This is a genomic window from Citrobacter sp. Cpo109 (assembly GCF_030332565.1).
Taxonomy (GTDB): domain Bacteria; phylum Pseudomonadota; class Gammaproteobacteria; order Enterobacterales; family Enterobacteriaceae; genus Citrobacter; species Citrobacter portucalensis.
The window spans coordinates 173014-287653 of sequence record NZ_JAOWHQ010000055.1; the positions used below are offsets into that span (position 1 = coordinate 173014).

109 protein-coding genes, 1 other RNA gene and 1 other annotated feature (1 of these 111 cut by a window edge) are annotated in these 114640 nt (G+C 52.8%); of the genes, 58 read left to right on the plus strand and 52 right to left on the minus strand.

Annotated elements, in window-relative coordinates; translation table 11 throughout:
- Together proY and malZ are read left to right on the plus strand one after the other, a co-directional pair.
- Positions 1 to 386, plus strand: the final stretch of a protein-coding gene (gene proY / locus OGY71_RS09015) for a proline-specific permease ProY (RefSeq protein ID WP_003021504.1). Its footprint begins 988 nt before the window's first position; only the last 386 of its 1374 coding nucleotides appear in the window; its start codon lies beyond the left edge, outside the window; it ends in the stop codon at positions 384 to 386.
- Positions 387 to 524: 138 nt separating this feature from the next.
- Positions 525 to 2342, plus strand: a complete 1818-nt coding sequence (gene malZ / locus OGY71_RS09020) for a maltodextrin glucosidase (RefSeq protein ID WP_286613148.1) — start codon at positions 525 to 527, stop codon at positions 2340 to 2342.
- Here malZ and OGY71_RS09025 read toward each other — a convergent pair.
- Complete coding sequence (locus tag OGY71_RS09025) at positions 2336 to 3238, minus strand: LysR family transcriptional regulator (RefSeq protein ID WP_003830973.1); 903 nt, start codon at positions 3236 to 3238, stop codon at positions 2336 to 2338. The two genes, malZ and OGY71_RS09025, sit on opposite strands and share 7 nt — an antisense overlap.
- A gap of 273 nt (positions 3239 to 3511) precedes the next feature.
- On the opposite strand from OGY71_RS09025, the gene OGY71_RS09030 reads away from it, so the two are divergent.
- The 3 genes from OGY71_RS09030 to OGY71_RS09040 all read left to right on the plus strand — a co-directional run bounded on the left by OGY71_RS09030 (position 3512) and on the right by OGY71_RS09040 (position 6762).
- Positions 3512 to 4153: a hydrolase gene (locus tag OGY71_RS09030; RefSeq protein WP_003830974.1), complete on the plus strand. Its 642-nt coding sequence runs from the start codon at positions 3512 to 3514 to the stop codon at positions 4151 to 4153.
- Between the two features lie 173 nt (positions 4154 to 4326).
- Positions 4327 to 4872: an antibiotic biosynthesis monooxygenase gene (locus OGY71_RS09035; protein ID WP_003830975.1), complete on the plus strand. Its 546-nt coding sequence runs from the start codon at positions 4327 to 4329 to the stop codon at positions 4870 to 4872.
- 21 nt (positions 4873 to 4893) lie between these two features.
- The gene (locus OGY71_RS09040) at positions 4894 to 6762 is read left to right on the plus strand and encodes an amidohydrolase (RefSeq protein ID WP_286613150.1); all 1869 of its coding nucleotides are present in this window, start codon (positions 4894 to 4896) and stop codon (positions 6760 to 6762) included.
- A 121-nt stretch (positions 6763 to 6883) separates the two neighbouring features.
- Here the strand turns inward: OGY71_RS09040 and OGY71_RS09045 are convergent, their stop codons facing one another.
- Both OGY71_RS09045 and acpH read right to left on the minus strand, forming a co-directional pair.
- Positions 6884 to 7486: a peroxiredoxin gene (locus OGY71_RS09045; RefSeq protein WP_003021524.1), complete on the minus strand. Its 603-nt coding sequence runs from the start codon at positions 7484 to 7486 to the stop codon at positions 6884 to 6886.
- Positions 7487 to 7654: 168 nt separating this feature from the next.
- A complete protein-coding gene (acpH, locus tag OGY71_RS09050; protein ID WP_003830978.1) occupies positions 7655 to 8236 on the minus strand; it encodes an ACP phosphodiesterase in 582 nt (193 codons plus the stop codon).
- Positions 8237 to 8326: 90 nt separating this feature from the next.
- On the opposite strand from acpH, the gene queA reads away from it, so the two are divergent.
- The 7 genes from queA to OGY71_RS09085 all read left to right on the plus strand — a co-directional run bounded on the left by queA (position 8327) and on the right by OGY71_RS09085 (position 15191).
- A complete protein-coding gene (gene queA, locus OGY71_RS09055; protein WP_032942525.1) occupies positions 8327 to 9391 on the plus strand; it encodes a tRNA preQ1(34) S-adenosylmethionine ribosyltransferase-isomerase QueA in 1065 nt (354 codons plus the stop codon).
- Between the two features lie 208 nt (positions 9392 to 9599).
- The gene (gene tgt / locus OGY71_RS09060; RefSeq protein WP_126955929.1) at positions 9600 to 10727 is read left to right on the plus strand and encodes a tRNA guanosine(34) transglycosylase Tgt; all 1128 of its coding nucleotides are present in this window, start codon (positions 9600 to 9602) and stop codon (positions 10725 to 10727) included.
- 22 nt (positions 10728 to 10749) lie between these two features.
- On the plus strand, positions 10750 to 11082 hold the full coding sequence (gene yajC, locus OGY71_RS09065; RefSeq protein WP_003021544.1) for a preprotein translocase subunit YajC: 333 nt from the start codon (positions 10750 to 10752) through the stop codon (positions 11080 to 11082).
- 27 nt (positions 11083 to 11109) lie between these two features.
- On the plus strand, positions 11110 to 12957 hold the full coding sequence (gene secD, locus OGY71_RS09070) for a protein translocase subunit SecD (protein ID WP_003021547.1): 1848 nt from the start codon (positions 11110 to 11112) through the stop codon (positions 12955 to 12957).
- Between the two features lie 10 nt (positions 12958 to 12967).
- Entirely contained in the window at positions 12968 to 13939 is a 972-nt protein-coding gene (gene secF, locus OGY71_RS09075) for a protein translocase subunit SecF (protein ID WP_003021550.1), read from the plus strand.
- A gap of 170 nt (positions 13940 to 14109) precedes the next feature.
- Entirely contained in the window at positions 14110 to 14475 is a 366-nt protein-coding gene (locus OGY71_RS09080) for a VOC family protein (RefSeq protein ID WP_003021554.1), read from the plus strand.
- 23 nt (positions 14476 to 14498) lie between these two features.
- Positions 14499 to 15191, plus strand: a complete 693-nt coding sequence (locus OGY71_RS09085; protein ID WP_126955927.1) for a helix-turn-helix transcriptional regulator — start codon at positions 14499 to 14501, stop codon at positions 15189 to 15191.
- 45 nt (positions 15192 to 15236) lie between these two features.
- Here the strand turns inward: OGY71_RS09085 and OGY71_RS09090 are convergent, their stop codons facing one another.
- Positions 15237 to 16100: a nucleoside-specific channel-forming protein Tsx gene (locus OGY71_RS09090; RefSeq protein WP_003021561.1), complete on the minus strand. Its 864-nt coding sequence runs from the start codon at positions 16098 to 16100 to the stop codon at positions 15237 to 15239.
- Positions 16101 to 16398: 298 nt separating this feature from the next.
- The gene (locus tag OGY71_RS09095) at positions 16399 to 16938 is read right to left on the minus strand and encodes a SadB/YajI family lipoprotein (RefSeq protein WP_003830983.1); all 540 of its coding nucleotides are present in this window, start codon (positions 16936 to 16938) and stop codon (positions 16399 to 16401) included.
- 153 nt (positions 16939 to 17091) lie between these two features.
- On the opposite strand from OGY71_RS09095, the gene nrdR reads away from it, so the two are divergent.
- The 6 genes from nrdR (at position 17092) to pgpA (ending at position 21199) form a co-directional block, all read left to right on the plus strand.
- Positions 17092 to 17541 (plus strand): transcriptional regulator NrdR, encoded by a 450-nt coding sequence (gene nrdR / locus OGY71_RS09100; protein ID WP_003021571.1) that lies wholly within the window; start codon positions 17092 to 17094, stop codon positions 17539 to 17541.
- A gap of 3 nt (positions 17542 to 17544) precedes the next feature.
- Positions 17545 to 18648: a bifunctional diaminohydroxyphosphoribosylaminopyrimidine deaminase/5-amino-6-(5-phosphoribosylamino)uracil reductase RibD gene (gene ribD, locus OGY71_RS09105; RefSeq protein WP_206159845.1), complete on the plus strand. Its 1104-nt coding sequence runs from the start codon at positions 17545 to 17547 to the stop codon at positions 18646 to 18648.
- A 90-nt stretch (positions 18649 to 18738) separates the two neighbouring features.
- Entirely contained in the window at positions 18739 to 19209 is a 471-nt protein-coding gene (gene ribH / locus OGY71_RS09110) for a 6,7-dimethyl-8-ribityllumazine synthase (protein WP_003021575.1), read from the plus strand.
- 19 nt (positions 19210 to 19228) lie between these two features.
- On the plus strand, positions 19229 to 19648 hold the full coding sequence (gene nusB, locus OGY71_RS09115; protein ID WP_000801129.1) for a transcription antitermination factor NusB: 420 nt from the start codon (positions 19229 to 19231) through the stop codon (positions 19646 to 19648).
- Positions 19649 to 19725: 77 nt separating this feature from the next.
- A complete protein-coding gene (gene thiL, locus OGY71_RS09120) occupies positions 19726 to 20703 on the plus strand; it encodes a thiamine-phosphate kinase (protein WP_286613153.1) in 978 nt (325 codons plus the stop codon).
- Positions 20681 to 21199 (plus strand): phosphatidylglycerophosphatase A, encoded by a 519-nt coding sequence (pgpA, locus tag OGY71_RS09125; protein WP_003021578.1) that lies wholly within the window; start codon positions 20681 to 20683, stop codon positions 21197 to 21199. Before thiL ends, pgpA begins: the two co-directional genes overlap by 23 nt.
- Positions 21200 to 21298: 99 nt before the next feature.
- On the opposite strand, the gene yajO is transcribed toward pgpA, so the two are convergent.
- Genes yajO through xseB form a run of 4 tightly spaced genes read right to left on the minus strand, consistent with a single transcriptional unit; the run spans position 21299 to position 25359 of the window.
- Positions 21299 to 22273: a 1-deoxyxylulose-5-phosphate synthase YajO gene (gene yajO, locus OGY71_RS09130; protein WP_008783931.1), complete on the minus strand. Its 975-nt coding sequence runs from the start codon at positions 22271 to 22273 to the stop codon at positions 21299 to 21301.
- Between the two features lie 56 nt (positions 22274 to 22329).
- Entirely contained in the window at positions 22330 to 24192 is a 1863-nt protein-coding gene (gene dxs, locus OGY71_RS09135) for a 1-deoxy-D-xylulose-5-phosphate synthase (protein ID WP_193135105.1), read from the minus strand.
- 24 nt (positions 24193 to 24216) lie between these two features.
- On the minus strand, positions 24217 to 25116 hold the full coding sequence (gene ispA, locus OGY71_RS09140) for a (2E,6E)-farnesyl diphosphate synthase (RefSeq protein WP_008783932.1): 900 nt from the start codon (positions 25114 to 25116) through the stop codon (positions 24217 to 24219).
- Complete coding sequence (gene xseB / locus OGY71_RS09145; RefSeq protein ID WP_003021586.1) at positions 25117 to 25359, minus strand: exodeoxyribonuclease VII small subunit; 243 nt, start codon at positions 25357 to 25359, stop codon at positions 25117 to 25119.
- A gap of 196 nt (positions 25360 to 25555) precedes the next feature.
- Here xseB and thiI point away from each other — a divergent pair, with 196 nt between their 5' ends.
- Positions 25556 to 27004: a tRNA uracil 4-sulfurtransferase ThiI gene (gene thiI / locus OGY71_RS09150; protein ID WP_267440544.1), complete on the plus strand. Its 1449-nt coding sequence runs from the start codon at positions 25556 to 25558 to the stop codon at positions 27002 to 27004.
- A 65-nt stretch (positions 27005 to 27069) separates the two neighbouring features.
- On the opposite strand, the gene OGY71_RS09155 is transcribed toward thiI, so the two are convergent.
- From OGY71_RS09155 to panE, 3 genes are read right to left on the minus strand one after another with little or no spacing between them, the layout of a single operon-like run.
- The gene (locus OGY71_RS09155) at positions 27070 to 28152 is read right to left on the minus strand and encodes a hypothetical protein (RefSeq protein WP_267440543.1); all 1083 of its coding nucleotides are present in this window, start codon (positions 28150 to 28152) and stop codon (positions 27070 to 27072) included.
- A 32-nt stretch (positions 28153 to 28184) separates the two neighbouring features.
- Entirely contained in the window at positions 28185 to 28775 is a 591-nt protein-coding gene (yajL, locus tag OGY71_RS09160; protein WP_003831000.1) for a protein deglycase YajL, read from the minus strand.
- The gene (panE, locus tag OGY71_RS09165) at positions 28738 to 29649 is read right to left on the minus strand and encodes a 2-dehydropantoate 2-reductase (protein ID WP_003831001.1); all 912 of its coding nucleotides are present in this window, start codon (positions 29647 to 29649) and stop codon (positions 28738 to 28740) included. Before panE ends, yajL begins: the two co-directional genes overlap by 38 nt.
- 174 nt (positions 29650 to 29823) lie before the next feature.
- Between panE and OGY71_RS09170 the strand changes: the two genes are divergently transcribed.
- The gene (locus OGY71_RS09170) at positions 29824 to 30315 is read left to right on the plus strand and encodes a YajQ family cyclic di-GMP-binding protein (protein ID WP_003831002.1); all 492 of its coding nucleotides are present in this window, start codon (positions 29824 to 29826) and stop codon (positions 30313 to 30315) included.
- Between the two features lie 94 nt (positions 30316 to 30409).
- On the opposite strand, the gene OGY71_RS09175 is transcribed toward OGY71_RS09170, so the two are convergent.
- From OGY71_RS09175 to OGY71_RS09210, 8 genes are all read right to left on the minus strand, one after another.
- The gene (locus tag OGY71_RS09175; protein ID WP_267440542.1) at positions 30410 to 31774 is read right to left on the minus strand and encodes an MFS transporter; all 1365 of its coding nucleotides are present in this window, start codon (positions 31772 to 31774) and stop codon (positions 30410 to 30412) included.
- A 221-nt stretch (positions 31775 to 31995) separates the two neighbouring features.
- Positions 31996 to 32886: a heme o synthase gene (cyoE, locus tag OGY71_RS09180; RefSeq protein WP_003831005.1), complete on the minus strand. Its 891-nt coding sequence runs from the start codon at positions 32884 to 32886 to the stop codon at positions 31996 to 31998.
- An 11-nt stretch (positions 32887 to 32897) separates the two neighbouring features.
- Positions 32898 to 33227, minus strand: a complete 330-nt coding sequence (locus tag OGY71_RS09185) for a cytochrome o ubiquinol oxidase subunit IV (protein ID WP_003831006.1) — start codon at positions 33225 to 33227, stop codon at positions 32898 to 32900.
- Positions 33227 to 33841, minus strand: a complete 615-nt coding sequence (locus OGY71_RS09190) for a cytochrome o ubiquinol oxidase subunit III (protein ID WP_003831007.1) — start codon at positions 33839 to 33841, stop codon at positions 33227 to 33229. Before OGY71_RS09190 ends, OGY71_RS09185 begins: the two co-directional genes overlap by 1 nt.
- Positions 33831 to 35822: a cytochrome o ubiquinol oxidase subunit I gene (gene cyoB, locus OGY71_RS09195; protein WP_003831008.1), complete on the minus strand. Its 1992-nt coding sequence runs from the start codon at positions 35820 to 35822 to the stop codon at positions 33831 to 33833. The genes OGY71_RS09190 and cyoB overlap by 11 nt, the downstream gene beginning before the upstream one ends.
- Before the next feature lie 19 nt (positions 35823 to 35841).
- On the minus strand, positions 35842 to 36789 hold the full coding sequence (gene cyoA / locus OGY71_RS09200) for a cytochrome o ubiquinol oxidase subunit II (RefSeq protein WP_032942534.1): 948 nt from the start codon (positions 36787 to 36789) through the stop codon (positions 35842 to 35844).
- Positions 36790 to 37249: 460 nt separating this feature from the next.
- Positions 37250 to 38725: a muropeptide MFS transporter AmpG gene (gene ampG, locus OGY71_RS09205; protein WP_048214791.1), complete on the minus strand. Its 1476-nt coding sequence runs from the start codon at positions 38723 to 38725 to the stop codon at positions 37250 to 37252.
- Positions 38726 to 38769: 44 nt separating this feature from the next.
- Positions 38770 to 39348, minus strand: a complete 579-nt coding sequence (locus OGY71_RS09210; protein ID WP_032941838.1) for a lipoprotein — start codon at positions 39346 to 39348, stop codon at positions 38770 to 38772.
- 306 nt (positions 39349 to 39654) lie between these two features.
- Between OGY71_RS09210 and bolA the strand changes: the two genes are divergently transcribed.
- From bolA to fadM, 9 genes are all read left to right on the plus strand, one after another.
- Entirely contained in the window at positions 39655 to 39972 is a 318-nt protein-coding gene (bolA, locus tag OGY71_RS09215; protein WP_003021619.1) for a transcriptional regulator BolA, read from the plus strand.
- Positions 39973 to 40316: 344 nt separating this feature from the next.
- Complete coding sequence (tig, locus tag OGY71_RS09220; protein ID WP_003021622.1) at positions 40317 to 41615, plus strand: trigger factor; 1299 nt, start codon at positions 40317 to 40319, stop codon at positions 41613 to 41615.
- Between the two features lie 247 nt (positions 41616 to 41862).
- Complete coding sequence (gene clpP, locus OGY71_RS09225) at positions 41863 to 42486, plus strand: ATP-dependent Clp endopeptidase proteolytic subunit ClpP (protein WP_003021624.1); 624 nt, start codon at positions 41863 to 41865, stop codon at positions 42484 to 42486.
- A gap of 126 nt (positions 42487 to 42612) precedes the next feature.
- Positions 42613 to 43887: an ATP-dependent protease ATP-binding subunit ClpX gene (clpX, locus tag OGY71_RS09230; protein ID WP_003831013.1), complete on the plus strand. Its 1275-nt coding sequence runs from the start codon at positions 42613 to 42615 to the stop codon at positions 43885 to 43887.
- A 184-nt stretch (positions 43888 to 44071) separates the two neighbouring features.
- Positions 44072 to 46426: an endopeptidase La gene (gene lon, locus OGY71_RS09235; protein WP_003831014.1), complete on the plus strand. Its 2355-nt coding sequence runs from the start codon at positions 44072 to 44074 to the stop codon at positions 46424 to 46426.
- 190 nt (positions 46427 to 46616) lie between these two features.
- A complete protein-coding gene (hupB, locus tag OGY71_RS09240) occupies positions 46617 to 46907 on the plus strand; it encodes a nucleoid-associated protein HU-beta (protein WP_219352570.1) in 291 nt (96 codons plus the stop codon).
- A gap of 268 nt (positions 46908 to 47175) precedes the next feature.
- Positions 47176 to 49050, plus strand: coding sequence for a peptidylprolyl isomerase (ppiD, locus tag OGY71_RS09245; RefSeq protein WP_200920723.1), 1875 nt, complete (start codon positions 47176 to 47178; stop codon positions 49048 to 49050).
- 146 nt (positions 49051 to 49196) lie between these two features.
- On the plus strand, positions 49197 to 49571 hold the full coding sequence (locus OGY71_RS09250; RefSeq protein ID WP_003831017.1) for a helix-hairpin-helix domain-containing protein: 375 nt from the start codon (positions 49197 to 49199) through the stop codon (positions 49569 to 49571).
- A 106-nt stretch (positions 49572 to 49677) separates the two neighbouring features.
- The gene (gene fadM, locus OGY71_RS09255) at positions 49678 to 50076 is read left to right on the plus strand and encodes a long-chain acyl-CoA thioesterase FadM (RefSeq protein WP_003021636.1); all 399 of its coding nucleotides are present in this window, start codon (positions 49678 to 49680) and stop codon (positions 50074 to 50076) included.
- 105 nt (positions 50077 to 50181) lie between these two features.
- Here fadM and queC read toward each other — a convergent pair whose 3' ends face one another.
- A complete protein-coding gene (gene queC / locus OGY71_RS09260; protein WP_126955920.1) occupies positions 50182 to 50877 on the minus strand; it encodes a 7-cyano-7-deazaguanine synthase QueC in 696 nt (231 codons plus the stop codon).
- A gap of 65 nt (positions 50878 to 50942) precedes the next feature.
- The gene (locus OGY71_RS09265) at positions 50943 to 52643 is read right to left on the minus strand and encodes an SgrR family transcriptional regulator (protein WP_286613159.1); all 1701 of its coding nucleotides are present in this window, start codon (positions 52641 to 52643) and stop codon (positions 50943 to 50945) included.
- 144 nt (positions 52644 to 52787) lie between these two features.
- Here OGY71_RS09265 and cof point away from each other — a divergent pair, with 144 nt between their 5' ends.
- A complete protein-coding gene (gene cof / locus OGY71_RS09270; protein WP_267452345.1) occupies positions 52788 to 53606 on the plus strand; it encodes an HMP-PP phosphatase in 819 nt (272 codons plus the stop codon).
- Positions 53607 to 53656: 50 nt separating this feature from the next.
- Here the strand turns inward: cof and OGY71_RS09275 are convergent, their stop codons facing one another.
- The gene (locus OGY71_RS09275) at positions 53657 to 54712 is read right to left on the minus strand and encodes a PLP-dependent cysteine synthase family protein (RefSeq protein ID WP_122984023.1); all 1056 of its coding nucleotides are present in this window, start codon (positions 54710 to 54712) and stop codon (positions 53657 to 53659) included.
- Positions 54713 to 54828: 116 nt separating this feature from the next.
- On the opposite strand from OGY71_RS09275, the gene decR reads away from it, so the two are divergent.
- The 5 genes from decR to amtB all read left to right on the plus strand — a co-directional run bounded on the left by decR (position 54829) and on the right by amtB (position 60780).
- On the plus strand, positions 54829 to 55287 hold the full coding sequence (gene decR, locus OGY71_RS09280; RefSeq protein WP_003831023.1) for a DNA-binding transcriptional regulator DecR: 459 nt from the start codon (positions 54829 to 54831) through the stop codon (positions 55285 to 55287).
- 44 nt (positions 55288 to 55331) lie between these two features.
- Positions 55332 to 57104 carry a SmdA family multidrug ABC transporter permease/ATP-binding protein gene (locus tag OGY71_RS09285; RefSeq protein WP_126319017.1) on the plus strand — a complete coding sequence of 591 codons (1773 nt, stop codon included), beginning with the start codon at positions 55332 to 55334 and terminating at the stop codon, positions 57102 to 57104.
- The gene (locus tag OGY71_RS09290; protein WP_286613162.1) at positions 57097 to 58875 is read left to right on the plus strand and encodes a SmdB family multidrug efflux ABC transporter permease/ATP-binding protein; all 1779 of its coding nucleotides are present in this window, start codon (positions 57097 to 57099) and stop codon (positions 58873 to 58875) included. The genes OGY71_RS09285 and OGY71_RS09290 overlap by 8 nt, the downstream gene beginning before the upstream one ends.
- Before the next feature lie 248 nt (positions 58876 to 59123).
- Positions 59124 to 59462 carry a P-II family nitrogen regulator gene (gene glnK / locus OGY71_RS09295; protein ID WP_003021657.1) on the plus strand — a complete coding sequence of 113 codons (339 nt, stop codon included), beginning with the start codon at positions 59124 to 59126 and terminating at the stop codon, positions 59460 to 59462.
- A gap of 31 nt (positions 59463 to 59493) precedes the next feature.
- Positions 59494 to 60780 (plus strand): ammonium transporter AmtB, encoded by a 1287-nt coding sequence (amtB, locus tag OGY71_RS09300; protein ID WP_126319016.1) that lies wholly within the window; start codon positions 59494 to 59496, stop codon positions 60778 to 60780.
- A gap of 50 nt (positions 60781 to 60830) precedes the next feature.
- Here amtB and tesB read toward each other — a convergent pair whose 3' ends face one another.
- A complete protein-coding gene (gene tesB, locus OGY71_RS09305) occupies positions 60831 to 61691 on the minus strand; it encodes an acyl-CoA thioesterase II (protein ID WP_003831027.1) in 861 nt (286 codons plus the stop codon).
- 212 nt (positions 61692 to 61903) lie between these two features.
- Here tesB and OGY71_RS09310 point away from each other — a divergent pair, with 212 nt between their 5' ends.
- On the plus strand, positions 61904 to 62473 hold the full coding sequence (locus OGY71_RS09310) for a YbaY family lipoprotein (RefSeq protein ID WP_003021666.1): 570 nt from the start codon (positions 61904 to 61906) through the stop codon (positions 62471 to 62473).
- 31 nt (positions 62474 to 62504) lie between these two features.
- Here the strand turns inward: OGY71_RS09310 and OGY71_RS09315 are convergent, their stop codons facing one another.
- Entirely contained in the window at positions 62505 to 62816 is a 312-nt protein-coding gene (locus tag OGY71_RS09315) for an MGMT family protein (protein WP_003831028.1), read from the minus strand.
- A 162-nt stretch (positions 62817 to 62978) separates the two neighbouring features.
- Here OGY71_RS09315 and ffs point away from each other — a divergent pair.
- The 3 genes from ffs to OGY71_RS09330 all read left to right on the plus strand — a co-directional run bounded on the left by ffs (position 62979) and on the right by OGY71_RS09330 (position 63740).
- Positions 62979 to 63075, plus strand: an RNA gene (gene ffs, locus OGY71_RS09320) — signal recognition particle sRNA small type.
- Positions 63076 to 63273: 198 nt separating this feature from the next.
- Positions 63274 to 63525: a hypothetical protein gene (locus OGY71_RS09325; RefSeq protein WP_003831029.1), complete on the plus strand. Its 252-nt coding sequence runs from the start codon at positions 63274 to 63276 to the stop codon at positions 63523 to 63525.
- A complete protein-coding gene (locus OGY71_RS09330; RefSeq protein ID WP_003831030.1) occupies positions 63522 to 63740 on the plus strand; it encodes a hypothetical protein in 219 nt (72 codons plus the stop codon). Before OGY71_RS09325 ends, OGY71_RS09330 begins: the two co-directional genes overlap by 4 nt.
- Before the next feature lie 59 nt (positions 63741 to 63799).
- Here OGY71_RS09330 and yczR read toward each other — a convergent pair whose 3' ends face one another.
- A complete protein-coding gene (yczR, locus tag OGY71_RS09335) occupies positions 63800 to 65227 on the minus strand; it encodes a MocR-like transcription factor YczR (RefSeq protein ID WP_240389166.1) in 1428 nt (475 codons plus the stop codon).
- Positions 65228 to 65314: 87 nt separating this feature from the next.
- Here yczR and yczE point away from each other — a divergent pair, with 87 nt between their 5' ends.
- Both yczE and OGY71_RS09345 read left to right on the plus strand, forming a co-directional pair.
- Positions 65315 to 65944 (plus strand): membrane protein YczE, encoded by a 630-nt coding sequence (gene yczE, locus OGY71_RS09340; RefSeq protein ID WP_003831032.1) that lies wholly within the window; start codon positions 65315 to 65317, stop codon positions 65942 to 65944.
- A 64-nt stretch (positions 65945 to 66008) separates the two neighbouring features.
- Positions 66009 to 66362: a DUF1428 domain-containing protein gene (locus OGY71_RS09345; RefSeq protein ID WP_003831033.1), complete on the plus strand. Its 354-nt coding sequence runs from the start codon at positions 66009 to 66011 to the stop codon at positions 66360 to 66362.
- 51 nt (positions 66363 to 66413) lie between these two features.
- Here OGY71_RS09345 and pdeB read toward each other — a convergent pair whose 3' ends face one another.
- A complete protein-coding gene (gene pdeB, locus OGY71_RS09350) occupies positions 66414 to 67967 on the minus strand; it encodes a cyclic di-3',5'-guanosine monophosphate phosphodiesterase PdeB (RefSeq protein ID WP_003831035.1) in 1554 nt (517 codons plus the stop codon).
- 188 nt (positions 67968 to 68155) lie between these two features.
- Here pdeB and OGY71_RS09355 point away from each other — a divergent pair, with 188 nt between their 5' ends.
- Both OGY71_RS09355 and ykgO read left to right on the plus strand, forming a co-directional pair.
- Complete coding sequence (locus OGY71_RS09355; RefSeq protein ID WP_003831037.1) at positions 68156 to 68416, plus strand: type B 50S ribosomal protein L31; 261 nt, start codon at positions 68156 to 68158, stop codon at positions 68414 to 68416.
- A 1-nt stretch (position 68417) separates the two neighbouring features.
- The gene (ykgO, locus tag OGY71_RS09360) at positions 68418 to 68558 is read left to right on the plus strand and encodes a type B 50S ribosomal protein L36 (RefSeq protein ID WP_005125190.1); all 141 of its coding nucleotides are present in this window, start codon (positions 68418 to 68420) and stop codon (positions 68556 to 68558) included.
- Between the two features lie 78 nt (positions 68559 to 68636).
- Here the strand turns inward: ykgO and OGY71_RS09365 are convergent, their stop codons facing one another.
- The 6 genes from OGY71_RS09365 to acrA form a co-directional block, all read right to left on the minus strand.
- Positions 68637 to 69107: a YlaC family protein gene (locus OGY71_RS09365; RefSeq protein ID WP_063941318.1), complete on the minus strand. Its 471-nt coding sequence runs from the start codon at positions 69105 to 69107 to the stop codon at positions 68637 to 68639.
- Between the two features lie 116 nt (positions 69108 to 69223).
- Complete coding sequence (gene maa, locus OGY71_RS09370; protein ID WP_003835924.1) at positions 69224 to 69775, minus strand: maltose O-acetyltransferase; 552 nt, start codon at positions 69773 to 69775, stop codon at positions 69224 to 69226.
- 181 nt (positions 69776 to 69956) lie between these two features.
- Positions 69957 to 70175 (minus strand): hemolysin expression-modulating protein Hha, encoded by a 219-nt coding sequence (hha, locus tag OGY71_RS09375; RefSeq protein WP_002892050.1) that lies wholly within the window; start codon positions 70173 to 70175, stop codon positions 69957 to 69959.
- Positions 70176 to 70202: 27 nt separating this feature from the next.
- Complete coding sequence (gene tomB, locus OGY71_RS09380) at positions 70203 to 70577, minus strand: Hha toxicity modulator TomB (protein WP_003021733.1); 375 nt, start codon at positions 70575 to 70577, stop codon at positions 70203 to 70205.
- A 488-nt stretch (positions 70578 to 71065) separates the two neighbouring features.
- Positions 71066 to 74215, minus strand: coding sequence for an efflux RND transporter permease AcrB (gene acrB / locus OGY71_RS09385; RefSeq protein WP_063941319.1), 3150 nt, complete (start codon positions 74213 to 74215; stop codon positions 71066 to 71068).
- Between the two features lie 22 nt (positions 74216 to 74237).
- Entirely contained in the window at positions 74238 to 75431 is a 1194-nt protein-coding gene (gene acrA, locus OGY71_RS09390; RefSeq protein WP_003831044.1) for a multidrug efflux RND transporter periplasmic adaptor subunit AcrA, read from the minus strand.
- 141 nt (positions 75432 to 75572) lie between these two features.
- On the opposite strand from acrA, the gene acrR reads away from it, so the two are divergent.
- Positions 75573 to 76223: a multidrug efflux transporter transcriptional repressor AcrR gene (gene acrR / locus OGY71_RS09395; protein WP_003831045.1), complete on the plus strand. Its 651-nt coding sequence runs from the start codon at positions 75573 to 75575 to the stop codon at positions 76221 to 76223.
- A 128-nt stretch (positions 76224 to 76351) separates the two neighbouring features.
- Positions 76352 to 79717, plus strand: a complete 3366-nt coding sequence (mscK, locus tag OGY71_RS09400) for a mechanosensitive channel MscK (protein WP_003831046.1) — start codon at positions 76352 to 76354, stop codon at positions 79715 to 79717.
- Between the two features lie 75 nt (positions 79718 to 79792).
- On the opposite strand, the gene rsmS is transcribed toward mscK, so the two are convergent.
- Both rsmS and priC read right to left on the minus strand, forming a co-directional pair.
- A complete protein-coding gene (gene rsmS, locus OGY71_RS09405; RefSeq protein ID WP_003021750.1) occupies positions 79793 to 79954 on the minus strand; it encodes a pleiotropic regulatory protein RsmS in 162 nt (53 codons plus the stop codon).
- A gap of 14 nt (positions 79955 to 79968) precedes the next feature.
- On the minus strand, positions 79969 to 80496 hold the full coding sequence (priC, locus tag OGY71_RS09410) for a primosomal replication protein N'' (protein ID WP_063941321.1): 528 nt from the start codon (positions 80494 to 80496) through the stop codon (positions 79969 to 79971).
- A 69-nt stretch (positions 80497 to 80565) separates the two neighbouring features.
- On the opposite strand from priC, the gene OGY71_RS09415 reads away from it, so the two are divergent.
- The 8 genes from OGY71_RS09415 (at position 80566) to hemH (ending at position 88806) form a co-directional block, all read left to right on the plus strand.
- Positions 80566 to 80943, plus strand: coding sequence for a DUF454 family protein (locus OGY71_RS09415; RefSeq protein WP_008783969.1), 378 nt, complete (start codon positions 80566 to 80568; stop codon positions 80941 to 80943).
- A 193-nt stretch (positions 80944 to 81136) separates the two neighbouring features.
- Positions 81137 to 81688 (plus strand): adenine phosphoribosyltransferase, encoded by a 552-nt coding sequence (gene apt, locus OGY71_RS09420; RefSeq protein ID WP_003021759.1) that lies wholly within the window; start codon positions 81137 to 81139, stop codon positions 81686 to 81688.
- 210 nt (positions 81689 to 81898) lie between these two features.
- Positions 81899 to 83827: a DNA polymerase III subunit gamma/tau gene (dnaX, locus tag OGY71_RS09425; RefSeq protein WP_003831049.1), complete on the plus strand. Its 1929-nt coding sequence runs from the start codon at positions 81899 to 81901 to the stop codon at positions 83825 to 83827.
- Positions 83160 to 83224, plus strand: a sequence feature (DnaX frameshifting element). It overlaps the preceding gene by 65 nt.
- A 57-nt stretch (positions 83828 to 83884) precedes the next feature.
- Positions 83885 to 84214 carry a YbaB/EbfC family nucleoid-associated protein gene (locus OGY71_RS09430; RefSeq protein WP_003021764.1) on the plus strand — a complete coding sequence of 110 codons (330 nt, stop codon included), beginning with the start codon at positions 83885 to 83887 and terminating at the stop codon, positions 84212 to 84214.
- Positions 84214 to 84819 (plus strand): recombination mediator RecR, encoded by a 606-nt coding sequence (gene recR, locus OGY71_RS09435; RefSeq protein ID WP_003831050.1) that lies wholly within the window; start codon positions 84214 to 84216, stop codon positions 84817 to 84819. Before OGY71_RS09430 ends, recR begins: the two co-directional genes overlap by 1 nt.
- A 110-nt stretch (positions 84820 to 84929) precedes the next feature.
- On the plus strand, positions 84930 to 86804 hold the full coding sequence (htpG, locus tag OGY71_RS09440; protein ID WP_032942554.1) for a molecular chaperone HtpG: 1875 nt from the start codon (positions 84930 to 84932) through the stop codon (positions 86802 to 86804).
- Positions 86805 to 87035: 231 nt separating this feature from the next.
- Complete coding sequence (adk, locus tag OGY71_RS09445; protein WP_003021773.1) at positions 87036 to 87680, plus strand: adenylate kinase; 645 nt, start codon at positions 87036 to 87038, stop codon at positions 87678 to 87680.
- A gap of 163 nt (positions 87681 to 87843) precedes the next feature.
- Positions 87844 to 88806 (plus strand): ferrochelatase, encoded by a 963-nt coding sequence (gene hemH, locus OGY71_RS09450; RefSeq protein ID WP_003831052.1) that lies wholly within the window; start codon positions 87844 to 87846, stop codon positions 88804 to 88806.
- Here hemH and aes read toward each other — a convergent pair.
- Entirely contained in the window at positions 88803 to 89762 is a 960-nt protein-coding gene (gene aes / locus OGY71_RS09455) for an acetyl esterase (protein WP_003831053.1), read from the minus strand. The genes hemH and aes overlap by 4 nt on opposite strands.
- A 152-nt stretch (positions 89763 to 89914) precedes the next feature.
- Between aes and gsk the strand changes: the two genes are divergently transcribed.
- Positions 89915 to 91219 (plus strand): inosine/guanosine kinase, encoded by a 1305-nt coding sequence (gene gsk, locus OGY71_RS09460; protein WP_003831054.1) that lies wholly within the window; start codon positions 89915 to 89917, stop codon positions 91217 to 91219.
- 45 nt (positions 91220 to 91264) lie between these two features.
- Here the strand turns inward: gsk and ybaL are convergent, their stop codons facing one another.
- Both ybaL and fsr read right to left on the minus strand, forming a co-directional pair.
- The gene (gene ybaL / locus OGY71_RS09465) at positions 91265 to 92944 is read right to left on the minus strand and encodes a YbaL family putative K(+) efflux transporter (RefSeq protein ID WP_003021783.1); all 1680 of its coding nucleotides are present in this window, start codon (positions 92942 to 92944) and stop codon (positions 91265 to 91267) included.
- 225 nt (positions 92945 to 93169) lie between these two features.
- Positions 93170 to 94390 (minus strand): fosmidomycin MFS transporter, encoded by a 1221-nt coding sequence (gene fsr, locus OGY71_RS09470; RefSeq protein ID WP_003021788.1) that lies wholly within the window; start codon positions 94388 to 94390, stop codon positions 93170 to 93172.
- 174 nt (positions 94391 to 94564) lie between these two features.
- On the opposite strand from fsr, the gene ushA reads away from it, so the two are divergent.
- A complete protein-coding gene (gene ushA / locus OGY71_RS09475; protein ID WP_003831055.1) occupies positions 94565 to 96217 on the plus strand; it encodes a bifunctional UDP-sugar hydrolase/5'-nucleotidase UshA in 1653 nt (550 codons plus the stop codon).
- A gap of 107 nt (positions 96218 to 96324) precedes the next feature.
- On the opposite strand, the gene ybaK is transcribed toward ushA, so the two are convergent.
- From ybaK to OGY71_RS09525, 10 genes are all read right to left on the minus strand, one after another.
- The gene (ybaK, locus tag OGY71_RS09480) at positions 96325 to 96804 is read right to left on the minus strand and encodes a Cys-tRNA(Pro)/Cys-tRNA(Cys) deacylase YbaK (protein WP_164563042.1); all 480 of its coding nucleotides are present in this window, start codon (positions 96802 to 96804) and stop codon (positions 96325 to 96327) included.
- A gap of 200 nt (positions 96805 to 97004) precedes the next feature.
- Positions 97005 to 97799, minus strand: a complete 795-nt coding sequence (locus OGY71_RS09485; RefSeq protein WP_063941325.1) for a TraB/GumN family protein — start codon at positions 97797 to 97799, stop codon at positions 97005 to 97007.
- A 153-nt stretch (positions 97800 to 97952) separates the two neighbouring features.
- Positions 97953 to 100454 (minus strand): copper-exporting P-type ATPase CopA, encoded by a 2502-nt coding sequence (gene copA, locus OGY71_RS09490; protein WP_032942557.1) that lies wholly within the window; start codon positions 100452 to 100454, stop codon positions 97953 to 97955.
- A gap of 147 nt (positions 100455 to 100601) precedes the next feature.
- Positions 100602 to 101372: a heme ABC transporter ATP-binding protein gene (locus OGY71_RS09495; protein ID WP_149334996.1), complete on the minus strand. Its 771-nt coding sequence runs from the start codon at positions 101370 to 101372 to the stop codon at positions 100602 to 100604.
- A complete protein-coding gene (locus OGY71_RS09500; protein WP_232079125.1) occupies positions 101369 to 102361 on the minus strand; it encodes a FecCD family ABC transporter permease in 993 nt (330 codons plus the stop codon). The genes OGY71_RS09495 and OGY71_RS09500 overlap by 4 nt, the downstream gene beginning before the upstream one ends.
- A gap of 51 nt (positions 102362 to 102412) precedes the next feature.
- The gene (gene chuY / locus OGY71_RS09505) at positions 102413 to 103036 is read right to left on the minus strand and encodes an anaerobilin reductase (protein ID WP_286613169.1); all 624 of its coding nucleotides are present in this window, start codon (positions 103034 to 103036) and stop codon (positions 102413 to 102415) included.
- Entirely contained in the window at positions 103036 to 103530 is a 495-nt protein-coding gene (hutX, locus tag OGY71_RS09510) for a heme utilization cystosolic carrier protein HutX (RefSeq protein ID WP_063941329.1), read from the minus strand. The genes chuY and hutX overlap by 1 nt, the downstream gene beginning before the upstream one ends.
- 12 nt (positions 103531 to 103542) lie before the next feature.
- The gene (gene hutW / locus OGY71_RS09515; protein WP_003831065.1) at positions 103543 to 104880 is read right to left on the minus strand and encodes a heme anaerobic degradation radical SAM methyltransferase ChuW/HutW; all 1338 of its coding nucleotides are present in this window, start codon (positions 104878 to 104880) and stop codon (positions 103543 to 103545) included.
- A gap of 18 nt (positions 104881 to 104898) precedes the next feature.
- Positions 104899 to 105723, minus strand: a complete 825-nt coding sequence (locus OGY71_RS09520; RefSeq protein ID WP_063941330.1) for a heme/hemin ABC transporter substrate-binding protein — start codon at positions 105721 to 105723, stop codon at positions 104899 to 104901.
- Positions 105724 to 105725: 2 nt separating this feature from the next.
- Complete coding sequence (locus OGY71_RS09525; protein WP_286613171.1) at positions 105726 to 107870, minus strand: TonB-dependent receptor plug domain-containing protein; 2145 nt, start codon at positions 107868 to 107870, stop codon at positions 105726 to 105728.
- A gap of 290 nt (positions 107871 to 108160) precedes the next feature.
- Between OGY71_RS09525 and cueR the strand changes: the two genes are divergently transcribed.
- Positions 108161 to 108571, plus strand: coding sequence for a Cu(I)-responsive transcriptional regulator (gene cueR / locus OGY71_RS09530; protein ID WP_286613173.1), 411 nt, complete (start codon positions 108161 to 108163; stop codon positions 108569 to 108571).
- On the opposite strand, the gene OGY71_RS09535 is transcribed toward cueR, so the two are convergent.
- The 4 genes from OGY71_RS09535 to OGY71_RS09550 are packed head-to-tail and all read right to left on the minus strand — an operon-like array spanning position 108568 to position 112790.
- A complete protein-coding gene (locus tag OGY71_RS09535) occupies positions 108568 to 109284 on the minus strand; it encodes a DUF3142 domain-containing protein (protein WP_286613175.1) in 717 nt (238 codons plus the stop codon). The genes cueR and OGY71_RS09535 overlap by 4 nt on opposite strands.
- A complete protein-coding gene (locus OGY71_RS09540; RefSeq protein ID WP_286613177.1) occupies positions 109254 to 111398 on the minus strand; it encodes a PA5441 family protein in 2145 nt (714 codons plus the stop codon). Before OGY71_RS09540 ends, OGY71_RS09535 begins: the two co-directional genes overlap by 31 nt.
- 19 nt (positions 111399 to 111417) lie before the next feature.
- Positions 111418 to 111876, minus strand: coding sequence for an NfeD family protein (locus OGY71_RS09545; protein WP_126955905.1), 459 nt, complete (start codon positions 111874 to 111876; stop codon positions 111418 to 111420).
- Positions 111873 to 112790, minus strand: a complete 918-nt coding sequence (locus OGY71_RS09550; protein ID WP_003831073.1) for an SPFH domain-containing protein — start codon at positions 112788 to 112790, stop codon at positions 111873 to 111875. Before OGY71_RS09550 ends, OGY71_RS09545 begins: the two co-directional genes overlap by 4 nt.
- 333 nt (positions 112791 to 113123) lie before the next feature.
- On the opposite strand from OGY71_RS09550, the gene fetA reads away from it, so the two are divergent.
- Both fetA and fetB read left to right on the plus strand, forming a co-directional pair.
- Complete coding sequence (gene fetA, locus OGY71_RS09555) at positions 113124 to 113801, plus strand: iron efflux ABC transporter ATP-binding subunit FetA (RefSeq protein WP_286613179.1); 678 nt, start codon at positions 113124 to 113126, stop codon at positions 113799 to 113801.
- Positions 113788 to 114567 carry an iron efflux ABC transporter permease subunit FetB gene (gene fetB / locus OGY71_RS09560; protein ID WP_191221750.1) on the plus strand — a complete coding sequence of 260 codons (780 nt, stop codon included), beginning with the start codon at positions 113788 to 113790 and terminating at the stop codon, positions 114565 to 114567. The genes fetA and fetB overlap by 14 nt, the downstream gene beginning before the upstream one ends.
- Positions 114568 to 114640: the final 73 nt, after the last annotated feature.

Sequence of the window (114640 nt, forward strand, 5' to 3'; positions counted from 1 at the left end):
TGCCGTGGGTGACGGTAATGGTGATGACTATCGCGCTGCTGTTTGCGGTGTATCTTAACTACATTATGCCGGAAAACGTCTTCCTGGTGATCGCCTCTTTGGCGACTTTCGCCACGGTATGGGTGTGGATTATGATCCTGTTGTCGCAGATTGCTTTCCGTCGTCGTCTGCCGCCGGAAGAGGTCAAAGCGCTGAAATTTAAAGTACCGGGTGGGGTAACGACGACTGTTGTTGGCCTAATTTTCCTGGTCTTTATCATCGCGCTCATCGGCTATCATCCGGATACCCGCATTTCGCTGTACGTCGGCTTTGCGTGGATTGTTCTGCTGCTGGTCGGCTGGGGATTCAAGCGCCGTCGCGAGCGCCAACTGGCTGAAGCACAGTAATATTTTTGCCGGGTAGCTTTGCGTTACCCGGCAATTTTCTCCTCCCCCGAACTCCTCCCCCAATAAACGTTAAGATGATGAGTGATCCTGCACTTCGCTATGGCAAGGTGACGTCATTATCATCAAAGGGGATACGTGATGTTGAACGCCTGGCACCTTCCGGTTGCCCCATTTGTTAAGCAAAACAAAGATCAACTGACGATTACATTATGGTTGGCGGGGGAAAATCCACCCCAGCGGGTGACGCTACGCGCAGAAAACGATAACGAAGAGATTTCGCTGGCTATGCACAAGCAGCGCAGCCAGCCGCAGCCGGGCGTGACCGCGTGGCGAGCGGCGATCGATCTCTCCAGCGGGCAACCTCGTCGACGCTATAGCTTTAAATTACTTTGGCCCGATCGTCAGCTGTGGTTCACCCCGCAGGGATTCGGCCGTTTTCCGCCTGCGCGTTTGGAGCAGTTTGCGGTTGATGTGCCGGATAACGGTCCGCAGTGGGTTGCCGATCAGATTTTCTATCAAATTTTCCCGGACCGTTTTGCCCGCAGCCAGTCGCGTGAAGCGGGCCAGGATAACGTCTATTACCACCACGCCGCCGGACACGACATCTTACGGCGCGAATGGGATGAACCGCTTACGGCTCAGGCCGGTGGCTCCACGTTCTATGGCGGTGATTTGGACGGCATCAGCGAAAAGCTACCGTACCTGAAAACGTTAGGGGTCACGGCGCTGTACCTGAATCCTGTATTTACCGCCCCGAGCGTGCATAAATACGATACCGAAGATTACCGTCATGTTGATCCGCAATTTGGCGGCGACAGGGCGCTACTGCGTCTGCGGCACAACACCCAACAGCAGGGCATGCGTCTGATTCTCGACGGCGTCTTTAACCATAGCGGCGATTCGCACGCCTGGTTTGACCGACATAATCGGGGGACGGACGGGGCGTGCCATAATCCAGAATCCCCCTGGCGCGACTGGTATCATTTCTCAGCCGACGGCGTTGCGCTCGACTGGCTGGGATATTCCAGCCTGCCCAAGCTGGACTTTTCTTCGGAAAGCCTGGTGAATGAAATTTATCGCGGTGAAGACAGTATCGTCCGCCACTGGCTGAAAGCGCCGTGGAGTATGGACGGCTGGCGTCTTGATGTGGTGCACATGCTGGGAGAGGCCGGAGGCGCACGTAACAACCTACAACATGTGGCCGGAATTACGCAGGCGGCAAAAGAAACCCAGCCAGAGGCGTATGTGGTGGGTGAGCATTTTGGCGATGCGCGCCAGTGGTTGCAGGCTGATGCAGAAGATGCCGCCATGAACTATCGCGGCTTTACTTTCCCCCTCTGGGGATTCCTCGCCAATACCGATATCTCATACGACCCGCAATCCATTGATGCCCAGATCTGTATGGCGTGGATGGATAACTACCGCGCGGGGTTGTCGCATCAGCAACAGCTGCGGATGTTTAATCAGCTCGACAGCCACGATACCGCCCGCTTTAAATCTCTGCTCGGTAAAGACGTCGCACGGTTACCGCTAGCGGTGGTATGGCTGTTTACCTGGCCTGGCGTGCCCTGTATTTACTACGGTGACGAAGTGGGGCTGGACGGGAACAACGATCCGTTTTGTCGCAAACCGTTCCCGTGGCAGCCTGAAAAACAGGACGCTACTCTGCTGGCGTTGTATCAGCGGCTGGCAAAATTACGCCACCAGAATCAGGCGCTTCGCCACGGTGGTTGCCAGGTGATTTACGCTGAGGATAACGTGGTGGTGTTTGTTCGCGTGCTAAACCGACAGCGCGTACTGGTGGCGATTAACCGTGGCCACGCTTGTGAAGTGGTCCTGCCAGCCTCGCCATTACTGAGCGTGAGTCAATGGCAGCACAAAGAGGGCAACGGTATGCTTACCGACGATATCCTGACGCTGCCGGCGATTTCCGCCTCGGTATGGATAGGTCATTGATATAAGCGCGCAATCTCCGGGCTTGCCAGCAGCGTTTCCCGCCACCAGCGCTGTGCCAGCCCATCGCGGTTATTGCGCCATGCCATATAAGCCACGTCTTTTTGGCGAAATGAGATAACCGTTTTTTCCACCAGCTCGCCCGTGGTAAGCCACGGGCTGGCAATATGGCGGGGGAGAAATCCGCAGCCCATACCGGCCCGCAGTAGCATCACCTTACTGTGGAAGTCATCGACGCGGATTTGCGCCTGTTCCTCCATCAGATTGGTTTGTAACGGATGGCAGAAGCGGGCGCTGTCGCTGATAACAATCGCGCGATGCAGGCATAACTGTTCGTTGGTCAGGCCGTCTGCTGCTGCGGCCAGCGGATGCTCAGGCGCAACGACAAACACATTGTCCAACGTGCCGAGCATTTTATAGGACCAGGCTGCAGACGTTGGCGGTTCATTGATTGCCCCCAGAATAATATCGGCTCCATTATGGGTCAGTTCCTCCCAGGAGCCCGCCAGCGTATGGTGGGTAAAACTGAGGCGAGTTTGCTTATTCAGCGCATGAAATTCATCGATAATGGGCAACAGCGCAGCGAAAGGGAAGGAGTCGTCCAGCGCAATTGCCAGCTCTTTTTCCCAGCCTGAACTCAGCTGTACCGCCTGTTTTTCGAGATCTTTTGCCGCATTCAGCAGCAAACGCCCTTTTTCCAGCATCATCTGTCCGGTATCGGTAAATTTTGCCCGGTGCCCGGAACGGTCAAGCAGCTCGATATTCAAATCGCTTTCCAGCTTCTGAATCATATAGCTGAGTGCGGCAGGGGTTTTAAACAGCGACTCGGCCGCTGCGGCAAATGAACCCTGTTTGTCGAGAGCGTCGAGAATAAGCAAAACATCCAGATTAATGCGCATAAGCAGAAAATATCCTGAAAATTAAACCCTTCTGTTGTACCGAATGAAGAAAAACAATGCCAGTGAATAAATTAGATGAGTCATGCGCATTTTTTTGATGTTGTTTAGGATATATCGCAACACAAAATTAATAGTTTCACAGGATGGTAAGTTTTCTTTAATAACTCGTTAGAAATTTCCCGCTATACTCAACAAGCTTTCTGATTCAGGATCCTGCTGCTGACGGCAGATACAGACCGTTGCCTTTTAACTTATTGATTAAGAAGGTGTGCTATGTCTATTCGGGAACTGATTGACCCTCAAAACTCTACGCTTATTTTTATTGATCATCAGCCGCAAATGTCATTCGGTGTGGCGAATATTGATCGCCAGACTTTAAAAAATAATACCGTGGCATTAGCGAAAACCGGGAAAATATTCAATGTTCCGGTGATTTATACTTCTGTAGAAACTAAAAGTTTTAGCGGATATATCTGGCCGGAATTGTTAGCGGTTCATCCTGATGTCAAACCCATTGAACGCACCTCAATGAACTCCTGGGAAGATACGGCGTTTGTGAAAGCGGTGGAAGCGACCGGGCGTAAAAAACTGATTATCTCCGCGCTGTGGACCGAAGTATGCCTGACTTTTCCAGCGCTGATGGCACTGGAGGCAGGCTATGAAGTTTATGTGGTAACGGATACCTCCGGCGGCACGTCCGTAGATGCTCATGAGCGTTCTATCGACCGCATGGTACAGGCTGGTGCCGTACCCGTAACCTGGCAACAGGTTCTTCTCGAGTACCAGCGCGACTGGTCCCGCAAAGAAACCTACGACGCCGTAATGGATCTGGTACGCGAGCACAGCGGTGCCTACGGTATGGGCGTGGATTATGCCTATACCATGGTGCATGGCGCGCCGGAACGTAAAGCTTAAATACACGTCATCCTTCATGTTGCATCTTTGTTGGCTTCGCTTGCGTCCCCCGGTCACTTACTTATGTAAGCTCCCGGGGATCCACAACCTTGCCGCCTCGATGCACCATGAATGATTTTGTGTATTACTTTCCAGGCCTAAGCGGCCTGTTTCCTGTCAACAAGGAACCCTTCATGGCGCAGAACAAACATGTGACGTTGGTAATTACTCACACTCTGCTACCTGAGCAGGCGCAGCGGTATGAGCAGTGGCTGGGGAAAATCATGCCTGTAGCGGCTGAATTTCCCGGTCATCTCGGGGCGAACGTGATTCGCCCGGCAGATGGCAACAACCTATGGAACATCATTATCCGCTTCGACACGCTTGAGCATCTGTATAGCTGGACCCAGTCCGATACGCGCCGCGTGTTGGTCGAAGAGATTGCTCCACTGCTGGCTGAAGGTGACAAAACCGAAATTCGCACCGAAGCAGCATTCTGGTTTACGCCACCCGCGCCCCATGTACGACAGCCCAAACGCTGGAAACAGTTTCTGATAACCCTGCTGGTGATATTTCCAAGCACCAATCTGGTGCCGTGGTTGACCGGCATTGTGCTGCCTGCAATGAAGGGCTCGTTACTCCTGCATCTCATCAATGATGCCTTTGTGGTTGCGCTGGTGGTCTGGTTCTGGATGCCCATCGTAACCCGTCTGTTTGCCGGATGGCTGAAAAAAGCCTGACCGGTATCTCAGGAGATTGTTATGTCTCAAACTGCCACACTGATTCTGACTCACGGAAAAATTCATACTCTCGACAGACAAAGTCCTCAGGTCGAGGCGGTGGCGATCGCCAACGGAAAGATTCTGGCGACCGGTAGCCACGAACGGGTAATGAGCTTTGCCGCTGAAGGGACGCAGGTTGTCGATCTGCAAGGGCATACGGTGATCCCTGGCCTGAACGATTCGCACCTGCACCTTATTCGTGGTGGACTGAATTACAACCTGGAATTGCGTTGGGAGGGCGTGCCGTCACTGGCGGACGCGCTACGCATGCTCAAAGACCAGGCTGACAGAACGCCGTCGCCACAATGGGTACGCGTGGTGGGCGGCTGGAGTGAATTCCAGTTTGCCGAACGTCGCATGCCAACCCTCGAAGAACTGAATGAAGCCGCTCCTGATACTCCGGTTTTTGTTCTGCATCTCTACGACCGGGCTTTGCTCAACCGCGCCGCGCTGAAAGCGGTTGGCTATACCAAAGCGACGCCGGAACCGGCGGGCGGTGAGATTGTGCGTGATAGCAACGGCAACCCGACCGGAATGCTGATCGCTAAACCGAACGCGATGATCCTTTACTCGACGCTGGCAAAGGGACCAAAACTGCCGCTGGAAATGCAGGTTAACTCGACCCGTCAGTTTATGCGCGAGCTGAACCGTCTGGGACTGACCAGCGCCATCGATGCGGGCGGCGGGTTCCAGAACTACCCGGAAGATTACGAGATCATTGAGCAGTTACACGCCAACAAACAGATGACGGTGCCTATTGCCTACAACCTGTTTACCCAGCGTCCGAAGCAGGAACTGGAAGACTTTGAACGCTGGACCGATATGCTCAAGCCAGGGCAGGGAACCGACTTCTATCGTGCCAATGGGGCAGGGGAAATGCTGGTTTTCTCGGCCGCGGATTTTGAAGACTTCCTCCAGCCACGCCCGGATCTGCCGGAAGGTATGGAAGATGAGCTGGAGCGCGTGGTGCGACACCTGGTTGAGCACCGCTGGCCGTTCCGCTTGCATGCTACCTACGATGAATCCATCAGCCGAATGCTGGACGTGTTTGAGAAGGTAAATCGTGATATCCCGTTCAATGGTCTGCACTGGTTCTTCGATCACGCCGAAACGATTACCGAACGGAATATCGAGCGTGTAAAAGCGCTGGGGGGCGGGATAGCGGTTCAGCACCGCATGGCGTTCCAGGGCGAATATTTTGTCGATCGCTACGGTAAAGATGCGGTCAAACATACACCGCCGGTGGCGAAAATGCTGGCGGCTGACGTTCCGGTCGGACTGGGGACTGACGCCACACGCGTGGCCAGCTACAACCCGTGGACCGCGCTCTACTGGCTGGTTTCGGGCCGTACCGTTGGTGGTATGGCGATGTACGATGATAACAATCGCCTGCCACGCGATGTGGCACTGGAACTGTGGACGGCCGGTAGCGCCTGGTTCTCCAGCGAACAGGGTAAGAAAGGGCGCATCGAGAAAGATCAACTGGCCGACCTGGTGGTGCTGTCCAAAGATTACTTCAGCGTGCCGGAAGAAGAGATTAAAGGTATTGAGTCGGTAATGACCATTGTTGATGGCAAAGTGGTTTACGCCGCCGGGCATTTCACCCCGCTGGCACCACCTGCTATTCCGGTTGTGCCGGACTGGTCGCCGGTAGTGAAGGTGCCGGGGCACTATCGCTCAGCGCCACCTGCTGCGGCGAAAATTGGCGCAATGGTGCAGATGCACCAGTGCTGCGGTAGCTGCGGTGTACACGGTCACCAGCATGATATTGCGCGGAAATCGGGGATTCCGGTGTCAGATGACCGGGCTTTCTGGGGCGCGCTTGGCTGCTCCTGCTTCGCGTTTTAATTGTGGTTTGGATAAGCGTATCGTCACTGGCGATACTAACGGAAAGTGACGCAATCGCTTATCTGATCTGCGAACAATAAAAAAGGCCCGCATTTGCGGGCCTTTCGTCGATTCATGCCAATTACAGGCTGGAAACGTTCTCGGTCAGGTATTTTGCCACGCCGTCCGGAGACGCGTTCATACCTTCTTTACCTTTTTCCCACTGTGCCGGGCAAACGTCGCCGTGCTCTTCGTGGAACTGCAGCGCGTCAACCATGCGCAGCATTTCGTCGATGTTACGACCCAGCGGCAGATCGTTAACCACCTGGTGGCGAACAACGCCGTTAGCGTCGATCAGGAAAGAACCGCGCAGCGCAACGCCCGCTTCCGGGTGCTCAATGCCGTAGGCTTTCTGGATTTCGCGTTTGATGTCAGCAACCATTGCGTATTTCACTGCACCGATGCCGCCTTTGTCGACAGGGGTGTTACGCCATGCGTTGTGGACAAATTCAGAGTCGAAGGAAACGCCAACAACTTCAACGCCGCGCTTCTGGAATTCTTCGTAACGTTTGTCGAATGCGATCAGTTCAGACGGGCAAACGAAGGTGAAGTCCATCGGCCAGAAGAACAGAACGGTGGTTTTACCGTTGGTATGCTGTTTGAAGTTGAAGTTTTCAACGATCTCACCGCTACCCAGTACCGCAGCTGCTGTGAAATCCGGAGCCTGACGAGTTACCAGTACCATATAATTCTCCTGCAAAGTTAAGGGGTTTTTGGAACGCAACGCGGGCCAGTATAGAGAGTGTTCGGGAATAAGACAAAGAGGCGCTGGCAATCAATGAGACAGGTTTTGTCTATCAATCTTTTGCCGGACGGTGGCTACTGCTTATCCGGCGGGGAATACGGGCTGCGATCAAAGGGTTTTGCACCGCGCCTGTTCCATCATTTGCGGATAAAACTGCCAGAATCGTTCTTCTAACGCATCGTAATGCGTATCGAGGTCATACCATGAGTCGCGTAGGGCATCGAGCCGTGGGCGGCGGCTGGCCATGCCGTTCAGGACGTTCTGGATAAAATCCATGTCCCGGTAGCGCTCAAGCCATTTCTCTGACCATATATAGTTGTTCAGATTGATAAAGCGCGGCGGCGATTCCGGCAAAATAGTGGTTACCTGGGTACGGGCATAGCGCACAAAGTCCGTCAGCGGGAAGTCAGGTGAGATTTCCGACCAATGGCGCGACAGAAAATGATCCCACATAACGTCCAGCGTAATCGGCGCGACGCGGCGCGTTTCGCTACGAAACCACTCTTTGGCTTCACGCACCTGCGGTAAGTTATCGGTCATCACATCGATACGACGATGCATAAAGATGCCTGCTACCACATCAGGCGAGTAGTGCGTTTCCGGATTACCCCGGACAAAATCGGCCAGCAGATTGCCGGAAAGCGAGCTATCGGCAAGGTGAGCGAGATGCAAATGTGCAAGAAAATTCATAGTTAAACGTTTATCCAGAGGGGTAAAGGTTGCAGGGAGAACGCCCCGGCACTAGACTACCCGCCTCTTATTTTAGTCTGAGTCAGTGTCATGCGCGTTACCGATTTCACCTTTGAATTACCCGAATCCCTGATTGCCCACTATCCGCAAGCTGAGCGCAGTAGCTGCCGCTTGCTGTCTTTGGACGGGCCGACGGGCGCGCTGACGCACGGTACTTTCACCGATTTGCTCGATAAGCTCAACCCTGGAGATTTGCTGGTCTTTAACAACACCCGCGTCATTCCTGCGCGTCTGTTTGGTCGTAAAGCCAGCGGCGGCAAGATTGAAGTGTTGGTCGAGCGTATGCTGGATGACAAACGTATTCTGGCGCATATTCGTGCCTCGAAAGCGCCGAAACCGGGTGCCGAGCTGCTGCTGGGCGACGACGAAAGTATTAAAGCGACAATGGTCGCCCGCCATGACGCGCTGTTTGAAGTTGAGTTTAACGACGAACGCAGCGTGCTGGATATCCTCAACGCCATCGGCCATATGCCGTTGCCGCCATATATCGACCGTCCGGATGAAGACGCCGACCGCGAGCTGTACCAGACCGTATACAGCGAAAAACCGGGTGCCGTCGCTGCACCGACCGCGGGTCTGCATTTTGACGATCCGCTGCTGGCTAAACTGCGCGATAAAGGCATTGAAATGGCGTTCGTCACCCTGCACGTTGGCGCGGGTACTTTCCAGCCGGTGCGCGTAGACACCATCGAAGACCACATTATGCATTCCGAATATGCGGAAGTGCCGCAGGATGTGGTGGACGCGGTGCTGGCGGCGAAAGCGCGCGGTAATCGCGTGATTGCGGTAGGTACCACCTCCGTGCGTTCGCTGGAAAGTGCGGCGCAGGCGGCCAAAAACGATCTCATCGAGCCGTTCTTCGGCGATACACAAATCTTTATTTATCCAGGCTATAAATATCAGGTGATTGATGCTCTGGTCACTAACTTCCACCTGCCGGAATCGACGCTGATTATGCTGGTTTCCGCATTTGCTGGTTATAAAAACACCATGCACGCCTATCATGAAGCGGTAAAAGCGGAATATCGCTTTTTTAGTTACGGGGATGCCATGTTTATCACGTACAATCCGCAGGCTATTTCTGAGCGACCGTGAGAAGGCTATCTCACTTGCCATTTTGATGTCGGGCAGTGCTCGCCATCCTCTCGTACTGCGTGTACGCTCCGGTGGCTGTGCGCTGGTCGCCCCCAAACTGGCTGCGCCGATTGCGCCTTCGCCAGTGGGTTAATATATTTTTACTCCGTGGAGTAATTCCGTGGGGAAAGTTTAATCATCAGACTGTCTCTCTGATGCAGGAGAAAAAATGAAATTTGAACTGGATACCACAGACGGTCGCGCTCGCCGCGGCCGCCTGGTTTTTGAACGTGGCGTAGTAGAAACGCCTGCTTTTATGCCGGTCGGTACTTACGGCACCGTGAAAGGCATGACGCCGGAAGAAGTTGAAGCAACCGGCGCACAGATCATCCTCGGCAACACCTTCCACCTGTGGCTGCGCCCGGGTCAGGAAATCATGAAACTGCACGGCGATCTGCACGATTTCATGCAGTGGAAAGGGCCGATCCTCACCGACTCCGGCGGCTTCCAGGTGTTCAGCCTGGGCGATATCCGTAAGATAACCGAGCAGGGCGTGCATTTCCGTAACCCGATCAACGGCGATCCGATTTTCCTCGATCCCGAGAAGTCGATGGAGATTCAATACGATCTCGGTTCCGATATCGTGATGATCTTCGACGAATGTACACCGTATCCGGCCGACTGGGACTATGCTAAACGCTCAATGGAGATGTCTTTGCGTTGGGCGAAGCGTAGCCGTGACCGTTTTGATAGTCTCGGCAACAAAAATGCGCTTTTTGGCATCATTCAGGGCAGTGTTTACGAAGATTTACGTGATATCTCCGTCAAAGGTCTGGTAGATATCGGCTTTGATGGCTACGCTGTCGGCGGTTTGGCTGTCGGTGAGCCGAAGGAAGATATGCACCGCATTCTGGAACATGTTTGCCCGCAGATTCCGGCAGATAAACCGCGTTACCTGATGGGCGTCGGCAAACCAGAAGATCTGGTTGAAGGCGTGCGTCGCGGTATCGATATGTTTGACTGCGTGATGCCAACGCGAAATGCCCGTAATGGTCATTTGTTTGTGACTGACGGCGTGGTAAAAATTCGTAACGCGAAACATAAAAGCGACACCAGTCCGCTCGATGCTGAGTGTGATTGTTACACCTGTCGCAATTATTCGCGCGCTTACTTGCATCATCTCGACCGTTGCAACGAAATATTGGGCGCGCGACTCAACACGATTCATAACCTTCGCTACTACCAGCGTTTGATGGCGGGTTTACGCAAGGCTATTGAAGAGGGTAAATTAGAGAGCTTCGTGACCGATTTTTACCAACGTCAGGGTAGACCAGTTCCACCTGTGAACGTTGATTAATTTTAATAATGAGGGAATTTGAATGAGCTTTTTTATTTCTGATGCGGTAGCGGCAACAGGTGCTCCGGCGCAGGGCAGCCCGATGTCTCTGATTCTGATGCTGGTGGTGTTTGGTCTGATTTTCTATTTTATGATCCTGCGCCCACAGCAAAAGCGTACCAAAGAACACAAGAACCTGATGAACTCCATTGCGAAAGGCGATGAAGTACTGACTAACGGTGGTCTGGTGGGGCGCGTGACTAAAGTAGCAGAATCTGGCTACATCGCTATCGCGCTGAACGACACCACTGAAGTGGTTATCAAACGTGATTTCGTAGCTGCCGTTCTGCCGAAAGGCACCATGAAGGCGCTGTAATTTATTGTTTTCCCAAAGGGAACTGCCGTGTTAAACCGTTATCCTTTGTGGAAGTATGTCATGCTGATCGTCGTTATTGTCGTCGGTCTGCTCTATGCGCTTCCCAACCTGTATGGTGAGGATCCGGCTGTTCAAATCACTGGCGTGCGCGGTGCCGCCGCCAGTGAGCAAACGCTGATCCAGGTCCAGAAAACGTTACAAGAAGATAAAATCACACCTAAGTCTGTGGCTCTGGAAGAGGGTGCTATTCTCGCGCGCTTCGACTCCACTGATACCCAACTGCGCGCACGTGAAGTGTTAATGGGCGTACTGGGCGATCAGTACGTCGTGGCGCTTAACCTAGCTCCGGCAACCCCGCGCTGGCTGGCTGCCATTCACGCCGAACCGATGAAACTCGGTCTTGACCTGCGTGGCGGCGTTCACTTCCTGATGGAAGTGGATATGGACACCGCGCTGAGTAAGTTGCAGGAACAAAATATCGATAGCCTGCGCAGCGATCTGCGTGAAAAAGGCATTCCTTATACTACTGTTCGCAAAGAAGATAACTACGGTCTGAGCATCACTTTCCGTGATAGCAGCGCTCGTGATGAAGCTATCTCTTACCTGAGCAAACGTCACCAGGATCTGGTTATTTCCAGCCAGGGCAGCAATGCTCTGCGTGCGGTAATGACCGATGCGCGCCTGAGCGAAGCCCGTGAATACGCGGTACAGCAGAACATCAACATTCTGCGTAATCGTGTTAACCAACTGGGTGTTGCTGAGCCGGTGGTACAACGCCAGGGGGCTGACCGCATTGTGGTCGAACTGCCGGGTATTCAGGATACCGCGCGTGCGAAAGAAATTCTGGGCGCAACCGCGACGCTGGAGTTCCGTCTGGTAAACACCAACGTTGACCAGTCCGCTGCGGCATCGGGTCGTGTTCCGGGTGATTCGGAAGTGAAACAGTCTCGTGAAGGCCAGCCGGTTGTGCTGTACAAACGCGTGATTCTGACCGGTGACCATATCACCGACTCTACTTCCAGCCAGGACGAATACAATCAGCCGCAGGTTAACATCTCGCTGGATAGCGCAGGTGGTAACATCATGTCCAACTTCACTAAGGACAACATCGGTAAGCCGATGGCGACCCTGTTTGTGGAGTACAAAGACAGCGGTAAGAAAGATGCTAACGGTCGTGCAGTACTGGTGAAACAGGAAGAGGTGATTAACATCGCCAATATCCAGTCTCGTCTGGGTAACAGCTTCCGTATCACCGGTATCAACAACCCGAACGAAGCACGCCAGCTTTCCCTGCTGTTACGTGCCGGTGCGTTGATTGCGCCAATTCAGATTGTTGAAGAACGTACCATCGGCCCAACCCTGGGTATGCAGAACATTAAACAGGGTCTGGAAGCATGTCTGGCCGGTCTGGTGGTGTCTATCCTGTTCATGATCTTCTTCTATAAGAAGTTCGGTCTGATTGCGACCAGTGCGCTGATTGCTAACCTGGTGCTGATTGTCGGTATTATGTCGTTGCTGCCGGGTGCTACGCTGAGTATGCCGGGGATTGCGGGGATCGTCTTAACCCTTGCTGTCGCGGTCGATGCGAACGTACTGATCAACGAACGTATCAAAGAAGAGTTGAGTAACGGGCGTTCGGTGCAGCAGGCCATCAATGAAGGTTATGCGGGCGCATTTAGCTCCATCTTTGATGCGAACATTACGACGCTGATCAAGGTCATCATCCTGTACGCAGTGGGCACCGGGGCAATTAAAGGGTTCGCGATTACTACCGGTATTGGTGTGGCGACGTCGATGTTTACCGCGATTGTCGGTACACGTGCCATCGTAAACCTGCTGTATGGCGGCAAGCGCGTCAAAAAGCTGTCAATCTGAGGAGTGCGAAGTGGCACAGGAATATACTGTTGAACAATTGAACCACGGCCGTAAAGTCTGGGACTTTATGCGCTGGGACTACTGGGCTTTCGGCATTTCAGGTTTCCTGCTGATTGCGGCCATCGTGGTGATGGGCGTACGCGGGTTTAACTGGGGTCTCGATTTCACCGGTGGTACGGTTATTGAAATCACGCTGGAAAAACCGGCCGATATGGACGTGATGCGCGATGCGCTGGAGAAAGCGGGCTTCGTTGATCCGCTTCTGCAGAACTTCGGCAGCAGCCACGACATTATGGTACGTATGCCGCCAACTGAAGGTGCAGACGGCGGTCAGGTGCTGGGTAGTAAAGTGTTGAGTGTGATTAACGAATCCACCAACCAAAACGCCGCGGTGAAGCGAATTGAATTCGTGGGTCCGAGCGTGGGTGCAGACCTGGCGCAAACCGGTGCGATGGCGCTGATGGCGGCGTTGATCTCCATCCTGGTGTACGTCGGTTTCCGTTTTGAGTGGCGACTGGCGGCAGGGGTAGTTATCGCGCTGGCGCACGACGTGATTATCACACTTGGGATCCTGTCGTTGTTCCATATCGAGATTGACCTGACTATCGTCGCATCACTGATGTCGGTAATCGGTTACTCGCTGAACGACAGTATCGTTGTATCTGACCGTATTCGTGAAAACTTCCGCAAAATTCGTCGCGGTACGCCTTACGAAATCTTTAACGTGTCACTGACTCAAACGCTGCACCGTACGTTGATTACGTCCGGTACAACGTTGATGGTTATTCTGATGCTGTTCCTGTTCGGTGGTCCGGTACTGGAAGGATTCTCACTGACGATGCTGATCGGTGTTTCCATCGGTACTGCGTCTTCTATCTACGTGGCTTCGGCGCTGGCGCTGAAGCTGGGTATGAAGCGTGAGCACATGCTGCAGCAGAAGGTCGAGAAAGAAGGGGCGGATCAACCGTCGATTCTGCCTTAACCCATCCAGGAGTGAAGATACTGGAATCCCGATCGCAAGGTCGGGATTTTTTTTGCCTGTGAATTAGCGACAGGTAATTATCTTTTCCTGTCGCCACACTACTGACAGTATGCTGTCAGTAGCCCTGTCTTATAGTCCTCCTGAGATTACCCACACAGGCAGGAGGAAGTATGAGCAACGTAATTAATTGGTTTGAAATCCCCGTGGCACAAATGGATCGCGCCATCGCTTTTTATGAGCCAGTGATGCAGGTTTCTTTGCGTAGGGAGAATATGGACTGCGCTGAGCTCGCCGTATTTCCGCATCAGGATCCCGCTCCCGGCGGGGCGCTGGCTAAATTTGATGGTATTACGCCTTCAGCGCAGGGCGCTATTATTTATCTGCATACGGACGATTTGGCTGCAACGCTTGAACGCGTCGCCACTGCTGGCGGTCAGTGTGTGTTTGGCCCACTCGAACTGGGGCAGGACATTGGTACGATTGCGCTATTTACTGACAGCGAAGGCAATCGTGTTGGTTTACATCAACCCGCGTAATATTTTCAGCACTGAGGATTAAAATGAGCAGACGCGCCGACCGCTTGTTTCAGATTGTGCAAATCCTGCGTGGCAGGCGAGTGACAACGGCGGCGCTGCTGGCAGAGCGTCTTGAGGTTTCTGAACGGACGATTTATCGCGATATCCGCGATCTCTCTTTATCCGGCGTGCCTATTGAAGGCGAAGTGGGCAGCGGATACCGCTTAATGGCCGGGTTTGATCTACCGCCCTTGATGTTAACGCATCACGAATCAGAAGCATTGATGGTAGCGATTCGGTTACTGAAAACATGGGGTGGGGATTCACTCTCACAGGCGTTGGAATCCGCGCAGGAAAAAGTGTTGGCGATATTGCCGCCAGAGAGTCGGCGCAGAGCCGAGCAAACGCGGATTTTCGCGCCAGATTTTGGTAATCAGCCGCATTCACGTAGTGCCTTCGATCTCATACATCGCGCGGTTTCAGCACAGCAGGTGCTGGCGCTGCATTATCGCGATGAGTCCGGGAACCTCTCCTGGCGCGACGTTCAGCCGCTGGGATTATTTTTCTGGGGCGAGCACTGGCTGCTGGTTGGCTGGTGCGAGAAGCGTGACGATTATCGTTGCTTTCGCGTTGATCGATGTCTGAAGATTACGCCACTCGACAGGCATTTTCGCGAATCGACAGATCGCTCGCTAAGTGACTTTTTGCGTAAAGTACGCTGTGAAGACCAGCCATAAAAAAGCCAGCGGTTAAGCTGGCTTGTCTGCGAAACATTGTCTGGATTAGAAGTTGTAACCTACGACCAGGTAACCACCCCAACCGGTAGATTTCGCGCTGAAATCGCCTTCGCCCCAGTTCAGGGTATCTCCACCTTTCCACTGGCCGCCGTTATGGAAGTAACGCGCTACGACGGAGTAATGCCAGTGATCGTAGTTCAGCGCCAGGACGTGGCTGGACGCGATAGAGTTGCTGGTGCGGTTCGGATCATCACCCAAATCTGAGCCCCAGTCGAAGTTGGTGAAGCCGATGTAGGTCAACTGGCCGCCCCAAACCTGGGTGATCGGCACAAAGTATTTCACTTTGAAACGGTAGCCATCCCACTCGTTTTCGTTGGATGCGCCATAGTTCTGCCACTGGTATTTAGCATACACGTTCAAAGACAGACCCATCGGAAGACCGGTATCGATATCGGTACCCAGACCCATATACCAGGTGCTCTGGCGGCTGGCTTTGTTATCACCCATATCGTAGATGTAGTTGTTGGCGAAATACCATTCTTTGAACGGACCAAAGCTCAGGTCAGCGCCGGTCAGTTTGTCGATGGAGAAACGCGGTTCGATTTCCATAAACAGCGGGGAACCGTCAGACCAGATACCTTTATCGTTGCCGTTACCCCAGTCGAAGGTTTTCGGAATATCGATGTAGCCATAGAAGTCAAACCAGTCTTTTTTAGCAAACGCTTCGTATTCCAGATACACGTCGTTGTTCAGTTTCGGGGAGAAACGGGTGTGATAGCTACCCACCACGTTAACGCTCTGGTGCCACCAGTCGGACAGATATTGCGGTTTGTCATTTTCTGCTGCGTTGGCAGTAAAAGACGAGGAGAGCGCCAGCACTGCACCGGCTGCAAGTAATGTTTTTTTCATATGTATGCCACTGTTTGAAATCCCTTTCGGGAGTGAAAAATGCGCAATTTGCGTTTCTAAATATTTCGTAATTCTTCGGAGCCTATTATAAAAATCATTGTTCACAAAAATATGTCTTGTTTCACAGTTCTATCATTTACGTAATCGATTGCGTTCACGTTTGCGTACTTTAGGCGGCGAATTGTACTGGCTCCCATGAATGTTGCCAAGTTTTACCAGAAATATCGGTGATGTCAGAGGAGTAACAAAATGGACTGGGATGATGTTGCGGAACGCACAAAACGTTCCGCAAAAAAGTTTATTGGCTAACAGGCTGGACGTCGTGGATGCGAACAAATCCTAACTGATCTGGAGTGAGGCCATTTATCTGCAACGGAATGTCTACGTCGCTGGGAGCAAGAATACTCGCCGGAGCGTTGACCAACTGGTTGTGAACGTTCACTTCCTGATAATTGTCCGTGGTGCCCTGAATTTGCCCGTACTCAACGGTGGCGCTAAAAGCGGGTAAAGGCGTGTTGGATTCACCCTGAATCCGTAGCGTCAGGCGCGTACCATCGGCGTTCGGTGCAATGTTCACCAGCGACATGCGTAAGGTGCCAATTTGGCTGTCCAGTCGTGCCGGGGTTTTGGAACCCGGTAGCAGATAGACGCCGCTGGTTGATTTTGCATTCAACATATTTTGTTGCGTAATTTTTACTGTTTCCTGATTAAGCTGCGTCATCTCTTTATTCAACGTGCTAACGCTTTGATGCATCTGGCGTACTTCGCTTTGCTGTGCGCAGGCACTAAGACTAAAGAGACTTCCCACCAGGAGAATTCTTAGGTAACGTCTTGTCATTGTGATTACTTCCTTCATTGTCGCGATAGCATAATGGTAGTGTGGACTGAGCACGAAGGCATCGATCCTTTGTCTCAAAAGCGCAGCGCCTTTGTTGTCACGGCAGTTCAGGGTAAAATAGATTCTGTTAACCACTGAGGTACAGGACGCCGTATGCATTGCCCATTCTGTTTCGCCGTAGACACTAAGGTAATTGACTCTCGTCTTGTAGGCGAGGGCTCCTCGGTACGCCGCCGTCGGCAGTGTCTGGTTTGTAACGAACGTTTCACCACTTTTGAAGTGGCTGAACTTGTCATGCCGCGCGTTGTGAAAAGCAACGATGTGCGTGAACCCTTTAATGAAGAAAAGCTGCGCAGCGGCATGCTCAGAGCGCTTGAGAAACGGCCTGTCAGCGCAGATGACGTCGAAATGGCGTTAAACCATATCAAATCACAGCTGCGTGCGACGGGCGAGCGTGAGGTGCCGAGTAAGATGATTGGCAACCTGGTGATGGAGCAGTTGAAAAAGCTCGATAAAGTCGCCTACATCCGCTTTGCCTCTGTCTACCGGAGTTTCGAAGATATCAAAGAATTTGGCGAAGAGATTGCTCGCCTACAGGACTAAGCCATGCAGGATGAATTGTACATGGCGCGCGCGCTGAAGCTTGCTGCGCGCGGACGTTTTACCACTCACCCCAACCCCAACGTGGGCTGCGTGATTGTGAAAGATGGGGAGATCGTCGGTGAAGGATATCATCACCGTGCGGGCGAACCGCATGCCGAAGTTCATGCTCTGCGGATGGCCGGAGAAAAAGCGCAGGGGGCAATTGCCTACGTGACGCTCGAACCCTGCAGTCATCATGGTCGCACGCCGCCGTGTTGCGATGCGCTGATTGCGGCGGGGGTGTCGCGTGTGGTTGCGGCGATGCAGGATCCCAATCCGCAGGTCGCAGGACGTGGGCTCTACCGTTTACAGCAGGCGGGCATCGACGTCAGCCACGGGCTGATGATGAGCGAAGTTGAGAAACTGAATAAAGGCTTCCTCAAGCGCATGCGTACGGGATTCCCGTATCTTCAGCTTAAGCTTGGCGCGTCGCTTGATGGCCGTACGGCGATGGCCAGCGGTGAAAGCCAGTGGATTACCTCTCCACAGGCGCGCCGCGATGTGCAACGCTTGCGCGCGCAAAGCCATGCCATTTTAACCAGCAGTTCTACGGTGCTGGCAGACGACCCTCAGCTTACCGTGCGTTGGTCGGAGCTAGGGGAGTCAACTCAGGCGAGTTACCCGCAGGAAGAGCTGCGCCAGCCAATCCGCATTGTTCTTGATAGCCAGAATCAGGTCACACCGGAGCACCAAATTGTGCAACAGCCAGGAGAAACCTGGATTGTCCGGACTGAAGACGACCCTCGTAGCTGGCCGGAGACGGTGCGCAGCCTGAAGGTGCCGGAACATAACGGGCATCTGGATCTGGTGGTGCTAATGATGCAACTGGGCAAACAGCAAATTAACAGCATTTGGGTTGAAGCAGGCCCAACGCTCGCAGGGGCATTATTACAGGCCGGTTTGGTCGATGAGCTAATCGTTTATGTTGCGCCTAAACTGTTAGGCAGCGATGCGAGAGGATTATGTGTGCTTCCAGGCCTTGAGAAACTGGCTGACGCACCCCATTTCAAATTCAATGAGATACGCCAGGTGGGCCCGGACGTTTGCCTGCATTTAACGACTGCGTGAGGCTTTCTGATTTAGAGGAAGCAGCGCACAGAATATTATGATAAAATCCGCCCCCCTTACGGGGCCATAAATCGAACCCGAAGGAAGAATATGAACATTATTGAAGCTAACGTTGCTACCCCGGACGCTCGCGTCGCCATCACCATTGCGCGTTTCAACAACTTTATCAATGACAGCCTGCTGGAAGGTGCTATCGACGCCCTGAAACGTATTGGTCAGGTTAAAGATGAAAACATTACCGTTGTTTGGGTTCCAGGTGCATATGAGCTGCCACTGGCGGCCGACGCACTGGCAAAAACCGGTAAATACGACGCAGTGATTGCGCTCGGTACGGTGATCCGTGGCGGTACCGCGCACTTCGAATATGTGGCTGGCGGTGCAAGCAATGGCCTGGCGCATGTCGCTCAGGACAGTGGCATTCCGGTAGCCTTCGGTGTTCTGACCACCGAAAGTATTGAACAAGCCATCGAACGTGCTGGCACTAAAGCCGGTAACAAAGGCGCAGAAGCTGCACTGACTGCGCTTGAAATGATTAATGTATTGAAAGCCATCAAGGCCTGATTTTTGTAAGGGGAAATCCGTGAAACCTGCTGCTCGTCGCCGCGCCCGTGAGTGTGCCGTCCAGGCGCTCTACTCCTGGCAGTTGTCCCAGAACGACATCGCTGATGTTGAATACCAGTTCCTGGCGGAACAGGACGTTAAAGATGTCGACGTTCTGTATTTCCGTGAACTGCTGTCCGGGGTGGCGACTAACAGCGCGTACCTGGATGGATTAATGAAGCCTTACCTGTCTCGTCTGTTGGAAGAGCTGGGTCAGGTAGAAAAAGCTGTACTGCGTATTGCGCTGTTTGAATTGTCTAAACGTAGTGATGTGCCGTACAAAGTGGCCATCAACGAAGCGATTGAACTGGCAAAAACCTTCGGCGCCGAAGATAGCCACAAATTCGTGAACGGCGTACTGGATAAAGCAGCACCTGTGATTCGCCCCAACAAAAAGTAATCCCGAGGCCGGCTGGATGGTGGAACCTGTTTCCGCTGTCCCCGGCTTTTTCTTTTTTTTCTGCTGAGGCATAACGTATGGCATGTGGCGAGTTTTCCCTGATTGCCCGTTATTTTGACCGCGTAAGAACTTCTCGTCTTGATGTCGAAACCGGTATTGGTGACGACTGCGCACTTCTGAACATCCCTGAAAAACAAACGCTGGCGATCAGTACCGATACGCTGGTGGCAGGTAACCACTTCCTCCCCGACATTGATCCGACCAATCTCGCCTGGAAAGCGCTGGCGGTGAATTTGAGCGATCTGGCGGCGATGGGGGCGGATCCTGCGTGGCTGACGCTGGCGCTCACATTACCTGACGTCGATGAAGCCTGGCTGGAAGCCTTCAGCGATGGCCTGTTTGAACTCCTCAATTACTATGATATGCAGCTGATTGGCGGTGACACCACGCGTGGGCCGCTGTCGATGACGCTGGGTATCCATGGCTACGTCCCCGTTGGGCGGGCCTTAAAACGCTCTGGCGCGAAACCGGGTGACTGGATTTATGTTACCGGCACGCCGGGTGACAGTGCGGCCGGGCTGGCGATTTTGCAGAACCGATTGCAGGTTGCAGATGCAACAGACGCGGACTATCTGCTGAAACGCCATCTGCGTCCCACGCCGCGTATTTTGCAGGGACAAGCCCTGCGCGATCTGGCCAGTGCGGCTATCGATATTTCCGACGGTTTGATTTCCGATTTGGGGCACATCGTTAATGCCAGCGGCTGTGGCGCACGGGTTAACGTTGATGTGCTGCCATACTCCACGGCATTGTCACAGCACGTTGAGCCGGAACAGGCCCTGCGCTGGGCGCTCTCGGGCGGTGAAGATTATGAGTTATGCTTTACCGTACCGGAAATTAATCGTGGTGCGCTGGACGTGGCGCTGGGAAATCTCGGCGCAGCGTTTACCTGCATTGGGCAGATGAGCGCGGACGTGGAAGGCATTCACTTTACGCGCGATGGAAAACCCGTCACGTTTGACTGGAAAGGATATGACCATTTTGCCGCGCCTTAAAAAAGATGTCGCCAAAAGCCGCCTGAGTATGCGCAATCCGTGGCACCTGTTAGCCACCGGTTTTGGCAGCGGGCTGAGCCCAATTGTTCCTGGCACGATGGGATCGCTGGCGGCGATCCCTTTTTGGTATTTAATGACCTTTCTGCCGTGGCAGCTGTATTCGCTGGTGGTGATGTTATCTATCTGTATCGGCGTTTATCTGTGCCATCAAACGGCGAAAGATATGGGCGTGCACGATCACGGTAGCATAGTCTGGGACGAGTTTGTCGGGATGTGGATTACCCTGATGGCGCTGCCGACAAACGACTGGCAGTGGGTTGCCGCCGGATTTGTGATTTTCCGTATTCTGGATATGTGGAAGCCGTGGCCGATTCGTTGGTTCGATCGCAACGTGCATGGCGGGACGGGAATCATGATCGACGATATTGTGGCTGGAATACTCTCTGCCGGAATTTTGTATTTTATCGGTCATCACTGGCCGGTAGGTATCATTTAACCCTTTTCAGGGGCTATTGTAGGCCCGATAAACGCCGAGACATCGGGCGATCAGTGCCGGATGCGCTATGCTTATCCGGCCTACAATCTTCAACCGCGCTTATTTAAATCCCACCACCGGATGCTGTTTGTACGGCGTTTCCAGCTCGGCAATTTGCTCCGGCTTCAACGTTAAATCTACCGCGTTGAGCAACTCATCCAGCTGTTCCTCACGCGAAGAGCCAATAATTGGCGCTGCCACGCCGGGTTTGCTCAGCAGCCAGGCCAGCGCAACCTGTGCCCGCGTTACACCCAACTCCTCACTGACACCGGTCAGTCGTGCGGCGATTTGCGCGTCGTTTTCATCGCTCTCGTTGTACAAATTTTTACCGACTTCATCGGAAACCAGACGTGCGGTCGTTTCTCCCCAGGGACGCGTCAGGCGACCGCGCGCCAGCGGGCTCCATGGGATGACGGCCACGCCTTCCTGATAGCAAAGCGGCAGCATTTCGCGTTCTTCTTCGCGGTAGATTAGGTTGTAGTGATCCTGCATGCTGACGAACTGCGCCCAGCCGTGTTGCTTTTGTAAGGCCAGTGCCTGGGCAAACTGCGAAGCGTGCATGGATGAGGCGCCAATATAGCGAGCTTTACCGGCTTTTACGACGTCGTTGAGGGCCTCCAGCGTTTCTTCGATCGGCGTGTTGTAATCCCAGCGGTGAATTTGCAGGATGTCCACATAGTCCATACCCAGGCGTCGGAGACTGTCATCAATCGAGCGCAGGATTTGTGCGCGGGATAATCCTTCCGCTAAATCATCAACCTGATGAAAAACCTTGGTAGCGACCACGACATCTTCGCGGCGGGCGAAATCACGCAGCGCGCGACCGACAATCTCTTCGCTACTGCCAGCGGAGTAGCTGTTGGCGGTATCGAAAAAGTTAATGCCGCCCTCAAGGGCGTGTTTGATTATCGGGCGGCTGCTTTCTTCAGGTAGCGTCCAGGCGTGATTGCCGCGATTGGGTTCGCCAAACGTCATGCAACCCAGGCAAAGGCGGGAGACCCGTAGGTCGGTTTTTCCTAAGATGTTGTATTTCATCAATCCACTCCTGCTTAGCTCGTGATGAATTAAGCATAGCAGGAGCGTGGAGGGGATTATGCCAGCCAGGCCTTGATTTTGGTCTCAATTCCGGCGGCATTCAGACCCAGATCGGCACGAGCTTCATCCTGAGTTCCCTGCGGGATGAAGAAGTCTGGTAGGCCAATGTTCAGCACCGGGACGGGCTTACGATGGGCCATCAGCACTTCGTTTACGCCGCTGCCAGCACCACCCATAATGGCGTTCTCTTCAATGGTAACCAGCACCTCGTGTTGGGCAGCCATTTCAAGGATCAACGTTTCATCCAGTGGTTTCACAAAACGCATATCGACCAGAGTGGCGTTCAGAGACTCTGCGACCTGAGCGGCTTCCGGCATCAGGGTGCCGAAGTTGAGAATCGCCACTTTTTCCCCGCGACGTTTCACGATGCCTTTACCAATTGGCAGTTGTTCCAGCGGGGTCAGCTCAACGCCCACCGCGTTGCCACGAGGGTAGCGCACGACCGTTGGGCCGTCGTTGTAGTGATAACCGGTGAACAGCATCTGGCGGCATTCGTTTTCATCACTCGGGGTCATGATGACCATTTCCGGGATGCAGCGCAGGAAGGAGAGATCGAAAGCCCCCTGATGGGTTTGTCCATCTGCGCCAACAATCCCTGCCCGGTCAACGGCGAACAGGACCGGCAGTTTCTGGATGGCTACATCGTGCAGCACCTGATCGTAGGCGCGTTGCAGGAAAGTCGAGTAAATGGCTACCACCGGCTTGTAGCCGCCAATCGCCAGACCGGCAGCAAACGTCACCGCGTGCTGCTCGGCAATCGCCACATCGAAATAGCGGTCCGGGAACTTACGTGAAAACTCCACCATTCCGGAACCTTCGCGCATCGCCGGGGTGATTGCCATCAGCTTATTGTCTTTCGCTGCGGTCTCGCACAGCCAGTCACCGAAAATTTTTGAATAGCTCGGCAGGCCGCCACTGCTTTTCGGCAGGCATCCGCTGGACGGATCGAATTTGGGTACCGCGTGGAAGGTTATCGGATCTTTTTCCGCAGGCTCGTAGCCACGACCCTTTTTGGTCATGATATGCAGGAACTGCGGGCCTTTCAGATCGCGCATGTTTTTGAGCGTAGTAATAAGCCCCAGCACGTCGTGACCGTCCACCGGACCGATATAGTTAAAGCCCAGTTCTTCAAACAGAGTCCCCGGCACAACCATACCTTTAATGTGTTCTTCAGTACGTTTGAGCAGTTCTTTAATCGGCGGCACGCCGGAGAAGACTTTCTTCCCGCCTTCGCGCAGCGAGGAGTAGAGTTTGCCAGAGAGCAGCTGTGCCAGATGATTGTTCAGCGCGCCAACGTTCTCTGAAATCGACATTTCGTTGTCGTTGAGGATAACCAGCATGTCGGGCCTAATATCGCCCGCGTGGTTCATCGCTTCAAACGCCATCCCTGCGGTGATGGCTCCATCACCAATCACACACACGGTACGGCGCTCTTTACCTTCTTTCTCGGCGGCAACGGCAATACCGATACCTGCGCTGATGGAGGTTGAAGAGTGCCCAACGCTTAGTACGTCATACTCGCTTTCACCGCGCCATGGGAACGGATGCAGGCCGCCTTTCTGACGAATGGTGCCGATTTTATCGCGGCGACCAGTCAGAATTTTGTGCGGATAAGCCTGATGTCCCACATCCCAGATTAACTGGTCAAACGGGGTGTTGTAGACATAGTGCAGCGCGACGGTGAGTTCCACCGTGCCCAGACCAGAGGCGAAGTGCCCGCTGGAACGGCTTACGCTGTCGAGCAAATAGCGGCGCAGTTCGTCGCAAAGCTTTGGCAGGCTCTCTTTTGGCAGCAGACGTAACTCCTGGGTGGAGTCGACCAGCGCCAGGGTCGGGTATTTGGCTATATCAAAACTCATCGCAAGCTCATGGGATATGTTGGTTTATTTATCACGCTGGATTATGTAGTCCGCTAGCGCTTCCAGTGCCGAGGTATCGAGTGACTGTGCGGCCAGCAGACTTAGCGACTGGCGGGCGTCCTCGATTAAATCCCGGGCTTTATTCTGGGCTTGCTCAAGACCCAGAAGTGCAGGATAGGTACTTTTGCCAAGCTGCTGGTCAGCACCCTGACGTTTACCCAATGTTGCAGTATCGCCTACCACATCCAGGATGTCATCCTGAACCTGGAAAGCCAGACCGATGCTTTCTGCGTATTTGTCGAGTATTGGCAGGCATTCTCGCCCTTTATCGCCAGCACTTAACGCTCCCAAACGCACGGCGGCGCGAATCAATGCTCCGGTTTTATGGCGGTGAATCCGCTCCAGTGCATCCAGCTCAACCTGATGACCTTCAGCTTCCAGATCCAGTGCCTGGCCGCCGCACATACCGGCGATGCCGCTGGCCTGAGCCAGTTCAGAGATCATCGCGATGCGGTCACGGTCAGTGACTTCCGGCATTGGGGCGTCGCTGATAATGGAGAATGCCAGCGTTTGTAGCGCATCTCCGGCCAGGATCGCATTTGCCTCGCCAAATTTTACGTGGCAAGTCGGCAGACCGCGTCGCAGGTCATCGTCATCCATCGCGGGCAAATCATCGTGCATCAGCGAATAGGCATGAATGCATTCGACGGCGGCAGCGGGAGCATCAAGCGTACTCAGGCTGACACCAAACATCTGACCGGTCGCATACACCAGGAACGGGCGCAGACGTTTACCGCCTAATAATGCGCCATATTGCATGGTTTCTACCACGGGAGTGTTCTGAAAGGGCAGTGGCGCGATAAAACGGCTCAGTGCCTGGTTTGCCTGCTCAACGCAAGCCTGTAGCTGCTGCGTAAAATCCATTTACTCATTATCCGGTGTAAAAGGCGTAAGGGCGGCGTCTTCAGTATCTGACAGCAGGATTTGTACGCGCTGTTCAGCCTGTTGTAATTTGACCTGTCCCTGACGCGCCAACTGTACGCCACGTTCGAATTCGTTCAACGCTTCTTCTAACGGCAGGTCGCCGCCTTCCAGACGGGTAACAATTTGTTCCAGCTCGCTCAGCGCGGTTTCAAAACTGGCGGGCGCTTCATTTTTCTTCGGCATAATGAATGTCTGACTCTCTGTATTGGCAGCACAAGACTATGGTAACGGACTCGCACTGATAAGCAAATAACGCGCAATGTGCACAGTAGCCGCGTGATGGTGATATACTTGCGCGCCTGGATGCAGTCGCGGGTATGGGCTGCTGTATTTTTTTCCATTACAAGTCATTCAGACTTGCCTAAGAACCATTGCCGCCATGAAGTTTATCATTAAATTGTTCCCAGAAATCACCATCAAAAGCCAATCTGTGCGTTTGCGCTTTATAAAAATTCTGACAGGGAACATTCGTAACGTTTTAAAGCACTATGATGAAGACCTTGCCGTTGTCCGTCACTGGGATCACGTTGAGGTTCGCGCTAAAGATGAAAGCCAGCGCCTGGATATTCGCGACGCGCTGACCCGTATTCCGGGTATCCACCACATTCTCGAAGTAGAAGACGTGCCGTTTACCGATATGCACGATATTTTTGAGAAGGCACTGGTGCAGTATCGCGATCAACTGGAAGGTAAAACCTTCTGCGTACGCGTTAAGCGTCGCGGGAAGCATGAGTTTAGCTCCATTGAGGTGGAACGTTATGTTGGCGGTGGACTGAACCAACATATTGAATCTGCACGCGTGAAGCTGACGAAGCCGGACGTGACGGTTAATCTTGAAATCGAAAACGACCGTCTGCTGCTGGTTAAAGGCCGCTATGAAGGTATTGGCGGTTTCCCTATTGGTACGCAGGAAGATGTACTGTCGCTGATTTCCGGCGGTTTCGACTCCGGTGTGTCCAGCTATATGCTGATGCGTCGCGGCTGCCGTGTGCACTATTGCTTCTTTAACCTTGGCGGCGCAGCGCATGAAATCGGCGTTCGCCAGGTGGCGCATTACCTGTGGAATCGCTTCGGTAGTTCGCATCGCGTGCGTTTTGTTGCTATCAACTTTGAACCGGTGGTCGGTGAGATCCTGGAGAAAGTTGATGACGGCCAGATGGGCGTGGTTCTCAAACGTATGATGGTTCGCGCGGCGTCGAAAGTCGCTGAGCGCTACGGCGTACAGGCGCTGGTAACCGGTGAAGCACTGGGCCAGGTGTCCAGCCAGACGCTGACCAACCTGAGTCTGATCGATAACGTATCCGACACCCTGATCCTGCGCCCGCTTATCTCCCATGATAAAGAGCACATCATCAATCTGGCGCGTGAAATTGGTACCGAGGACTTTGCCCGTACCATGCCGGAATACTGCGGTGTGATTTCAAAAAGCCCGACGGTGAAAGCGATCAAAGCGAAGATTGAGGCCGAAGAAGAAAACTTCGATTTCTCTATCCTCGATAAAGTGGTTGAAGAAGCGAACAATATCGATATTCGCGATATCGCCCAGCAGACGCAGCAGACCGTGGTAGAAGTGGAAACCGTGAGCGGTTTCGGCCCGAATGACGTAATCCTTGATATCCGTTCTGTGGATGAACAGGATGATAAACCGCTGAAGATTGAAGGTGTGGACGTCGTTTCTCTGCCATTCTACAAGCTGAGCACTAAATTCGGCGATCTGGACCAGAGTAAAACCTGGCTGCTGTGGTGTGAACGCGGAGTGATGAGCCGTCTGCAGGCGCTTTATCTGCGCGAGCAGGGCTTTGAGAACGTGAAGGTGTATCGCCCGTAATTGAGTAAACACCGTGTTGTAGGCCGGATAAGGCGGTTACGCCGCCATCCGGCAATATAACGATATTATTCAAACCGCACGGGAAGCGTCTTCCCGTTCGACTCCCAGAGCCCCTGATAGACACCGTCTTTTAACTCTAGCGTTATCTTCTCTTGCGTTTGTTCAGCCGCAGATGTCTTCAGTTCATAATGTTGATTGTCGGCTGTGTCGCATTTGCCGGTCAATTCAATCGGTGCGCCAAATTTTTGGTAAAAGTAAGCCCCTTCAAAAAAATCACCGTATTTGCAGTCCACCTTCAACACAATACGCATGCTTTTTCCCAGCGTGCCGTACATGACTTTGCCGTCAATGCCGGGCGCTGGCGAAACTGGTGTTGTACTCTTTGCGGTAGTCAGATATTGGCCGTACGGTGTGAGTCGATTTTGCAGTTCCGCGGTTGGGATTTTCGTTGTGAAATCACCCAACTCGTCGAGCGCACGGCTGGCGTGGTTGCTACAGCGTCCGTTCAGGAAAGCCAGATGGTCTTTTTGCAGGGAGAATTTGTCGATGTAGTACAAACCGTCGGTGTAGGTTGCGCACGATGCGTAGAATTCGGCATAGTTAAAATCTTCACCTTTCTCTTCTTTTATTTGTTCTGGTGTTTGCGAATTATGTGCCGTAACAAAGGTATCGATTTGGCCGCGGATATTTTTTCTGATGCGGGTGTTTAATTCGGCGATTGTAGCCCGGGAAAAGAGATCGTTAAGGGTAATTGCCGCACCGCTGGCTAAATCGAAGCTGATCGGCACATTGTACGACTCGCAATACGCCCCGCAACCTTCGATAAACATGTTGAGCGTCAGGATTTTTGCGTCGCGATACTCAACCGTGTAGTCAAGGTTTGCGGTGGGATTCATGGCTGATTTCGCAAACTGATTTACTGTGGTCTGTGTAGTATTGCCCGGTAGCTGATTGATAAAGCTTGCGAAAATATAATCGTTAATGCGTTTTGCAACTTTGGGGTTATCCGTCGAGGAAAACCATGGCACGCGATACTGCATTTCAGTGCTTCCGGGATAGCGATACTCAATACTCTTTATTTCGAGTTGCGTCGCTGTGGCATAACCGGAAAGGAGCAGTAAAGCCACTCCACTCAGATATCCTTTCATTATGATTCCTTATAAGGGAGTGGCTCGAAGATTTACTCGTAGTAGTTATAGATTCCCGCGGCCATCACCAGCTGTGACGCCACCTCGTGAGCTTTTTCGCGACTCACCAGCAGATCAATGATTTTTAAACCGAAATCGATTGAGGTTCCCGGTCCCTGGCTGGTTAACAGATTGACGCGCGGATCCCATACGACGCGCTTGTCCTGCCACTGGTTAGCGGGAATTTGGTCTTTCAGCGCCGGAAAACCGGTCATGTTACCGATGGGGAAAATATCGTGTGGGACGAGTACGGTGGCGGCCGCGGCGCAAATTGCCGCGACAATGCGCCCGGAACGATGAAACTGTTTCACGGTTTCGATAAGCAGCGGGCTGTCGCGAAAACACTCGGCGCCTTTAATACCGCCCGGTAGCACGATAATGTCGAAATCGCCGTCAGCAACTTCGACTAATGGTGCATCCGCCAGCAGCTTTACTCCGCGTGAGCACACAATAGTCAGGCCGCCATCGCTGGCGACGCTGGCGGTTGTGACCTTAATTCCGCCGCGAACCAGCAGATCGATAGTGGTGACCGCTTCGGTCTCTTCACTACCAGGGGCGAGACATACCAGTGCTTGAGCGCTCATACTCACTTTCCTTTCTCTTAACCATTTCAAACAGGTGGGCATTTTCCGGAACGGCGATGCCGTGCGCGCGGGCGCGTTTTAACAAATAACCGGTAATGTAGTCGATCTCAGTATGGCGCAGGGCACGTATGTCTTGCAGCATCGATGAGATATTTTCCGCCGTACTGTCAATCACTTGCTCGACATAATAGCGTAAATCATCCACAGATGTGTGGTGGCCTTCGCGTTCAATGACCGCGGCCACTTCCTCGCAGATGAGTGCTATTTTTTCAGGATGATGGCGTAACTCGCCGTTTGGGCAATCCCATAATGCGGTAAGCGGGTTAATGACACAGTTGACGGCCAGTTTGCGCCACAGCTCGGCGCGAATAGTGTCGTGCCAGGCGACGTCCGGTAGCACCTCTTGCAGGACTTCAGCCAGATAACTGAAATCACCGTCTTGTTCACGCGCCGGACCAATGCGCGTTGTTCCCTGAGCGACATGAATGATGACGTTCCCGTCACGGCGTGCCGCGTGGGTGGTGGTGCCCATCAGCAGAGGTTGCTTAATGCTATGCAGCTCTTCAATCGTCCCCATACCGTTGTGAATCAGCAGAATCGGGGTGGTTTCAGGCAGAATTGCGGCCAGGCCTTTTACCGCATCAGAAACCTGCCAGGCTTTAAGGGTGACCAGCAGCAGGTCGCTTTTTGCCAAAAAGTCGGGGTCGTTTGCCGTCAGGGATTCATTAAAAACTGACCCATCCGTGTCGATCAGGTTTACGCTGCAATAGGGTTGCGGTACGCGTAGCCACCCTTGCACCTCATGTCCATGTTTGCATAGCGTGGTAAGCCAAAGCTGTCCTAGCGCTCCACATCCCAGTACGGTAATTTTCATTCTTCCTCCTCACCTGCAACAGCACCAGGTGTTAATCCATATCGGCCGTACCCCATTATTGTTCGCAGGTATCAGTACCACGTACAATTAAAGGATACAGCCTAGTATAGCGCTGTCTGTTGGGTAACTTTGCAGGTATTATGCTTCGCATCAAAAATGAAGGGAGAGGAAAAGATGCCATCTTTCGATATTGTTTCTGAAGTTGATCTTCAGGAAGCCCGTAACGCGGTAGATAACGCCAGCCGTGAAGTGGAGTCACGCTTTGATTTTCGTGGCGTTGAAGCGACTTTTGAGCTGAATGAGTCAAATAAGACGATTAAGGTGCTGAGCGAGTCTGATTTCCAGGTCAATCAGTTGCTGGATATTCTGCGTGCCAAGCTGCTCAAACGCGGCATTGAAGGCACGTCGCTGGACGTACCAGAAACCTTCGTGCACAGCGGTAAAACCTGGTTTGTTGAAGCTAAGCTGAAGCAGGGCATTGAAAGCGCGGTACAAAAGAAAATCGTTAAGCTGATTAAAGACAGCAAACTGAAGGTGCAGGCGCAGATTCAGGGCGAAGAAATCCGTGTAACCGGCAAGGCGCGTGACGACCTGCAATCCGTCATGGCACTGGTTCGCGGCGGCGATCTCGGTCAACCGTTCCAGTTCAAGAACTTCCGCGATTAAGTCGTAATGCCTGATGGTGCGACGCTTATCAGGCCTACAGGTAGCACACGCTATTGGTAGGCCGGATAAGACGATAGCCGCCATCAGGCAATCATCACGCCTTACTGATGGCCTGCTCAACCTCAAATCGATTGGTGACTTTGCTGTCGATTTTCACGTAGGCCGAATGCTCTTTCGCCACAATTAACACTTCGCTTATTCCTTCTTTTGCCAGCAGACGCTTCTTCAACGTGTCATCCGCGGCAATTTCAGGTGGGATTTCTACACGCAGGCTGCTGACGTACGGCGGATCTTTCATTGTACTTGCCACCAATAACCAAACTGCTGCCAGAAGCGCGCCAGCCAGGAATACGGCCTGACCATCAAACATTTCGACCACCCAACCGCCGAGCGAACCGCCAATCGCCACGCCAAGAAACTGGCTGGTGGAGTAAACGCCCATCGCCGTGCCTTTATAGCCAGCCGGAGACTCTTTACTGATAAGTGAGGGGAGGAGGGCTTCCATCAGGTTGAAGGCGAGGAAGAATATCTGCACGCCCGCAATCAGCCCCCAGAAACGAATGTTAGCGCTCCACAATACAATCTCTGCAATAAGTATCAGTAACACGCAGGCGAGGAACACACGTTTCATCTTGCGCTTCACTTCGGCGTAAATGATGAACGGCACTACGGAAACAAAGGACAGCAGCATCGTCACCAGATAAATTTTCCAGTGCTCTGCGGCGGGGAAGCCCGCTTTCGCCAGTTGGCCTGGTAAGGCGACGAATGTGGACATCAGCAAAATGTGCAGGCACATGATGCCAAAATTGAGCTTCAGCAGTTTTGGCTCCGCCAGCACTTTGCTGAAGCTGCCTTTTACCATGCCCGACTCGCGGTTCAACACGTGGGTAGTGCTATTGGGAACGACCCAAATGGTTAGCACAATACCCGTGGTAGCAAGAGCTGCAATCATCCAGAACAGCGCGTGTAGCCCCAGCGCATGGGTAACTATTGGTCCCAGCACCATCGCAATGGCGAAGGTGATACCGAAGCTGACGCCGATAAACGCCATCGCTTTGGTACGGTTTTGCTCACGGGTTAAGTCGGAAAGTAGCGCCATTACGGCAGCAGCAATCGCGCCAGAGCCTTGCAAAGCCCGGCCAAGAATAATTCCCCAGATTGAATCGGAGAGAGCAGCAATTATGCTGCCGAGAACGAAAACCGCCAACCCGCCGACGATAAGTGGCTTACGACCGATGCGGTCAGAGAGCAGGCCAAAGGGGATTTGGAAAACGGCTTGCGCCAGACCATATATGCCGATGGCAAGGCCTATCAGCGCTTCGCTGGCACCCTGTAGCGCCATACCGTATGTGGTCAGAACCGGCAGGACCATAAACATGCCAAGCATGCGCAACGAGAATACGGTCCCTAAACCCCAGGTGGCGCGCAACTCACCGGGCGTCATTTTGTAATCGTTCATTCCCACCTCTGTATTAATTTCGCGCCTAGTGTAAAGCGCTAAGCAGGCTGGGTAAATATGCGCTTTATTAACAAATGTTGGGGTTGTGAGGGGCGTTGGCTGGAGACGAAAATGCCGGATAGAGATCTGAACGTAACTTATCCGGCCTACAAGCTATGTGCTTTTTTGTAGGCCGGATAAGGCGTCAGCCGCCATCCGGCATAGAAGGTGTGACGATTAACTTACCAGACGTAAGTCAGCAGGTTCTGCGAGTTTGGCACCATAAAGTCGACGGACATCATCACGGAAAGCGCGGTAATGGCGATGATGGAGAAGCCGAACAGCTTGCGCGCCCAGACTCTGTCATCTTCCACTTTATAACCGCGCAGCGCCATGCCCAACCACCAGACGCTCACCGCCGCCGCAACAATCAGGTATTTATAACCTGCATAACCGCCCAGGGTTAGCATCAGCGTGGCGATAGCAAATGCCACGATATACAGCGTGATATGGTTCTTCGCGACCGAAATGCCTTTTACCACTGGCAGTACAGGGATGTTGGCAGCCTGATAATCCTTGAAGCGGAAAATCGCAATCGCGTAAGAGTGCGGCATTTGCCACAGGCTGAAGATAGCCAGCAGAATCAGCGCACCGCTATCGAACTCACCGGTTACGGCGCAGTAGCCAATCACCGGCGGCGCAGCGCCGGAGAGTGAGCCAATCAGCGTACCGTAAACGGAATGGCGCTTCATATACAGGCTATAGACGCCCACGTATACCACGAAGCCCATCACCCCCAGCCAGCAGGCCAGAGGGTTGGCACCAAACCACAGCAGCATAAAGCCAGCAATACCCAGCAAGGTGGCGTATACCAGCGAGACGGCAGGAGAAATCAGACCTTTAACCAGCACGCGGTTTTTGGTCCTCTCCATCTTCCTGTCGATATCCCTGTCGATATAGTTGTTAAATACACAACCCGACGCCACAACCAGTGACACCCCAACCAGCGTGTAGATAAACAGGGGATAATCAATGCTGCCTTTCGAGGCCAGCAGGAATCCCCCAATCACCGAGATCAGGTTGCCAAAGATGATGCCTGGTTTCGTTACTTGCAGGTATTGCTTAAACATCATAATCGCCGCTCTTAGTGCATCATCATGTTGTAGTTAAGGTTCCACATAATCCAGATGGAGCCCACAACCAGGATGGCGATGATTAGCACAGTAAAGACAAAGGCCGTCATGTTCCAACCTTCATCAGATTTGCTATTCATGTGCAGGAAGCACACCAGGTGCACCAGAATCTGTACCACTGCCATTGCCAGAATAGTTCCCAGAATGACGGCCGGTGAGGCAGAACCTGTCATCACCATCCAGAACGGAATGACCGTCAGGATGATCGACAGGATAAAACCTGTCATGTAGGTTTTTACGCTGCCATGGGATGCGCCGCCGCTCTCGTTAGAATGACTCATTACATCGCCCCCATCAGATAAACAACAGTGAACACACAGATCCACACCACATCCAGGAAGTGCCAGAACAGGCTCAGGCACATGATGCGGGTACGGTTAGTACTGGTCAGGCCGCGACGAGCAACTTGCACCATCAGCACTGCCATCCAGATAAGACCGGAGGTGACGTGCAGACCGTGCGTGCCGACCAGCGCGAAGAACGCAGACAGGAAGCCACTGCGATCCGGGCCCATACCGTTAACAATCAGGTGATGGAATTCATAGAGTTCCATCCCGATGAATCCGGCACCGAACAAGAAGGTCAACGCCAGCCAGGAGATAACCTGGCTCTTGTTGTTCTTGTACATGGCAATCGCTGCCATGCCGTAAGTAATGGAGCTGAATAACAGCAGGAATGTTTCAACCAGAACGAACGGCAGTTCAAAAATGTCCTTACCTGTCGGGCCACCTGCGGTGCCGTTCACCAGAACGGCATAGGTTGCAAACAGAATAGAGAACAGAATGCAGTCGCTCATCAGGTAGACCCAGAATCCGAAGATCTTGGTCTGGCCTGCATCGTGGTGCCCGTGTTCGTGCGCGTGGGCAGTCGCGTGCGTTAAAGTATCAGTTGCCATTTTTCAGCCCTGCCTTAGTAATCTCATCGAAATGCTGGTTTTCCAGTTTTTCGACTTCCGGGACCGGCACGTAGTAATCCACGTCTTCATCAAAGCTTTTCACAATCCAGCTGATGATCATGCCTGCAAAGCTTGCAATCGCCAGCCACCAGATATGCCAGATCATGGCGAAACCAAACAGTGTTGCGAAGGCGGTAATGACGATACCGGCACCGCTGTTCTTCGGCATATGAATTTCTTCATAGTGCGCAGGCTGCTTGTACGCTTCACCTTTTTCTTTCATTTCCCAGAAGGCATCACGCTCGTGAACGTGCGGCACAACGGCAAAGTTATAGAACGGAGGCGGGGAAGAGGTTGCCCACTCCAGCGTACGACCACCCCATGGGTCACCGGTCAGGTCACGGTTCTGCTCGCGGTCGCGAATAGAAACGAAGATCTGAATCAGCTGGCACAGGATACCCAGTGCAATCAGCGCGGCGCCGCAGGCGGCAACGACCAGCATCGGATGGAACTGTGGATCAATCTGCTGGCTGAGGCGACGGGTCATACCCATGAAGCCCAGCACGTACAGTGGCATAAATGCTACGAAGAAGCCGATGATCCAGAACCAGAATGCGCGTTTACCCCAGGTTTCGTTCAGCGTGAAGCCAAACGCTTTTGGCCACCAGTAGGTCATACCAGCGAAGCATCCAAATACGACACCGCCGATGATAACGTTATGGAAGTGCGCGATCAGGAACAGACTGTTGTGCAGAACGAAGTCCGCACCCGGCACCGCCAGCAGTACACCGGTCATGCCGCCGACTGAGAAGGTGACGATAAAGCCAATCGTCCACAGCATTGCTGAGTGGAATACGATACGGCCCTGATACATGGTGAACAGCCAGTTGAAGATCTTCACCCCGGTCGGGATGGCGATAATCATGGTGGTGATACCGAAGAAGGCGTTTACGTTAGCGCCTGCACCCATGGTGAAGAAGTGGTGCAGCCAAACAACGAACGACAGAACGGTGATACACACGGTTGCCCACACCAGCGAGGTGTAACCAAACAGACGTTTACGCGAGAAGGTTGCCGCGATTTCGGAGAACACACCGAAGACTGGCAGAACCAGAATGTACACTTCCGGATGGCCCCAGGCCCAAATCAGGTTGATGTACATCATCATGTTGCCGCCCATATCGTTGGTAAAGAAATGGGTGCCCAGATAGCGATCCAGGGTTAGCAACGCGACGGTAACCGTCAGGATTGGGAAAGAGGCGATAATCAGGATGTTCGCGCACAGAGATGCCCAGCTAAACACCGGCATCTTGAACATGGTCATTCCTGGTGCACGCATCTTAATGATGGTCACAAAGAAGTTGATACCGGTCAGGGTTGTACCAATACCGGACAACTGGACTGCCCATATCCAATAGTCGACCCCGACGCTTGGACTGTACTCTATTCCCGAAAGTGGCGGATACGCCAGCCAACCGGTCTGCGCGAATTCACCCACGCCCAGAGAAAGGTTAACCAGGATTACGCCGACAACGGTGAACCAGAAGCTCAGGTTGTTCAGGAACGGGAATGCAACGTCACGTGCGCCGATCTGCAGCGGAACCACCAGGTTCATCAGACCGATAACAAATGGCATTGCCACGAAGAAGATCATAATCACGCCGTGAGCCGTGAAGATCTGGTCGTAGTGGTGAGGAGGCAGGAAGCCCGCTTCACCTGCAGAAGCCAGCGCTTGCTGACTACGCATCATGATGGCGTCGGCAAAGCCACGAATCAACATGACGATTGCGACGATGACATACATGATGCCAAGGCGTTTGTGGTCAACCGAGGTTAGCCACTCTTTCCACAGGTAGGTCCACTTACCGAAGTAAGTGATAAGGCCCAGTAAGGCCGCACCACCGATGATAATGGCAGCAATCGTAACCATGACAATAGGTTCATGGAACGGAACTGCATCCAGCGTCAATTTTCCGAACATCGTATTCTTCCTCGGCCCCTTAGTGAGCGGATTCCGCGTGGCTCATGTCCATGCCTTCCATTCCTTCGTGTGCGCTGTGCTCACCTTCGGGTTGGGTCATGTCCATGCTCTTACCGTGAGCCATAAATTTGTTAATAACGTCTTTAAACAAATCCGGTTTCACGTTGGAGAAGTATTCCACCTGGTTGTATTCGCTTGGCGCAGCCACTTTCTCGAACGCTGCCATGTCGCTCATGGTGTTCGTGGACTGTTTAGCTTTAGCAACCCATTGGTCGAATTCGGCGCGGTCCTTTGTTGCGATAGCCTTGAACTTCATACCGGAGAAGCCTGGTCCGCTATAACTTGCGGAGATACCATCATAAGTACCGACTTCGTTGGCGATCAGATGCAGTCGAGTCTGCATACCGGCCATGGCATAAATCTGGCTACCCAGACGCGGGATAAAGAAGGAGTTCATCACGGAGTTGGAAGTCACTTTGAATTCAACCGGAGTATTCGCCGGGAAGGCGATTTCATTCACGGTAGCGATACCCTGTTCCGGATAGATGAAGAACCATTTCCAGTCCATGGAAACCACTTCGATGGTAATGGGCTTCTCGTCATGCGCCAGCGGTTTGCTTGGCTCAAGAGCGTGAGTGGTTTTCCAGGTCAGGACGGCAAGGAAAATGATGATTAAGATCGGCACCGTCCAGACCACAGCTTCCACTTTATTGGAGTGTGACCAGTTCGGGCTGTACTTCGCATCTTTATTGCTTGCACGATACTTCCAGGCAAAACCAACAGCCATCAAGATGGCGGGAATAACGACAATCAACATCAGGCCAAATGCCGTCAGTATCAATGACCGTTGTTCCAGTCCAATCTGTCCTTTAGGGTCAAGCAGCGCAGAATTACAGCCACTGAGTAATGCAGTGCCTGCAATTAATGACAACCATCCCAAACTTTTATTGTATTTCCTGAGTCTCATTTAACGACCTCAATTCCACGGGACCGGGTGGCGTTTAAAGTGTGAGGGCATTTTACGGGAAGGTTACATTACTGTAAACATCTCTAGATCTGTGTTACTGGGTTCTGCCGTGCATGTCACATATGTTGCAATATATGTCGCTTTGGCTTTAAGAACCTGTTGCAACATCACGTTATAACGAAAGCGGGCAGGTGGGGGGCGTACTGAGGGCAATTGGTATAACCAATACGAAAATAAAACAATTGTTTAACAATTGATTATCAATAAAGGGACAATTGAGGAACAAAAAATAAATCTTTCGTGGCTGAATCGAGTAAGGAAAATAGTATATATAAAAGGCGTCAATAATTTCCAAATTCTTTGGCGCACAAAATAACAAATATTATTTTTAGCAGTTGTTGCTTATTTCGCCGTTATAATTACGTAGGGTGATTACAACGGCGATATTAATGCGGTTTTTTTACGCCAGACGTGTTTTTCGCAGTGCCAGATAATCCAGCAATCCACCAAAAACGACCCCGCAGACTGCGACCACCACCGAGACTTCAAGCAGTTCTGGCAGGAAGGAGAAGTTGGTGTAATCCAGCGCGTTCATGGTTAACAGCAGCAGCCAAACCAGCAGCAGGCAGCAGCCCGCAACCAGCGTCATTAATGCCAGACTGTACGCCCCACGAAATTCCGTGCGTGGAATAAAGCTTTCATTTTGCCAGCTATGTTCCAGAGTCTGGCGGCATACCAGCAGCAGTATCAGACCAGGAATCGCGGCAAACACCGAGAACAGATAAAACGTCGGCCAGCCGTGTGCTTCGACAAACCAACCCGCTACCGGGCCAACGTAAACGCGACCAACGGCTGAAAGCGCGGAGAGCAGGGCGAACTGGGTCGCTGAGAAGGACTTATTGCACAGCGTCATTAATAAGGCGACAAATGCCGCCGTGCCCATTCCGCCGCACAGGTTTTCAAAGAAGACGGCCGCCGCCATGCTGAACATGTGTTTGTCAGTGATGGACAGTAGCCAGTAGCCCGCATTCGACGCCCCTTGCAGGATGCCGAAAATAAGCAATGCGCGGAACAGAGAAAGGCGCTGCATCAGGATCCCACCGTACAGCGCGCCAACAATGGTGGCCAGTAGCCCCAGTGTCTTATTCACCACGCCAACTTCACCCGCATCAAACCCAACGCCACGGATTAAAAAGGTGGTGGTCAGGCTCATGGCGAAGGCATCCCCGAGCTTATACAGCACAATAAGCAGCAGGATCAGCCAGGCGTTATTACGACCAAAGAAGTCGCGCAGCGGAGCCGCAACCGCCTGTTCCAGCGTTTTAGGCACCGGAATGGTGTCAGTCGGTTCGGGTGCTAACAGGGTGGCGATGATACAAGGAATCAACAGCGCAGCCATCAGCCAGTACATCCCTTGCCAGCCCAGCCAGCGATCGGCCATCCACAGGGCCAGTCCGCCTGAAACCAGCATCCCTAATCGATAGCCCAGCACGCTGATCGCCGCGCCGGTGCCGCGGTCTTCTGCGGGCAATACGTCGGTTTTCCAGGCATCAAAGACGATATCCTGCGATGCCGAGCAAAAAGCGATCACTACTGCGAGTGCGGCCATCCAGCGTAACTGTGTGCCAGGCTCCAGAAAGCCCATCGCGGCGATAGAAATTAACAACAGCACCTGGGTCGCCAGCAGCCAGCCGCGACGTCGACCTAAAAACGGTGGCGTGTAACGGTCCATCAACGGGGACCAGAGAAACTTAAATACGTAGGCCTGACCGACCAGGGAAAAGAAACCGATGGTTTTAAGATCGATATTCTCGACCGTCATCCATGCCTGAAGCGTACCGGAAGTGAGTGCGAGCGGTAAACCGGAGGCGAACCCCAGAATGAGCAGGATAGCTGAACGTGGTTGCTGAAAAATACGTAAGTATTGACTGGACATGGGCTTCTATAGGCCCGACGAACGCCGGGCCATATGGGCAGAAATTAACGAGCGTTCTGCTTGATGAAATCGTGAACGCTGGTGTCCTGAGACATATCAGCGATGGTATCGGTCAGTACGCTGTTAACGGCATTAGCGATATTTTTGTTAGAGGCCTGCAGAGCACCTTCAACAGAATAGCTTGCACGGTAGTTTTTGGTCATCTTGTTGCCGTTGGCGGCGGTCGCGATGATGGCGATGTCTGCTTTGGTAGCGATGTTATAGCGCACGCTACCCTGAGACACGTCAGCATACAGCTGGTTAACAATGATTTGCAGGTTGACTGCACCGTTTGGTCCAATCATATAACCACGTGCGGTCATCTGTTTTTCCAGCACTTCTTGCAGCAGGAAACGCAGATCGCGGGATGCGGTCAGGGTAACCAGTTGGTTGTCACGGGTGACTTTTGCCAGCGCTTGATCCTGGCGCTGGTCGGCACCATTGATGCTAACGGTCACACCCATCAGGCTCGGGTCCTGCTGCGGCAGGGTAATTTTCGGGGAGACTTCAATAGTGGTCGGCGGCGTTGCGCATCCAGCTAACATAAACAGTGCGACAAACGGGACGAGGATTTTTTTAAACATGCCAGGGCTCTCAGCGAATCTAAATTGTATGGTTAGAGAAAATTCCCGCCATCATAACATCGCCAACGATGAGGGGAAGTGGGTAACGCATGTAAATTCATTGTGTTGTCCGTTTTATGACTTTGTAGAGACTATAAACGGACTTTTTGCAATAAATTGGAGTGAGGAATCAGTGAACTTCATCCGTTTGAATGAGAAAATCAGACAAGCGCTAATTTTTTGTTGCTAAGGTGTAATGAAAACGGTAAAAGCGGCTAGTATTTAAAGGGATGGGTGACATCTCAGCGTTGTCGGAGGAAAAATTTCATGATGATTCGTGAGCAAATAGAAGAAAAATTAAGGGCAGCGTTCGAACCCGTGTTCCTCGAAGTTGTGGATGAAAGCTATCGTCACAATGTCCCGGCTGGTTCTGAAAGCCACTTTAAGGTTGTACTGGTTAGCGATCGCTTTACAGGTGAACGTTTTCTTAATCGTCATCGGATGATTTACAGCACATTAACGGCGGAACTTTCCACAACCGTTCATGCGCTTGCCCTGCATACCTACACTATTAAGGAGTGGGAAGCGTTGCAGGATACGATTTTTGCATCGCCTCCGTGTCGTGGCGCGGGAAGCATCGCGTAAAAACGGATTTGCAACAACCGACGCTTTTCCAGTATGTTGCTACAGATTATGTGAAAGCGGCCTGCGGGCCGTTTTGTTTTGTCTGAATTCTGGGGCAGTCGTACAGTATTCAGACAAAAATTAGCCGGGAATTGTGAAAAAAGCCGCAGCAACGCGCGATAACCGTTCTCGACTCATAAAAGTGATGCCGCTATAATGCGCGTCTTATTTTTCGGAATGTCTTCGGGATGATTCTGACGACAGGGAATGTGATTGCTTATGAGAACATCCCAGTTCCGCGAAGCCAACAACCTGTGCTTGCGGAGAAGAGTTGACCGAGCACTGTGATTTTTTGAGGTAACAAGATGCAAGTTTCAGTTGAAACCACTCAAGGCCTTGGCCGCCGTGTAACGATTACTATCGCTGCTGACAGCATCGAGACCGCTGTGAAAAGCGAGCTGGTCAACGTAGCGAAGAAAGTGCGTATTGACGGTTTCCGCAAAGGAAAAGTACCGATGAATGTTGTTGCTCAGCGTTATGGCGCGTCTGTTCGCCAGGACGTTCTGGGTGACCTGATGAGCCGCAACTTCGTTGACGCGATCATCAAAGAAAAAATCAATCCGGCTGGCGCACCGAACTACGTTCCGGGCGAATACAAACTGGGTGAAGATTTTACTTACGCGGTAGAGTTCGAAGTTTACCCGGAAGTTGAGCTGACTGGCCTGGAAGCAATCGAAGTTGAAAAACCGGTTGTTGAAGTTACCGACGCTGACGTTGACGTAATGCTGGACACCCTGCGCAAGCAGCAGGCTACCTGGAAAGACAAAGACGGCGCTGCTGATGCAGAAGACCGTGTAACCATCGACTTCACCGGTTCTGTAGACGGCGAAGAGTTCGAAGGCGGCAAAGCGTCTGACTTCGTACTGGCGATGGGCCAGGGTCGTATGATCCCGGGCTTTGAAGAAGGCGTTAAAGGCCACAAAGCTGGCGAAGAGTTCACTATCGACGTGACCTTCCCGGAAGAGTACCACGCTGAAAACCTGAAAGGTAAAGCTGCGAAGTTCGTTATCAACCTGAAGAAAGTTGAAGAACGCGAACTGCCGGAACTGACTGAAGAATTCATCAAACGTTTCGGCGTTGAAGATGGTTCCGTAGCAGGTCTGCGCGCTGAAGTCCGTAAAAACATGGAACGCGAGCTGAAAGGCGCTGTGCGTAACCGCGTTAAGTCTCAGGCGATCGAAGGTCTGGTAAAAGCTAACGACATCGACGTTCCGGCTGCGCTGATCGACAGCGAAATCGACGTTCTGCGTCGTCAGGCTGCACAGCGTTTCGGTGGCAACGAGAAACAAGCTCTGGAACTGCCGCGTGAATTGTTCGAAGAACAGGCTAAGCGTCGCGTAGTTGTTGGTCTGCTGCTGGGCGAAGTGATTCGTACCAACGAACTGAAAGCTGACGAAGATCGCGTTAAAGGCCTGATCGAAGAGATGGCTTCTGCTTACGAAGATCCGAAAGAAGTTGTTGAGTTCTACAGCAAAAACAAAGAGCTGATGGACAACATGCGTAACGTCGCTCTGGAAGAGCAGGCTGTTGAAGCCGTTCTGGCGAAAGCGAAAGTGACTGAAAAAGCCACTTCCTTCAACGAACTGATGAACCAGCAGGCGTAATTCGTCGCTTTTTTAGCTCGAATTTCGTACGCAAGCCCGTCACCTTTTGGTGGCGGGTTTTTTTTTGTCACGCATTTTGCATGGGAAGAGTGCGAAAACAGCGTTTCAGTGTTAGCGTTACAACAAAAGATTGTTATGCTTGAATTATGGCGATGTCGTACCCATTACTGAGGGACTAGCTGATAATCCGTCCATAAGGTTACAATCAGCACAGCAGGTTTTTTCAAATTTTATCCAGGAGACGGAAATGTCATACAGCGGCGAACGAGATAACTTTGCACCCCATATGGCGCTGGTGCCGATGGTCATTGAACAGACCTCACGTGGTGAGCGCTCTTTTGATATCTATTCTCGTCTACTTAAGGAACGCGTCATTTTTCTGACCGGCCAGGTCGAAGACCATATGGCTAACCTGATCGTGGCGCAGATGCTGTTCCTGGAAGCAGAAAACCCAGAAAAAGATATCTACCTGTACATCAACTCCCCTGGTGGAGTGATCACTGCCGGGATGTCTATCTATGACACCATGCAGTTTATTAAGCCGGACGTCAGCACCATTTGTATGGGCCAGGCGGCCTCAATGGGTGCGTTCCTGCTGACCGCCGGGGCGAAAGGCAAACGTTTTTGCCTGCCTAACTCTCGCGTCATGATCCACCAGCCTCTGGGCGGTTACCAGGGCCAGGCAACGGATATTGAAATTCATGCCCGTGAAATCCTGAAGGTAAAAGGGCGCATGAACGAACTTATGGCGCATCATACGGGTCAATCTCTTGAGCAGATTGAACGTGATACCGAGCGCGATCGCTTCCTCTCCGCTTCTGAAGCGGTAGAGTACGGTCTGGTCGACTCGATTTTGACCCATCGTAATTAATGCCCAGTGCGCAGGTGTGCCGCTATAATTACCTGGAGCGGCACAACGCTGACTAGCGTCTTGCGCCTGAGAATGGCATTTGCGTCGTCGTGTGCGGCACAAAGAACAAAGAAGAGGTTTTGACCCATGACAGATAAACGCAAAGATGGCTCGGGCAAATTGTTGTACTGCTCTTTTTGCGGCAAAAGCCAGCATGAAGTGCGTAAGCTGATTGCCGGTCCATCCGTGTATATCTGCGACGAATGTGTTGATTTATGTAACGACATCATTCGCGAAGAGATTAAGGAAGTAGCACCGCACCGTGAACGCAGTGCGCTGCCGACGCCACATGAAATTCGCAACCACCTGGACGATTACGTTATCGGTCAGGAGCAGGCGAAGAAAGTGCTGGCGGTCGCGGTATACAACCATTACAAACGTCTGCGCAACGGCGACACCAGCAATGGCGTCGAGTTGGGCAAAAGTAACATCCTGCTGATTGGCCCGACGGGTTCCGGTAAAACGCTGCTGGCTGAAACGCTGGCGCGCCTGCTGGACGTTCCGTTCACCATGGCTGATGCCACCACGCTGACCGAAGCCGGTTATGTGGGTGAAGATGTTGAAAATATTATTCAGAAGCTGTTGCAGAAGTGCGATTACGACGTGCAGAAAGCACAGCGTGGGATCGTCTATATCGATGAGATCGACAAGATTTCACGTAAGTCTGATAACCCATCTATTACCCGTGACGTTTCCGGCGAAGGCGTACAGCAGGCGCTGTTGAAACTGATCGAAGGGACGGTTGCTGCCGTTCCGCCGCAGGGTGGTCGTAAACATCCTCAGCAGGAATTCCTGCAGGTTGATACCTCCAAGATCCTGTTTATCTGTGGCGGTGCCTTTGCCGGTCTGGATAAAGTGATTGCTAACCGTGTTGAAACCGGCTCCGGCATTGGTTTTGGCGCAACGGTAAAAGCACAGTCTGATAAAGCCAGCGAAGGTGAACTGCTGTCGCAGGTTGAACCGGAAGATCTGATCAAGTTTGGTCTGATCCCTGAGTTCATCGGTCGTCTGCCGGTTGTGGCAACGCTGAGCGAGCTGAGCGAAGAAGCGTTGATCCAGATCCTCAAAGAGCCGAAAAACGCCCTGACCAAGCAGTACCAGGCGCTGTTCAATCTTGAAGGTGTCGATCTGGAATTCCGTGAGGAAGCGCTGGATGCGATCGCTAAGAAAGCGATGGCGCGTAAAACCGGTGCTCGTGGTCTGCGTTCTATCGTCGAAGCCGCGCTGCTCGACACCATGTACGATCTGCCTTCTATGGAAGACGTCGAAAAAGTGGTGATCGATGAGTCGGTGATTGGCGGTCAGAGCAAGCCATTGCTGATTTACGGTAAGCCGGAAGCGCAGCAGGCATCTGGCGAATAATTCATCAATTCATACAGACATTTAATTAAAAAGGGGGGATTTTATCTCCCCTTTTATTTTTCCGTAAACATGGCGTTGAATGTGTGGGAAACATCCCCATATACTGACATACATGTTAAAGGTGGTGTGAAGCACAGTCGTACCACCTGATTACCTGGCGGAAACTAAACTAAGAGAGAGCTCTATGAATCCTGAGCGTTCTGAACGCATTGAAATCCCCGTATTGCCGTTGCGCGATGTGGTGGTTTATCCGCACATGGTCATACCCTTATTTGTAGGGCGGGAAAAATCTATCCGTTGTCTGGAAGCGGCTATGGACCATGATAAAAAAATCATGCTGGTCGCACAGAAAGAAGCGTCAACGGATGAGCCGGGTGTAAACGATCTTTTCACCGTCGGGACCGTGGCCTCTATTTTGCAGATGCTGAAACTGCCTGACGGCACCGTAAAAGTGCTGGTCGAGGGGTTACAGCGTGCGCGTATTTCTGCGCTGTCTGACAACGGCGAGCATTTCTCTGCGAAAGCAGAGTACCTTGACTCGCCTGCTATTGATGAGCGCGAACAGGAAGTGCTGGTGCGTACCGCTATCAGCCAGTTCGAAGGCTATATCAAGCTGAACAAGAAAATTCCACCAGAAGTGCTGACGTCGCTGAACAGCATTGACGATCCTGCACGTCTGGCGGATACCATCGCTGCACACATGCCGCTGAAGCTGGCTGACAAGCAGTCCGTGCTGGAGATGTCCGACGTTAACGAACGTCTGGAATATCTGATGGCGATGATGGAGTCTGAAATCGATCTGCTGCAGGTTGAGAAACGCATTCGCAACCGCGTGAAAAAGCAGATGGAAAAATCTCAGCGCGAGTACTATCTGAACGAGCAGATGAAAGCTATTCAGAAAGAACTCGGTGAGATGGACGATGCACCGGACGAAAACGAAGCGTTGAAGCGTAAAATCGATGCGGCGAAAATGCCGAAAGAGGCAAAAGAGAAAGCGGAAGCAGAACTGCAGAAGCTGAAAATGATGTCTCCTATGTCGGCGGAAGCGACCGTGGTGCGTGGCTACATCGACTGGATGGTACAGGTGCCGTGGAATGCGCGTAGCAAGGTCAAAAAAGACCTACGTCAGGCGCAGGAAATCCTCGATACCGACCATTATGGTCTGGAGCGCGTCAAAGACCGTATTCTTGAGTATCTCGCGGTTCAAAGCCGTGTAAATAAAATCAAGGGGCCGATCCTGTGTCTGGTTGGACCGCCGGGGGTAGGTAAAACCTCTCTGGGGCAGTCCATCGCTAAGGCAACTGGGCGTAAATACATCCGTATGGCGCTGGGCGGCGTGCGTGATGAAGCCGAAATTCGCGGTCACCGCCGGACCTATATCGGTTCTATGCCGGGTAAACTGATCCAGAAAATGGCCAAAGTGGGCGTTAAAAACCCGCTGTTCCTGCTTGATGAGATCGACAAAATGTCTTCCGACATGCGTGGCGATCCGGCTTCCGCACTGCTCGAAGTGCTGGATCCAGAGCAGAACGTGGCGTTCAGCGATCACTACCTGGAAGTGGACTACGATCTCAGCGATGTGATGTTTGTTGCGACCTCTAACTCCATGAATATTCCGGCACCGTTGCTGGATCGTATGGAAGTGATCCGTCTGTCCGGTTATACCGAAGACGAAAAGCTGAACATTGCCAAACGTCACCTGTTGCCGAAACAGATTGAGCGTAATGCGCTGAAAAAAGGTGAGCTGACGGTCGACGATAGCGCCATTGTGGGCATTATTCGTTACTACACTCGTGAAGCAGGCGTGCGTAGTCTGGAACGTGAAATCTCTAAACTGTGCCGTAAAGCGGTGAAACAGCTGCTGCTGGATAAATCGCTGAAACATATTGAGATCAATGGCGACAATCTGCACGACTATCTGGGTGTACAGCGCTTTGACTATGGCCGCGCGGATAACGAAAACCGCGTTGGTCAGGTGACGGGTCTGGCGTGGACGGAAGTTGGCGGCGATCTGCTGACTATCGAAACCGCCTGCGTACCGGGTAAAGGTAAGTTGACCTACACCGGTTCTCTGGGTGAAGTCATGCAGGAGTCGATTCAGGCTGCGCTGACCGTGGTGCGCGCGCGTGCGGAAAAACTGGGTATTAACCCGGACTTTTACGAAAAACGCGACATCCACGTTCACGTACCTGAAGGGGCGACGCCGAAAGACGGTCCAAGTGCGGGTATTGCTATGTGTACTGCGCTGGTGTCTTGTCTTACCGGTAACCCAGTTCGCGCCGACGTAGCGATGACGGGTGAGATCACCCTGCGTGGTCAGGTTCTGCCTATCGGTGGTTTGAAAGAAAAACTGCTGGCGGCACACCGTGGCGGCATTAAGACGGTCTTAATTCCCGATGAGAACAAACGTGACCTGGAAGAGATTCCGGACAACGTAATTGCCGATCTTAATATTCACCCGGTGAAACGTATTGAGGAAGTTCTGACTCTTGCGTTGCAAAATGAACCCTCTGGAATGCAGGTTGTGACGGCAAAATAGTGACCTCGCGCAAAGAGCATTAATAAAAACAGGGCTGGCAGGCCATTTCGGGCTTGCCAGCCTTTTTTTGTATAGCTAATTTAGATAACGGATTAGGCTTGCCATCATTAACGGGTGTTGTAAGGGCATGGCAGGCCTGATATAACTGCTGCGCGGTCGCACTTTGAAGGATTCAGGTGCGATATAAATTATAAAGAGGAAGAGAAGAGTGAATAAATCTCAACTGATCGACAAAATTGCTGCAGGGGCTGATATCTCTAAAGCTGCGGCTGGACGTGCGTTAGATGCAATTATTGCTTCTGTTACCGAATCTCTGAAAGAAGGTGATGACGTAGCGCTGGTAGGTTTTGGTACTTTTGCCGTTAAAGAGCGTGCTGCCCGTACTGGTCGCAACCCGCAAACAGGTAAAGAGATCACCATCGCCGCGGCTAAAGTACCGGGCTTCCGTGCAGGTAAAGCACTGAAAGACGCGGTAAACTAAGTGATTTCCCCTTTGGGGATGTGACGAAGTACAAGGGCGCATCGACTGATGTGCCTTTTTTATTTGTAATTCCGGTACTTTCTACGCGTTGTGGGCTGACAATTGCCCCTGTTTCTTGTCACAATAGACCTTTGTGCGCAGCGTTCAGGAAACGCTATGCTGCGTGAAGCATATATACTCAAAATCCTTGTTGCCGTTGTTGTCATCAACGCGGGGGCAGCAGAGAGGATAACGCGTATAGTCATCTACAGCGGAGTGTGGTTACACCATGATGGACAGCTTACGCACGGCTGCTAACAGTCTCGTGCTCAAGATTATTTTCGGTATCATTATCGTGTCGTTCATTTTGACCGGCGTGAGTGGTTACCTGATTGGCGGGGGCAATAACTTCGCCGCCAAAGTGAATGGCCAGGAGATCAGCCGCGGGCAGTTCGAGAATGCGTTCAACAGCGAACGTAACCGCATGCAGCAACAGCTGGGCGATCAATACTCCGAGCTGGCCGCGAACGAAGGTTATATGAAAACGCTGCGTCAGCAGGTGCTGAATCGTCTTGTTGACGAAGCGCTGCTGGATCAGTATTCCCGCGAGCTTAAGCTCAACATCAGCGACGATCAGGTTAAACAGGCCATTTTCGCCACGCCTGCGTTCCAGGTGGACGGCAAGTTTGATAACAACCGCTACAACGCGATTGTCAATCAAATGGGAATGACTGCAGACCAGTACGCACAGGCATTACGTAATCAGCTCACGACACAGCAGCTGATTAACGGTGTTGCCGGTACGGACTTCATGCTGAAAGGCGAAACGGATGAACTGGCGGCGCTGGTCGCACAGCAGCGTATCGTGCGCGAGGCGACGATTGACGTTAACGCACTGGCCGCGAAGCAGTCTGTTACCGAGCAGGAAGTTGCCAGCTACTACGAGCAGAATAAAAACAACTTTATGACGCCGGAACAGTTCCGCGTGAGCTACATCAAGCTGGACGCTGCTGCTATGCAGGAGACGGCCAGCGATGCTGATATTCAGTCTTACTATGACCAGCATCAGGATCAGTTCACTCAGCCGCAGCGTAACCGCTACAGCATCATTCAGACCAAAACGGAAGATGAAGCCAAAGCGGTACTGGATGAGCTGAACAAAGGCGGTGACTTCGCTGCGCTGGCGAAAGAAAAATCTGCCGATATCATCTCTGCTCATAAAGGCGGTGATATGGGATGGCTGGAAGATTCCACTACCCCGGATGAGCTGAAAAATGCTGGTCTGAAAGAAAAAGGCCAACTGTCTGGCGTAATTAAGTCTTCCGTTGGTTTCCTCGTTGCGCGTCTTGACGACGTACAGCCCGCGCAAGTTAAACCGCTGAGCGAAGCCCGTGACGAGATTGCGGCAAAAGTGAAGCAGGAAAAAGCGCTGGATGCCTACTATGCGCTGCAGCAGAAAGTCAGCGACGCGGCCAGCAACGATAACGAATCTCTGGCGGGTGCAGAGCAGGCTGCGGGTATGAAAGCGGTTGAAACGGGCTGGTTTAGCCGTGACAGCCTGCCGGAAGAACTGAATTTCAAACCAGTCGCTGACATCATTTTCAATGGTGGTCTGGTTGGTGAGAACGGTACGCCTGGCAGTAACTCCGATATCATCACCGTGGACGGCGATCGTGCGTTCGTGCTGCGTATTGCAGAGCACAAAGCTGAAGCCGTGAAGCCACTGGCTGAAGTGAAAGAGCAGGTAACTGCGCTCGTTAAGCACAATAAAGCAGAGCAGCAGGCGAAGCTTGATGCCGATAAACTGCTGGCGGATCTGAAAGCCGGTAAAGGCGATGAAGCGATGAAAGCGGCGGGTCTGAGCTTTGGCGAGGCGAAAACGCTGAGCCGTACGGGTCAGGATCCGCTGAGCCAGGCTGCCTTTGGTCTGAGCCTGCCGGCGAAAGACAAACCGAGCTACGGCGTCGCGAACGACATGCAGGGTAACGTTGTTCTGTTGGCGTTGGACGAGGTGAAAGCTGGTTCTATGCCTGAAGCGCAGAAGAAAGCGATGGTTCAGGGGATCACTCAGAACAACGCGCAGATTGTCTTCGAAGCGCTGATGAGCAACCTGCGTAAAGCCGCAAAAATTAAAATCGGTGATGCGCTGGAACAGCAGCAATAACCGAGGCAGTTCGCAAAAAATTGCAAAAAGTTGTATCTACCAAAGGCCGCTTTCGCGGCCTTTTCCATTTCTGATATTTGCCGTTTGTCTGCCGTTCTGCACCTCGCTATCGTGATTCCACTGTTAACAAACAAGGAGAAAACAGTATGAAACATGGAATCAAAGCTCTGCTTATCACTCTTTCATTGACCTGCGCTGGTATGGCCCAAACCGCATTGGCGGCTGAGCCTGTCGCCAAAAGCCAGGCGACTCAAACCAAAGCGGAAAACCCAGGGGCGGCACAAAGCAAAGCCACACTGCCCGCTAAAGCAAGCGACGATGAGGGCACCAGGGTAAGCATCAACAGCGCTTCTGCGGAGGATTTAGCGCGAGTTATGAATGGCGTGGGTCTAAAGAAAGCGCAGGCGATTGTGAGCTATCGTGAGGAGTACGGGCCGTTTAAAACGGTGGATGATTTAAAACAGGTGCCGGGCATGGGCAGTTCACTGGTTGAGCGTAACCTGGCAGTTTTAACACTTTAATAACTTGCAGAGCGCTGAAAGTTTGCCAGACTGTAGAGGTCATACCAGTTATGACCTCTTTACTCAAAAGTCTGTTCATATAAAAACAACGTAAGGCTCCTGCGCTATGCAAACACAAATCAAAGTCCGTGGTTTTCATCTTGATGTCTATCAGCACGTTAACAATGCCCGCTATCTGGAGTTTCTGGAAGAGGCCCGCTGGGATGGTCTGGAAAACAGCGACAGCTTTCAGTGGATGACCGCACACAACATCGCTTTTGTGGTCGTGAATATTAATATCAACTACCGGCGACCTGCGGTGCTGAGCGACCTGCTGACCATCACCAGTCAGGTTCAACAGTTAAATGGCAAAAGTGGCGTGTTAAACCAGACCATTACCCTGGAGCCGGAAGGGCAGGTGGTGGCAGACGCGCTGATTACGTTCGTCTGTATTGATTTGAAAACGCAAAAAGCGTTGCCGCTGGAAGGGGAGTTGCGCGAAAAACTGGAGCAGATGGTGCAGTAGTGGCTGCGATTGCCGGAAGGTGACGCTCAAGCGTCTTATCCGGCCTACATGAGTTGCTGCAACTGTCTGTAGGCCGGATAAGCAAAGCGCAATCCGGCAATACAATCACTTTAACCCGGTTTTCTGTTTCATTGCCGCCATCACTGCCGGTTTATCCGCCAGATAATGGTTCAGGCCGTTGGCACGCAGATTACACGCAGCACATTGACCGCAACCGTCACCTTTGATTCCGTTATAGCAGGTCAGCGTTTCTTCGCGTACCAGGTCCAGCTTGCCCCAATAATCGGCCAGTGCCCAGGTTTCGGCTTTATCGATCCACATCAGTGGGGTTTCAAAGCGAATATCTTTCGCCATCCCCAGGCTTACAGCATGGTTCAGGGCTTTAACGAACTCATCGCGACAGTCCGGATAGCCGGAGAAATCGGTCTCACAAACGCCGGTAATGACCGCTTCTGCCTGCACCTGGTACGCGTAAATTGCTGCCAGCGTTAAGAACAGAATATTGCGTCCTGGCACAAAGGTATTGGGAATGCCGTTCGCATCCGGTTCGTAATCGGGTACCGGAATGTTATCGCGGGTCAGGCTGCTGACAGCCAGTTCACTGAGCAATGTGACATCAAGTACTTTGTGCGCCCGCGCGCCAAGTTTTAAGGCCAGGTCACGTGCGACATCAATCTCAGCGCGATGGCGCTGACCATAATCAAAGGTCACGCAGTGCACTTCATCATACTGATGCAGCGCTTGCGCCAGACAAGTCGTGGAGTCCTGACCTCCACTGAATACAACAACGGCACGTTTCATGGCTTTTCCTGACAAAATAACGAAGCCCTTATGGTAGCGCCTGGACGTGCCGTCGACCAGCTTCTTCACGCTGAAGGAGGTGGCAGCCAGGCTTCGGTAAACTCGAACCAGCCACGAGGATTCAGGCGTACGCCGTTCACGCCCGGTGGCGCGCTGATGCGATAGTGATAATTGAACAGTGGGGTCAGGGTAGCGTCATGCATTAGCGTGGCGAAAACTTGTTGTAAAGCAGCGTGGCGATCGTCCTCATCGGCCTGGATTTGAAGGGCATCCAGGGTCGTTTGCAAATGTGTGTATGCTGGCGCATTCAATACATGTGACCAGAGCTGATCGCAGCGCAACCACTGTTCGAGAGTATATTCAGGTGCCTCACCAATCAGCCTGTCGCCCATCATCAGGTTGGCCTGGGCTAAGGGATGATCGCCATCCCAGTTTTTAGCATTATGAAAAATAAGCGTTAATTCACAGCCGAGCAGCGCCAGCGCCTGGCGAAGCTGTTCAGCCATAGCGTGAAGTTCTACCGGCAGGTGATAAGCCAGCGTCAGCTTTTCCGGTAATGCCACCTCATCGAGTTCATCCCATTGTGGGATAGTCCATCCGGGGAGCAGTGCATTGCTTGGCGTGATCAGATTTTCATCCACTTCAAGCGTTTGTAGCAGGGAAGAACGGTGGATGATATTGATCAGTCTACGGGCCTGCTGCGTATTCAGGTGCGCGCTTTTTCTGAGCGTGAGATAACAAAAACCAAGACTGATCCCGCTGCTTACCTGGCTTAGCATAGGCAACTCTTCGGGTTTACCAATCGCAATTTGCACCGGATGGCGACAGCTGGTGCCCAGATCCTGGGAGAAGAGCTGTGGGGTTATCCAGTATTCAATGGCTTTTAGCAGCGGATGACTCAGATGGTAGTGATCATGGCTCTCGATACGCACCAGCTCAGGAGTAAACAGCGTCAACCGGAACGGGCCGGTACCCACAAACGGGTACTCAGGATGCGCCAGGTGACTGCTGTAGCTTGCCAGACGGTGCGCCAGCCAGAAGTCGGGACGATGCAGAATAAAGGTCAGACACTGGGGATGCGTCACCTCAATGCGCTTTACGCTGATAAACAGCTTATTCAGCGCGGGGAGTTCTAACAGCTTCAGCAACTGCTGATGTAGCTGTGAGCTGCTTACCGTATCACCGTTATGCCAATGCAGGGTGGAACGAATATAGAAATCCCAGCGCAGGCCGTCAGCGGAAATATTCCAGTGGTGGGCTAAGTCTCCACAAGGACGTTGCGTAGTGCTGTCAAACCGGGTCAGGCCAGAGAAAACTTGTCCGGCGAGGTGTTGCTCCGCGCGACCAGGGAGAAAACCGGGGTGCAAGGGGTCGAGCGGGCGGTAATAGGGGATACGTAGGGTTGGCGTGTCGTTTTGCCACTGACCGCCCATAAACGGTTGTAGCAGTGTTCTTAATTCGCCCGGAGCCAACTGAGCCAGTTCCAGTACGCTAAGCTGCTCTCCCTTTTGCAGCGCCTGTTCCATCATGGTGTTGCGCAGTGAATCTGGCGTCACTAAAAACCGCAGTTGCCCGCGTTTCCCGCGCCCCGACTGGGCATGCCACTCCAGCCAGCCCGCATCCTGCGCTTGCTTTAGCAGGGTACGCACATGGCGTTCGCTACAAAAACAGCGTTCGGCCAGTTCCCCGACGGTCACCGACTGCGGTTCGCCGTTCGAGGGCAGCCACAGGCGTTGGTACTGGTTCAGGCGATTAAGCAGACGCATTGATACTTTTTCCTTCAGGATGTCCGTTAACGGTTTATGCGTAGAGAAACCCGGAACAATTCATTTTATCTATTCACTATTACTTCCGTATATCTCAGGTGATACTGGATCACAAGTTAACCGCGTCACAGTGTGGAGAAAGAAATGGCTCGTCTGGCTGCATTTGATATGGATGGCACCCTTTTGATGCCGAATCACCATTTAGGTGACGAAACGCTTTCAACGCTGTCGCGCCTGCGTGAACGCGATATTACTCTGACATTTGCTACCGGCCGACATGTGCTTGAGATGCGCCATATTTTAGGCTCGATCTCACTGGACGCCTTTTTGATCACGGGTAATGGCACGCGTATTCACTCTCTTGAGGGCGATGTGTTACACCGTCAGGATCTGGATCCGAATGTCGCGGATATTGTGTTGCATCAGAAGTGGGACACTACCGCCAGCATGCATGTCTTTAATGACAACGGTTGGTTCACCGGACAAGAGATCCCCTCGCTGCTGCAGGCGCATGTGTATAGCGGATTTCGCTACCAGATCGTCGATGTGAAACGTATTCCGGCGCATCAGGTCACGAAAGTCTGTTTCTGCGGCGATCATAACTCTTTGATCCAATTGCGAATTCAACTGAATGAAGCGCTGGGTGAACAGGCGAATCTCTGTTTTTCCGCGTTTGATTGCCTTGAGGTGCTGCCGCTGGGCTGTAATAAAGGATCGGCATTGGCGGTGTTGAGCGACCATTTAGGTTATTCAATGGCCGAGTGTATGGCGTTTGGCGATGCCATGAACGATCGCGAAATGTTAGGCAGCGTTGGGCGCGGCCTGATTATGGGTAACGCGATGCCGCAACTGATTGCTGAACTGCCTCATTTATCGGTGATTGGGCATTGCCGTAATCAGGCAGTGTCACACTTTTTGACGCATTGGCTGGACAATCCACATCTACCTTATTCCCCCGAATGAGAGATCCCTTCCAGCAAGCCAGACTTCGCGTCTGGCTTTTTTTTATCCTATTAATGGGTGTTCAGTAGTCGGGCGAGCTCCGCTTTCCACGGCGTTAAATCACCGATGTGCGCGTCGACCCACTGTGGGTTGTAGTAGGTTTCCAGATAGCGTTCGCCGCTGTCACACAACAGCGTCACCAGTGAGCCGCTTTCTCCGGCATCGCGCATACGGGCGGCAAGTTGCAGCGTTCCCCACATATTGGTACCCGTAGAGGCGCCGACTTTACGGCCCAACTGCGTTTCCAGCCAGTGTGCGGTGGCCACGCTTGCGGCATCCGGCACGCGCAGCATTTCATCGACCACGTCAGGAATGAAAGACGGTTCGACACGCGGGCGGCCAATGCCTTCAATTTTACTTCCTACCGGACTGCGTAACGTGGCATCGCGATCCTGCCAGAAGGGCAGAAAGACCGAGTTTTCCGGATCCACTACCATCAGTTGAGTGTCGTAGCCCTGGCAGCGGATATAGCGGCCAATGGTTGCTGAGGTGCCACCGGTTCCGGCGCTCATCACAATATGGCGGGGAACGGGGTTGGGCTCGCACTGCATCTGACGAAAGATGCTGTCGGCGATATTATTATTGCCGCGCCAGTCGGTGGCGCGCTCAGCGTAAGTGAACTGGTCCATGTAATGACCGTTCAGCTCACGCGCCAGTTGCTCAGAGGCCGCATAGATTTCGCAGGCGCTTTCCACGAAATGACAGCGACCGCCGTAAAATTCAATCTGTTCAACCTTACGTTTTGCCGTACAGGAAGGCATGACGGCAATAAATGGCAACCCTAACAGTCGAGCGAAATAAGCCTCAGAGACCGCCGTTGAACCGGACGATGATTCAATGATGGTGGTGCCTTCTTTGATCCAGCCATTGCACAATCCGTACAGAAACAGTGAGCGCGCCAGACGATGCTTCAGACTCCCGGTCGGATGCGTGCTCTCATCTTTTAAATAGAGCTGAATGCCCGGGAACGCCGGTAGCGACAGGCGAATGAGATGCGTATCCGCAGAACGCTGATAATCCGCGTTGATTTCATTGATGGCGTTTTTAACCCAGGAGCTATTCATCATTAATAGATATCCATTTGTCATTTTGTGCCCAGAATAGCGAAAAGCACGGAAAAAATTGTTGCCATTTAGCCTTTAAAATAGAATGTAAGGAGAAAATTCTTCTCTGTGGAGTGGATATGTTAGACAAAATTGACCGCAAGCTACTCGGCTTGCTGCAACAGGACTGCACCCTTTCTTTGCAGGCATTAGCAGATGCCGTTAATCTGACTACCACCCCCTGCTGGAAACGTCTCAAACGACTTGAGGATGACGGTATCCTGCTGGGCAGAGTCGCCCTGTTGGATCCAGAAAAACTGGGGCTGGGACTCACCGCGTTTGTGCTGATCAAAACTCAGCATCACAGCAGCGAATGGTATTGCCGCTTTGTCACTGAAGTGACCGGAATGCCCGAGGTTCTGGGGTTCTGGCGTATGGCAGGGGAGTATGACTACCTGATGCGAGTGCAGGTTGCTGATATGAAAAGCTATGATGAATTCTATAAGCGCCTGGTGAATAGCGTACCGGGCCTGTCTGACGTCACCTCCAGCTTTGCCATGGAACAGATTAAATACACAACTGCTCTACCTATTGAATAATTCTCCCGGCGCTTATTGCCGGAAATCTTGTCAGGACATAACGCGTGCGATTATTTGCTCAATTAAGCTGGTACTTCCGCCGGGAGTGGCGTCGCTACCTCGGGGCAGTGGCCTTGCTTATCATCATCGCTATCCTTCAGCTTATTCCGCCGAAAGTGGTCGGGATCATTGTGGATGGCGTGACGACTCAACGTTTCACCACCGAGCGGCTGCTGATGTGGGTGGGGACAATTGCCCTGATTGCCGTGGTGGTTTATTTGCTGCGCTATGTCTGGCGCGTGCTGCTGTTTGGCGCATCCTACCAACTGGCGGTTGAGCTGCGGGAAGATTATTACCGTCAGTTGAGTCGCCAGCATCCAGAATTTTATCTGCGGCACCGTACGGGCGATCTGATGGCGCGGGCAACCAACGATGTCGATCGTGTCGTATTTGCCGCCGGAGAAGGGGTGCTGACGCTGGTGGATTCGCTGGTCATGGGGTGTGCGGTGCTGATCGTGATGTCAACGCAGATAAGCTGGCAACTGACGTTGATTGCGCTGCTGCCGATGCCGGTGATGGCGTTGATGATCAAACGTTACGGCGATCGACTCCATAACCGTTTTAAGCTGGCGCAGGCGGCGTTTTCCAGTCTCAACGATCGTACTCAGGAAAGCCTGACCAGTATTCGTATGATCAAGGCCTTTGGTCTGGAGGATCGACAGTCGGCATTATTTGCCGCTGATGCTGAAGATACCGGTAAGAAAAACCTGCGCGTGGCGCGCATTGACGCCCGCTTTGATCCCACGATTTATATCGCCATTGGTATGGCTAACCTGCTGGCGATTGCCGGGGGAAGCTGGATGGTGGTACACGGCTCGCTGACGCTCGGGCAGCTCACCAGCTTTATGATGTATCTCGGTCTGATGATTTGGCCGATGCTGGCGCTGGCCTGGATGTTTAACATCGTCGAACGCGGCAGCGCCGCGTATAGCCGAATTCGCGCCATGCTGGCAGAAGCGCCGGTAGTGGATGACGGTACTGAACCGGTGCCGGAAGGACGCGGCGAGCTGGCGGTGGCGATTCGCGAATTTTGTTACCCGCAAACCACCCACCCGGCGCTGGAAAATGTGAATTTCCAGCTCAAACCTGGACAGATGCTGGGCATCTGTGGTCCGACCGGCTCGGGAAAAAGTACGGTGCTGTCGCTGATCCAGCGTCATTTTGATATCACCCAGGGCGATGTGCGCTTTCATGATATCCCATTAACGCGCTTACAGCTGGATAGCTGGCGCAGCCGACTGGCGGTTGTCAGCCAGACGCCATTCCTGTTTTCCGATACCGTCGGTAATAACATCGCCTTAGGACGTCCGCAGGCCACGCAGGAAGAGATCGAGCATGTGGCGCGCCTTGCCAGCGTTCATGAGGATATTTTACGTCTTCCGCAGGGCTACGACACCGAAGTGGGCGAACGCGGGGTGATGCTGTCTGGCGGGCAAAAACAGCGTATTTCTATCGCTCGAGCGTTACTGCTGAACGCTGAAATCCTGATTCTGGATGATGCGTTGTCGGCGGTAGATGGTCGTACCGAACATCAGATCCTGCATAACCTGCGCCAGTGGGGCGAAGGCCGAACCGTAATTATTAGCGCTCACCGTTTATCGGCCCTGACGGAAGCCAGCGAGATTATCGTGATGCAGCATGGGCATATTGCCCAGCGCGGTGAGCATGATTCTTTAGTGCAGCAGCCTGGCTGGTATCGTGATATGTACCGCTATCAGCAACTGGAAGCGGCACTGTCTGATGCGCCAGAGATAAACGAGGAGGTGGCTAATGCGTAGTTTTGGGCAATTATGGCCAACTCTGAAAAGGTTACTGGCATACGGTTCACCATGGCGAAAACAGCTGGCGATTGCGGTCGTCATGTTGTGGGTGGCGGCTGCGGCGGAAGTCAGCGGCCCGCTGCTGATTAGCTATTTTATCGATAACATGGTGGCGAAGAACAATCTGCCGCTGGCGATGGTTGCCGGGCTGGTTGCCGCCTATGTCGGTCTGCAACTGCTGGCGGCAGGGCTGCATTACGCGCAGTCGTTACTGTTTAACCAGGCGGCGGTTGGCGTAGTACAACAGTTACGTACCGACGTAATGGACGCTGCGCTGCGCCAGCCGCTCAGCGCCTTTGATACTCAGCCCGTCGGGCAGCTTATCTCCCGCGTGACCAATGACACCGAAGTGATTCGTGACCTGTACGTGACGGTGGTCGCAACGGTTCTGCGCAGCGCGGCCTTAATTGGCGCCATGCTGGTCGCGATGTTCAGCCTCGACTGGCGTATGGCGCTGGTGGCGATGGCCATTTTCCCGGCCGTGCTGGTGGTGATGGTTATTTACCAACGCTACAGCACCCCGATTGTGCGTCGGGTGCGCGCTTATCTGGCGGATATTAACGATGGCTTTAACGAAGTCATCAACGGCATGAGCGTTATCCAGCAGTTCCGCCAGCAGGCAAGGTTTGGCGAGAGAATGGGCGAGGCCAGCCGCTCGCACTATATGGCGCGCATGCAAACCCTGCGACTGGATGGTTTTTTGCTGCGTCCGCTGCTGAGCCTTTTCTCGGCGCTGATCCTCTGCGGCTTGCTGATGCTGTTCAGTTTTACCTCTGGCACCTCCATTGAGGTTGGCGTGCTGTACGCGTTCATCAGCTACCTCGGCCGTTTGAACGAACCGCTGATCGAGCTGACCACCCAGCAATCAATGCTGCAGCAGGCGGTTGTCGCTGGTGAGCGAGTGTTCGAACTGATGGACGGGCCTCGTCAGCGCTATGGTGAAGACGATCGCCCGCTCAAAAGCGGAGACATTGAGGTGGATAACGTTTCATTTGCCTATCGCGACGACAATCTGGTGCTGCAAAACATCAGTCTGTCCGTGCCTTCGCGCAGCTTTGTGGCTTTGGTCGGACACACAGGCAGCGGCAAAAGCACGCTGGCCAGCCTGCTGATGGGATATTACCCGCTGACGCAGGGGGAAATCCGCCTTGACGGACGTCCGTTGTCTTCTCTGAGCCACGGTGCGTTACGTCAGGGCATCGCGATGGTGCAGCAGGATCCGGTGGTGATGGCGGATACCTTCCTGGCAAACGTCACGCTGGGTCGCGATATCTCAGAAGAGCGGGTCTGGCAGGCGCTGGAGACTGTGCAACTGGCAGAACTGGCTCGGGGTTTGAGCGAGGGGATTCATACCCGGCTGGGCGAGCAGGGCAATAATCTCTCCGTTGGGCAGAAACAGCTGCTGGCGCTGGCGCGGGTATTGGTTGAAACGCCGCAGGTGCTGATCCTCGATGAAGCCACAGCCAGTATTGATTCCGGTACTGAACAGGCCATTCAGCACGCGCTGGCGGCGGTCCGTGAACACACTACGCTGGTGGTGATTGCGCATCGGTTATCGACGATTGTCGATGCGGATACCATTCTGGTGCTGCATCGCGGTCAGGTGGTTGAGCGTGGTACGCATCAGCAATTACTGGCGGCGCAAGGCCGTTACTGGCAGATGTATCAGCTGCAGCTGGCGGGCGAAGAGTTAGCCGCCAGCACGCAAGAGGATTCTGTTATCGCCTGACGGCGCAGTGCTTATCCGGCCACGCGGTATCGTAGGTCGGGTAAGGCGTTTACGCCGCCATCCGGCAATCAACAATCTGGTGCAAAAATGTAACGCACTATGCACCGTTATAGTGCGTTTTTTCTGTTTCTCTCCCGGCAGCACCCGGCGAACCTGAATCATTCCGCGTTTTTCATTCCTGGCACACCCCTTGCAATATTCCTCTCGTGTATCTGCAGCCACTACTGAATTCTGACTGGAGGGGATCTATGAAGCTGGTTACCGTGGTAATCAAACCGTTCAAACTGGAAGACGTCCGTGAAGCACTGTCGTCTATTGGTATTCAGGGGCTGACCGTCACCGAAGTGAAGGGGTTTGGCCGACAGAAAGGTCATGCTGAGCTGTACCGTGGGGCTGAATATAGCGTCAATTTTCTGCCAAAGGTGAAGATTGATGTGGCGATTGCCGACGACCAACTGGATGGCGTGATTGATGTCATCAGTAAGGCGGCATACACCGGAAAAATTGGCGACGGCAAAATCTTCGTCGCCGAGCTGCAACGTGTGATTCGTATTCGTACCGGCGAAGCCGACGAAGCCGCACTGTAACTTCTGGCACACAGTGATAGGAAACCAAAAAATGAAGATAGCAACGATGAAAACGGGTATTGCTTCACTGGCGCTACTGCCGGGACTGGCAATGGCGGCACCGGCGGTTGCGGATAAAGCAGATAACGCTTTTATGATGATCTGTACCGCGCTGGTGCTGTTTATGACTATCCCTGGCATTGCGTTGTTCTACGGCGGTTTGATTCGCGGTAAGAACGTGCTGTCGATGTTGACTCAGGTGACGGTGACATTCGCTCTGGTTTGTATTCTATGGGTGGTTTATGGCTACTCACTGGCCTTTGGCGAAGGGAATAATTTCTTCGGCAACTTCAACTGGGTATTGCTGAAGAACATTGAGCTGACGGCGGTCACGGGGAGCTTCTACCAATACATTCACGTTGCTTTTCAGGGATCTTTTGCCTGCATCACCGTTGGGCTGATTGTCGGGGCTCTTGCTGAGCGTATTCGTTTCTCTGCAGTGCTGATTTTTGTGGTGGTGTGGTTAACGTTGTCGTACATCCCCATTGCCCATATGGTCTGGGGCGGCGGCTTACTGGCTTCTCACGGCGCACTGGATTTTGCCGGCGGGACGGTCGTGCACATCAACGCAGCGATTGCTGGTCTGGTTGGTGCGTATCTGATTGGCAAACGCGTCGGTTTTGGCAAAGAAGCGTTTAAACCGCATAACCTGCCGATGGTCTTCACCGGTACCGCTATTCTCTACATTGGTTGGTTTGGCTTTAACGCCGGTTCGGCGGGAACGGCGAATGAAATTGCCGCACTGGCCTTCGTCAATACCGTGGTCGCCACCGCTGCCGCCATCCTCGGATGGATCTTCGGTGAATGGGCGCTGCGTGGCAAACCGTCTCTGCTGGGCGCTTGTTCTGGTGCTATTGCAGGTCTGGTGGGCGTAACACCTGCATGTGGCTACATTGGTGTCGGAGGAGCGCTGATTATCGGTGTCGTTGCGGGGCTGGCTGGCCTGTGGGGTGTGACCATGCTGAAGCGTTTTCTGCGCGTGGACGATCCGTGTGATGTGTTTGGCGTGCACGGCGTGTGCGGTATTGTTGGCTGCATCCTGACCGGCGTTTTCGCTGCGAGCTCTCTGGGCGGCGTGGGCTTTGCCGAGGGCGTGACCATGGGGCATCAGCTGCTGGTGCAACTGGAAAGCGTGGCGATCACCATCGTCTGGTCCGGCGTGGTGGCCTTCATTGGCTATAAGCTGGCAGATATGACGGTGGGTCTGCGCGTACCGGAAGAGCAGGAACGCGAAGGTCTGGATGTGAACAGTCACGGCGAAAACGCCTACAACGCTTGATGTTTCAATCTGCCGGATGGCAACGCTTTTGCGCCACCATCCGGTAATTCTCAATTGCGATTACGCATTACCCCTTCCTGCACGGTAGAGGCGACCAGTACGCCGTCCTGGGTATAAAACTCCCCGCGTACAAAACCCCGGGCACCGGAGGCCGAAGTGCTCTCGACGTTATACAACAGCCACTCATTAATATTGAACGGACGGTGGAACCACATTGAATGGTCAATGGTGGCGATCTGAATCCCTTTCTCCAGAAAACCAATCCCGTACGGCTGCAGCGCAACAGGCAGGAAGTTCAGGTCTGAGGCATAACCCAGCAGATATTGATGGACGCGTAGATCGTCCTGCAGCTCGCCGTTTGCGCGGATCCATACCTGGCGCGCCGGAGGTGCGACGTGACCTTTTAAGGGGTTATGAAATTCAACCGGGCGCACTTCCAACGGACGATCATTGATAAATTTTTCTTTCAACAGCGGCGGCAGTAAATGCGCCACTGAACGGGCAATTTCCGTTTCTGATTTCAGCTCATCGGGACCCGGCGCATCCGGCATGGTTTTCTGATGTTCAAATCCGTCTTCCGGTGCCTGGAAAGAGGCGGTCATGTAAAAAATGGGTTTACCATTCTGAATTGCGGCAACGCGGCGCGCGCTGAAGCTGTTACCATCACGCAAGACTTCAACATCATAGATGATGGGCTTTTGGCTATCGCCGGGGCGTAAAAAATAGCTGTGAAAAGAGTGGACCAGACGCTCTTCCGGTACGGTTTCTTTGGCGGCATACAGCGCCTGACCGACAACCTGTCCCCCAAAAACCTGACGCAACCCTAAGTCTTCACTTTGGCCCCGAAAGAGTCCTTCTTCAATTTTTTCCAGATTTAACAATGTCAGCAAATTTTTCAGCGCCAGACTCATACGTGCTCTCCAGGTTATATCGTTCTCGCAGCGAGGTAGGCAGAGTATAACGCAATTTTGAAAGTGGTCCGATGGGTGCAATTGTCTGAATTAAAGGCCTATTACAGGCAAAAACAGCTGTCTTGTGCCACACTTAGTCACGTTATGTTTTTGTTAACCACTCTTCTGGCGAGGAAAGTTCTCGCTGGTGCATAGATGATAAGGAGAATTTAATGAAACTCGTGCACATGGTAAGTGGTTTAGCGGTTGCGGTCGCTCTGGCGGCCTGTGCTGATAAAAGTGCAGATATTCAGACACCTGCGCCAAGCCCTAATACGTCAATTGCTGACACACAGTCTAAAATTCAACAGCCAAATGTTTCTGGTACGGTATGGATCCGCCAGAAAGTGGCCTTGCCACCCGATGCGGTGCTGACCGTCACGCTGTCAGATGCGTCGCTGGCCGATGCACCGTCAAAAGTGCTGTCGCAAAAAGCGGTCCGTACTGAAGGCAAGCAGGCGCCATTCAGCTTCGTATTACCGTTTAATCCAGCAGATATTCAGCCTAACGCTCGTATTCTGCTGAGTGCGGCAATTACGGTTAATGACAAACTGGTCTTTATTACTGATACCGTTCAGACGGTCATTAATCAGGGTGGTACAAAAGCTGACCTGACGCTGGTCCCTGTACAGCAAACGGCAGTACCGGTTCAGGCGAGCGGTGGGGCTGCCACCACGGTGCCGTCAACGTCACCAACCCAGGTGAATCCGTCTTCTGCCGTTCCTGCCCCCACGCAGTACTAAGGTAGTCGTAACCCTCTCCGCCTGGAGAGGGTTAGTACACCCAGCGATAACGCTGTAAATCGATCTGTCCGCTTCCAGAAACCACAATTCCCTCTGCCAGTAACGCCTGACGCTGCCGTTGCAGGTCGGGGCCGGTCAGCGAAATGGTACCATGGCGATTGACCACCCGATGCCAGGGCAGAGTGCTGCCTTCGGGGAGACGCTTAAGCACGCCGCCTACCTGGCGCGCAGCACGCGGCGAACCGGCAAGCCTGGCAACATCGCCATACGTGGTGACGAAACCTTCGGGGATTGACGCGACGATTTGCCAGACGCGTTGGGGGAAAGAGTCTTGTATATCCATCATTTATTCCTGCGCTAATCCTCCAGCATAATGCTGAATGGCGAAGGAGTGAAGCTGCATTGCACAAGAAAACAGCATCCGATGCTGGATGGGTTGCAATTACAGGGTGCAGCAGTGATAATGCGCCTGCGCGTTGGTTAACAACGCTCTCAATGGGGGCTCTGTTGGTTCTCCCGCAACACTACTCTGTTTACCAGGTCAGGTCCGGAAGGAAGCAGCCAAGGCAGATGACGTGTGTGCCGGGATGTAGCTGGCAGGGCCCCCACCCAATTCTGCCGTCCGGCAATTTCCCTTCTGCTTATCTTCTTTTCTTTGTCATCGTATTGTCATTTTATTGTCATCAAATGCTGTCAATGTGTTTCGGGGATGTTATTTGATGCTTTTGCCGCCGCCATCGCGCTGTAACGACAGGGTCTTACATTCGGTGTGTTTTGGCTGACCACAAGGATTTTCTACGATGTCGACCGCTGTATTGAATGTTAAAATTGATGAGGCGCTAAAAGAAAAGCTTCGCCATTACGCTGAAGTGCATAACGAAAATTTAAGTGTTGCGACGGAAAAACTGCTGCTGATTGCGTTTACCGCCGTTGAAGAGGCAGGAGTCTCCGCTGAGGATATCGATAGCCAGCATACGGAAGAGTCCGTAGTTGAAGCACTGACTCCTAAAGAAATCAAAGCGTTGCGCAGACTACTGAAGAAGAAAAAATGAAACAACAACCGCTCTCAACCGCCTGTAATTACGGCGAAGCTTGTGAAATGCTGCGTTCCGGTTATGTGAAACATGTTCGTCTGAGCTGGAATGTCGGCAGCGATGAGTTCTTCCGTATTGCCTCCGACTGGTGTGATGCCGGGGCAAAAATTAAGAAAGACGGTGAGAATTTCGTAATTTCCCTGAAGGGATTCCCGGTTCCTCCTCAACAGTAATATTGCTGGGACTTCCTTGTCCATCACGGTATTCAACGGCGGGTCTTTTGACTCGTCGCTTAGATTATTTTGCGCATTTTTCCGCTGCTGGCCTGCAATCGCAGGTTATCCCAAATGGGTTGCAACACTCTGAAAGCAGCACGCGCTGTGTCATCCGGTAACGTGAAGGGCATACGCAAAAAGCGATCGAATGCGCCATCAAGGCCAAACCGCGTACCGGTACCCAGCTGAATGCCTGCACTTTCGGCGCGAGTGGCAAAGAGCGTCGCCAGCGTATCGGGCAGTTCAACCCAGAAAGAGAGTCCTCCCTTTGGCTGGGTAAACTGCCATTCCGGGAAATGTGAGTTCATCAGGTCCGAGCACAGATCTCGCCGCGATGTGAGCAGGCGTCTTCTGTCAGGAAGAAAGTTAGGGGCGTTATCCAGCAGCCAACTGGTGGCGAGTTGTTCAAGCACCGGGGAGCCTAAATCGAAGGTGTCGCGGGTTTGTACCAGCGCCGCAATGGTTCGTGCCGACGCCCGGATCCAGCCCAGACGTAATCCCCCCCAAAAGCTTTTCCCGGCCGAACCCAATAGAATGATCGGCGCGTCGCGATTGAATGCGGCAAGTGGCGGCGGCGGCGGGGCGTCATACCACAGGTTCACCATCGTCTCATCGACCACCAGGGTAGTGCGGGTTCGTTCGGCAATATCCGCCACGACCTGGCGAGTTGCAGCGTCCATGCAACGCCCGGTCGGGTTGTGAAAGTCCGGCATCAGGTAGGCCATTCTCGGTGCGGTTTGCGCGAGGGTGGCGACCAGACCCGCGGTATCCCAACCGTGCTCGGGTAGCGACACGCCGACGGGGCGACAGGATGCGCCTTGAATCGCGGCAATCGCCAGCGGATAAGTAGGGTGATCTACCACTACGCGATCGCCGGGGCCGGTGAGCAAACGTAGGATCAGCGCCAGGCCGCTGACAGCACCATTCACGACCATGATTTCATCGGGCTGCGTCGGGAGCCCGCGATCGCAATAATGCTGAGCGATGGATTCACGCAATACCGACAGTCCCTGTGGCAGATACCCGGAACTCAACAGATGCTGTGGCATGGCGAACAGCGCCTGTTGGTAAGCCTGATGAATTTCGGGTCCGGCACTTAGCGCCGCCGTGGACAAATCAAGTGCTGTGCCGGTACTGGTCCGGGTTGGCACATGGCGAATATGTTCCGGCAGGATCACCCGTGAGCCGCTACCATGACGGCTTTCCAGATATCCCTCTTCACGCAGTTGCGCCATAGCGCTGGCGACGGTAGTTCGACTTACTTGCAGAACGACGGCGAGCTCGCGTTCACCCGGTAAACGGCTATCCAGCGCCAGTCGACCATCGAGAATAAGCAGACGTAACGCTTCTGCCAGCTGTCGCCAGATGGGCGTTCGCGAGGGGCTTTCCAGCCAGTGTCCGAGCAGGCGTTGCAAAGACTGACTTCCATAACGGCGAGATGACATAGCAGTCCACTTTTTGAAAACTGGACATTAATCATAGTGCCAATTGCGATGAAGATGAAAGTTATCTGAGAGTGAGAGGGGAAAAGCATGCTGCGTCGTTTACTTCAGCTGTTTATCGGGCTGGTGCTGTACGGTGTGTCGACGGCGATGTTTGTCCGTGCTGATTTAGGGGCCGATCCGTGGAACGTGTTTCACCTGGGTGTAGCCAATTTATTGTCAATGAATATCGGCGTGGTGATTATTGCCGTGGGCGTGTTGGTGCTGCTGGCGTGGATACCGCTGCGCCAGCGTCCTGGCTTTGGCACGTTGAGTAACGTGATTATGATCGGACTGGCGGCAGATGCCGCGCTGCTGGTGATTCCTGGATTTGAATCTCTGCTGGCGCGCAGCGGGCTGCTGGTGTCAGCGGTAATATTGAATGCGTTAGCAACCAGCCTGTACATTGGCGCCGGTTTTGGCGCCGGTCCGCGTGATGGTCTGATGACCGGTATCCACGCGCGTACCGGCTGGCCAGTACGACGAATTCGAACCGCAATCGAAGTGTCGGTGCTGCTTATCGGTTGGCTGCTGGGTGGAACCGTGGGAGTTGGTACGGTGCTGTATGCCTTGGCTATCGGACCGTTGATTCAGCTTTGCCTGCCGTGGTTTCGGCATCAGCCGCAGTCGCGTACACGTATCAGGAATGCGCCTGGGGCGCGATCGCCTGGTGGCGACTAAACTTAACCTCGACTGACGCGGCCGGAATCGGCTTGCCGCGCAGTACACTTCGGAGGTTTTTCTCATGAAGTATGTTGATGGCTTTGTGGTTGCCGTACCCGCTGAAAACAAGGAGGCGTACATTGCGATGGCGGCAAAAGCAGCTCCGCTTTTCAAGGAGTTCGGTGCATTGCGCGTGGTGGAGTGCTGGGCAGATGATGTCCCCGACGGCAAATTGACCGATTTTCGCATGGCTGTGAAAGCGCAGGATCATGAAGAAGTGGTATTCAGCTGGATTGAATATCCATCCAAAGAGGTCCGCGATGCGGCTAATCAGAAGATGATGTCCGATCCCCGTATGAAGGAATTCGGTGAATCTATGCCATTTGATGGCAAGCGAATGATCTACGGTGGATTTGCGCCCATTATGGAAGAGTGATGTGACTGGCTGTGCGGCGTGCCGCCAGCCATCTCAACATCAACAGCCATGTTAAAGCCGTTTTTCTGCCCACAGAATAAATTCCGCTTTCGGCAGCGCTTTGCTGTAAAGCCAACCCTGACCGTACTGCACGCCGTGCTTGCGTAGCCAGGTTTCCTGATTCTCGGTTTCGATACCTTCCGCCACCATCTCAAGTTTCAGCGTTTTCGCTATCTCGATGATATGCGGCGTGACGTTGTTGTACTCCAATGCATCAACGAACGATTTGTCTATCTTCAGGATGTCTACATCCAGATCCTGCAAATAGCTCAGGCTGGAATAGCCGGTACCAAAGTCATCAATATAGATTGAATGACCCGCCTGACGGTATTTGGCAATAAACGGCGCGCTGTTTTTTGGGTCGGCAAATTCGCGTTCAGTTAGCTCCAGCGCGATTTGCGCAGGCTTAAGCTGCCAGCGGTTCACCTTCTGGCTTAACAGGGCAGGAAGCGTTTCGGAGGACAGATCGGCTGACTCTAGGTTGATGGATATATGCTGCTCCGGATGCTGACGCAGCCATTTGCCTAAATCTTCAAATACGCTTTCAATAATCAACCGGGTGAGGGACTCTGTCAGCCCGGTTTCATGCGCCAGCGCGACGAAGACTTCCGGCGACAGATAGCTTCCGTCGGCCTGCTGCCAGCGAGCCAGCGCCTCTGCCCCAACCACTTTCCCCGTTTTGAGCGAGATAATTGGTTGGTAGTGGACTTTGATGTCCCGATGCTGGATAGCGTCCTGCAACTGGTGATGGGGCGACTGTAAGCGGCGCAAAATACGCAAAACAAAGGCGGCGGTGAGCAAGCCGATAAGAATGCCTGCCGGGAGCCAGATCAGTGCCTGCCGGTGCCAGGTTTTTTGTAACGGCAGGGTAGATGCCCAGGTTACGATCGTGATACCCAACTCAGGAAAGGGGCGGGCGTTATAAATGCTGCCATCTTTTTTAAAATGAGTAATCGATCGTTCTTGCTGTACATGCTGTAAAACGTCCGATGGCAAATCGGCGCTACTGGCAACCACGACGTTGCGCACGGTGCCAATGATAGTCACTTCAATCGGCCATGAGCCAAACGGGATGACGTCAATGAAAGAACCCGGATCGACCATCACAACATAATGTTCGCTCCCTAATGCTGCCATAAAACGCTTGATGCCCAAATCATTTTGCGTGGTAAGCCATGCGCGATATCCATCAGGCGTGACTTTCATTGCGGGTGGAAATGCGTCAGCCTGGCTTCTTTTTTCCAGAGATGAGCATTGCGGAACGTTATCTTTGAGGTACAGCACTTCCTGAATATAGCGATAGCTATATGACAAACGACGCATTTCCAGCAGATGCTCTTCACTACAAGGCACCCCCTGAAATGCTTCAATATGGCGCAATGCTTTTTTCGCCTGCTCGCCTACGCGTTCCGTACGTAATGCGACCCGCGTTGAGAACATGTCGAGCTCATCGATAAATTTCGTTTCGACCTGACGATGTGCCAGCCACAGGCTTAAACCTACAGGCGCGAGGATGGAAAGGAACAGTACCCCAGTCACCAGGCTTATCAGATGTCGTGTTGTCACAGTGATATCCTTATTTACACAGCGTAGGGAAAGTATATCCGAAACCCCAAAAAGCTATTCGATTGGCATCATATATTTACGGCCATTTATCATCCCATTTAAGTCCCTATAGCGTAAATCAGGTTGTGGTTAGTACAAGAGTGGTGTATTTTGTTGGGTATGTTATAACGTAACAAATTGAGGTTGCCATGAAATCGGATATTCATCCTTTTTACCGTACCGTGGTGTTTCACGATACCAGTGCCAATGAATTCTTTAAGGTCGGTTCGACCATCAAGACTGAGCGTGAGATTGAGTTTGAGGGGAAAATGTACCCGTACGTGACCCTTGATATCTCTTCCAAATCGCATCCGTACTATACCGGGAAACAAAAAACCTTTGATAATGAAGGCAGTGCAGCACGTTTCCAAAAACGTTTTGGTCATTTTATTGGCGTTAAGCGGGGTTAAAATGCAGGTACTCAATTCACTTCGCAGCGCAAAACAGCGCCATCCTGACTGCCAGATAGTAAAACGCAAAGGGCGTTTGTACGTTATCTGCAAAACGAATCCGCGCTTTAAAGCAGTACAGGGGCGTAAAAAAAGACGTTAGTTTCTTTGCCAGCATTTCAGGGATTAAAGTGCGTTACCTTCGCAGGAACGCACTTTTTTTATCTGTGCTGAGATGCCGTTACTGGCTGTTCTGGGCGCGGGTAAGCGTAAAGACATCGTAAAACGAGAGTTCGCCTTTGCGCGATATCATCTTTTGCAGCTGTGCTTTATGTTCGCTATCCACGGACGGTGAGTGCAGGATAGTATCGATGAGCGAGGAGGGGACAAAGCGCGTGTTGTACCATTCTCCGTTATAGCAAACTCTAAAATCCAGAACGTCGATATCTTCAAAGCGGTATCGTGGCGCAACGTCGAAAAAGAAAAAGCCGTTGAGTACAACGAACAGTACCACCAGCAGCCATACCGAATCGACTAACGTTTCTGACTGTAGCATCACCGCCAGCGTGGCAAACCACGCAACATACATGCCGATAAACAGCCCTGGGTGTTTGCGAATAAAGCTGATGCTAAAGCGCGGTTTGTTGTCGCGCTTCTCGCGAATATTTAAGTCGTCGATTGTTTCAGTAAGCAGGCGCTGTATTTCTGTCATCTCTTGCCTTCGTGATATCTGCAAAATTCAGGAGGGATCGCCCTATTTTAAAAGGGGATACCATTTGAAGAAAGTAACAGATTAACCGCAATTTAGCATAACAGTTACATTTAAGATCACAGCGTTTTGATGATCCTTGCGGGATTGCCCCCAACCACGGTGTTTGCCGGAACGCTTTTAGTGACCACTGCGCCTGATGCCACAACCACGTTATCGCCCAGCGTGACGCCGGGATTGATCACTGCACGGCCACCTATCCAGACATTATTGCCGATAGTCACGGGCTTCCCGAACTCCAGGCCACTGTTGCGCTCGGTAGCATCCAGCGGATGGGTCGCGGTATAGATATGAACGCCTGGTGCCAGCATGCAGTTGTCGCCAATATGAATTGGACAGACGTCGAGCATAACGCAGTCGAAATTAGCGTAAAAGTCTTTACCAAGATAGATGTTATAACCGTAATCACAACGGAAAGAGGGTTCAATATAGGCCCCCTCACTCTGACCTAACAGATCATGCAGGATTGCCTGGCGCTCATTTTTTTCATCGGGAGCGGTGAGATTGTAGCGATGGATCAACTGACGAGCGCGTAGTCGGTCACTGCGCAGCGTTTCATCTGCCGGGCGATAGTATTCGCCGGCGATCATTTTTTGCTTTTCATTACGCATTACGAATTCCCTGTGTACTGAAGGTTATTTCAGCACAGTAAAACGTAATGCAGACAAGGGGAACGTTCCCGCTTCTTTGCTGTGATCATAGTCACGCGATTTGAATTAAATAACCATTGTAAATACGAAAATGGTCAGCCAGACAACGGTACCGCTATACCTGACTTAACCTTGAGTGCAATTAGCGAATGAATTTCCAAACAGAAGTTGGAATCTTGTCGTAAAGCTTATTCATGGTCAATTCAGCAAGGCGATGATCTGCTGCTGAGTAAAATACAGCCAGTTCGTTGTCGGACAATTCATATTTATTTTTTTCAATAACGCGCTCTAGCGTATCAATTGTCTGGCAACGTCGCAGGCGCATCAAATAATCTGTTTTAGTTAATGGTTTATCGGACATAACTCTTACCTATGATTGTAATAATTTTTAACAAGACAAACTAACAGGATTAGCCCTGGTGGCATTGACAAAACAGCGAAACAGTCGATTACCTGACTTCCGCCATTTCTGCAGATCCTGCGTATTAATACCATAACTGCTGAACAACATAAAAGTGTCATCCAGGTATTCATCTATCTGCGCGATCAGCTTATTGTCCTCATTGTACTTAATTTTATAATTAAGTGCGAAGGTTGCAATATGCTCTATCAGTTCATTGAGCTGCAAGCTGGTTGCAGAGGTAGGGTCATTAACCCAGCCATGGTTACTTTGTTCAAGGTTTGCAAGACAGTCATGATACAGAGTTTCGCAGAGAAATTTAAGCTGCGCGATATCATGTCTTTTGGGTGAGTATTCATCCATAACGCATCCCCTTCTTAGTGGCTTAAACTAACCGAACACCTTTCGGGATGGATACAACAACTACCTGGAACTTGCCCGCGACTCCTGATGATTTAACTATAATCTACTCTAAAAAAGATTTCATCGTCATATCACGAAAAATTACAATTATGTAAAATTATGATGCTACGTCATTTTTACATTTTAACAGATAAATGCCGCTATTCGAAATGGGACAATTTCTTTATTCTTCGGGCAATCATCGGGTTATCTTGTTTAGGTTTAGCAACGAAAGGCAACAACCGACAATGTGAACCAGTGGATAGGAATAATCTTAATATTTATTAAAGTAAATAAGAACTCTCGCTGTTTTTTTAAGAATAGCCTTTAAGGCTGCAAGGATTATATCGCTTATTTATCCGATAGAAAATAAACGGAATGGCAATAAGTGATTTTTATGATTTTTTCAGAAAAAAGGCCGCTTGCGCGGCCTTATCTTTAGAGATGTATCAATGATGCTCTACTGAGTGGCTATGCTCAATATCTTCATTTTTGCGGCTAAAGCGGCGGCGTACCACCACAAAGAACACCGGAACAAAGAAGATCGCCAACACGGTTGCCGTCACCATCCCGCCCATTACGCCAGTACCAACGGCGTTCTGTGCACCGGAACCTGCGCCGGAGCTGATGACCAGCGGCATTACGCCCAGAATAAAGGCCAATGACGTCATCAGGATTGGACGTAAACGCATGCGTACTGCGTCCAGCGTCGCCTCAATCAGACCTTTACCCTCTTTATCCATCAAGTCTTTGGCGAATTCGACGATAAGTATCGCGTTCTTCGCCGACAACCCAATGGTTGTGAGCAGGCCTACCTGGAAGTAAACGTCGTTGGTCAGGCCGCGGAACGTTGCCGCCAGCAATGCACCGATAACACCCAGCGGTACCACCAGCATTACGGAGAACGGAATTGACCAGCTCTCGTACAACGCTGCCAGACACAAGAACACGACGATCAGTGAAATGGCATACAGGGCAGGGGCCTGGTTGCCGGACAGTCGTTCCTGGTAGGACATACCGGTCCAGTCATAACCGATACCGGAAGGCAGTTTGCTGGCCAGTTGCTCCATCATTGCCATGGCTTCACCGGTACTTTTACCCGGAGCGGCCTGGCCTAAGATTTCCATGGAAGGCAAACCGTTATAGCGTTCCAGACGCGGCGAGCCGTATTCCCAACGTGAGGTAGAGAAGGCGGAGAACGGTACCATCTGTCCATCGCTACCACGGACGTACCAGTTTCCAATATCTTCCGGCAACATACGGTATTTCGCTTCAGACATGACGTAAACTTTCTTCACACGACCACGGTCGATGAAGTCATTCACGTAGCTTCCGCCCCATGCTGCACCCAGCGTTGTATTAATATCACTAATGGAAACGCCCAGAGCCTGCGCTTTTTCCTGATCGATATCGATCTTGAACTGCGGCGTATCTTCCAGACCGTTAGGACGAACACCGACTAACAGATCAGGATGCTTCGCAACTTCACCAAACAGTTGGTTACGCGCCTGAGTCAGCTTCTCATGGCCCAGACCAGCCTGGTCAATCAACTGGAAGTCGAAACCGGTCGCGGTCCCTAACTCCACAATCGCTGGCAGGTTAAAGGCAAAGACCATAGCGTCTTTAATCTGCGAGAATGCGCCCATCGCACGTTGAGTAATCGCCTCAACCTTGTTCTCTTCGCCTGGACGTTCACTCCAGTCTTTCAGAGAAACGAACGCGATACCGGTGTTCTGACCACGACCAGCAAAACCGAAACCGTTAACGGCAAACACCGATTCAACGTTCGCTTTTTCCTTGGTCAGGTAGTAATCCGTCATTTCGTCCAGCACCTTCTGGGTACGCTCTTGCGTTGCACCCGCTGGCAGCTGAGCCATAGAAAGGAATACCCCCTGGTCTTCATCTGGCAGGAACGAACTTGGCAGACGAACGAACAGATAGGCCATGCCCACGACGATGATCAGATACAGCGCCAGATAACGACCGGTGCTGCGCAGAATACCGCCCACGCTATCGGTGTAATGATGCGTGCTCTTATCGAACATGCGGTTAAACCAGCCGAAGAAGCCTTTTTTGCCTTCTCCGTGATCGCCTTTAGCAATCGGTTTGAGCATGGTCGCACACAGGGCAGGGGTCAGAATCAATGCCACCAGTACAGACAACGCCATCGCAGAAACAATGGTGATGGAGAACTGACGGTAAATTGCACCGGTAGAACCACCGAAGAACGCCATTGGGATAAATACCGCTGACAGTACCATCGCGATACCGACCAGTGCGCCCTGAATCTGGCCCATCGATTTACGCGTTGCTTCCTTCGGCGGTAGTCCTTCCTCAGCCATTACACGTTCAACGTTCTCGACCACAACGATGGCGTCATCCACCAGCAGGCCGATGGCGAGTACCATCCCGAACATCGTCAGGGTGTTTATCGAGAAGCCGAAAATCGCAAGGACGGCAAACGTACCCAAGAGCACCACCGGCACGGCGATAGTCGGAATCAGCGTCGCGCGGAAGTTCTGCAGGAACAGATACATTACCAGGAACACGAGGATGATTGCTTCCGCCAGCGTTTTTACTACTTCGTGAATAGAGATTTTCACGAACGGCGTGGTGTCATATGGGTAAACGATCTTCAGACCTGACGGGAAGAACGGCTCCATCTTCTTCAGTTCTTCGCGGATAGCGTTTGCTGTATCCAGGGCGTTAGCACCTGTCGCCAGCTTGATACCCAGACCGGATGCCGGTTTACCGTTGAACTTCGCAATGATGTCGTAGTTCTCACCGCCCAGTTCCACTTTCGCCACGTCACGCAGACGAACCTGGGAACCATCCTGATTCACTTTCAGCAGAATTTTGCTGAACTCATCAGCGGAGGTCAGACGGGTTTGCGCGATGATTGACGCGTTAAGCTGCTGGCCTTTAACCGGTGGCGTACCACCTAACTGACCGGCTGCAACCTGGGCGTTCTGCGCCTTGATGGCGCTGATTACATCAACCGGCGTCAGCTGGAAGTTGTTCAGTTTGTTCGGATCCATCCAGATACGCATCGCGTACTGAGAACCAAACAGCTGAACATCACCCACGCCTGAAGTACGGCTAATAGCGTCCTTCATGTTGGCGCCAACGTAGTCGGAAATATCCTCCTGCGTCATGGTGCCGTTGGTGTTGATAACACCGACAACCATCAGGAAGCTACTGGATGACTTCTCAACGCTAACCCCTTGCTGCTGTACTTCCTGCGGCAGCAACGGCATGGCCAGCTGCAGTTTGTTCTGCACCTGAACCTGCGCGATATCCGCATCAGTACCAGACTGGAAGGTTAGGGTGATCTGCACGGTACCCGTGGAGTCACTGTTAGAGGACATGTACATCAGGTTATCGATACCGTTCATGTTCTGTTCGATAACCTGCGTAACAGTATCCTGTACTGTTTTGGCATCAGCGCCAGGGTAGGTCGCGGAGATCGTCACTGCTGGCGGTGCAATAGTCGGATATTGCGCTACCGGCAATTTGAGGATCGCGAGCCCCCCTGCCAACATGATGATAATGGCGATCACCCACGCAAATATTGGGCGATCGATAAAGAAATTAGGCATGTCTTAACGGCTCCTGTTTAAGTTAAGACTTGGACTGTTCAGGCTGGCTACCGCTTTGGCCTTGCTGGTTGTTATCAGCGGTGATTTCCTGCGCTTTTACCTGCGCGCCAGGACGTACTTTCTGCAGCCCAGTAACAATCACGCGGTCGCCCGGCTTAAGTCCATCAGTGACTAACCATTTGTCGCCAATCGCTTGTGCGGCGACAATTTGACGAGTTTCAACTTTGTTGTCTGCACCGATAACCAATGCACTGGCATCGCCACGCGGTGTACGGGTAACGCCTTGCTGTGGAACCAGTAATGCAGTTGGGTTAATCCCTTCTTCCAGACGTGCACGGACGAACATACCCGGCAATAAGGTGTGATCCGGGTTAGGGAAGATTGCGCGTAACGTAATCGACCCGGTGGTTTGATCAACCGTCACATCAGAAAATTCCAGCGTGCCGGACTGCGGGAATTTAATGCCGTCATTGGTTACCAGTTCGACTTTCGCTTTGCCGTTCTCTTGCTTCAGCGTGCCGTTGGCCAGCTCTTGTTTCAGGCGCAGGAAGTCGTTGCTTGACTGCGTTACGTCCACGTAGATCGGGTCCAGCTGCTGAACGGTCGCCAGTGCGGTCGCTTGACCGTTTTGCACCAGAGCCCCTTCCGTAACGGATGATTTACCAATGCGGCCGCTGATCGGCGACGTCACTTTGGTATAGGCCAGATTGATGCGTGCTGTTTCTACCGCGGCTTTCGCGGCAACAACGGCGGCGTTTGCCTGCTGTGCGTCTGCCAGCGCGCTATCGTAATCCTGTTGACTGATGTACTTGGTACCCAACAGTTTCTGATAACGTTTAACCGTCAGTTGAGCGATATTTGCTGCGGCTTGTGCTTTGGCCAGATCGCCTTTTGCGCTTTCGTAAGCGGCCTGGTAAGTCGCAGGATCAATCTGATAGAGAGATACACCCGCTTCGATGTCACCACCTTCGGTGAAATTACGCTTCAGGATAATACCGCTAACCTGAGGGCGAACTTCTGCGATGCGAAACGCACTGGTGCGACCCGGAAGCTCGGTTGTTATCTGTAGAGGTTCAGTTTTGAGTGTAACAACTCCAACCTCTGGCATCTGCTGGCCCCCTTGTTGGGCCTGTTTGTCGTCACATCCTGTTAGCGCTAAGCTGCCTGAGAGCATCAGAACGACTGCCAGAGGCGTTAACCCTCTGTTTTTGTTCATATGTAAACCTCGAGTGTCCGATTTCAAATTGATCAATGGCTTAAAGCCCATAAACCCATTGCTGCGTTTATATTATCGTCGTGCTATGGTACATACATTCACAAATGTATGTAAATCTAACGCCTGTAAATTCACTGACATATGGCACGAAAAACCAAACAACAAGCACAGGAAACACGACAGCATATTCTCGATGTTGCTCTGCATTTGTTTTCGCAACAAGGGGTATCATCCACCTCGCTTGCGGAGATTGCAAAAGCCGCTGGTGTCACGCGCGGCGCGATTTATTGGCATTTCAAAAACAAGTCGGATTTATTCAGTGAAATCTGGGAGCTAGCAAAACCTAACATTGATGAGTTAGAGACTGAGTATCAGGCAAAATTCCCCGACGATCCACTATCAGTATTAAGAGAAATTTTAATTTACGTTCTTGAAGCTACCGTGACAGAAGAACGCCGACGTTTGTTGCTGGAAATTATATTCCACAAATGCGAATTTGTCGGGGAAATGGCCTCTGTTCAGTTAGCTCAACGCCATCTTTGTATTGAAAATTACGATCGTATCGAACAAACATTGCGGCACTGTATGGATGCCAATATGCTGCCGGAAAACCTGAACACCCGTCGCGTGGCGGTCCTGTTGCGTAGCTACATTACCGGAATCATAGAAAACTGGTTATTTGCCCCCGAATCGTTTGATCTGAAAAAAGAAGCTCGGGAATACGTGGCTGTGCTGCTGGAGATGTGCCTTATGTGCCCAACTCTGCGGCTTGGCGTGGCGGAAATACACTAAACGTTTTGGGCCTGTACCAGGAATTCTCCTGGTCGTTTTGCCTGCTGCTATTCTGCCGGTCACAGCCGTGATATTCTTGCCGCTTGACTATTTTCGGTCACTTTTCCGGTTCAGAAACGTTCATTCTCATGACTATGTTGCAGCTCTATAAACGTTCACAGCATCTTATTGCTATTACCATTCTTTTCTTCATTCTCTTGCTATCTTGCCAGTCGTCTGCTTTTGCGCGGGCGCAACAGAGTGGTGAACTGCCGACGAAAGCGGATATTCAGAGCCAACTGGACGCACTGAGTAAACAAAAAGATCTCTCCGCGCAGGATAAGCTGGTCCAACAGGATCTCATCGATACCATCGCCACGTTGGATAAAATCGATCGCGTGAAAGATGAGACCGTACAGCTTCGCCAGAAAGTTGCCCAGGCACCGGAGAAAATGCGTCAGGCGACGGATGCGTTAAATTCGCTCAGCGATGTCGATAACGACGATGAAACGCGAAAGACGCTGAGTACACTCTCCTTGCGACAGCTTGAGTCGCGCGTGGCACAGGTTTTGGATGACCTGCAAAGTGCGCAAAACGATCTTGCCGCTTACAACAGCCAACTGGTGTCGCTCCAGACGCAGCCAGAGCGTGTGCAGAATGCGATGTACACCGCGTCGCAGCAAATGCAGCAAATCCGCAATCGACTCGATGGCACCAATGTGGGAGAGGCGGCGTTACGCCCCAGCCAGCAGGTGTTGCTGCAGGCGCAGCAGGCGCTGCTGAATGCGCAGATCGACCAACAGCGTAAGAGCCTGGAAGGCAATACTGTTTTGCAGGATACCTTGCAAAAACAACGTGATTACGTAACAGCTAACAGTAACCGGCTTGAACATCAGCTCCAGCTCCTGCAAGAAGCGGTGAACAGCAAACGACTGACGTTAACCGAAAAGACGGCTCAGGAAGCGGTAACGCCGGATGAAGCCGAGCGTATTCAGTCAAATCCGTTAGTGAAGCAGGAACTGGATGTTAACCATCAGCTCAGCCAGCGCCTGATTGCCGCGACCGAAAACGGCAACAACCTGATGCAGCAGAATATCAAAGTCAAAAACTGGCTTGACCGCGCGCTGCAATCCGAACGCAATATTAAAGAACAGATCGCCGTCCTGAAAGGCAGCCTGCTGCTGTCGCGTATTCTGTATCAGCAACAACAAACACTGCCGTCGGCGGATGAACTTGCCGATATGACCAACCGGATCGCCGATTTGCGTCTGGAGCAGTTTGAAATCAACCAGCAGCGTGATGCGCTATTCCAGAACGATGCGTTTGTCGCCAAACTGGAAGAAGGGCACAGCAACGAAGTGAATGGTGAAGTCCATGATGCCCTGCTGCAGGTTGTGGATATGCGCCGTGAACTGTTGGATCAGCTGAACAAGCAGCTGGGCAACCAGTTGATGATGGCGATTAACCTGCAAATCAATCAACAGCAGCTAATGAGCGTGTCGAAGAACCTGAAAGGGATCCTCACGCAGCAAATCTTCTGGGTTAATAGTAACCGTCCGATGGACTGGGACTGGATCAAAGCCTTCCCGCAAACGCTCAAAGACCAGTTTAAGTCGATGAAAATCACAGTGAACTGGGAAAAAGCCTGGCCAGCGGTCTTTATTGCGTTCCTGGCGGGCCTGCCGCTGCTGCTTATTGCCGGGTTAATCCGCTGGCGTTTGAAATGGCTGAAAGAGTATCAGGCGAAATTAGCCGCCGCAGTAGGGAATCTGCGTAATGACAGTCAGCTCAATACGCCAAAAGCGATACTGATCGATCTGATCAGAGCGTTGCCGGCGTGCCTGATTATCCTCGCCGTGGGCCTGATTCTGCTTACCATGCAGTTGAATATCAGCGACCTGCTGTGGGCGTTCAGTAAGAAGATGACAGTCTTCTGGCTGGTGTTTGGTCTGTGCTGGAAGGTGCTGGAAAAAGATGGCGTGGCGATACGTCATTTTGGCATGCCAGCGCAGCAGACCAGCCACTGGCGCCGCCAGATCGTGCGTATTAGCCTGGCGCTGTTGCCGCTTAACTTCTGGTCGGTCATTGCTGAACTGTCGCCGCTTAATTTGATGGACGATGTGCTGGGTCAGGTAGTTATTTTCCTCAACCTGCTGCTGATCGCCTTCCTGGTATGGCCAATGTGCCGCGAAAGCTGGCGTGACAAAGAGTCACATGGCCTGCGTCTGGTCACTATTACCGTCCTCTCAATTATCCCGATTGCATTAATGGTGCTGACGGCGACAGGGTATTTCTACACCACGTTGCGCCTGGCCGGCCGTTGGATTGAAACGGTCTATCTGGTTATCCTTTGGAACCTGCTGTATCAGACGGTACTGCGTGGATTGAGTGTGGCGGCACGTCGTATCGCCTGGCGCCGTGCCTTAGCGCGTCGTCAGAACCTGGTGAAAGAAGGGGCGGAAGGAGCCGAGCCGCAGGAAGAACCGACCATTGCGCTTGAGCAGGTTAACCAGCAAACGCTGCGTATAACAATGCTGGTGATGGTTGCCCTGTTTGGTATTCTGTTCTGGGCAATTTGGTCCGATCTAATCACCGTGTTCAGTTATCTCGATAGCATTACGCTCTGGCATTACAACGGCACCGAAGCGGGAGCTGCGGTGGTGAAAGACGTCACCATGGGCAGTCTGCTGTTTGCGGTTATTGCCTCAATGGTCGCGTGGGCGCTGATCCGTAACTTACCCGGCCTGCTGGAAGTGCTGGTGCTGTCGCGACTGAAGATGCGTCAGGGTGCTTCGTATGCGATCACCACGATCCTTAACTACGCGATCATCGCCATCGGCGCGATGACGGTCTTCGGATCGCTCGGTGTTTCATGGGATAAGCTACAGTGGCTGGCAGCAGCCCTGTCGGTTGGTCTTGGTTTTGGCTTGCAGGAAATCTTCGGTAACTTTGTTTCGGGTCTGATTATTCTGTTTGAACGCCCGGTCCGCATCGGCGATACCGTGACTATCGGTACGTTCTCAGGAACGGTCAGCAAGATCCGTATCCGTGCCACCACTATTACCGACTTCGATCGCAAAGAGGTGATCATCCCGAACAAAGCATTTGTGACGGAGCGTTTGATCAACTGGTCGCTTTCCGATACCACCACGCGTCTGGTGATCCGCATCGGCGTGGCCTACGGTTCGGATCTGGATAAAGTGAAGAAAGTGCTGCTGCAGGCGGCGATGGAACACCCGAAAGTGATGCACGATCCAGAGCCTGCAGTGTTCTTTACCGCCTTCGGCGCCAGCACGTTGGATCATGAACTGCGTTTATACGTGCGTGAACTGCGCGATCGTAGCCACACGGTTGATGAACTGAACCGTGCGGTCGATCGTTTGTGCCGTGAAAACGACATTGATATCGCCTTTAACCAGCTCGAAGTGCACCTGCATAACGCGAAAGGTGATACCGTGACCGAGGTTAAGCGTGACATCATTAAAGGTGATGATCCGACGCCTTCGGTAGGTTAATAGAAAAACTCATCAGGCCTGCGAGCTTCGATTCATTCGTAGGCCTGATAAGTGCAACGCTTTCAGGCATTTCAGCTATAGCGCGTTTTTTGAAGAAGAGAGCTGTTTCTTTTCGTAATCCCGTTTAACAATCTCCAGCGCCTTCAGTACGGTTTCAGGCGCAACCTGATTTTCCTCAAGTAAAACAATCAAATCGACGGCCAGTTTGACCTCGTCCGGGGCGTTCTCTAATGACATAAATTCTCCGGGGATTAACGGGTTAAACGCGACAGCACGTTTTCTATTCTTGCCAGAGCATGGCGACAGCGCGCCAGTCGCGCCTCGAATGCTTCTACTTCACGATGCAGTTTTTGCTGTTCTTCAAAGCCGGTAGCCTGAGCCAGACGCTCTTTGCGTTCACGCGTCATTTCAACCAGGCGGCGTTCAAATTCCTGATGTTGGACCCGCTTGCGCTGCCAGCGCGCCAGACCTGGAGAAGCGCTGTCCCACTCTCGAAGGGACCAACTGGCGGTTTCACGTGAAATCGCCTCTAACTGTGAAGCAAGGTGTTCCGCAAGCCAGGTGATTTGCGGGAGTTGTTGCTGTTCAACGGCACGACGCAGGGCAGTAAGATTATCGTCAGCCTCATCCAGACAAGCCTGCAGCAACGTGCTGCGCGTGTGAAACAGATGCCTGTCAAAGCGGGCGCTAAGCGTTGTGTGATGCGCCAGCGGAGCACAACGCTGTCGCAGGCGGTTAAGCTGGTTTTCGAGCGTCTGTAACAGCATGGCGGTTTTCACAACAACACTCCGATGAAAATGAGAACCGTTATGCTAAAGTAGCGATTCTCTGTGTTAAGTACTCATATTATGCAACGCATTATTCTAATCATCATTGGCTGGATAGCGGTAGTGCTAGGTACGCTGGGCGTAGTATTGCCTCTGTTGCCGACGACGCCGTTTATACTGCTGGCTGCCTGGTGTTTTGCCCGCTCATCGCCGCGTTTTCACGACTGGTTGCTTTACCGTTCGTGGTTCGGTGGGTATTTGCGCCACTGGCAAAAACACCGTGCGATGCCGCCGGGAGCAAAACCGCGCGCTATTTTGTTGATCCTGGTGACGTTTGGTATTTCACTGTGGCTGGTCAATATGATGTGGGTACGCGGCCTGCTGCTGGTTATTCTCGCCTGTTTACTGATTTTTATGTGGCGGATCCCGGTGATTGATGAAAAACAACAAAAGCAGTAAAGCGCAATAATCGCTGTTGCAATTGTCTCTCACAGCCAGTAAATTCGACCGTTTTCGAGCACAGGCGCAGGTGGTCAAAGGTTAAGCAAGTGTAACCTTGGCTCTTATATAGACACAAAATCATTCAAGATTCGTCGAGGATGAAGTGTTTAGTGCGCCGTGAAGTAATACTGTATTAATCAGGCACAAACTTATGACCGCGACAGCACAGCAGCTTGAGTTTCTCAAAAATAGCATCAAAAGCATCCACGACTACCCAAAACCGGGCATTCTCTTTCGTGATGTCACCAGTTTACTGGAAGACCCGAAAGCCTACGCCCTCAGCATTGAATTGCTGGTTGAACGCTACAAAAATGCGGGTATCACTAAAGTGGTTGGCACCGAAGCGCGTGGCTTCCTGTTTGGCGCGCCGGTAGCGTTGGGTCTGGGCGTCGGCTTTGTTCCGGTACGCAAACCCCGTAAGCTTCCGCGTGAAGTTATTGCTGAGACCTATGAGCTGGAATACGGCACCGATCAGCTGGAAATCCACGTTGATGCCATCAAACCTGGCGATAAAGTGCTGGTTGTGGACGACCTGCTGGCAACTGGCGGCACGATTGAAGCGACTGTGAAGCTGATCCGCCGTCTGGGTGGTGAAGTTACCGATGCTGCTTTTATCATTAACCTGTTTGATCTGGGCGGCGAACAGCGTCTGGAAAAACAGGGGCTTACCTGTTATAGCCTGGTTCCATTCCCGGGCCACTAATTTAGGGCTATCTTTTTTGCCATTTTGGCCCCGGTCAGTGCTCGAAATCCTCACGTACTGCGTGTACGCTCCGGTTTCTGTGCGCTGCCCGAAACCAAACTGACTGCAACGATAACGCCCGAATATAACGTGTCAACCTCGCCGTCGCTGCGAGGTTGTGTTAGCATTATCCCCCTGTGAATCCACCCTCCAGCCTTTCAGAGCCTGCCAATGAGTTATCAGGTCTTAGCCCGAAAATGGCGCCCACAAACCTTTGCTGACGTCGTCGGCCAGGAACATGTGCTGACGGCACTGGCGAACGGCTTGTCGTTAGGGCGTATTCATCATGCTTATTTGTTTTCCGGCACCCGTGGCGTCGGGAAAACCTCTATCGCCCGCTTGCTGGCGAAGGGATTAAACTGTGAAACCGGCATCACCGCTACGCCGTGCGGCGTGTGCGATAATTGCCGGGAAATCGAGCAGGGGCGTTTTGTCGATCTGATTGAAATCGACGCCGCCTCACGCACCAAAGTCGAAGACACCCGTGACCTGCTGGATAACGTCCAGTATGCGCCTGCGCGCGGTCGCTTTAAGGTCTACTTGATCGACGAAGTGCACATGCTGTCGCGCCACAGTTTTAATGCCTTGCTGAAAACGCTCGAAGAGCCGCCCGCGCACGTTAAGTTCCTGCTGGCGACTACCGATCCGCAGAAGCTGCCGGTGACTATCCTGTCGCGCTGTCTGCAATTCCATCTTAAAGCGTTGGATGTCGAACAGATTCGTCATCAGCTTGAGCATATCCTCAAAGAAGAGCATATCGCCCATGAACCACGTGCACTGCAACTGCTGGCTCGCGCCGCGGACGGCAGCCTGCGTGATGCGCTGAGCCTGACCGATCAGGCGATCGCCAGCGGCGATGGCCAGGTCTCGACCGAGGCGGTCAGCACTATGCTCGGCACGCTGGACGACGACCAGGCGCTCTCGCTCGTTGAAGCGGTTGTGGCTGCGGACGGCGAACGCGTGATGGCGCTGGTAAACGACGCCGCCGCGCGCGGTATCGAATGGGAAGCGCTGCTGGTTGAGATGTCGGCTTTGCTGCATCGTATTGCCATGGTTCAGCTTTCGCCTGCCGCGCTCGGCAGCGATATGGCCGCCATTGAACAGCGTATGCGTGAACTGGCGCGAATTGTTCCGCCAACCGATGTGCAGCTTTACTACCAAACTTTGTTAATCGGGCGCAAGGAACTGCCATATGCGCCGGACAGGCGAATGGGCGTCGAAATGACGCTGCTGCGTGCGCTGGCTTTTCATCCGCGCATGCCGCTCCCGGAACCTGAAGTTCCACGACAGTCGTTTGCCCCGGTCGCACCCACTGCGGTGATGACCCCGACGCAGGTGCAGCAGCAGCCTGCACCTGCACAACAGCAACAGAATGTGCCGCTCTCCGATGCCACCAGTCAGGTGTTGGCGGCGCGTAGCCAGTTGCAACGCGCTCAGGGAGCAACCAAAGCAAAAAAGAGTGAACCGGCAGCCGCTTCCCGCGCGCGGCCGGTGAATAATGCTGCGCTGGAAAGACTGGCTTCGGTGTCGGAACGTGTTCAGGCGCGTCCGGCGGTCTCTGCGCTGGAAAAAGCACCGGCGAAGAAAGAAGCGTATCGCTGGAAAGCGACCAATCCTGTTGCAGAAGTTAAAGAAGTCGTTGCCACGCCGAAAGCGCTGAAAAAAGCGCTTGAGCATGAAAAAACGCCGGAACTGGCGGCAAAGCTTGCGGCTGAAGCCATTGAACGCGACCCGTGGGCCGCCCAGGTGAGTCAGCTCTCGCTGCCTAAACTGGTGGAGCAGGTGGCGCTTAATGCCTGGAAAGAAGAGAATGGCAACGTAGTTTGCCTGCATCTGCGTTCCACGCAGCGACACCTAAATTCCAGCGGTGCGCAGCAAAAACTGGCCGAAGCTCTGAGTTCCTTAACGGGGTCAACGGTTGAATTGACCATCGTTGAAGATGATAATCCAGCGGTGCGTACGCCGCTGGAGTGGCGTCAGGCCATTTATGAAGAGAAGCTCGCGCAGGCGCGTGAGTCGATTATTGCGGATAATAACATCCAGACGCTGCGTCGTTTTTTCGATGCGGAGCTGGACGAAGAGAGTATTCGCCCCATTTGATCGTCAGCCTAATGGTTTGACGGTCGTCATCCCTTAACGTGATTGAGAGAGAAGCCTATGTTTGGTAAAGGCGGTCTGGGTAACCTGATGAAACAGGCCCAGCAGATGCAAGAAAAAATGCAGCAGATGCAGGAAGAAGTCGCCAAGCTGGAAGTGACCGGCGAATCTGGCGCGGGTCTGGTAAAAGTGACCATTAACGGCGCGCACAACTGCCGTCGCGTGGAGATCGATCCAAGCCTGCTGGAAGACGACAAAGAGATGCTGGAAGATCTGGTTGCTGCGGCATTCAACGACGCGGCGCGTCGCATTGAAGAGACGCAGAAAGAGAAGATGGCCTCTGTTTCCTCCGGAATGCAGCTGCCGCCTGGCTTTAAGATGCCGTTCTGATGCAAACCAGCCCGCTGTTAACTCAGCTTATGGAAGCACTGCGCTGTCTGCCCGGCGTTGGCCCGAAGTCGGCGCAGCGCATGGCGTTCACGCTACTTCAGCGCGATCGCAGCGGCGGGATGCGTCTGGCACAGGCGTTAACGAAGGCGATGTCAGAAATCGGCCACTGTGCCGATTGCCGCACCTTCACAGAGCAAGACGTCTGCAACATTTGCTCGAACCCGCGTCGCCAGGAAAACGGTCAGATTTGTGTGGTGGAGAGTCCGGCGGACATCTACGCCATTGAGCAAACCGGGCAGTTTTCCGGACGTTACTTCGTGCTGATGGGACACCTGTCGCCGCTGGACGGTATTGGCCCTGATGATATCGGGCTGGATCGTCTCGAACAGCGACTGGAGTCTGAGCAAATCAACGAACTGATCCTGGCGACCAATCCCACGGTCGAAGGAGAGGCGACCGCCAACTATATTGCTGAGCTTTGCATGCAATATGGCGTTGAAGCCAGCCGTATCGCCCATGGCGTTCCGGTAGGCGGCGAGCTGGAAATGGTCGATGGCACTACGCTGTCGCACTCTCTGGCAGGACGACACAAGATTAAATTCTGAACAAACGGAGGCCGCGACGGCGGCTTCCGCTTGAAATCCTTCCCGCTTGTCCCCATTTCACCCTCAACGTGTTTTTACCATTGAAAATGGCTTTGTTGAGGTAGATCTACATGAAAGGACAAGAAACTCGTGGTTTTCAGTCAGAAGTAAAACAGCTTCTGCACCTGATGATCCATTCTCTGTATTCCAATAAAGAAATCTTCCTGCGTGAGCTTATCTCTAACGCCTCGGATGCGGCAGACAAGCTGCGTTTCCGCGCCCTGTCTAACCCGGACCTGTATGAAGGCGACGGTGAGCTGCGTGTACGTGTTTCCTTCGATAAAGATAAGCGTACGTTGACCATTGCCGATAACGGCGTGGGGATGAACCGTGATGACGTTATCGATCATCTGGGGACCATTGCGAAATCCGGTACTAAATCTTTCCTCGAATCCATGGGTTCCGATCAGGCGAAAGACAGCCAGTTGATCGGCCAGTTCGGGGTGGGCTTCTACTCTGCGTTCATCGTGGCGGACAAAGTCACCGTGCGTACCCGTGCTGCGGGCGATAAGCCGGAAAACGGCGTGTTCTGGGAATCTGCGGGCGAAGGTGAGTACACCGTTGCCGACATCACCAAAGACGATCGCGGCACCGAAATCACCCTGCATCTGCGTGAAGGCGAAGATGAGTTCCTTGATGACTGGCGCGTACGTTCCATCATCAGCAAATATTCCGACCATATCGCGTTGCCGGTAGAGATCGAAAAATCCGAAGAGAAAGACGGCGAGACCGTGGTTTCCTGGGAAAAGATCAACAAGGCACAGGCGCTGTGGACCCGTAACAAGTCGGAAATCAAAGACGACGAGTACAACGAATTCTACAAGCACATCGCCCACGACTTCACTGACCCGCTGACCTGGAGCCACAACCGTGTGGAAGGTAAGCAGGAGTACACCAGCCTGCTATACATCCCGTCCCAGGCTCCGTGGGATATGTGGAACCGCGATCACAAGCATGGCCTGAAACTGTACGTCCAGCGTGTGTTCATCATGGACGACGCCGAGCAGTTCATGCCGAACTACCTGCGCTTTGTGCGCGGTCTGATAGATTCCAACGATCTGCCGCTGAACGTTTCCCGTGAGATCCTGCAGGACAGCACAGTCACCCGTAACCTGCGCAGCGCGCTGACCAAACGCGTACTGCAGATGCTGGAAAAACTGGCGAAAGACGACGCGGAAAAATACCAGACCTTCTGGAAACAGTTCGGCCTGGTACTGAAAGAAGGCCCGGCGGAAGATCACGCCAACCAGGAAACGATCGCTAAGCTGATGCGCTTCGCGTCTACGCACACTGACTCCTCCGCACAGACCGTGTCGCTGGAAGACTACGTGTCGCGTATGAAAGAAGGGCAGGAGAAAATCTACTACATCACCGCAGACAGCTATGCGGCAGCGAAGAGCAGCCCGCACCTGGAACTGCTGCGTAAGAAAGGCATTGAAGTCCTGCTGCTTTCTGACCGCATCGATGAGTGGATGATGAACTACCTGACCGAGTTCGACGGTAAGGCATTCCAGTCTGTTGCTAAAGCTGACGAGTCCATCGACAAGCTGGCGGATGAAGTTGATGAATCGGCAAAAGAAGCGGAAAAAGCGCTGACGCCGTTCGTTGAGCGCGTGAAAACCCTGCTGGGCGACCGCGTGAAAGAAGTGCGTCTGACTCACCGTCTGACCGACACGCCAGCCATCGTCACCACCGATGCGGATGAAATGAGCACCCAGATGGCGAAACTGTTTGCCGCTGCGGGCCAGGCCGTACCGGAAGTGAAATATATCTTTGAACTCAACCCGGACCACGTGCTGGTAAAACGCACGGCGGATACCCAGGATGAAGCGCAGTTTAAAGAGTGGGTCGAACTGCTGCTGGATCAGGCGCTGTTTGCTGAGCGCGGCACGCTGGAAGACCCTAACCAGTTCATCCGTCGTATGAACCAGTTGCTGGTGTCCTGATACCCGTAATGTAATGCCGGATGGCGCTAACGCTTATCCGGCCTACAGCATCTCGTAATAGTATGCCGGATACGGTGTTTCCACCGCCATCCGGCATTTTCTCGCCTTATTTTTAATTTTCCCACCGTTAACCGTTTCAGCGTCGGGCGTCTTTCTTGAGCCAATTGCGTGATGGTGGTATCGTTTAGCGCTTTTTAAAAAATATCGACAACCTTTAAGGGGATTTTCGTAATGCGTATCATTCTGCTTGGCGCTCCGGGCGCGGGTAAAGGAACTCAGGCTCAGTTCATCATGGAGAAGTATGGTATTCCGCAAATCTCCACCGGTGATATGCTGCGTGCTGCCGTGAAATCTGGCTCCGAGCTGGGCAAACAAGCGAAAGACATCATGGACGCCGGTAAGCTGGTGACTGATGAGCTGGTGATCGCGCTGGTAAAAGAGCGTATTGCTCAGGAAGACTGCCGTAATGGTTTCCTGCTGGATGGCTTCCCGCGTACTATTCCGCAGGCAGACGCCATGAAAGAAGCGGGCATCAACGTGGACTACGTTCTGGAGTTCGATGTTCCTGACGAACTGATCGTTGACCGTATCGTGGGTCGTCGCGTACACGCTGCTTCTGGCCGCGTTTACCACATCAAATTCAACCCGCCTAAGGTTGAAGGTAAAGACGACGTGACCGGCGAAGAGCTGACCACCCGTAAAGACGATCAGGAAGAAACTGTACGTAAGCGCCTGGTGGAATACCATCAGATGACAGCTCCGCTGATCGGCTACTACTCTAAAGAAGCGCAGGCGGGTAACACCAAATACGCGAAAGTTGATGGCACTCAGGCCGTTGCTGACGTGCGCGCAGCGCTGGAAAAAATCCTCGGCTAATTTTTTCGCGTAATAAACCTCTTATCAGGCCTGCCATTATCGCGTAGGCCTGATAAGCGTAGCGCCATCAGGCAAATTCTCGTCTTACCTCTCACAGCAATTAGTTCTTCTTTATCGCTTTTCCGCTACAATTATCAACAATTTGAATCGATAAGAGGCGGTAATGCGTCAGACGAAAACCGGTATCCTGCTGGCAAACCTCGGCACTCCCGATGCCCCAACCCCCGAAGCCGTTAAGCGCTACCTGCGCCAGTTTTTAAGCGATCCACGCGTAGTTGATACGTCACCTGCACTGTGGTGGCCGCTTCTGCGCGGGGTGATTTTACCGTTGCGTGCGCCACGCGTAGCCAAGCTTTACCAGTCAATCTGGATGGAAGACGGTTCCCCGCTGATGGTTTATAGCAAGGCACAACAGCGTGCGCTGGCAGAACGCCTACCAAATACCCCTGTTGCGCTGGGAATGAGCTACGGTTCGCCGTCGCTTGAAAGCGCGGTCGATGAACTTTTGGCAAGCGGGGTTGAACACATGGTGGTGTTACCGCTGTACCCGCAATATTCCTGTTCGACGGTGGCGGCCGTCTGGGACGAACTGGCGCGTATCTTAGCGCGTAAACGCGGTATTCCTGGCGTTTCATTTATTCGTGATTACGCCGATGACAGCAGCTACATCGATGCGCTGGCGAAGAGTGCCCGGGATTCATTTGCTCAACACGGTGAACCTGATTTGCTGCTGCTCTCCTACCACGGCATTCCGCAGCGGTACGCCGATGAAGGAGATGACTACCCGCAGCGCTGTCGTGATACCACCCGAGAGTTGGTTTCAGCGCTTGGCCTGCCGCCAGAAAAAGTAATGATGACCTTCCAGTCTCGCTTTGGTCGCGAACCATGGCTGACGCCATATACCGACGAAACGTTAAAAATGCTGGCGGAGAAAGGGACACAACATATCCAGGTTATGTGTCCGGGCTTCTCGGCAGATTGCCTCGAAACGCTGGAAGAGATAGCGGTACAAAACCGGGAAATTTTCCTTGAGGCTGGCGGTAAGCAATATGAGTATATTCCGGCGCTTAATGCCGCACCGGAACATATCGAAATGATGGTTAAACTGACCGACGCTTACCGTTAAAGCTGGGCTCTGAAGTAACGAGCGCCTTCCCGCAACGCATCGTCGGCGGTTTTCATCATTCGCGAATAGTGCAGGAAGGCGTGTAGCGTGCCGGGGTACATTTTGTACTGGCAGGGCTGCTGATGCGCCTGCAACGTCTGGAATAGTAAGCGGCTATCGTCAATCAGTGGATCAAACTCAGCGCCGGCGATAAAACACGGCGGCACGTCACGCGTCAGATCGTTATTAAACAGGCAATAATACGGTGACTCGCGATCGTCAGCGCTACGCAGGTACGCGTTTTCGTACATCTGCAAGTCCTCGCGGGTTAACCCATCCCACGCTCCGCCCATCAGCCGTCGGCTCAGTGAATCCTGCAGGCCGTAAAGCCCATACCACAACAGCACCCCAGCCACCTTGCCGCAGACAATGCGTTTATCCCGTAGCCACAGCGCGCTGGCAAGCGCCAGCATGGCTCCGGCGGAATCGCCCGCAAAACCGATATGATTCACATTAAGAGAATAGTCGCCAGCGTGCTGATGAAAATACTGGCAGACGGCGGCAATCTCTTCGATGGCTTGCGGGAAACGGGCTTCTGGCGCAAGCGAATAGTCGATACCAATTACCGTGCACTGCGTATAGCGCGCCAGCAAGCGCATAATACGGTCGTGGGTATCCAGATTACCGAGAATAAAACCGCCGCCGTGCAGATAATACAACGTTGCCAGGCTATGGGGCTGCGGTGAGTAAATACGTGTGGCCACGGGGCCGCATGCGGTAGAAATAACGCATTCGCGGGTATTCATCTCTGGGGCATCGGCATTCCACAGCTGCCGTTCATGAATGTAGTGCTGGCGCTGGGCCACGAAGTCATCTGCAGCGGGCCACGGCGGCAGATCGTCGCGATGAAAATTCACCACGCTTTTCATTTCATCCGAAATTCTGTCGAGTACGGGGATCTTGTTTTCCGGCTTCATAAAACGCTCCTTGTGAAGGTGAGTTATTGTAGAAATTAATCCCGTTTAAACTGCGATCTCACCGTCTGATATTGAAACTTAGCGCCGCATCGCATGCGTGGCAGGGAATGTGCTACCATGCATCGCTCAGTTAACCACCCGTAAAATCGACCATGAAATTTCCCGGTAAACGCAAATCCAAACACTATTTTCCCGTCAGCGCGCGCGATCCGTTGCTGCAACAAATTCAGCCAGAAAATGAAACCAGCGCAGCCTGGGTGGTGGGCATCGACCAGACGCTGGTGGATATTGAAGCCAAAGTGGATGATGACTTTGTAAAACGTTATGGATTAAGCGCCGGGCATTCTCTGGTGATTGCCGATGATGTCGCAGAAGCGCTCTACCAGGAACTGGTGCGTGAAAATTTGATCACCCATCAGTTTGCGGGCGGTACTATCGGTAACACGATGCACAACTACTCTGTGCTGGCGGATGATCGCTCGGTGCTGCTGGGCGTGATGTGCAGCAATATCGAGATTGGCAGCTATGCGTACCGCTATTTATGCAATACCTCCAGCCGTACCGACCTGAATTACCTGCAAGGCGTTAACGGACCGATTGGCCGCTGCTTTACGCTGATTGGCGAGTCAGGTGAGCGTACCTTCGCAATCAGCCCTGGGCATATGAATAAGCTACGGGCGGAGAGCATCCCTGAATCGGTGATTGCCGGAGCATCCGCGCTGGTGCTGACGTCTTATCTGGTGCGCTGCGAGCCGGGTGAGCCGATGCCGGAAGCGACCATGAAGGCGATTGAATATGCCAAAAAACACAATGTGCCGGTGGTTCTGACCCTGGGCACCAAATTCGTCATTGCCGATAACCCGCAGTGGTGGCAGGCATTCCTGAAAGAGCATGTCTCTATTCTGGCGATGAATGAAGAAGAGGCTGAAGCGCTGACTGGCGAGAACGATCCGCTGCTGGCATCTGACAAGGCGCTGGATTGGGTGGATCTGGTGCTGTGCACGGCGGGTCCGGCGGGTCTGTATATGGCGGGCTTTACGGAAGAAGAAGTCAAACGTAAAACCCAGCATCCGCTGCTGCCCGGTGCTATTGCCGAATTTAACCAGTACGAATTCAGCCGCGCCATGCGCCATAAAGACTGTACCAATCCGCTGCGCGTGTATTCGCACATCGCACCGTATATGGGCGGACCTGAAAAGATAATGAACACCAACGGCGCAGGTGATGGCGCGCTGGCGGCATTGCTGCATGATATTACCGCCAACAGCTATCACCGCAGCAACGTGCCTAACTCCAGCAAGCACAAGTTCACCTGGCTGACCTATTCGTCGTTAGCCCAGGTGTGTAAATATGCTAATCGCGTGAGTTATCAGGTGCTGAACCAGCATTCACCGCGCCTGACGCGCGGTTTGCCGGAACGTGAAGACAGTCTGGAAGAGTCGTACTGGGACCGTTAAATCTTGCATAGGCCGGATAAGCGATAACGCTATCCGGCACGGACACTAACTGGCCGTAGCAACTTCACCTGCAGGCGGCGTTTCAATCAGCTCCAGCATGGTACGGGCGATTTCGCGCTCACCCATGACGACCTGGTTGGCGCCGCGTTCGGTAATATATTCCACCTCATCGTCATAATGCGCGCGGGCGATAATCTCAATCGACGGGCATTTCTCACGTGCAGAAGCGACAATTTCACCCGCTTCATAACCATTGGGAATGGTCAGCAGCAGCCAGCGCGCGCAATCCAGATGCGCCAGATTCATAATCTCTTCGTTGGCGGCATTTCCCAGTACCGCGCGGATCCCACGCTCGCGCAGTTCATCCACCCGGGTACGTGAGGTTTCGATCACCACCAGCGGGATCCCTGCAGCCATCAATTTCTCACCCAGCAGGCTGCCGACGCGACCAAAGCCAACCAGCAAGGCATGATTGCAGATATCCACCGGAATTTGCTTCTCTTCTTCGATAGCCTCTTCCAGCGTCTGCTCTTCCAGCGTTTCTGTTTTGGCGAGATATTTTTCTAACACCGCGAACAGCACCGGGTTGAGCATGATGGACAGGATTGCCCCCGCCAGTACCAGATTCTGTCCGGCCTGCGGCAGCAGGTTTAACGCCATTCCCAGACCCGCCAGGATAAAGGCAAATTCACCAATCTGCGCCAGGCTGGTGGCAATAGTGAGCGCCGTGCGTTGGGAGTGACCAAACAGGCGCACCAGGAAATAGGCGGCAAGGGATTTACCAAAGATGATAATCGCCAGCGTGCCCAGTACCGCCAACGGCTGCTGGATCAGAACTAACGGATCGAACAGCATCCCGACGGAGACGAAGAACAGCACGGCGAACGCATCGCGCAGCGGCAGGGTATCATGCGCCGCACGGTGGCTTAGTTCAGATTCATTCAGCACCATACCGGCGAAGAACGCGCCCAGCGCAAAGGAGACATCGAACAGCTCTACTGCGCCAAAGGCAATGCCTAAGGCGAGGGCGAGGACTGAGAGGGTAAACAGTTCGCGTGAACCGGTTGCGGCGCTGCGGGCCATAATCCACGGTACCAGGCGACGACCCACCAGCATCATAATCGCGATAAACGCCACCACCTTACCGATGGTAATGCCCATATCGACGGCCAGCGAAGCGAAGCCGACATCTTCTTTTTCCAGCATCCCGGCGACGGCTGGCAGGAGAACCAGCGTCAGCACCATCATCAGATCTTCGACAATCAGCCAGCCAATGGCAATTTGCCCTCGCTGGCTGTCAATGAGCTGTCGTTCTTCAAGCGCGCGCAGTAGCACCACGGTACTGGCGGTTGAAAGACACAGACCAAACACGATCCCCACCATCAGCGACCAGCCTAATACGGCTGAAAGCGCCATACCCAGCAGCGTTGCCACCGCTATCTGGGCAATCGCGCCGGGAATGGCGATAGACTTTACCGCCATCAAATCCTTCAACGAAAAGTGTAGCCCCACGCCGAACATCAGCAGAATAACGCCAAGCTCAGCCAGCTCAGGCGCGAGCTTAGTATCAGCAACAAAACCAGGTGTAAATGGACCGGCCAGAACGCCCGCTAACAGATATCCCACCAGAGGAGAAATACGCAGTTTATTGGCAATCATGCCTAATATAAAAGCGAGCACAAGGCCGCCGACAATGGTGGTGATAAGCGGGGTGGCGTGATGCATTCCGTCTCCTTTGGTTGCTGTGATGATCCTAAAAACCCAAACTACGAGTAATAGTTTATGACAATTTTAATGTTTATGTTTATGAATAATTATTGAATTTTGAAGAAAACGGGATTTTACGCGCAAAAAAGCACGGATCGGAAAAGTACGGTGATATGTGAGAGGTAAAGGCTGATGGCTACTGCAAGTAATGACGGCCAAAATTTACTTTTGGCCGTCAGAAAATCAGGCTTTGTGTCGGTTATCAGGTAAGAATATGGTCAGTATCCCCAGAAGTGGCAGGAAAGCACATATTTTGTAGACCAAATCGATGCTGGTATGGTCGGCTATCAGCCCTAACACCGCGGCTCCCAAGCCGCCCATGCCAAAGGCAAAACCGAAAAATAGCCCAGAAACCATGCCGATACGCCCAGGAAGCAGTTCCTGTGCGTAGACCAAAATAGCAGAAAACGCCGATGCGAGGATAAAACCAATGATCACGGTTAAAATCCCGGTCCATTCCAGCGTTGCGTAGGGTAAAACGAGGGTAAATGGCGCAACGCCGAGGATAGACCCCCAAATAACATATTTTCTGCCAATTTTATCGCCCAATGGTCCGCCAATCACCGTCCCGGCCGCGACGGCAAACAGGAAGGCAAACAGGTGAAACTGGGCGTTTTGTACCGATAATCCGAATTTTTGCATCAGATAAAAGGTGTAATAGCTGCTGATGCTCGCCATATAGAAGTATTTGGAGAAAATCAGCACCAGCAGGATGCTTACCGCCAGCACCACTTTATTGCGCGGTAACGGATTTACGATGGCGACTTTCGGTTTTCCTTTACTCATCCGATGCTGCGCAGCGTACCAACGGCTGATTTGTGCCAGGACGACAATCGCTAATAACGCAGCCAGAACAAACCAGGCTACATTACCCTTACCATATGGCGCGATGATGACAGCTGCCAGCAAAGGTCCCAGAGAGCTGCCGAAGTTGCCGCCAACCTGGAAAATTGACTGTGCCAGGCCGTGACGACCGCCGGAGGCCATGCGTGCCACGCGGGACGATTCCGGATGAAATACCGAAGAGCCGGTGCCAACCAGCGCCGCGGCGAGCAGCACCATATGGAAGCTGCCGGCCATGGCTAGCAAAACAAGTCCGCTCAGCGTGAAGCACATCCCAATGGGCAGCGACCACGGCATCGGGTATTTGTCCGTCCAGTAACCCACCACCGGTTGCAGCAGCGAAGAAGCAAGCTGGAAGGTTAGGGTGATCATCCCGATCTGCATGAACGTTAGCGAGAACTCTGACTGCAATAGCGGATAAATCGCCAGAATCAGCGACTGAATCATATCGTTTAGCAAATGGGAGAGGCTGATCGCTCCTAAAATGCCAAATGAGGTGCGTGCTTTAGCAACCGACGCTGACGCGCCAGCCACAGGCTGGGTTGGTTCACTTATTGCCATAGAAAGTCACTTCTGTTTGGGTTGCGATTATGAGGGTAATCTATTTTGTTATTATTACCTGACTAACATACCTGCGGAAGGTGTTTGAAGGAAGTCTCATTTCTGAAAACATTTTCGACTATTATTTTATATCATTGTAATTTCAGTCGTTGATTTTGGCTCAGGGAGAGAAATATGAAGTTTTTAAAACGGGGCGTGGCGCTGGCGTTATTAGCCGCATTTACGCTGGCAGGTCAGCCTGCACAAGCGTACGAAAAAGATAAAACCTACAAAATTACCATTTTGCATACCAACGATCATCACGGTCACTTCTGGCGCAGCGAATACGGAGAATACGGACTGGCGGCACAAAAAACGCTGGTGGACGGTATTCGTAAAGAGGTAGCTGAGGAAGGGGGCAGCGTACTGTTGCTTTCCGGTGGCGACATTAATACCGGCGTACCGGAGTCCGATCTGCAGGATGCGGAACCTGATTTTCGTGGGATGAACCTGATTGGCTATGACGCGATGGCGGTCGGAAACCACGAGTTTGATAATCCCATGACCGTACTGCGCCAGCAGGAAAAATGGTCCAAATTCCCGTTTCTCTCGGCCAATATCTATCAGAAAAGCACCGGCGAGCGTTTGTTTAAGCCGTGGGCTATCTTTAAGCGCCAGGATTTAAAAATTGCCGTACTCGGTTTGACTACTGACGATACGGCGAAAATAGGCAACCCCGAGTTCTTTACCGATATTGAGTTCCGTAAACCTGCTGATGAAGCCAAACTGGTTATTCAGGAACTGAATATGGGTGAAAAGCCAGACATCATTATCGCAACCACCCATATGGGACATTATGACAACGGCAACCACGGCTCGAACGCCCCTGGCGATGTCGAAATGGCGCGTAGCCTGCCGGCGGGATCGTTGGCGATGATTGTCGGTGGTCACTCGCAGGATCCGGTGTGTATGGCTTCAGAGAACAAGAAGCAGGTTGATTACGTACCGGGTACGCCGTGTGCGCCAGACAAGCAAAATGGGATCTGGATTGTGCAGGCGCACGAGTGGGGGAAATATGTGGGCCGGGCTGACTTTGAGTTCCGTAACGGCGAAATGAAAATGGTTAACTACCAGCTCATCCCCGTCAACCTGAAGAAAAAAGTGACCTGGGACAACGGTAAAAGTGAGCGCGTACTCTACACCCCGGAAATAGCTGAAAATCAGCAAATGCTTTCGCTGCTGACGCCGTTCCAGAATAAAGGTAAAGCGCAGCTCGACGTGAAAATCGGTAGCGTCAATGCGCGCCTCGAAGGCGACCGAAGCAAAGTCCGTTTCGTGCAGACCAACATGGGACATTTACTGCTGGCTGCGCAAATGGCGCGAACCAGCGCTGATTTTGGCGTGATGAGCGGCGGCGGCATCCGTGATTCCATCGAAGGTGGCGATATCACTTATAAGAGCGTGCTGAAAGTACAGCCGTTCGGAAACATCGTGGTGTATGCAGACATGAGTGGGAAAGAAGTGATTGACTATCTGACCGCTGTAGCACAAATGAAGCCGGACTCCGGGGCCTATCCGCAGTTTGCTAATGTCAGCTTTGTGGCGAAAGATGGCAAGCTTAACGATTTGAAAATCAAAGGCGAACCCGTTGACTCAGCCAAAACCTATCGCATGGCGACCCTGAGCTTCAATGCGACCGGCGGCGATGGCTATCCGCGAATTGATAACAAACCAGGCTATGTGAATACCGGGTTTATTGATGCTGAAGTGCTGAAAGAGTACGTGCAGAAGAACTCACCGCTGGATGCCAGTATGTATGAGCCGAAGGGTGAAGTTACCTGGCAGTAACAGGGCGGAGCGCCGGATGGCGGTGCTTGCACCTTATTCGGCCTACAAGTCAGTGTGATTTGTAGGCCTTAAAGCTGCGCGCCATCAGGCAATCATTCTAAAATCGCTTAATCACGGCGTGCGATGTCGGCGAATTTCGCATCCAGAATTTTCGCCAGATCGCCTGCTGCCAGTTCGATATCCAGCCCGCGTTTGCCGCCGGAAACATAAATGGTGTCAAACGTCTGGGCAGGGGCATCAATGAGCGTTGGCAATCTCTTTTTCTGTCCTAATGGGCTAATCCCCCCCACCAGATAACCGGTGGTTCGTTGCGCAACCATTGGATCGGCCATATCAACCTTTTTAGCCCCCAGCGCCTTAGCGACCTTTTTGAGATCCAGTTGACCGGCTACAGGCGTGACCGCAACTGCCAGATGCTTCATATCGCCATTCACGGCAACCAGCAGCGTTTTGTAGACCTGGTCCGCATTCAAACCTAACTTGCGCACCACTTCATCACCAAAGTTCGTCTCGGACGGATCGTGATCGTAGGAATGGATCTGGAAAGAAATTTTGTTTTTTTCGAGTAATTTAACGGCGGGTGTCATAGCAATTTTCCTGGACCAGACAAAATACGACTCAAGCATACGCCTGATGTCTGTCTAAAAAATAGTACCATCTTGCGCAATAGTATTGGCAGGATGATGACTTTGAGCGACAATCGAACTACACCGATGCTTTAAGCATTGGGATCATAATAATGATGAAATTCCTCTTTGACGGGCCAATAGAAATATTGGCCATTTTTTTACCGTAACATCTCCGGCAAATTTCCTTCTCCGTACAGATGCAACGCGCCAACGGCCACGACGTAATGACCAGCAGGCATCGCTCTGAGCCGATCGCGCCAGGCTGTGTTACGTTGATGCATCAATACGTCATACAACGACTGGCTAAAGGTATTGGGAAGCGTCAGTTCGCTATTGCGTGGCGGTGTTTTAAGCCACCAGCCCATCATTTGTTGCAACAATCTGGCATTGGTATGCCAGTGCGTCAGAGTATCGTCCAACAGGGCCAGTCCGTTATCAGGCAACTGACATAACAGCTCGATTTGACTGGATGCGCCTTCCAGCTCGATAACGGGTTTATGCGCTTGTTTTGCCGCTTTCAGCAATTGGTAATCAATCCCGTATTCTGCCCGTAGACCCAACTGCTGTGCCTGTGTCGCCTGTAATACCATGGCGATTTGCCACAACGGCTGAGTAGATAACAGCGATGGGGAAATGCCCAGTTCGTTGGTGACTTTACGCAGGTTTTCTAACTGCTCCGGGCTGATTCGTTCTTCGAGTGCGGCAAATGTAGGAAGGTTAGCAAACGGCGCGTCGTCACAGGAAACATCCGCTTCGACAATCAGCGCATCGGCATGGTTGAGTTTTTTGAGTAATTTGGCAGGCAGAGGTGCCATATCGCGACTGCCCATGTGAATACTGCCAATCAGATGAAAATGGCGGTTGCCGGGCAATGAAATGTCGATGGCAGGCCAGGTATAGTGGTTGCCGCGTAGCGCGGTGAAAAATGTTTTTACCCGGTATAACAGATCCATACGACCTCCCTAAGTAGACTTTCATGCTAGCGCGTGGTCCAGGAAGGTGCAATGCGAGAATCGCCGGATGGCGACGCGAAATCGTCTTATCCGGCCCACAATGTTACCTGCACTTTGTAGGCCGGATAAGCGTGAGCGCCATGCGGCAGAGGGTTACTCTTTCGGTTTGAAGCGCAGCAGTCGGTTAGCGTTGCTCACCACAGTAATGGAGGAGAGCGCCATCGCCGCCCCGGCAACGACCGGATTCAGCAGTGTTCCGGTGAACGGCCACAGGATCCCCGCGGCAACGGGAATACCGATGCTGTTATAAATAAACGCGCCGACCAGGTTCTGCTTCATATTACGCAACGTTGCCCGGGAGATAGACAGTGCATCCGCAACGCCCATCAAGCTATGACGCATCAGCGTAATCGCGGCGGTTTCAATCGCCACATCGCTGCCGCCACCCATGGCAATCCCTACATCGGCCTGAGCCAGCGCAGGTGCATCGTTGATACCGTCACCCACCATGGCAACCTGACGCCCCTGGCTTTGCAGACGTTTAATCGCCTCGGCTTTACCGTCCGGCAGAACACCGGCAATCACCTCATCAATACCGGCTTCTTTGGCAATAGCGTTAGCCGTGGTCGGGTTGTCACCGGTAAGCATCACCAGACGATACCCGTTGCGGTGCAGACGCTGAAGTGCTGCCACGCTGTCGCTACGCAGTGGATCACGCACCGCTAACAGTGCCGCCGCTTTACCATCAATCGCCAACAGGACCGGGGTTGAACCCTGGGATGCCTGAGCAGTGATTTCAGCTTCCATTTCAGTGGTATCTACCTGCTGTTCATTAAGCAGCGCCTGGTTGCCCAGCAGCAGCGTATGACCTTCCGTTTCACCACTGACGCCTAAACCGCGCAGCGTACGGAAACCATTGACCTGTGGCAGCGTAACATCACCGGCTTTGTCCAGTATCGCTCTGGCCAGCGGGTGGCTGGACCCCTGTTCAAGGGCTGCTGCCAGACGAATTGCCAGTGCTTCATCGGTGTTGCCAAACGTTTTGATGGCGACAACCTGCGGTTTACCTTCAGTCAATGTCCCGGTTTTATCAAATACGACGGTATCAAGCGTACTGGCGCGCTGCAGCGCATCGGCATCACGTACCAGAACCCCAAACTCAGCGGCACGACCCACACCGGAAATAATCGACATTGGTGTTGCCAGGCCCAGCGCACAAGGGCAGGCAATAATCAGTACGGTAGTGGCAATCACCAGCGTATAAACAATTTGTGGTGCCGGCCCGAAGAAATACCAGATTGCTGCACTTACCAGCGCAATGACTACGACGACCGGAACGAACACTGAGGAGATACGGTCAGCCAGTTTGCCAATCTCCGGTTTACTGCTTTGCGCCTGGCGCACCATACGAATAATACGTGACAGCGTGGTGTGGCTGCCAACGGCGCTGGCGCGAAACAGCACGCTGCCGTCTTGTACGACCGTACCGGCGTGGACGCTATCACCTTCGCCTTTTTGTTGCGGAATAGGCTCTCCGGTCAGCATGGCTTCATCAAGCCAGGCTTCGCCCTGAGTGATTTCGCCATCTACCGGAACGCGGTCACCGGTGGTCAGGCGCAGTAACATTCCCGCCTGAACGTCTGCCAGCGGCACGTTCTTTTCACCTTCGTCGGTAACAACACGCGCGGTCGGCGGTGTCAGATCGAGTAATTTTTCCAGTGCTTTGGACGAGCGCTGACGAGCCCGTGCTTCCAGCATGTGCCCGAGGTTAATCAGACCGATAATCATCGCACTGGCTTCATAATAGAGGTGTCGTGCTTCCATCGGGAACCATTGCGGCCAGAGGTTGACACTCATGGAATAAAGCCATGCCACCCCCGTACCCAGCGCCACCAGCGTATCCATGGTCGCGGTGCCGTTCATCAGGCTTTTCCACGCGTTGCGGTAAAAATGACCGCCCGCGAAAACCATCACGGCAAGCGTTGCCAGACCAATCGTCAGCCACAGGCTACGGTTGTCGGCAGTGACCATCATGTTTTCGCCAATCATTCCCCATACCATGACAGGGATACCCAACAGCAGCGCGACGGCCGCCTGCCAGCGAAAACGTTTCATGGTTGCCACGGCGGTTTCTTGCTGACGCTCGCGGCGCTTAACATCATCTTCAATGGCTTCTGCGCCGTAGCCCGCTTTTTCCACCGCTTTCACTAACTGGTCGGCGGACGCACTGCCCATTACCAGCGCAGTACGTTCCGCCAGGTTTACCCGTGCCTGCGTGACACCCGGTACGCTTTGCAGAGCATCTTGTACGCGGATAACACAGCTGGCGCAGCTCATGCCGTTTAACAGCAACTGTTGGCTGTCATCATCAGCCGTAGCTGCCGGAAGCTCGGAAGGGACCGCTGCCAGTGCTTCCGACGGGATTGATGACTCCGTCAGCGGTTTAGCCTTTGGGTGGCTTAACTCCGCGCCGTAACCGGCTTGTTTGATGGTTTCAATCAGCGCTTCAGCACTGGCGCTCCCGGTGATGTGCGCTTCAGTCACAGTGACATCCGCTTGCTCAACGTCCGGGCGTTGCTCCAGACTCTCTTTAACGCGTTTTACACAGTGACCACAGGACAAGCCGTCCAGGGTTAGATCGATTGTTTGAGACATAACCAACTCCTTTATTGCAGGATTAACTGACTGTGATAAAGGTTAAACCTTCCATCTAGGGGAAGGTCAAGGGAGTTTTTTGAAAAGGTGCAAAAAGGGCGAAAAGGAAGAAAAACGGGAACGTCAGAACAGGACGCTCCCGGTCAATTATTGATTGAGAACAATAAGCGGCGTTCGATGCTCCGGTTCATTCATCACCGTGAGATCGGCGCCGTACAGTGCATTTAGTGACGATTGCTGCAGAACATCCTGCGGACGACCGTTATCAACTATCCTGCCGCGTTCCATCAATACAACGCGGTCAGCATAGCGCGCCGCAAGGTTTAGATCGTGCAGGACGCAGCAGACGCTGAACTGTCGTTCACCTACCAGACGACGCAGCAGACGAAAAAGATGCTGTTGGTGGTGAATATCCAGGGCGGAGGTGGGTTCATCGAGAAACAGCCATTTTGGCCTGGGTTCGGGCTCCCAAAGTTGAACCAGCAGACGCGCCAGCTGTACCCGCTGTTGTTCTCCTCCCGACAGGTGCCGGTAATCGCGCGCGGCCAGCGCCTGGCAGTCACACAACGTCATGATGTGCTCCGTTTCATCGCCCGTGTTGCGCGTACGATACGGATGCCTGCCCATGCGGATGACCTCCTGCACGCTAAACGGGAAGGCCATATGACTGTTCTGGCGCATCACGGCACGGGTTTTTGCCAGCTCGGTGATTGACCACTCGTTCAGCGGCTTGCCAAACAAGCTACAACGCCCGCTGTGGGGCTGCAGATAGCCCGTAAGCTGGCGAAGCAGCGTCGATTTTCCGGCCCCATTCGGACCAAGAATCGCGATGATTTCTCCATCAGGTAGCGTCAGAGAAACGTCATCGGTCAGTCGTCTGCCCTGAATGTGGTAGACCAGATTTTCAGCGACGATCATGACATCCTCCGGCTACGCAGTATTAACCACAGGAAATACGGTCCACCGATCAAGCTGGTTAACAGGCCAACGGGCATTTCGGCAGGCTGAACAAGTGTGCGGGCCAGCGTGTCGGCAATCAGCAGTAAACAGGCGCCGGCCAGCGTAGAGCAGGGAATCAACCAGCGATGATCGGCGCCGGTAGTCATTCTGATCAGATGCGGGATCACAAGGCCAATAAAGCCAATCACGCCGCTGACGGAAACGGAAGCGCCAACCAGGAGCGAGCTGAGCAACAGTAATTGCTGGCGCTTACGTTTGACGTTTACGCCGAGGTAATGCGACTCTTCATCACCCAACTGCAGCAAATTAAGCGTTCCCGCCAGACAGACGGTGACAGCAATGGCTGGAAGAACAAACGTGCTGGCAACCAGCAGCGTTGGCCACTGGGCCTGGCCGAGATTCCCCATCATCCACAGCGTAAGTTGGCGTAGCTGCTGTTCGTCGCCCACATAGCTCAGCACGCCAATAGCCGAACCGCACAGAGCATTGATGGCGATACCTGCTAACAGCAGTTGCATCATTCCACCGTGGTTATGACGCTGGCTTATCAGGAAAATAATCGTGCAGACCACCATGCTGCCCGCGACGGCAAAAATCATCTGCTCATACAGCACCAGCACCACGGGGAATGAAAATGGGATAACTATCGCGATGCCAACCATCAGCGCGGAGCCGCTGCTGACGCCAAGCAGGCCGGGATCGGCCATCGGATTGCGAAAAAGTCCCTGCATAATGACCCCTGCCGTAGCCAGCGCAGCACCGACCAAAACGGCCAGCAGCACGCGGGGCAGGCGAATGTTCAACCAGATATCTCGGTATTCGTCGTTGAACAGGGCGCTGAAGCTAATGTTCAACGCCCCCTGGCTGGCACCGAACAGCATCAGAGCGACCAGCAAGAGAGAAAGGCCCGTCAGAATGCTGACGGAAGAAAGCGAGTCCTTAAGCACGCAACGCTCCATAACGTCTTTGCGGCGCGAAGTTTCCGCGCCGCGAGGGGTTTACGCGGGTTTCAGTCCCGGCTCAACCAAACTGTAAATCTGGTTTTTGAGTGCCGGTGCCGTGGCCAGTTCGTGAATGTGCCAGGCAACATCTGCGCGCATCACAAAGCCATGACACTCCTCGGCCTGTATTCGTTGCGCCAGGCCTGTGGCTTCACCGTTCAGCAAACCGCCGGGGCGGAGAATGGCGTAGTCCAGTTGACTGGTTTGTAGCCAGCTTTCAGCCAACGATTTTTCCCGTACGGCCTGGCCAAATGCGGTCCTGGCGCGTGGGGACAAAAAGGGCCAACTGTCGCCACAGCCCAGAGAGGTAACCAGAATCATGCGTTTGATCTCAGCTTTTTCTGCTTCATCAATGACGGTTCTGTGCGCCAGATAATCCTGGGCACCGCCCATGGAGGAGATCACCGTGGCATGCTGACCCGCTGCGCGACAGGCGCAGGCGGTGACCTGGCTGTCGCAGGCGTCGCCAATAAAGACCTGCACACCTTTTTCCTGCAGCCCGGCAGCAACCTGGGGATTGCGAACGACAGCAATCACCGGACGATGCTCCGCCAGTGCTAGCTCCAGCGTTTTCGCGCCGACGCCGCTTCCACCTGCACCAAAAATAAGCCATGGAGCCATCAGGCATGTTCCTTTAAAGATGAAGACAACGCGTGAAAGGCGCTGACCTGTTCGGCCAGTAGCTGTCGATGCTCATCGCGACCGAGGAAAATTTTGAACATAGCGCTACCCGCCTGGTTGAAGAAGAGAATGGACGCAGTGTCCATTCTCATAAATTTGCGTTCAATCAGGGCAATATGCGTGCAGTTTTCTGCCTTGATATGACCGGTCATGCCTTTTTTGCCGCGCAGGTTGAAGTAACCGTGGCGGTGGAATCCGGAAGGTAATTCACCGGTGAATTCCAGAATGACATCAGCAGTATGGACCAGGGTGGTGACTTTGCCCCATTCGCAGACGGTTTCCCAGACGGTATCAAATTGACTGCCGGAAACCAGCGTTGGGGAAGGGAGGTTTTTCACCACCTCCAGCAATGTAGTGTTGTACTGGGCTGCGATAGCTTCCAGCGTACCGTCCGGCTCAGTTTTCAAAAAATCCTGTAAAGAGACATGGCTCATTATTCACTCCTTTTATGGTTGCTCTACCGCAATGCGCGGCGCGTTAAGTGCCTGAATCAGTTCATCAAGAGACTGCAAAATATTGCTCGCCCAAAAACGCCCTTCATTGGTCAGGCGTACACAGGTGCTGGCATCTCGCGTCAGTCCTGCGTGATGCCATTGGGTCAGTAGCGGGGCCAGTTTTTGTGCATGAGGCGTCAGTTCATCCAACGGGACGCGGGCCGTCTCAATACCGGCCTGGAGAGTGTGTCGCCACTGGAAACCACGCTCGGCTGTGCGCATTATCATCATTAGCGGTTTTTTTCCGGCGGCGATAGATTCATGCCATGTATTCAGGTTGCGCTCGACCATCCAGGAATAGCCATTGACTGACCCTCCTGCGCCAGAGCCGAATGCCAGACAGTCTGCACCCTGTTTAATCAGCAGGTTGTACAGATTGCGTTCCCGTGTGGTACGCGCCCAGTGGCTGTTGCTGATGCAGCGCCAGCCCGCGCTGTCCATGAAATCGCAGCCCTGAAGATAGAGATCGCGGCGTTCGGCGGGAGAGGGAACGGTTGTGCGCCCGGTTTCAACTGCTTTGCCAAGCGGTGTATTAGGGATCAGATTCAGCGCATAAAGATCTACGCCGTCGAGGCCAATGTCGCGGGCAATCGCCAGATCCTCGCCCCACAGTTTTGCGTCTTGTCCTGGCAGACCAAATAGCAGATCGCACACCACGGCGGCACGATCCCGTTTTACCAGTCCCTGCATAAAGGCCGTTGCGGTCGGGCCGTCCGAAGTACGCGCCATTTTCTTGCGGATCCGGCTGTTAAAAGACTGAATACCGATCGAAAATCGATTGGCGCCAGCGTCAAGGCAGGCATCGATTCGCGCATCGTCAAAATTGAGCACTCGCCCCTCAATGGTGATTTCGCAGTCCGGCGCCAGCGGTAGCTTGTCACGCAGCGCGGTGATGATTCTGGCCAGGTCCTGTGCAGACAACGCAGAAGGCGTACCGCCGCCAAAATAGACGGCGTGAATGGGGGCTGACTGGTGTAATGCGCTATCAGCTTCCATCTCTATTTCGCGCAACAGCGCGTTGGTGTAGCGGGCGCAGTTGTCTTCTTCAAACCGGTTTTGATAAAAACCGCAGAAAGTACAATGTGTTGCACAAAAAGGGATATGCAAGTACACCAGCCGTTTACGTGGCGGGGTTGGCTGGCTGATGACCTCCTGCCAGGTTTGTGACAAAAGCTCTTTGGCAACCGGGATCGCCCCACGCCAGGGCATCGTGGCGCGGCGATCCTTAAATGGCTGACTTCCCTCGAGCGCAAAATGCGCGGTGAGATCCAGCGAGTGTTCAGTTTTCATTCTTCTTAATAAATCCAGTTAGTGAGGCCAGAATTGCTGGTGCAGGGCTTCAACCGCATCGGTGACGCGAGGTCCCATCCCCAGAATCAGCGCCTGGTCTACTGCCACAATGCGCTGATTTTTCCAGGCCGCAGTGTGGGTAATACCGGCAATCGCGCTCAGGCGAGCCAGACCGCCATCGACCATTTGCGACGTCACCACGATCACCTCCGGGTTGGCGGCGATCAGTGACTCCGCGCTGTAGCTTTTATACTGCGCATGGGTGGCGACATTTTGTGCGCCTGCGAGGGTCATAATGGCATCGGCAACGCTGCCTTTTCCGGCGATCTGAGGTGCGCTGCCGCCAGCAGAGAGAATGAACATTGCTTTGACCGGCGCGTTTTTCGCCGCCACGCTGTGCTTAATACGCTCCAGACGTTGCTGCAGGCGATTGACTAACGCCTCACCTTGGTCAGGAATGTGCAGTGTTGTAGCCAGTTCTCGAATGTTGGCGTACATCTGTTCTACGGTGGCCGGTACGCGCGGCAACGTCACGACGTTAACCTTTTGCGCCCGCAACTGATCCAACACGATTTGGGGTCCTGCATCCTGCCAGGTGATAAAGCTGTCCGGATGGAGCGACAAAATGCCCTCGCTGCTTAACTGCTTCCAGTAGCCGATATGCGGGAGTGTGGCAGTTTCGGGCGGATATGAGGTGGTTTCATCAACGCCGACCACCCGGTTGCCGACGCCCATGGCGTATACCAGTTCGCTAAGCGAGCCGCCCGCCACCACCAGGCGGTCGGCGGACTGGGCACTGAAAACGCAGGCGAGGCTCAGTAAGCCAATCATGAGTTTTTTCATCGTCAGAAATTCCACGCAAAGCCAACGGCGGCATTGAAACCAGCATCTGGAATAGATTCATGTGCGGTTCTGTAACGCTTATCGGTCAGGTTGTTGAGCGCGAGGTTGACCTGATACTGGTCCTGCGGACCGAACTCGGTGTTGAATGCGAGGTTAAGTGTGGCCCAGCCAGGGTAGTTGATTTCCGTGGTGCCGGTATTATCTTTAGCGCTGGACGCCGCGCGGATAAAGGCATCGGATGTCACGTTAGCGACATTCATCAACCAGGTATGTTTCAGGCCGACGCGCCCGGTCAGCGTGGGCTCGCCGGTATCCCAGGTTTTTAGGGTATTGCCTTCGTACTGACGGCGAATGAGATTACCGCTCAGGTAAGGTGAAACCGCCCAGCCGTTGTATTCTGCGGTGAGTTCCATGCCCCAGGTTTTGGCCCGATCGATGTTTTCGTAGTAGTAATAGCCACCCCGTGAAGAGGTGGTATTACCGCTGCAAACGGGTTGGCCTGAACAGGCCAGGCTGGCGATATAGTCTTTGGCTTCGGAGTAATAAATGGCGCCGTCAATCAGCCACATATTCCCTTTATACCGTGCGCCCAGCTCATAGTTATTCGAGTGTTCCGCCTTCAGGTTTGGGTTGCCGTAGGTCACGCTTCCGCCTGCGGACGTCTGCATAAACAGCTGAGTCAGCGTGGGGAAAACATAGCCTTGGGCATACGCTGCCCGGAGTTCAAGATCTTTAAAACCGGAATAGCGCAGGCTGGTTGAGGTCACTAGTTCATCATCGTGTACTGAATTTCCTCCGGTGGATTGCCAGGTACTGCCGCTGCTTTGCAGGGTTTGCGTATCGTTGCGATTGAGTTTCGAAGACAGCCAGTACTGGCGTGCGCCTATGGTCCAGGTCCAGTCATCGGCAAAGCGCCAGTCGTTTTGCGCGAATAATGAGGTATTGCTTTGCTCCGCTTCGTTGTATGACAGGGTGCGGGTTTGCGTATCGAAGAAGCCGGTAGCCGCGGTCTGGCGTGTACTGCCGTCCGTGTCCTGTTTGATTTTGTCATGCTGATATTGAGTGCCAATCACCAGCTCGTTGTTCGCGGGAAGGGAGAAATTGCCCTGCAGCGTTACCCCCTGGGTATACTGTTTGTCGTTGGTATTGGTTTGATTGTTTATCGTCAGCGCTTTAATCGCCGGGCTGGGAATTACCTGAGTCGTTTTGACCCGGTTTTCAAATTTGCGCTCTATTGTCTGGCTGTATGCGTCAACATGGATTTTCTTCAGGTAATCCCCGTCAGCCGCATAGTCGTAGAAAAGACCGATTTTCTCGCGTTCCAGCTTAGGTATTTTGACGCTAAAGTCGTCGAACTGGCCCTCTGGATCGTCAAACCAGGTTTGAGTAGACAGTTTGTAACGATCGAGCGAGAGTCCGATTTTATGGCGATCGAAGTTGTAGCCCAGCCACACGCCCTGGCCGTTATTACGGAAGTTGGTGTCAGGCAATCTTCCGTCAGGCGTATCGCGGTCCCCCTGGTCGGAGTAGCTGCCATTGATGCGGTAGTCAAAGTTTCCGATGCTGCCCCAGGCTGCCGCTGATTCTTCCCATCCTGCCGTTGCGGAGTTATAAACGGCCTTAATGCTGCCGCCGAGAGGCTTATCGCCGCCTTTTTTGGTAATAAAATTCACGACGCCGCCAATCGCCTGCGAACCGTAGAGGACAGAGTAGGGGCCTTTGACCACCTCAATGCGTTCCAGCGCGGATTCGTCAATCAGCAAACCGGCCCCGTAGTTTTGCCCGGCACGTTGGTAGCTGACGACCTGGCCGTCGATCAAAATCAGCACCCGCGAAGAGGCTTCGCCACGGATACGAATTTGTTTCCGGCCAGCGAGGGCGTTATCGGTGACTTCGACGCCGGGAATATCTTGTAAATCATCAGCAATAGAAACGCTGGTGGAGTTTTGCAGCGTCTGGCGATCGATAACCTGAATAGTTGCCGGGCTATCCCAGAGACTACTTTCAGAGCGGTTAGCCGTGACGATCACCGTATCATCATCGGGCGTTGAAGCGTGTGTTGTAGAGGTAGCTGCAGAAGCAGCGCCGGACATGCATAATGTCAGGGTTGAAAGAATAAATGGCCTTTGGTTAATCCGTGGCAACATAAGAGAACCTTTATTGAATGTAAATGATCATCATTATCATTCGCATTTATATATAAAAATGTTTCCCTTTGTTCAATATGAAAGATGTATAACCAATATATCTTTTGATTTGAGTCAATTTTGTACGGTCAATAAATACTGAAATGTGATCTGTATCGGGTATAACAATGTGAATAGAAAGGATTTATTCATCTCTTTATTGACTTAAAATGTGCAGATTTCTCGGGTAAATGATTACGGCAATCTGGGCTATAATGTGGCTCAGCACTAACAAGCACCGCGGGGGAAATGTGAATATTAGCGATGTTGCGAAAAAAACCGGTTTAACCAGCAAAGCCATTCGCTTTTATGAAGAGAAAGGACTGGTGACGCCGCCGCTGCGTAGTGACAATGGCTATCGCACTTACAACCAACAGCATCTGAATGAACTGACGTTGCTGCGTCAGGCGCGGCAGGTTGGATTTAATCTGGAAGAGTGCGGCGAGCTGGTAAACCTGTTTAACGATCCGGCGCGTCACAGCGCGGATGTGAAAAAGCGCACCCTGGAAAAGGTGGCGGATATTGAGCGGCATATCAGTGAGCTGCAGGCCATGCGCTTGCATTTGCTGGCGCTGGCAGACAGTTGCCCCGGCGATGATAGCGCCGAATGCCCAATCATTGATAATCTCTCAGGCTGCTGCCATCACAAAGCCAAGGCTTAACGGCGAGAGGGATTGAGCATAAACACCACCGTGCCGCGATACCACGGGGATTTCTCAAGCTGCGCTTCAGCCAGTGGATCCCGGTTACCGTTTTGCACCAGTCCCAGCTTAAATGGAATGCGCAGGCGGCTGAGCGCGGGCAAATACGCCTGATAATTCGTCACCGTGTGACGCCCCTGATAGCTTTGCACCACCAGTTCATCGACCGCCAACGCGTTCAGCGTAGCGACGTCGCCCGTTTTTGCCCAATCCAGTAGTCCGGTTACGCCTAGCGCAAACTCGGCCGGGAGCTGTTGGCGCAGTTGCTGCAGAAAGCGGGCGTAGTCGGTCAGTTGATGGGTCGCTGCGTCAAAATCAACCTGCAGGCCGACGACGTGATTCCCGGCGGCCTGCCAGCGTTGCATCAACCGTATGATACGCGCCGGGATTTCCTCCGGTACGTCGAGCGTGGTAAAGCGTACGGTCAGCCAGATTGACGGAAAAGACAGACGGCTGACCGGCAGTCCGAGACGCTGGAAAACCACGTTACCCGAACGAACCAGCACCTCGCCCTGATGCAGATAGACCGTTTGCGCGTTTTTCAGCTCGTCACTGGCCTTCACTCCGGACCACAGCCAGAAGGCGGGATGCTCACGGGCGGCGACGATATCCGCCGCCTGTGCCTGGCCCAGCAGCAGTGTGGTTACCAGTAGTATTTGAGTTTTTGCGCCCACGGGCTTCCCGGATACTGCGTTTTCAGTTGGGTGAACCAGCCCTTACGCTGCAGTTTATCCACTTCCTCGCCGCCGCACTCGTTAGCGCCTGAAGGCGCATAGCACATGATGGCGCGATACAACGCGAAGCTCTTATCTTCGACTTCAGCGGTGGGCGAGGTGATTACCTGCTGATAGTAGCTTTGTCTGTCGAACTGGCCGAAGGGTTTCTTGCGCGAGATTGCTGATTCAAGCTCGTCATTGCCAGCGCTGTTTTTCCACAGATCAACATGCGTTTGCGTGGTGCGGAAGAATTCGCCTAAGCAGTTCAGCGCGTGAGCATCATCCGCTTTTTTGCTCAATACCGTTACCGTTTCATTGAGGCTGCGGCACGTATAGCCCGCCTGCGCCGTGTCGCCATTCCAGTCGAATATGCTCAGGTTAACGTCAGCAAACGCTTCGCCAATGACCGGAGGCGTAATCGCGCTGGCCAGTTTTCTGTCATTCAGCCAATCGCCAAAACGATTCTCTGTAAGATCTCGCACCAGCAGCGTATGCAACGCAATGGTACGCTCTTCGTTATTCGGGCCATGAACGGCCTGCTGGCGCAGCAGTTCTGGTGTGGCCTGTGTTTTCAGTACCTGCGAACGAAAGCGCAGGTTGGTCACCGCGCTATTCGGTGCGAAAACCGCAGCCACGTCGCCGCTATATACCAGCGTGGCGGCAAGCTTAGCCTGCACATATTGCTGCTGTTCGTTATCCTGGCTGAGTTTTAACAACTGCTGCCAGAAATCGCGCGCCTCGGCCCATTTCTTCTGGCCCATCAACGCTTCGCCGTACAGCACCTGTTCGCTGAAGGCGAGGGTATCGTGAGCGGCAAGTTTCTGCGCTGGCGTAACTGCCTGAATAATTGCCGCGTAGTTGCCCGTTGCCAGCCACAGATTGAGTTGCAGATCGCGCCATAGCGGCAGTTTTTGGCTCTGTTCAAACACCGGTTTGCTGGCGTCGAGCTGTGCCTGCGTCAGCGTGGGTTTGTTATTGTTATCCAGGCGCAGCGCGCGTAGCAGTTCGATATAGCTGACTCGCGGCGCGTTGGGGAAGGCTTCAACGACGGACTGGTCGTAGAACGCCATGCCATAGACATTATCGTATTCGATGACATTTTCGCGCAGTTGCTGTGCGTCAGTCGACTGCTTCAGCGTCTGTTCATACAACCCGGCCAGCTGCGGCCATGACTGTAAATACCAGTTGATGCGACGCAACATGCCTCGTGAAGAGTCAGCGTAGAGTCCTTGGGGAAAACGCTGCAGATAGGCCTGCGCCAACTCTTGAGCCTGAGTGGCATCCTCGCGGTTAATTTTCGCAATATCAAAATCGCCGTACTCGCCCACGCTGTTCTGACTGCTCTTGTTCAACGCCGTGCGCATCAGCATGTATTGCGCAGTCTCTGCCAGCCACGGACGATCGCTTTTGGCAAGCTGAGCGAAATCCCGTTCGGCACTGGCATAATCACCGGCATAGAAACTGGCGGCTGCTGCCAGATAGCTTTTATAGGGCAGAGCAGGAGAATCTGCCGGGAAGGTAGCAAGAGAAGACTCAATTTGCTCGCGGGTTGCTCCGGAAAGCAGTCCTGTACGCGCCTGGGCTAAGGCCTGACGCTGTTCCGCCGTTAACGTGGAATCGGCCAACAGCGCGGCAAAAAACGCGCTGACGCTCTCGGTGTTATTCGAAACATGGCGGTTCTCAAGCTCAGCGTCGTTGATGTTTATTTCGTCGGCGCTAATGTTCAGCTCGGCCATCTGTTGGGAGAGAGGGCTGTCTGCGGCGGATGCCGGAGCAGCGGCTGGCTGCGGGGCAGCCTCATCCCACTGCGGGTGATAGGCAAAATAGAAATCACGGGAGCGGGTGATGTCTGCGGGCATTGATTGCACCGGCAGAGCAAATGATTTTTCCTGGCTCAGCAGCCGCAGCAGGTTGTCACGGCTGTCGTTTTCAGGGTTAAAGGTCGGTGTTCCCTTTAGTAGACAGCTGTCGTCGCTCCATTTGCAGTCTTCCATATCGAACGAAGCGAATGCCTGCGGGGCGGCGGTCAGCAATATGCAAAGGGCAAAGGCAAGGGGTGTCTTCCTGACCATAGTCTTATTTCCTGTCTCTTTAGTGTGATACCGCTTTTATAATCAGGGTGATTCCCTCAACGGCAATGACTTCAACCTGCGTTCCGGCGCTCAAATCGTCACGGGCGCTAACGGGCCAGGAGCTGTCGCCGACGCGCATATGTCCGCGACCATTGACCAGGGTGGTTTCCAGAATAAATCGACGGCCAACCAGCTGTTGTCCGCGCTGGTTAAGATGGCTGTCGGCTGGCTTTTGCTCCTGAACGCGCCTTGCCAGCCACTTCCACCACAGCCAGGCCGCCAGCAGAGTGAGGACAGCGAACATTGCCCCCTGCCACGCCCAGTCTAGCGGAACGAGCCAGACGACAAGACCGGTAATCACCGCAGCCACGCCGCTCCACAGCAGATAGCCGTTGCCGCCCAGCATCTCGGCGGCGAGTAGCAAACCGCCGAGGCTGAGCCAGAAGATGTGCGGGTGCACCAGAATCATCGCTATCATGATTTTTTCCGCTCGCTGGCGCTGTCCTTAACCAGTTCGGCGATCCCGGCAATGGAGCCCATCAGGCTACTGGCATCCAGCGGCATCATCACCACTTTGCTGTTATTCGACGAACCGATATGCTGCAGCGCTTCGGTGTATTTCTGCGCCACGAAGTAGTTCACGGCCTGAATATCCCCGGCGGCAATGGCCTCAGACACCATCTGCGTGGCGCGGGCTTCTGCTTCTGCGGAACGTTCACGCGCTTCAGCCTGTAAAAATGCGGACTGACGTTCACCTTCCGCAATGAGGATTTTCGATTGCTTCTCACCTTCGGCCTTAACGATTTCTGCCTGACGGATCCCTTCGGCTTCAAGAATGTAGGCGCGCTTGGTACGTTCGGCTTTCATTTGTGCGTTCATGGCGTCGATAAGTTCTGCAGGAGGACGCACGTCGCGGATCTCAATACGGGTGATTTTTATTCCCCAGGGATTGGTGGCCTCATCAACGATATGCAGCAGGCGCGTGTTGATGTTGTCGCGCTGGGAGAGCATTTCATCGAGCTCCATCGAGCCGAGAACAGTACGAATGTTGGTCATGGTCAGGTTGATGATCGCCAGTTCCAGGTTGCTGACTTCATACGCGGCTTTCGGCGCGTCGATCACCTGAATAAAGCACACAGCATCAATCGAGACGTTGGCGTTATCTTTGGAGATGACTTCCTGAGAGGGGATATCAAGCACCTGTTCCATCATATTGATCTTACGACCAATGCGGTCCATGAATGGTACAACAAGGCTTAAACCCGGTTGCAGGGTTTTGGTGTAACGGCCAAAACGCTCTACCGTCCACTGATATCCCTGCGGGACGATTTTGACGCCTGCGCCGACGATCACCAGCGCGACAAAAATAAGAATAGGAATAAAAATGAGCATTGATGAAACCTCCTGTTGTGCTGTCCTTTACTGCCTCATTAGTCAAATTATACCCGATTTATCAAGGTGAGCTCCCCTATAATAAATTACAGGGATATACCCGTCATACTTCAAGTTGCATGTGCGTTAGCTGCGTTACTCGGCCCATCCCTGGGCCTCGCCCCTGCGGGGTCGCTGTAAGCAGCGCTCAAATTTGCTCCTGGCAGATTTGTCGCTCACCCCAGTCACATAGTTAACTATGCTCCCGGAGGTTCACTCACTTGCCGCCGCCATGCAACTCGAATTATTTTGGGTATACACTGTCTGCACGAAAGATGTAAAAAGGGATTGGTAATGGAAGAAAGCAGCATTCTGCTTCAGTTAAAAAATGTCGCGTGGCAGGCAGGGGCGACGCAGGTTCTTAATAACATCTGTTTTGATCTCCGCGCTGGAGAATTTAAGCTGATTACCGGCCAGTCCGGCTGTGGTAAAAGTACGTTACTCAAGATTGTGGCGTCGTTAATAAGTCCGACTGGTGGTGAGATTCTCTTTGAGGGCAAAGAGATAAATACCCTCAAGCCGGAAACGTATCGCCAGCAGGTCTCTTATTGCGCGCAAACGCCCGCTTTGTTTGGTGACACCGTTTACGATAATCTCATTTTCCCCTGGCAAATCCGCAACAAAAGTCCGGATCCAGATGTGTTTCTGGCCGATCTGGCCCGCTTTGAGTTACCCGAGACGATCCTCAAAAAAAATATCAATGAGCTATCCGGCGGCGAAAAGCAGCGCGTCTCGTTAATTCGTAATTTGCAGTTTCTGCCGAAAATTCTGCTGCTTGATGAAATCACCAGCGCGCTGGATGAAGCCAACAAGCGTAATGTAAACGAATTAATTCACCACTATGTTCGCGAAAAGAATATTGCTGTGCTGTGGGTGACGCATGACAAAGATGAAATTGAACATGCGGATAACGTCATAACCCTTCAACCGCACGCCGGTGAAATGCAGGAAGTCAGCAATGAACGAGCATAATATTACCAATGAATCCCTGGCGTTAGCGATGATGCTGGTGGTGGTCGCGATACTGATCAGCAACAAAGAAAAGCTGGCGCTGGAAAAAGATATTCTCTGGAGCGTTTGCCGGGCAGTGGTTCAGCTTATTATCGTGGGCTACGTGCTGAAATATATTTTCGGCGTCAACCATAGCATTCTGACCTTATTGATGGTGCTGTTTATCTGCTTTAACGCGGCCTATAACGCGCAAAAACGCAGTAAATATATTGATAAAGCTTTTCTCTCGTCGTTTATTGCTATTACGGTGGGAGCGGGGCTAACGCTTTCGGTGCTGGTTCTTTCAGGCTCTATCGAGTTCACGCCGATGCAGGTTATCCCTATTTCCGGCATGATTGCAGGCAATGCGATGGTTGCGGTAGGGCTGTGTTACAACAATCTGGGGCAGCGGTTTAACAGCGAGCAGCAGCAAATTCAGGAAAAACTCAGCCTCGGCGCAACGCCGAAGGTGGCTTCTGCACCGCTTATTCGCGACAGCATTCGCGCCTCGCTTATCCCGACGATTGATTCAGCGAAGACCGTGGGGCTGGTGAGTTTACCGGGGATGATGTCAGGATTGATCTTTGCAGGTATTGACCCGGTAAAAGCGATTAAGTATCAGATTATGGTGACGTTTATGCTGCTATCAACCGCCAGCCTGTCAACCATTATCGCCTGCTACTTAACCTATCGAAAATTCTATAATTCGCGCCACCAATTAGTGGTAACGCATTTGAAGAAGATGTGATGTGATGCCGGAGGGATCGGTATTTGTCGAATTTACAGGCCCGATAAGCGCGCAGGCGCTATCGGGCAAAATC

Excerpts from the sequence above, each read along its gene's own strand:
- malZ (WP_286613148.1), top strand. The coding sequence starts at position 525 with ATGTTGAACGCCTGGCACCTTCCGGTTGCCCCATTTGTTAAGCAAAAC.
- OGY71_RS09025 (WP_003830973.1), bottom strand. The coding sequence starts at position 3,238 with ATGCGCATTAATCTGGATGTTTTGCTTATTCTCGACGCTCTCGACAAA.
- OGY71_RS09030 (WP_003830974.1), top strand. The coding sequence starts at position 3,512 with ATGTCTATTCGGGAACTGATTGACCCTCAAAACTCTACGCTTATTTTT.
- OGY71_RS09035 (WP_003830975.1), top strand. The coding sequence starts at position 4,327 with ATGGCGCAGAACAAACATGTGACGTTGGTAATTACTCACACTCTGCTA.
- OGY71_RS09040 (WP_286613150.1), top strand. The coding sequence starts at position 4,894 with ATGTCTCAAACTGCCACACTGATTCTGACTCACGGAAAAATTCATACT.
- OGY71_RS09045 (WP_003021524.1), bottom strand. The coding sequence starts at position 7,486 with ATGGTACTGGTAACTCGTCAGGCTCCGGATTTCACAGCAGCTGCGGTA.
- acpH (WP_003830978.1), bottom strand. The coding sequence starts at position 8,236 with ATGAATTTTCTTGCACATTTGCATCTCGCTCACCTTGCCGATAGCTCG.
- queA (WP_032942525.1), top strand. The coding sequence starts at position 8,327 with ATGCGCGTTACCGATTTCACCTTTGAATTACCCGAATCCCTGATTGCC.
- tgt (WP_126955929.1), top strand. The coding sequence starts at position 9,600 with ATGAAATTTGAACTGGATACCACAGACGGTCGCGCTCGCCGCGGCCGC.
- yajC (WP_003021544.1), top strand. The coding sequence starts at position 10,750 with ATGAGCTTTTTTATTTCTGATGCGGTAGCGGCAACAGGTGCTCCGGCG.
- OGY71_RS09080 (WP_003021554.1), top strand. The coding sequence starts at position 14,110 with ATGAGCAACGTAATTAATTGGTTTGAAATCCCCGTGGCACAAATGGAT.
- OGY71_RS09085 (WP_126955927.1), top strand. The coding sequence starts at position 14,499 with ATGAGCAGACGCGCCGACCGCTTGTTTCAGATTGTGCAAATCCTGCGT.
- OGY71_RS09090 (WP_003021561.1), bottom strand. The coding sequence starts at position 16,100 with ATGAAAAAAACATTACTTGCAGCCGGTGCAGTGCTGGCGCTCTCCTCG.
- OGY71_RS09095 (WP_003830983.1), bottom strand. The coding sequence starts at position 16,938 with ATGACAAGACGTTACCTAAGAATTCTCCTGGTGGGAAGTCTCTTTAGT.
- nrdR (WP_003021571.1), top strand. The coding sequence starts at position 17,092 with ATGCATTGCCCATTCTGTTTCGCCGTAGACACTAAGGTAATTGACTCT.
- ribD (WP_206159845.1), top strand. The coding sequence starts at position 17,545 with ATGCAGGATGAATTGTACATGGCGCGCGCGCTGAAGCTTGCTGCGCGC.
- ribH (WP_003021575.1), top strand. The coding sequence starts at position 18,739 with ATGAACATTATTGAAGCTAACGTTGCTACCCCGGACGCTCGCGTCGCC.
- thiL (WP_286613153.1), top strand. The coding sequence starts at position 19,726 with ATGGCATGTGGCGAGTTTTCCCTGATTGCCCGTTATTTTGACCGCGTA.
- pgpA (WP_003021578.1), top strand. The coding sequence starts at position 20,681 with ATGACCATTTTGCCGCGCCTTAAAAAAGATGTCGCCAAAAGCCGCCTG.
- yajO (WP_008783931.1), bottom strand. The coding sequence starts at position 22,273 with ATGAAATACAACATCTTAGGAAAAACCGACCTACGGGTCTCCCGCCTT.
- dxs (WP_193135105.1), bottom strand. The coding sequence starts at position 24,192 with ATGAGTTTTGATATAGCCAAATACCCGACCCTGGCGCTGGTCGACTCC.
- ispA (WP_008783932.1), bottom strand. The coding sequence starts at position 25,116 with ATGGATTTTACGCAGCAGCTACAGGCTTGCGTTGAGCAGGCAAACCAG.
- xseB (WP_003021586.1), bottom strand. The coding sequence starts at position 25,359 with ATGCCGAAGAAAAATGAAGCGCCCGCCAGTTTTGAAACCGCGCTGAGC.
- thiI (WP_267440544.1), top strand. The coding sequence starts at position 25,556 with ATGAAGTTTATCATTAAATTGTTCCCAGAAATCACCATCAAAAGCCAA.
- OGY71_RS09155 (WP_267440543.1), bottom strand. The coding sequence starts at position 28,152 with ATGAAAGGATATCTGAGTGGAGTGGCTTTACTGCTCCTTTCCGGTTAT.
- yajL (WP_003831000.1), bottom strand. The coding sequence starts at position 28,775 with ATGAGCGCTCAAGCACTGGTATGTCTCGCCCCTGGTAGTGAAGAGACC.
- panE (WP_003831001.1), bottom strand. The coding sequence starts at position 29,649 with ATGAAAATTACCGTACTGGGATGTGGAGCGCTAGGACAGCTTTGGCTT.
- OGY71_RS09170 (WP_003831002.1), top strand. The coding sequence starts at position 29,824 with ATGCCATCTTTCGATATTGTTTCTGAAGTTGATCTTCAGGAAGCCCGT.
- OGY71_RS09175 (WP_267440542.1), bottom strand. The coding sequence starts at position 31,774 with ATGAACGATTACAAAATGACGCCCGGTGAGTTGCGCGCCACCTGGGGT.
- cyoE (WP_003831005.1), bottom strand. The coding sequence starts at position 32,886 with ATGATGTTTAAGCAATACCTGCAAGTAACGAAACCAGGCATCATCTTT.
- OGY71_RS09185 (WP_003831006.1), bottom strand. The coding sequence starts at position 33,227 with ATGAGTCATTCTAACGAGAGCGGCGGCGCATCCCATGGCAGCGTAAAA.
- OGY71_RS09190 (WP_003831007.1), bottom strand. The coding sequence starts at position 33,841 with ATGGCAACTGATACTTTAACGCACGCGACTGCCCACGCGCACGAACAC.
- cyoB (WP_003831008.1), bottom strand. The coding sequence starts at position 35,822 with ATGTTCGGAAAATTGACGCTGGATGCAGTTCCGTTCCATGAACCTATT.
- cyoA (WP_032942534.1), bottom strand. The coding sequence starts at position 36,789 with ATGAGACTCAGGAAATACAATAAAAGTTTGGGATGGTTGTCATTAATT.
- ampG (WP_048214791.1), bottom strand. The coding sequence starts at position 38,725 with ATGTCCAGTCAATACTTACGTATTTTTCAGCAACCACGTTCAGCTATC.
- OGY71_RS09210 (WP_032941838.1), bottom strand. The coding sequence starts at position 39,348 with ATGTTTAAAAAAATCCTCGTCCCGTTTGTCGCACTGTTTATGTTAGCT.
- bolA (WP_003021619.1), top strand. The coding sequence starts at position 39,655 with ATGATGATTCGTGAGCAAATAGAAGAAAAATTAAGGGCAGCGTTCGAA.
- tig (WP_003021622.1), top strand. The coding sequence starts at position 40,317 with ATGCAAGTTTCAGTTGAAACCACTCAAGGCCTTGGCCGCCGTGTAACG.
- clpP (WP_003021624.1), top strand. The coding sequence starts at position 41,863 with ATGTCATACAGCGGCGAACGAGATAACTTTGCACCCCATATGGCGCTG.
- clpX (WP_003831013.1), top strand. The coding sequence starts at position 42,613 with ATGACAGATAAACGCAAAGATGGCTCGGGCAAATTGTTGTACTGCTCT.
- lon (WP_003831014.1), top strand. The coding sequence starts at position 44,072 with ATGAATCCTGAGCGTTCTGAACGCATTGAAATCCCCGTATTGCCGTTG.
- ppiD (WP_200920723.1), top strand. The coding sequence starts at position 47,176 with ATGATGGACAGCTTACGCACGGCTGCTAACAGTCTCGTGCTCAAGATT.
- OGY71_RS09250 (WP_003831017.1), top strand. The coding sequence starts at position 49,197 with ATGAAACATGGAATCAAAGCTCTGCTTATCACTCTTTCATTGACCTGC.
- fadM (WP_003021636.1), top strand. The coding sequence starts at position 49,678 with ATGCAAACACAAATCAAAGTCCGTGGTTTTCATCTTGATGTCTATCAG.
- queC (WP_126955920.1), bottom strand. The coding sequence starts at position 50,877 with ATGAAACGTGCCGTTGTTGTATTCAGTGGAGGTCAGGACTCCACGACT.
- OGY71_RS09265 (WP_286613159.1), bottom strand. The coding sequence starts at position 52,643 with ATGCGTCTGCTTAATCGCCTGAACCAGTACCAACGCCTGTGGCTGCCC.
- cof (WP_267452345.1), top strand. The coding sequence starts at position 52,788 with ATGGCTCGTCTGGCTGCATTTGATATGGATGGCACCCTTTTGATGCCG.
- OGY71_RS09275 (WP_122984023.1), bottom strand. The coding sequence starts at position 54,712 with ATGATGAATAGCTCCTGGGTTAAAAACGCCATCAATGAAATCAACGCG.
- decR (WP_003831023.1), top strand. The coding sequence starts at position 54,829 with ATGTTAGACAAAATTGACCGCAAGCTACTCGGCTTGCTGCAACAGGAC.
- OGY71_RS09290 (WP_286613162.1), top strand. The coding sequence starts at position 57,097 with ATGCGTAGTTTTGGGCAATTATGGCCAACTCTGAAAAGGTTACTGGCA.
- glnK (WP_003021657.1), top strand. The coding sequence starts at position 59,124 with ATGAAGCTGGTTACCGTGGTAATCAAACCGTTCAAACTGGAAGACGTC.
- amtB (WP_126319016.1), top strand. The coding sequence starts at position 59,494 with ATGAAGATAGCAACGATGAAAACGGGTATTGCTTCACTGGCGCTACTG.
- tesB (WP_003831027.1), bottom strand. The coding sequence starts at position 61,691 with ATGAGTCTGGCGCTGAAAAATTTGCTGACATTGTTAAATCTGGAAAAA.
- OGY71_RS09310 (WP_003021666.1), top strand. The coding sequence starts at position 61,904 with ATGAAACTCGTGCACATGGTAAGTGGTTTAGCGGTTGCGGTCGCTCTG.
- OGY71_RS09315 (WP_003831028.1), bottom strand. The coding sequence starts at position 62,816 with ATGGATATACAAGACTCTTTCCCCCAACGCGTCTGGCAAATCGTCGCG.
- OGY71_RS09325 (WP_003831029.1), top strand. The coding sequence starts at position 63,274 with ATGTCGACCGCTGTATTGAATGTTAAAATTGATGAGGCGCTAAAAGAA.
- OGY71_RS09330 (WP_003831030.1), top strand. The coding sequence starts at position 63,522 with ATGAAACAACAACCGCTCTCAACCGCCTGTAATTACGGCGAAGCTTGT.
- yczR (WP_240389166.1), bottom strand. The coding sequence starts at position 65,227 with ATGTCATCTCGCCGTTATGGAAGTCAGTCTTTGCAACGCCTGCTCGGA.
- yczE (WP_003831032.1), top strand. The coding sequence starts at position 65,315 with ATGCTGCGTCGTTTACTTCAGCTGTTTATCGGGCTGGTGCTGTACGGT.
- OGY71_RS09345 (WP_003831033.1), top strand. The coding sequence starts at position 66,009 with ATGAAGTATGTTGATGGCTTTGTGGTTGCCGTACCCGCTGAAAACAAG.
- OGY71_RS09355 (WP_003831037.1), top strand. The coding sequence starts at position 68,156 with ATGAAATCGGATATTCATCCTTTTTACCGTACCGTGGTGTTTCACGAT.
- ykgO (WP_005125190.1), top strand. The coding sequence starts at position 68,418 with ATGCAGGTACTCAATTCACTTCGCAGCGCAAAACAGCGCCATCCTGAC.
- OGY71_RS09365 (WP_063941318.1), bottom strand. The coding sequence starts at position 69,107 with ATGACAGAAATACAGCGCCTGCTTACTGAAACAATCGACGACTTAAAT.
- maa (WP_003835924.1), bottom strand. The coding sequence starts at position 69,775 with ATGCGTAATGAAAAGCAAAAAATGATCGCCGGCGAATACTATCGCCCG.
- hha (WP_002892050.1), bottom strand. The coding sequence starts at position 70,175 with ATGTCCGATAAACCATTAACTAAAACAGATTATTTGATGCGCCTGCGA.
- tomB (WP_003021733.1), bottom strand. The coding sequence starts at position 70,577 with ATGGATGAATACTCACCCAAAAGACATGATATCGCGCAGCTTAAATTT.
- acrB (WP_063941319.1), bottom strand. The coding sequence starts at position 74,215 with ATGCCTAATTTCTTTATCGATCGCCCAATATTTGCGTGGGTGATCGCC.
- acrA (WP_003831044.1), bottom strand. The coding sequence starts at position 75,431 with ATGAACAAAAACAGAGGGTTAACGCCTCTGGCAGTCGTTCTGATGCTC.
- acrR (WP_003831045.1), top strand. The coding sequence starts at position 75,573 with ATGGCACGAAAAACCAAACAACAAGCACAGGAAACACGACAGCATATT.
- mscK (WP_003831046.1), top strand. The coding sequence starts at position 76,352 with ATGACTATGTTGCAGCTCTATAAACGTTCACAGCATCTTATTGCTATT.
- rsmS (WP_003021750.1), bottom strand. The coding sequence starts at position 79,954 with ATGTCATTAGAGAACGCCCCGGACGAGGTCAAACTGGCCGTCGATTTG.
- OGY71_RS09415 (WP_008783969.1), top strand. The coding sequence starts at position 80,566 with ATGCAACGCATTATTCTAATCATCATTGGCTGGATAGCGGTAGTGCTA.
- apt (WP_003021759.1), top strand. The coding sequence starts at position 81,137 with ATGACCGCGACAGCACAGCAGCTTGAGTTTCTCAAAAATAGCATCAAA.
- dnaX (WP_003831049.1), top strand. The coding sequence starts at position 81,899 with ATGAGTTATCAGGTCTTAGCCCGAAAATGGCGCCCACAAACCTTTGCT.
- OGY71_RS09430 (WP_003021764.1), top strand. The coding sequence starts at position 83,885 with ATGTTTGGTAAAGGCGGTCTGGGTAACCTGATGAAACAGGCCCAGCAG.
- recR (WP_003831050.1), top strand. The coding sequence starts at position 84,214 with ATGCAAACCAGCCCGCTGTTAACTCAGCTTATGGAAGCACTGCGCTGT.
- htpG (WP_032942554.1), top strand. The coding sequence starts at position 84,930 with ATGAAAGGACAAGAAACTCGTGGTTTTCAGTCAGAAGTAAAACAGCTT.
- adk (WP_003021773.1), top strand. The coding sequence starts at position 87,036 with ATGCGTATCATTCTGCTTGGCGCTCCGGGCGCGGGTAAAGGAACTCAG.
- hemH (WP_003831052.1), top strand. The coding sequence starts at position 87,844 with ATGCGTCAGACGAAAACCGGTATCCTGCTGGCAAACCTCGGCACTCCC.
- aes (WP_003831053.1), bottom strand. The coding sequence starts at position 89,762 with ATGAAGCCGGAAAACAAGATCCCCGTACTCGACAGAATTTCGGATGAA.
- gsk (WP_003831054.1), top strand. The coding sequence starts at position 89,915 with ATGAAATTTCCCGGTAAACGCAAATCCAAACACTATTTTCCCGTCAGC.
- ybaL (WP_003021783.1), bottom strand. The coding sequence starts at position 92,944 with ATGCATCACGCCACCCCGCTTATCACCACCATTGTCGGCGGCCTTGTG.
- fsr (WP_003021788.1), bottom strand. The coding sequence starts at position 94,390 with ATGGCAATAAGTGAACCAACCCAGCCTGTGGCTGGCGCGTCAGCGTCG.
- ushA (WP_003831055.1), top strand. The coding sequence starts at position 94,565 with ATGAAGTTTTTAAAACGGGGCGTGGCGCTGGCGTTATTAGCCGCATTT.
- ybaK (WP_164563042.1), bottom strand. The coding sequence starts at position 96,804 with ATGACACCCGCCGTTAAATTACTCGAAAAAAACAAAATTTCTTTCCAG.
- OGY71_RS09485 (WP_063941325.1), bottom strand. The coding sequence starts at position 97,799 with ATGGATCTGTTATACCGGGTAAAAACATTTTTCACCGCGCTACGCGGC.
- copA (WP_032942557.1), bottom strand. The coding sequence starts at position 100,454 with ATGTCTCAAACAATCGATCTAACCCTGGACGGCTTGTCCTGTGGTCAC.
- OGY71_RS09495 (WP_149334996.1), bottom strand. The coding sequence starts at position 101,372 with ATGATCGTCGCTGAAAATCTGGTCTACCACATTCAGGGCAGACGACTG.
- chuY (WP_286613169.1), bottom strand. The coding sequence starts at position 103,036 with ATGGCTCCATGGCTTATTTTTGGTGCAGGTGGAAGCGGCGTCGGCGCG.
- hutX (WP_063941329.1), bottom strand. The coding sequence starts at position 103,530 with ATGAGCCATGTCTCTTTACAGGATTTTTTGAAAACTGAGCCGGACGGT.
- hutW (WP_003831065.1), bottom strand. The coding sequence starts at position 104,880 with ATGAAAACTGAACACTCGCTGGATCTCACCGCGCATTTTGCGCTCGAG.
- OGY71_RS09520 (WP_063941330.1), bottom strand. The coding sequence starts at position 105,723 with ATGAAAAAACTCATGATTGGCTTACTGAGCCTCGCCTGCGTTTTCAGT.
- OGY71_RS09525 (WP_286613171.1), bottom strand. The coding sequence starts at position 107,870 with ATGTTGCCACGGATTAACCAAAGGCCATTTATTCTTTCAACCCTGACA.
- OGY71_RS09540 (WP_286613177.1), bottom strand. The coding sequence starts at position 111,398 with ATGGTCAGGAAGACACCCCTTGCCTTTGCCCTTTGCATATTGCTGACC.
- OGY71_RS09545 (WP_126955905.1), bottom strand. The coding sequence starts at position 111,876 with ATGATAGCGATGATTCTGGTGCACCCGCACATCTTCTGGCTCAGCCTC.
- OGY71_RS09550 (WP_003831073.1), bottom strand. The coding sequence starts at position 112,790 with ATGCTCATTTTTATTCCTATTCTTATTTTTGTCGCGCTGGTGATCGTC.
- fetA (WP_286613179.1), top strand. The coding sequence starts at position 113,124 with ATGGAAGAAAGCAGCATTCTGCTTCAGTTAAAAAATGTCGCGTGGCAG.
- fetB (WP_191221750.1), top strand. The coding sequence starts at position 113,788 with ATGAACGAGCATAATATTACCAATGAATCCCTGGCGTTAGCGATGATG.